A 115,343-nucleotide genomic window follows, 5' to 3' on the forward strand; every position below is an offset into this window, starting at 1 on the left:
TCGTGGTGGTTGACCCTTATCCCACTATCGCCGGGGTGCTGCCAGAACGGCAAGATGGCGTATACCTACTGCCATCAACAACTCAGTTTGAAACTTATGGTTCGGTATCTGCTAGTAACCGTTCATTACAGTGGCGTAGTCAGGTGATCGAGCCGCTGTTTGAGTGTAAGCCGGATCATGAAATCATGTATTTGCTGGCGAAAAAATGGGGTTTTGACCAAGAGATGTTTAAGCATATCAAGGTCAATGGTACTGAGCCCCTGATTGAAGATATTACTCGGGAATATAATCGCGGCATGTGGACTATCGGTTATACCGGTCAAAGTCCGGAGCGCTTAAAACAGCACCAGGAAAACTGGGGTACCTTCAGTGTTGATAGTTTAGAAGCCTCTGGCGGTCCCTGTGCGGGAGAAACCTATGGCTTGCCATGGCCATGTTGGGGGACTCCGGAGATGAAACACCCTGGGACCCAAATCCTCTATCGAACGGATCGAGAAGTGCGCAACGGTGGTGGTACCTTCCGCGCCCGTTTCGGAGTACAGCATGATGGCGTCAATATTCTGGCCGATAATTCCTGGTCACTGGGCAGTGGCATTGAGGATGGGTATCCAGAATTTACTGACAAGATGTTGAAACAACTAGGGTGGTGGGATCAACTGACGCCGCAAGAGCAGCAGGCTGCGACGGGGCGCAACTGGAAAACCGATCTCTCCGGCGGTATTCAGCGGGTCGCCATTGCCAATGGCTGTTCGCCTTACGGTAATGCTAAAGCCAGATGTGTCGTCTGGACTTTCCCTGACGACATCCCGATCCACCGGGAGCCTCTCTATACCCCAAGACGGGATTTAGTGCCTAAGTATCCGACTTATGATGACCGGATGGTTGCCCGTCTCCCAACCCTGTATAAATCCATTCAGCAGCAGAACTTTGCTAGGGATTTCCCGTTGGTACTGACAACAGGCCGGCTGGTGGAATACGAAGGCGGTGGTGAGGAAACTCGCTCTAATGCCTGGCTGGCCCAATTGCAGCAGGAAATGTATGTGGAAATAAATCCACAAGATGCCCAAGACCGAGGGATCCGTAATGGCGATAAAGTGGTGTTGCACAGCCCCTCAGGCGCCAAAATCGGCGTTGCGGCGATGGTGACACCTCGGGTCGTCCCCGGGGAAACCTTTATGCCGTTCCACTTTGGCGGGGTGTTTGAAATGCAGAGTCTGGCCAAGAAATATCCTGCTGGGACAGAGCCGTTTGTGATCGGGGAGTCGGCCAATACGGCAATGACTTATGGCTATGATGTGGTGACCCAGATGCAGGAAACCAAGGCCACCCTTTGTCAGATCAGCAAAGCCTGACACTTGATGAGGAGATTCTTATGGCAGTCATGAAATTTTTGTGTGACACCAAGCGATGCATCGAGTGTAACGGTTGTGTCACCGCCTGTTCCAATGCCAATGATGAGGCCTTGGTTTGGGGGATCCAGCGCCGCCGGGTGGTCACGCTCAATGACGGTAAGCCGGGTGAGGCATCTATATCCGTTGCCTGTATGCATTGTACTGATGCCCCCTGTAAAGCCGTGTGTCCGGCCAACTGTTTTTACACTACGGATGAGGGCATTGTGCTCCACAACAAAGAGACCTGCATAGGCTGTGGTTACTGCTTCTATGCCTGTCCTTTCGGGGCGCCACAGTTTCCGCGTAAAACCAGTTTTGGCTCCCGGGGAAAAATGGATAAATGCACCTTCTGTGCCGGGGGGCCGGGGGAGAACTTCTCTGAAGAGCAACGTCGACTTTACGGGGCTAACCGTATTGCCGAGGGTAAATTACCGCTCTGTGCAGAGATGTGTTCCACCAAGGCCTTGCTTGCCGGGGATGCAGAGGTGATATCCAGTATCTACCGGGCAAGGGTGTCAGCCCGTAGCACGCCTGGCACCATCTGGGGTTACATTCCTGACACAGGTAACTGATAACGGGGGGCGAGATGATGTTACGCACACACTTACACCGCCTGTTACTCAGCCTAAGCCTGATTTGTGCCATGTTAGGTATGGCTGTGCAGGCTGCACCGGATAATCAGCAGCAGTTGGAGGCGGATCGCTTAGCTGAGCAGCAGCGTTATGTTGCAGCAGAGCAGCAACAGCTGACCCAACTACAGGGACATCCGGAAACCTCGACGGCGGATCTTTGGCGCGCCGTCCGAGCTGGGGATACTGGGTATACGCCGGCTCAGACATTTGAAGCCGGGAGGTTAATCAATGCCTTTGGTGAAGAAGGGCGGGTATTTCACAATACTTACTCTGTGCCCATTTTGGGCTTCGCTTTAGTTGGGGTGTTTGGGCTGTTTTTGGTGTTTTACTTTATCAATGGCCCGGCGCGACTGACCAAAGGCTTTTCCGGCAAAATGGTACTGCGCTGGACCCAAACCGATAGAGTTCTGCACTGGATTATGGCCATCAGTTGTTTGCTGATGATGCTAACCGGCATAGTGATTATGTTGGGGCGGCATGTTTTTGAAGATTTGTTGTCGCCATCGGTATGGGCGGCGCTGATCTACGGCAGTAAAACAGTGCATGACTGGACCGGGCCTGTGTTCATTGTGGCTTGGGTTCTGAGCATTTTGAAATGGATGCCAAAGCAGACATTCAAGATGTATGACCTAAGGTGGTTTACCACTGCCGGAGGCTATGTGCATTTCGGACCATTTAAAGGCAAACACCCGGATAGTGGTTTTGCTAATGCCGGGGAGAAACTCTGGTTTTGGACACTGGCGATATTTGGTCTGTTTATTTCCATTACCGGGGTAATTTTAGTGTTGCCTGAGCTGACCATTACTCGGGAAAGCTCGATGTTGGCACTGCTGATCCACGGGCTCAGTGCCGCTGTGCTGATTGCATTTACCATAGTGCACATCTGGATGGCGACCGTATTGAGTGAAGGTGGTCTTGAGTCCATGGTATCTGGTTATTGTGATGAAAACTGGGCAATTCAGCATCACAACCTCTGGTACGATGAAATCAAGGAAAATGGCACATTGCAGTATAAGTAAGCTACTGGTTAACCCTTAATAAAAACCCGCAGCATTGCGGGTTTTTTATGCTTCATACTTGGGGCTGTTGCCCTTGCAAGCTGATTTAACGTTTTATCTTTTTTTGTCTGAACATCTTCTGATTGCGATAACACATAACTCCCTGCAACAGGCGAATAATGTCGAGCGTGTTTTATCGGCATTGTGGGCAGTTTTTGTGTGTTACATATTGAAATATTGGTTTTATCGCATGTGCAGATGTTTTTTATTTGGCTGTTTTTTCTGTTTGGTTTTGTTTTTTGGTTCTAGCTGTACTTATATCTATTTTTAAGTGCTTTATGTATCATTTTGATACTTGTGTAATTGTGCTTAAATTAGTGTTATATATCAGCTTTTTGTTGATTTGTCTCATTTGTTCACTCTGTGTGATCTCGTCTGCAAATTTATATTTTACCTCCATTAATTCCGCTGTTAATCCTTGGTTTAGCCGGTATTTCTTTAGCCTTTTCTTTTATATTGCTTTCAAGCTCGACAAAAGCAGTTGTTTTGTCAGGGCTTGCTACTGATTTGCAACTTATTTTTAACTGGCTGTAAGTCAGGACTATCTGCCGTTTCGGCTTGCCGGAACACTTGAAATTAGGAGTCGCAATGAAAAAGTCAATGCCCGATATGAGCCGCCGGTCACTGCTGAAAAAGCTGACTGTAGGTGGCGCTGCCGGGGTCGCAATTGCTGCTGCCGGGATCCCTGCAGTACAGGCAAATGAAGCCAAAACCAATACGCCATCAAAAGATGGTTATCACGAAACTGCGCACATTCGTGCTTATTACAATAGCCTGCGCAGCTAATCAGGAGTCCAGCGATGAAGTTAACTCGCAGAACAGCAACCCCGGTGGTCAAAGCTGCCAGTATGGGGATTAACCGCCGTCAATTTATGAAGCATGCCGGTATTGCTACCGGTGGTATTGCCGCAGCTTCTTTGATGGGCACAGGGATGATGCGTCGGGCAGAAGCTGCTGACGTACCTTATGACGCCCCGATTGAAGTTAAACGCACCGTGTGTAGTGCCTGCGCGGTAGGTTGTGGCTTGTACGCTGAAGTACAAAATGGGGTATGGACCGGTCAGGAGCCAGCCTTTGATCATCCTTTCAACGCCGGTGGTCATTGTGCCAAAGGTGCTGCTTTACGTGAGCATGGCCATGGTGAGAAGCGACTGAAGTATCCAATGAAGCTGGTGGATGGCAAATGGAAAAAGATTTCTTGGGATCAGGCCATCAATGAAGTGGGCGATAAAATGCTGCAGATCCGCCAGGAATCTGGTCCGGACTCAGTTTACTTTATGGGCAGCGCCAAGTTCTCTAACGAGGGCTGTTATGCTTACCGTAAACTGGCCGCGATGTGGGGCACCAATAACGTCGATCACTCTGCCCGTATTTGTCACTCTACCACTGTAGCCGGTGTGGCCAACACCTGGGGTTATGGTGCGCAAACTAACTCGTTTAACGATATTCAAAACACGAACGCGATCTTCTTTATTGGTGCTAACCCGGCTGAAGCTCACCCGGTGGCGATGCAGCACATCTTGATCGCCAAAGAGAAAAATAACGCCAAGATTATCGTGGTCGACCCTCGTTTTACCCGTACGGCGGCCCATGCGGATCTGCACTGTGCTATTCGTCCCGGTACTGATATTCCGTTTATCTACGGTATGTTGTGGCACATTTTTGCCAATGGCTGGGAAGATAAGGCCTTTATTGCCTCCCGTGTCTTTGAAATGGATGCCATCCGCGCGGAAGTTGCTAAATTCCCGCCAAAAGAAGTGGCAGATATCTGTGGCATTACGGAAGAGTCCATCTATCAGGCAGCTAAGCTGATGGCGGATAACCGCCCTGGCACTGTGGTTTGGTGTATGGGGGGAACTCAGCACCATGTGGGCAATGCTAACACCCGTGCTTACTGTATTTTACAGCTGGCGCTGGGCAATATGGGCGTGTCTGGTGGCGGCACCAATATTTTCCGTGGCCACGATAATGTTCAAGGTGCGACGGATCTGGGTCTGCTGTTTGATAACTTGCCAGGCTACTACGGTTTGACTTCTGCGGCATGGCAGCACTGGACCAATGTCTGGGAGCTGGATATGGCGTGGATGAAGAGTCGCTTCGATCACGGCACTTATCTGGGCCGTGAGCCGATGACAACGCCGGGTATCCCTTGTTCCCGTTGGCATGACGGTGTGTTGCTGGAAAAAGATAAGCTGGCGCAGCAAGATAATGTCCGTCTGGCCTTCTTCTGGGGGCAGTCTGTTAATACCGAAACCCGTCAGTCAGAAGTGCGTGATGCGCTGGACCGTATGGATACCGTCGTCGTGGTTGACCCATTCCCGACGATGGCCGGGGTGATGCACCGTCGCAAAAACGGGGTATACCTACTGCCTGCAGCGACCCAGTTTGAGGCGACCGGCTCTATCTCCAACTCTGGCCGCTCTATCCAGTGGCGCGAGCAGGTTATCCAACCTCTGTTTGAGTCTAAAAACGACATTGAAATTATGTACATGCTGGCGAAAAAAGTCGGAGTGGCGGAGCAATGGGCCAAGCGCTGGAAGATTGAAAACAATATGCCAGTAGTAGAAGACATTACCCGGGAAATTAACCGGGGGATGTGGACTATTGGTATGACAGGCCAGAGCCCTGAGCGGATCAAAGCTCATACCCAAAACTGGGGCACATTCAATAACAAGACGCTGGAAGCGGACGGCGGTCCATGCCGTGGTGAGACTTACGGTTTGCCATGGCCATGTTGGGGCACTCCGGAAGCTAAACATCCGGGTACCCAGATCCTCTACAACACAAGTAAGCATGTGAAAGACGGTGGGGGTAACTTCCGCGCCCGTTATGGGGTGGAGTATCAGGGTCAAAACCTGTTGGCGGAAGGCACCTTCTCCAAGGGCTGTGAGATTGAAGATGGCTATCCGGAATTCTCCGACAAGCTGCTGAAACAGCTCGGCTGGTGGAATGAATTGACCGCAGCAGAGCAGGCTGTGGCTGAAGGCAAAAACTGGAAGACTGATCTGTCCGGCGGCATTGTCCGTGTGGCGATAAAGCATGGTTGTATTCCATTTGGTAACGCGAAGGCGCGCTGTATTGTCTGGACCTTCCCGGACAAGGTGCCTGTACACCGTGAGCCGCTGTACACCGCGCGTCGGGATCTGGTGTCTAAGTACCCGACCTATGACGATATGCAGGTGCACCGTCTGCCAACGCTGTATCGCTCAATTCAGGAAAAAGATGTTTCTGGCAAGTACCCGCTGGTGCTGACTTCCGGCCGACTGGTGGAGTATGAAGGCGGCGGGGAGGAATCTCGCTCCAATCCTTGGCTGGCTGAGCTGCAGCAGGAAATGTTTGTTGAAATCAACCCGGCTGATGCGGCGGACCGCGGGCTGCGTGATGGTGAAATGGTGTGGTTGGAAGGCGCTGAAGGTGGCCGGATCCACGTGATGGCCATGGTGACCCCAAGAGTTCCTAAAGGGGTGACATGGATGCCATACCACTTCGCCGGTGTGATGCATGGCGAGAGCTTAGCGCCCAACTATCCGCAAGGCACAGTGCCTTACGTATTGGGTGAGTCCTGTAATACGGCACTGACTTACGGTTATGACCCAGTGACCCAGATGCAGGAAACCAAAGCATCTCTGTGTCAAATCGCCAAAGTCTAAACGCAGCTTACATCAGGAGAAATGCCAGTATGGCTACAATGAAATTTTTGTGTGATACCAAGCGCTGCATTGAATGTAACGGCTGTGTCACTGCCTGTAAAAACGAAAACGCCTCTGCTTTAGAGTGGGGGATCAGCCGCCGCCGGGTCGTGACCATTAATGATGGTAAACCGGGTGAAGCTTCTATCTCAGTGGCTTGTATGCACTGTAGTGATGCTCCTTGTATGTCGGTGTGTCCGGCTAACTGCTTCTACCGCACTGAAGATGGTTTGGTGTTGCATAACAAAGATACCTGTATCGGCTGTGGTTACTGTCTGTATGCCTGCCCGTTTGGGGCGCCGCAATTCCCGAAAAGTGGTGCCTTTGGTGCCCGAGGAAAAATGGATAAATGTACTTTCTGTGCTGGTGGTCCGGAAGAGAATCACTCAGAAGCAGAGCTGAAAAAGTACGGTGCTAACCGTTTGGCTGAAGGTAAATTGCCGATGTGTGCGGAGTTGTGTGCCACCAAATCACTGCTGGCCGGTGATGCGGATATGGTGTCAGCTATCTTCCGTGAGCGGGTCGCTTACCGTGGCGCCAACAATGCAGCCTGGAAATAATCCAAGCTGACAGCATTTATCCACTGCCCCTGCGGGGGCAGCATAAGGGGATAGAGTATGAACAGATTGTTCAAACATCTGGGCATTGCTTTCACGCTACTCTTTAGCGCGGTTTGCTTTGCTAATGGCGGTGAACAGGTCGTGGCTCAAGCTCAGGACGCGCAGGTTTGGGCGCAACTGAAAGATGGCGTCACAGGTTACACCGCATCAAAAAGTGAGTTTCACGGTCAAGCGATTAATACCTATGATTTACGGGTATTAGATCTGCGGGCAGATTGGTTAGCCCCGGCGCTGATGGCTGCGCTGTTTGGCATGATTGCTGTCTTTTTGGTGTTTATCAAGGTCAATGGTATCTCTAAGCTACACCATGGTTTTTCCGGCAAGATGGTATACCGCTGGTCAAAGTCTGATGTTGCCATTCACTGGTTAGGGGCTTTGCCGTGTCTGCTATTGATCCTGACCGGGTTAGTATTATTGGCTGGGCGTTTCTTTGTGCAGCCGTTTATTGGCGAAGGCTTCTGGGCATCGCTGGTATACGGTGCTAAGCAGATCCATGATGTGTTTGCCATTCCATTTATGATCGGTTGGGTACTGATGACCCTGTTGTGGGCCAAGAACCAGATGCCCAAAATGTACGACGTTAAATGGTTTATGGTCGTGGGCGGTTATATCAATTTTGGTCCGTTCAAAGGTCAGCACCCGGATGCCGGGTTTGCTAATGCCGGGGAGAAACTCTGGTTCTGGACTTTTGCACTGTTCGGGCTAGTGATTTCTGCCTCTGGTATGTTGTTGCTGTTCCCTAATCTGTTTGAGCCTAGCCGTACCTTGAGTTTGATTGCGCTGATCCTGCACGGTATTAGTGCCATCATTATCTGTGCTTTCTCCATCGTACATATCTTTATGGCCACCGCTATGTCTGAAGGGGGTATGGAGTGCATGATTTCTGGCTACTGTGATGAGAATTGGGCAACCCAACATCACAACCTGTGGTTTGATGAAATCAAGGCAAACGGTACGCTGAAGTACAAAGAGTCATAGCGTTTATTGAATGATTTTATGACTGAAAAGCCCCGTCAACGCGGGGTTTTTTGTTGTCTATTGTTAATGCTTGCAGGGATAGTGCAACCCCATTTTTAGTCTGTAAATCAATAGACTGGTTAAAGGTGTGGTCATCACTTGATGTTTGAGACTGATAATTTTTGTATCTTGATGGGGGATGAAAATGTTAGAAAAAAATACTTTCTTTATGATTTGATGTACGGGTAAAGATGTATTTTGCGGTTTTATATTCAACGTATAAATAAATGCGGAGAAGTACAAAATATCTTCAACATATGGTAATGAGGTTGATATAGAATTAAGAGATAAACACTATCTTGTTCGTGATGATTTTCATGCCGATATTTATCGATGTTAATATTAATAATTATATTAAAGTTAATTATTAGGAAATGATTTTTAAAATTGGCGATTTAAATATTTATCCTGAAATATTGAATATTGTTTGCATTTATTTTTTACTGTCGAGTGAGTAAGTATAACTACTCGCTTTGGATTTTTGTCTAATGACACTATTTTTTATAGTGTTTTTTAGATTGTCATGAGATTTCTTATTGGTGTCTGAGCAAATAAGAGATATTTTATTTATAGCAGAGATGAGAATATTTTTTTATTCTTTTGCACAAATGGCAAGCTAAATATCAATTACAATATTCAGTAAATTAATAGAATATCTATGTTAGGCGAATAAAATTAGCGTTATGCTAATTTTAATCATATCAATTAAAACAATTATTAAACACATATTCATAAATGATGCTATTTCATGAAAGTGTGATCAGTGTCTCATTATATTTTTGGGGTGTTTTTTTATTGTTGATTAATTGAGGGGTAATAATATTTATTTCTTAAATATCAAATATTTGTGTTTTATTAATTTAAAAAGTTAATTGCAATATTTCTTTTTTATATAGGGATTAGATTAACCTTTAGCTTACGATAGCGTAGAAACAGAGCAAAGTGTTTATTTTGTGCTCTTTATGGTCTATTTACTTGAAAATAAGACGAATTTTAATATGTGTGTGTCGATGTTAATTATGGTTTGGCGACCCGCTTTATTTCGTCAGTATATAGGCCCTCCTATGATCAGAAATATTAAAACGAGTATTTTGACTCTTTTCCCATCCATGCTTGCTAATGTGTTGATGGTTGTAATTGGAATTTATGCATATGTATCATTTAACCATTTAGATCATACTAATCAGAGATTATTAAGAAATACTGAATTGTCTTCCGATTTCACCCTTATCAGAGAGCAATTTTTCCAACTGCGTTTAGCAACCTTTAAGCAGAATTTATCTGAAGCTGAAACCTATCAGCAGGCTCTTAAGAAAGAGCTCGCTGTTGTAGCCGGCTTGAATGTGAATTTCTTGGGGGCACAGGCTGAGAATGTATTTAATCTAAGGTCTGAAATTGATGAGTATATTCAACTGTATAAGCATGAATTAGCATTAGCAAAGCAGATGAATACCAAGCCTGAGCTGACAGAGCGGCGGCAGGTATTAGGCCCTAAAGTGAGCGAACAAATTACTGATATTGTTGGTGCTATTATTCAGCGCAATCAGGTGTTGGGGGCCAACACGACCAAGGCAATTCATTTAGTAAAATTGGTGATGATCAGTTTGATTTTTTTGGCGATCATTTGTTCAGTTATTGCCGCTATTATTACCAGTCGTAAATTGGTTGCTGTGATTAATGTGATTAAGTCTGTTATGGGGCGTTTGGCTAAGGGAGAACTGACACATAAAACAAATATCAAAGGGAGGAATGAGTTATTTTCCCTTGCGGCAGACTTGGATAAGGTGATTGTTTATCTGCGTACTCTGCTGTCTGATATCGGTTCTGCAACCCACCATATGTCTTTTCAAGTGACACAATTACAGGTGCAATCAGAGGCGAATACCAATGCACTGCAAGCCCATACGATTGAAACTGATCAGGTGGTGACGGCAATGGCTGAGATGAGTGCGACCGCGCATAATGTTGCCCATGATGCATCTTCAGCGGCTCAGTTTACGCAAAATGCCAGCGATCAAGGGGAGCGTTCTAAAACCGCGGTTGAGCAAGCATAGAGTACTGTGGCGGCGTTAGTCTGTGAGGTTGATGCTGCCGCAGATACGATTAATGAGATGAACCAGAATACCCGTCAGATTGCTTCTATTTTGAATGTGATTGGCGAGATTGCAGAACAGACCAATCTGTTAGCATTAAATGCGGCGATAGAGGCTGCTCGAGCCGGGGAACAGGGGCGTGGTTTTGCCGTGGTTGCTGATGAAGTCCGGGCGTTGGCAGCAAGAACGCAGGCCAGTACTTCTGAAATCAACAATATGCTGGAGAAGTTGCGTAGTGGGGCCGATTCAGCTGTTGCGGCAATGGAAAAAACGAAAAAGAGTTGTCAAGTGACGGCAACGACGACATCTGTGGTTACTCGTAATTTAGTAGAGTTAAATACTTACGTTTTTGATATCAATGGATTGACCAGCCAAATTGCAACCGCGGCAGAAGAGCAAAGTTCTGTTGCGGAAGAGATTAATCGTAATTTGACAACCATTCGGGAAATGGTTGATAAGCTTAATCAAAACAGCCAGGCAACCTTAACAACTTCTTCTTCTCTAGATAATACGCGCGGGCGTTTGGCTACCATGGTAGAGCACTTCAAACTTTAATATCGTGGCTTAATTTTAATGTAGATATTTTATTCGTTTTTGCTGACGCAGCCGATTTAGTAATAAGTCGGCTATTTAGTCTATGTTGCAATTTATATTGCATGCTGTACCAGCAAATAATGATGTTCTCATCCATTAGATAAACTGAGGTTATTGTTTACGCTGTGTTTACATGGGAATAGGGCTTAAATGATACAGGTTTATTTTATTCAACATGCTGATTCTATATGTTGATTTAATAATGTTCAATTTAGTTTATCTAGTTGATAAGTATGGATATAGATTAATAGGCCACCGCGGTGTTGATAGATTTATCGTAGTATTTTGTGCTAACTAGACAATATGAAAACACTTAGAAGGTTGAAGCCATTTTAATGTTGAAATTGAGATGTTTGTCACACTTCTATGGCCTGGTTAATACACTGTGAGCAGTAAGTGTAAGTCATTATAGATAATCTTATAAAAATCATTGTGTTAATTCTTTTTGCTAAAGAGAAAATGCGGCAGGTTTGCTGCTTAGATGTCAGGATGAAGTAACGATTAGCTTAACGCAGAGAGTAAAAGTTGTGCATTGATACCCCCTTCACCTGTAGTGGGTTTGCCTGTATATCTGACTAATTCTAAGATGTTTCCACTTATAACTTACTCTGACTTAGCGCAATACTTCGCGGTCAGCATAAAGGCTTCCCTCGATGATTAAAAATATCAAGACAAGCATCTTGACGGCCTTTCCGTCGGTGTTTGCTAGTTTATTGATGATTGTGATTGGTGTGTACACCTTTGCCGCGTTTTCCCAATTGGACGATACCAATCATCGGCTGGTACGAAATAGTGAACTCTCCTCTACGCTAACCCATATTCGTGAACAGTTTTTCCAGGTTCGATTGTCGACTTTGGTTCATGATAATGCCGCTGTTGAACGTTACCATAAGGCCGTGGATGATATGGTAGGTTCTCTACCGCAGTTTGATATGGCCTTTTTAGGCGAGCAGGCTCAAGAAGCCTTAGCGCTAGAAGGTCAAATCGATCAGTATTTACATCTTTACCATCAGGAACTTGCTGATGCCAAGCAAAATGGTACTCCGCCTGTGCTATCCCAAGCTCGAAAGGAGATGGGGCCACGGATCAGTCAGCGTATTAGCACCTTGGTTGGTAAAGTATTAGATCGTAACCATCAGTTGGGTAATAAGACCACCAATGAGATTGATCATGTTGAAGTTGTCATCATGATTATGATTTTAATTGCTATCTGTTTGTCTGTGATCGCAGCGATTGTGACCAGTCATAAACTGGTTGTGGTGGTGAATAAGATTAAAACGGTTATGGGGCACTTAGCTCAAGGTGAATTGACATATAAAACCGATATTAACGGTAATAATGAGCTGTATTCTCTGGCAGGTGATCTGGATAAGGTGATCGACTACTTGCGCAGTATGTTATCCAATGTTGCTACCGCTTCTGAGCATATCTCCACTCAGGTCAATGAGCTGAAAATTCAGTCAGAAGCTAATACTAATGCACTGCAGGCCCATACCATTGAAACCGATCAGGTGGTAACCGCCATGACGGAGATGAGTGCCACTGCCCATAATGTGGCTAATGATGCCAACTCTGCTGCGCAATATACGCAAAAAGCAAATGATCAGGCGGAGAAATCCAAAACGGTAGTTGAGCAGGCTTCAGAGACCGTCAGGGCGCTGGTTACGGAAGTGGATACGGCTTCTGTCACTATCGGTGAAATGAATCAGAATAGCCGTCAAATTGCTTCAGTGTTGAATGTGATTGGTGAAATTGCTGAGCAAACTAATTTGTTGGCGCTCAATGCAGCAATTGAAGCTGCCCGTGCCGGAGAACAGGGACGAGGATTTGCCGTGGTCGCTGATGAGGTTCGAGCCCTGGCTGCACGAACCCAAGCCAGTACCACTGAAATTAATTCGATGCTGGAAAAATTGCGTAATGGGGCTGAATCAGCCGTAGCAGCTATGGATAAAACCAAACATAGTTGTCAGGACACGGCAGATACTACCTCTGTGGTGACCAGTAACTTGGATGAACTCAATTCTTATGTATTCGATATTGATGGTTTGACCAATCAGATTGCTACTGCTGCTGAGGAGCAAAGCAATGTTTCTGAGGAGATTAACCGTAATCTAACCACCATTAGGGAAATGGTTGAAGAGCTGAACCGTAGTAGTATCGCGACATTAAAGGCGGCCGAAGCTTTAGATGATACCCGTGGTCAGTTATTAGATGTTCTAGGTCATTTCCGTCTGTAGCCGTTAATGCTCGCTGTGATGGCACATTGATATATTCATATCTTTGTGCCATCCGCTAAATTACTTAATTATGATCTGGCGCGCAAAAGCGAGCTTGGTTTTTAGATAGGAAACAGTAATTTCTAGCCAGTTCACGGTTTACCCACCCTATTACCGATACCCTGCTAAATTAGTAAGGCTAGCCACAAAGAGGTATAGCCATATTTGAGTATTTTCCAACACCTTATTGTTGGAAACCCTTGATTAACTGCTAGCTGGGAATGGGTATGTCGCAAATTATTCACACACTCGACAATGGACTGATTAAGCCCTACGAGGCCAATATTACGGTACCGAACTGGATGTTGTCCGGTATGGAACGGGTAATGCAACATTATGTGGATAAGAATCTGCGGCTGGATACTGTTTCCGCTGATGTGATGCCAGCACCTGTGGCAGGGAAAAAGTACATGCTGTATGCCCATGTGCCTTTCTGTCACACCCTGTGTTCCTATTGTACATTCCACCGCTTCCTGTTTAAGGAAGACAAAGCCAGAGCCTATTTTATCTCACTGCGTAAAGAGATGGATATGGTGAAAGCATTGGGTTATGACTTTGAATCCATGTACATAGGTGGCGGAACTACCACTGTGCTGGAAGATGAGTTGGTGAAAACCATTGAATATGCTCGCACGTTATTCCCGTCTATCAAGGAAGTCTCTTGCGAGTCTGATCCGCGCCATCTAGATACCCCCGGATTCAAGCAGCTCAAGGGCTTAGTCGACCGCATGTCTATCGGCGTACAAAGCTTTGATGATGGCATCTTGAAAATGACTGACCGGTTGGAAAAATTCGGTAGTGGTCAGCAAGTTTTCGATAAGGTGATGGCGGCGAAAGAGCTGTTCCCGATTGTAAACGTTGATTTGATCTTTGGTTTCCGCGGCCAAACTGAAGAGGTGATCCGTCATGATCTGGAGATGGCCCGTAAGTTGGATCCGCGTCAGATTACCACTTACCCATTGATGATCACACACCAGACCCGTAAGAGTGTAAAAGGTAAGCTGGCAGCAGAGCAGAAGGATATGGCCAATCAGTATCGTCAAATCCTAAATTCCTTAAATGGTCAGTACAACCAGTTGACTGCCTGGGCATTTGGTAAAGCCAACAATGAGGGTTTTGATGAGTACGTCATTGATTATGACGAATACCTCGGTGTTGGTTCTGGTTCATTCAGTTTCCTGAATGATACCTTGTATGTGAATACTTTCTCGTTGCGTAACTATCAGGAGCGGCTCGCGGCCGGTAAGATGGGGGTTGAGCAGCAGAAACGGTATTCGAAAAAGGACGTGATGCAGTACCGTTTCTTATTGGGTATGTTCTCTGGTCGGTTATCCCGTCAGTATTTCCGGGAAAACTTTGGGGTAAATCTGGATACGGCACTGTTTAAGGAAATGACCTTTATGAAGGCCATTGGGGCACTGAAAAATGACCCCGCCAATCCAGAAGAATTGATCATCACTGATAATGGCAAAATGATGGGATTATTGATGATGAAAGAATTCTATGCTGGCATGGATAATGTTCGTGCCCAATTACGTCGCCCATTAAAGCCTTGTGATATGTAATACCATAGTGCATCGACGATGAGTCAGTCAGCGAGAATAGAAAGGCACACAGACCAAGCGTTAGGTTGAAGGTCTAGTGGGAACAATCAAAACTTGTTAACCCAACGTATGTGCCTTTCCCCACTCTTTGATAAGAGCAATTGTCTTTGCGGCTTGGTCTAAGTTTTAACCGGTATTTTGCCATTTAGCCGGTTTTTAGCAGGCCTGCTATTCAGCAGGTTCTGTTTTTTTCCTGCGGTTTCAGAGTTATCACCTTCATCGCCAGCGAGACAGGTATCTTGTTTAACTCGTCTCTCTATTTACCCCTATTTTGATGCTAACGCACTGATATTTGCCCTTAACGACAAACCACCCACCGCGACTAAAACGCTTTTATCCCAAACAAAATATCATCATGGAAAGTCAACACCCCCTAGGTTTCGACACTGAAATAGTGGCTAAACGTTCGGGTCATTTTATCTCTGTGGCAAATTTATTTTTTGCCTGATGTCGCTAAGTTACAGGGTGAAAGTTTGATCCATATCTCAGTTAAGGTGTTGTTTGCAAAGGTTATCACTTCCATGAGAGGTAATATTACCGAAAATTGAATTATATATTAGTAATATTGCGGTTATTTCTTACGGTATTGATTCAAAAAACTGATTGGATTAACCTTGGCACAACATTAACAGGACAGAGGCTGTGAAATGAGCAAACCGGTCAAATTCTCCGTTTTTTGCGAACGCTACCAGCTGGATGCCACTGAGCAAGATACCCACAGACTGTATAACGTGTACGTCGACCGTTTGGATGTATTCAATAAAGTGCTCAGTGACCTGATTGTTGCCGAGGCGATAGCCAAAGCGAGGGATGCCACGGCAGGTGTCCGCAGATAATCACTGTTTAACTGCTTGTTTAGCTCGGCAATGCCGGGCTTTTTTGTGCCTAAAAATGGTAACAAACTGAGAGGGGTATCATGATTAACTGGCATTGCGTACCAGTTTTAACTTATTGGCTTTATGGCGTTTTTTCATTCGGCACATGGCTTTATCCGCTTCGCCGATCAACTGCTCAGCATTGTCATATTTGACCGGCCCCGTCTGTACTAATCCTATGCTGATTTTTAAATCCTTTAATGTGCGGCGGATCTCTGACTGAATACGGTGGCTGAAGGTTTCCCGAGCTTGTTTTGCGGTACATTTGGGCAGGATGACACAGAACTCATCCCCACCGTAGCGGAAACAGCAATCCTCCGCCCGACTGAACGTGGTAATAATTCTTGCGACCTCTCGCAGTATCTCATCTCCGCGTTGATGGCCCTGGGTGTCATTGATCAGCTTGAAATCATCAATATCGATATACACCATGGTTACTGGCTCATTACGGCGCTCTGCTGCTCGCAGCACTTTGGTGACAATGGTGTTTAGGTGGCGGACATTAAGCAAGCCGGTTATTGACGTAATCTGGCCCATAGCTGCCAGAGAAGAGATCCAAAATATATTTGCGCTGCGCCAGGCTTAGGCGGTGTAGGGTATCAGCGTCCCCGATCAGTAAAGAGATCTCAGGGTTGCTGGTTTGCTGTTCATAGAAAGCGTCGACAATTTTATCTAGCCTGGCGTCGATAAAGCCCTGCAGTTTATACAGTTGCTGCACATCATCATCGGTAAAACCAAACAGTTTTTTACGCTGTTCGATTTCAAAATCATTGAATTTCAGTTGCTCCAGTAACGTTTTATCTGTTTCCCGCATAGCCGTCCCTGTTATCGCGGTAGAAAAATACCAGCACTAAGCTTAGCGTTGTGAGACAGTTTTGCCATCAACTGACGGAATTGAGCGCCATTATCCAGCGGCTTTACTTTGATGGATCAATTGGTTTAGGGCGTCATGGGCAGTGGCAAAATCATTTTCTGCTAGCGCCTGTTCTACTTGGCTAAAATCGATGCCCATTTGATCCACTGCCTCCGCGTTCTGTTTCAGCAGGCTGATAAAGTCGCCAGCTTGATTGTCAGCCTGTTGCAGTAGCATGCCTAACTGCTGTAGTTCCATCAGAAACTCTGCACTGTCATAAGCTCGGACGGTTAACGCGACTTCTGCTTGATGAGGGGTATCGGGCGGAAGCGCCTGTTCGATTTGTGTCAGCAATGCTGTGAGTCGGGGGATAATATCATTTGGTGGCAGTTGGCCATTATGGCCATATTGCTCCAGCTGATGACCCAGTGTAATCAGCGGCTCAGCGGCAATATTCGCTGCCGCCCCCTTCAGGCTGTGACCAGCCAAGCGTAATGCGGTGTAGTCAGCCTTGACCAGTGCCTGAGTGATTGCCGGTAGCTCTAATCGTCGGCTGTTGAGAAAGCTGCGGACTATCTGCCAGTACAGGGGGCTATTCCCCCCCAGTCTGGCAATACCGTCAGCGGTATCCAGTACCGGTTGACTGTCACTGGATACCGCTCCATTAGGGCGTTCTGTCGCGCGGTTTTTTTGCATTGTTGCTGCGGTAGGCTCTGCGGGATTAACTGTGGTTCGGCCATTGTGCAACCAGTGGCTGACCTTGGTAATTAGTGCTGCGACATCTATGGGTTTGGCAATATGGTCATCCATGCCACAGGCCTGACATTGCTCAATATCTTGCTCCATTGCGTTGGCCGTCATCGCCAGGATCGGTAGTTGCTGGTAAACGGGATCTTGCCGGATAAGTTTGGTGGCAGTAATGCCGTCCATCACCGGCATTTGTATATCCATCAATATGAGATCAACATGCTGCTGTGCCAGTATTTCTAGGGCGGCTTTGCCATGTCGGGCACAGATAATATCAGCACCATAGGGTGCCAAAATACCGCTGGCCACTTCCTGATTGGTGTCATTGTCTTCAACCAGCAAAATACGAGATTGGGCCAACACAGCGGTCATATCTTGTGCTGTATCAGCGACCAGAGCGGGTTGTTCTGACGCTGGTAATGGCAGAGAAAATGCCTGCAGTAGTGCGTGATATAACATGGATGGCAGTACAGGTTTGAATAAATTGCTGACAAACAGGGTTTCACAATCACCGGTAAGACCGATATCCCGGTGGCCATCACAGATCAATATGGCCTTGGGCTTGTGCTGCAGTAATTTATCCTGCAGCTGGCGGGTTGTTTCAATGCCATCCATACCACTGAGCTGGCGGCTGATCAGCATGGCATCAATACCTGTGTCGGCGTCGGCTTGGGTTATCGCCGTCAGTGCGGTAAAGCCGCTTGTCGCGATTTCCACCTGACACCCCATGGCCCTTAGTTGCTTGGCCATTACTTGCGCTGTGTTGCTATGCTCTTCAACCAATAGCAGGCGTTTTTTTGCCAGCGCTGGTTGCGGCGGGCAGATCGGGGTTTGTTGTTGCAGCGTCAACGGCAAGATAAAGCTAAATTCGGTGCCTTGCTCCGGGCTGCTATTTACCCGGATTTCTCCTGCCATCAGTTCTATCAAGCTTTTGCTGATAGTCAGGCCCAGTCCGGTGCCACCATAACGACGGGTGATGGAACCATCAGCCTGAGAAAAAGATTGAAATAACTGCTGCTGTTGGACTTGGGTCATGCCGATCCCGGTATCGGCAATGGTAAATTCCAGTTCTACATGATCGGTTGAACGGGATCGCTGCTGTACCGTTACGCTGACTTGGCCCGATTCAGTAAATTTGATCCCGTTACCACATAGGTTGATCAGGATCTGTCCCAATCGTAATGGATCGCCTATAAGCCCGCTTGGCATCAGGGGATCGATATCGAAAAGTAGTGCGAGATCTTTTTCCGCTGCCCGGATCCCGACGACATCAGACAGACTGGTAAGGACTTCTTCCAGTTGAAACGGGATCGCTTCCAGTGTCAGTTTGCCTGCTTCTACTTTGGAGAAATCAAGGATGTCATTAAGGATCCCCAGCAGGGACTTAGCCGCATTGTCGATTTTACTGACATAGTGGCGCTGCGGCGCAGACAAATCAGAATGCATCGCCAAATGCGCCATGCCGATAATGGCATTCATCGGCGTGCGGATTTCATGACTCATATTGGCTAAAAACCGGCCCTTGGCTTCACTAGCATCATCAGCCGCTTGTTTGGCTGCGCGCAATTCCAGTTCTAATGCTTTTTGTTCACTGGCATCAACAAAGAGTCCAACGATGCCTTTGGGTTCTCCCTGGCTGGAATAATAGGTCGCTTCATAGACACGGATGTGCCTTAACTGTCCGTTGGCATTGTGTAGTGTCAGTTCATATTCGGTGCAGCCCGGTGAGTTAAGTAGTGCGTGCTCGGTATTGGTAAAAATAGCGGCGATATCCGCTGGGAAGTGTTCAGCAGGAGTTGTTTCGAGAATATCGGTTTCAAACAGACCAAGAAAATCACTGAAGCCAGTATTAACGCCAATATAACGCCCTTGATTATCACGGTAATACATGGGGCTAGGAATGGCATTGATCACCTGCTGATTAAACTCCAACTGTTCGGTGATTTGCCGCTCTGCATTGGCCTGCCGCTCAGAATTTCGGGTTAATTCGAAATTAATGGCCAAATCACTACGAACGGATTTAAGCCAAAGTAGCGTATCTGAAGATAGCGGGCCAACGGTGCCAAGCTCCAATAAACCGATTACCTGCTCATTGACCCTAAGTGGGAAGAAATGCAGTTCATCCAGTGTCAGCTCACCGCTAAGCAGGGGAATGCGGTAATGTTGCTGCAGTTGAGTCAGGGCAATATGTCGCCGGGTCTGCAATTGTTGGAGTTGCACCTGATCTGTGGCAAATAATTGTTGCGCGCTGTGCTGGCCATAGCCAAATCCTGCGACGCGCTCTAATCCTTCTGCGCGGTAGCTGTAGAGCCCTAACAGGGGAAGCTGAAATCGGCCAGCGATAAAGTCGATAATATGCAGCCCAAAACTGGCCGCACTGTTACTGTCGCGCATCACATCGGCAAACTCCTTTACCGAGGTGTTTCGCTGTAACTGGGCCCGTACTTCCCGCAAAATTTGGTTTTGTGCTCGGGCGAGCTTGGTTAACCCACCTTGATGCTGCTCCTCGAGTTGAAAATCATAGTTATGCTGCGTTACCTGCTGTACTAAGCATTGTTGCAGTCGCGTAGCTGGCACCAGGTAACGGCGCCATAACAGCACGAAGGTGCCGGCTAATACCCCGGCTAACGTCAGTAATATCGTTAATTGCCATAAATAGACTTGGCGGATGGCCATCTGGCTTTGCTGTAGCTGCTGTTGGCTACGCTGATAAACCGCCTGATAAAACTGCGCTATCGGCGTCATGATTTTGCCTTTTTCCTGGAAATAACCATTACTGAACAGCAATGCTCTGGCTAGTTCGGGATCCGCTGTAATCTTGTCTATTCCTTTTTCTGTACGGTTTACTCCTTCAATGGCGTCGAAAGCCTGTCTTTCCAGATTGACCAGATTATCTGACAAGAGTAGCGCTTGACGCAGTTGACTCAGCTCAGCATCGGTAATGCCAGCAGCAGCCATGCGCTCTAATAAGGAAGGGTGACGTTTTTGTTGGCTGCCTAGCTGTAGCAGAATTTCCCCCGGTGTGGCGGCTTTATCCCAATAGGCAAAGTGATGTCCCGGTGGCAAAGGGGCAAATCCATTACGTACGGCTAATACTCTGTCAAATAGCTGTTTCCATTTAGGATTACCTGTGGCGGCATAGGCGCGGGCAAATTTGGTGAGGTGCTCGGAGCTTTGCCGTAGCTCTTGAGCCAACATAATTTGTTGCATGGCTGCACTGATATCAGCATCGATAGCGCGGCTTTGATTGTTGAGCTGATATAGCAGTATGCCCAAAATTAACAGCAGTGAAACCATGATGCTGCAAAGCAGCGCAAACAAAATGCGAATGGAAACCATAACCGTGCCTGTCTCGGGGGATATCCGTGGTATTTAGATAACCCGTTAAGCTTAGGCAAGTTTCTGCTTTTACGCTCAACCCGTCAGATAGCAATAAAGCCACACGAGGTGGCTTTATGTTAAGGGGCGATAACTTACGTGCTGGTTCGCTGCAGGCTTACTGGGTGGCCAGTGGTTGTTGATCCCGTGGTGCCCGAAAGCTTTTTATCAGCATATAAATACAGGTGCTGAACAGACACGGACCAAGGTACATCAGCAGGCTGTACTGCATGCTGTTAAAGCTGGAGGCTAACAGCGGGCCGACCACACTGCCGATGCTATAACTCAGCAGCATAAACTGGGTGGCCGCGACAATTTTGTTGGCACTCATGCTGTCACAGGCCAACGTGATGGCAATAGGGTACAGTGCAAATGTGCTGGCGCCGAGCAAGCTGTACGCCAGTGTGAGCATCAGTGCATCTTGACTGATGACCAACATAAATACACTGGCTGCCCCGATCAGACAGAAAAATGCCATCAGCAGACTTTTGCTCATCCGGGGGGATAGATAACTCACTAAAGGTTGTACAACCATGCCGCCCAAGATCACCATCGCCATCATTAGCCCGGTTTGGGATTCACTGCCGGTTTGTGCCTTGATATAGACAGGCAACATGCCATAAATAGGCCCCAGAGTTAAACCGGATACTAGGCAACCCATAATAGCTGGCCGGCTCAGGCCGCGCAGTTCTCGCCAAGCTATTTTCTGATGGCCTTGGCGGCAGGGTTGTCCCTTACGGATCAGTAAAGGAGGCAAAATGGCAATCAGTAGCAACAGGCAGATTAAGGCATAAGGAAGTAGTCCTTGGGTGCCGAATTGCCCGATGCCTAACTGGCCTAACGCCGTGCCACCGTACAATGAGGTCATATACAGCCCCAGACGTTTGGCTCGCTGTTTGGGAGTGTCAGCCATTAATAACCAAGATTCCACCACCACAAAGACCCCGGCAACCGCAATGCCTGCCAGCAGTCGGGCTACCAGCCAAACATTCGCACTTGGCAGTGCAATCATTAAGGTGATGGTCAGCAGCAGAGCCGCCAGAAACAGTACAAAGGAAAAGCGATGGCCAATACGGGCAACAACAGGTTCAACCCCGGTTGCCCCTAATAGCAGACCCAGATAAAACACACTGGCTAGCCAAGGCGCCAATGAAACATCCAGCCCAAATGAGGGCAGAGATAGTGGGATCAGGCTCATTAAATAGCCTGATGCCAAGGCGAACACACTCAGGCCGGCAACCGGAACAAAAGTGCTGTTGGGGGTAGGGGAAGTCGTGCTCATTTCCACCTTGAATGCTCCGGAAAAAGAGGTTTTAAACTAACCAATGGTGATATTTTCGGCGGCACTCTAAGGCTGTTTTAGCAAAGGGTAAAGCGAGTAAATTTTGCGAAGTCGGTCAATAAATTTGCATTGAGTAGCAGTTGATTGAATTGCGGTATTTTTAATCGTAAAACTGGTTTTTTTGCTTGTTTTTGAAGCGCTTTTTTAGTGTTGTGGCGCCAGATGGTTGATTTGAATACTATAAAAACAGCGTGTGCTAGAGCAGGAACAATCAGATGGCAAAAATCGTGTTGGTCGCCAATCTTAATTGCGACCGGATTTTACAGTTAGATAAGCCGTTACAGACAGGTGGTCGATTTCATTATGCCGATGGCGGACAGCGATTGGGCGGTGGTGGGGCCAATACCGGAATAGGCCTAGCCTGGGCGGGTCACCGGGTGGCATTGGTCAGTCAGGTTGGCCGGGATAAGACAGGTGATTGGTTGTTGGCTGAAGCCAGTACTCGCGGGTTGGATTGCCATCTGGTGTCGCGTCGAGAAGGGAATACGTGTGAAATGTTGCTGGTGATGACGCCGGATGGCGAGCGTACCATTATTCGGCCCATGCGGCCGCTGTTTGAATTACCTGCGCCGCCCCACTGGCCCCATTGGGATGTGTTATATATCAACTCATCTGCTCAAGGTGCTGTTAGCTGGGCAAAGACCGCATTGGACCATTGCCTCGTTGTCGCCCAGCTGGCGAAGGATGAACGGCTGCGCCCTTGCCATATCCTGCTGGCTTCAGAATCCGATTTAGCGGGGCGTTCAACATTGGCGCCTTGGGCATATGCTTTGCAGATTGCTGGAAAACAACTCGGTCATTTTATTGTGACTCGGGGCGCTAAGGGGGCGGATGTGTATACCGCTGATGGGCGTTGTCAGCATGTTGAAGCGGTGACGGCGAAGGTGAAAGATGCCACCGGCGCCGGAGATGCTTACGCTGCCGGATTAATTCATGGTTTGAGTCAGCAGCAGGACATTATTGCAGCGATGGCGGAAGCCGCCCATTGGGGCGCATTGGCTGTTGCTTGTGACAGCTCTATTCCCGGTACTTCACTACAGCAGTATTTAGCTACAATCGCGGATTAACAGCCTTGCACTTCGGCTAAAATTTCCGGTTTACGTTGTGGGCTGCGCATCGGCACCAGGGCATTGGTCCCTTTTACAATCCCTTGTGGTGGTGTAAAGCCGGGCAGCCGACACATAGGGATAAATTTCCCCAAATTGGCTTCGGTCAGGCTGGCACAAAATTGCGCCGCGGTGTCATCGTGTAGCCATTTGGGCAACCAAGAACCGTTGGCTAAGAGATTGTGAGAGATACGGTGCTTGTGCTTAGGCCAGTTATACAACACAAAACAGTGACGTTGCATCGCTGCGAGGACTGCGGTATCTGAATTATCCCGGTAGACAGGATCTATCGGTTTATCGGTAAATACGGCAACGCCGCGCAGCAGATTATCTCCGGTATAAACATGCCAGAGTTGGGGCACGGGTAAAGTGCGATAAATCCCCTGATAGTTTGGTGTGGGATAACCATAACGCATGTTAACCCCATCAATGCGGCTGGCTTGGGAGGCCAGTTTCCCCTCGAGTAGTGCCTTGCCGTGCAAGATATCACTGGCATCATTCAAACTGGCTGCTAGGGACAGTAAGTCATTCTGACGGCCCTGAATATTGGGTGTCGACAGTTTAGGTAGCAGCAAAATGGCCAGTGACACAATAATAATCAGCACCATCACGATTTCGGTCAGGGTAAATCTACTCCTAGGGGCGATGGTGATCGATTTGACGGGCATGATTGGGCATGTCTCAAGGTGGCTGAATGGGCGCAGATAGTAGCATTGGTATATGGGGGAAAAAGCCGCCTGCAGGTGAATCTTTCTTCACTCTGTTGTGCCTTAAGGGGGAATGTTTGCGAATGTTCTTTTCTAGAATGCTGAACTTTAATGAGTTTCAGTAAAAAAAAGAGTTAATTTAGCGCTTTTTGTCGCGTGACTGTCTTCAGTGTTTCTATCTGCCACATACGAAATGCATGTGGCAGATACGCCTGGATTGTTATTGTGGCTGCCGCATTACATATTAGGATAATTAGGGCCGCCGCCCCCTTCTGGGGTTACCCAGGTGATATTTTGGCTCGGATCTTTGATATCGCAGGTTTTGCAGTGGATACAGTTTTGGCTGTTAATCACAAAGCGGGGGGTATCCCCGTCGCGCACAATTTCATACACGCCAGCCGGACAGTAGCGCTGGGCGGGCTCATCATAATCCGGTAGGTTGACCTGTAATGGAATGTCGGGATCTTGCAATTTCAGATGGCAAGGCTGATCTTCTTCATGATAAGTATTTGATAGATACACTGAAGACAGCCGGTCGAACGTCAGTTTGCCATCGGGTTTGGGGTAGTTTATCGGGCTAAATGCAGTGGCTTTGGCTAACTGAGCATAATCGGGCTTTTCATCTCGCAAGGTGAAAGGCAGTTTGCCCTTAAACCAGTTTTGATCGACAAAGTTAAATGCCCCGCCGAGCAGGGTACCGTATTTATGCAGCGCCGGGCCGAAATTTCGGGAGCGGTACAATTCATCATGTAGCCAGCTCTGCTCCAGCCTATCTTGAAAACAGCTCAAGTCTTTGCCGCCTTCGACTCCAGCCAGTAAGGCTTCTGCCAAGGTTTCTGCGGCCACCATGCCGCTTTTCATCGCAGTATGAGTGCCTTTGATCTTGGCAAAATTCAACGTGCCAGCATCACAGCCGATGATCAGGCCGCCGGGAAAACTCATTTTAGGTAGTGAGTTAAGCCCGCCTTTAGCGATGGCTCTGGCGCCGTAGGTTACCCGCTCCCCTCCGGCCAGATTGGCACTGATGATGGGATGGGTCTTATAGCGCTGAAATTCTTCGAACGGGCTTAAGTGAGGATTGCTGTAATTCAGATCAACAATCAAACCGACGACGACTTGATTGTTTTCTAGATGGTAAAGGAAGCCCCCGCCTGATGCGCCTTCTGTTAGCGGCCAGCCAGCAGTATGCACCACTTTACCAGGCTGATGGATATCATCAGGCACTTGCCATAGCTCTTTAAAACCTAAGCCGTAATGCTGTGGGGTTTTGCCATTATCCAGGTGGAACTGTTCAATCAGTTGTTTGCCTAGGTGACCACGACAGCCCTCGGCAAACACTGTGTATTTGGCATGCAGTTCCATACCGGGCATAAAACTGTCTTTCTCGTGCCCATCGGCTCCTACGCCCATATCGCCGATTAAAATGCCTTTGACGCTGCCATCTTCGTGGTACAAGAGTTCGCTGGCTGCAAAACCGGGGAAAATTTCTACCCCTAAGCTTTCTGCCTGCTCGGCTAACCAGCGACACAGATTGCCCACACTGACAATGAAATTACCTTGATTGTGCATGGTTTTCGGTGTCAGGGATTCTGGCATCGCTCTGGCATCGGTAGCGGATTTAAACAGATAGATTTCATCATGGCTCACCGGGGTTTTTAGCGGTGCGTCCAAATTATGCCAGTCGGGAAATAGCTCGGTCAGCACATCGGGCTCAAACACTGCCCCTGAGAGAATATGGGCACCGACTTCAGAGCCTTTTTCGACCACACATACACTGATTTCCTGGCCTGAATTGCGGGATATCTGCATCAGACGGCAGGCGCTGGCCAATCCGGCCGGCCCGGCGCCGACAATGACGACATCAAACTCCATTGATTCACGTTCCATCTGTACTTCACTCCTTTAAAGCCCGCTCTGGCTGTTGGGATTATTCTGATGCCAGACAAGGGATTAATAATGCCAAATACCTTACCTGAAAATGGTGTTATGTCACAGTGTTGGGCAATGTGCGGCAGGTTTAAAATTTTATTTTGTAGTGGTGAGCAATATCACAATAAATTAATGAGATAGGGGGTATACGCGAAAAAATCCGGTGGAATTGTGTTATTGCAGCAGTTTTTACGCATATAATGACACATTGACGGTTCTCCGAGCTTTTTACCCTACGTCACGCATGATACGGGTACTTAGCCGTGGTAATAACGCCACTGGGGTGAAGGAAGAAATGACTTTGCCTCCCGTGTTTGGAAAGGTGATCATGTCCCAGCTTCAAGATGATTTCGGCCGAAAATTTCATTATTTGCGGATGTCGGTAACTGACGTCTGTAACTTCAAATGCAGCTATTGCCTGCCTGATGGCTACCGCCCCGACGGTAAACCTAAATTTCTGGATCTCAATGAAATTGAGAACCTAGTGTCTGCTTTTGCCAAAGTGGGAACCCGCAAGGTACGTATTACCGGTGGAGAGCCCAGCCTGCGCAAAGATTTTACCGATATCATTCGTATTGTTGCGGCTAACTCAGATATCCATACTTTAGCGACGACCACTAACGGCTATCGTCTCGAGCAGTCGGCTCAGGAATGGTATGACGCCGGGTTACGTCGGATTAATGTCTCTGTGGATAGCCTAGATCCACGCATGTTTTATCAGATCACCGGTGAGAATAAATTCGACAAGGTGATGCGTGGGATCGATGCGGCACTGGAAGCCGGTTTTGAGCGGGTTAAAGTGAATGCTGTCCTGCTCAAAGGGTTGAACGATAAAGATTTACCGCGTTTTCTGCACTGGATCAAAAACACGCCGATTGATTTGCGCTTTATTGAGCTGATGGAAACCGGGCTGGGGCGGGATTATTTTCAAGCCCACCATCTGGCTGGCGCGGATATTCGTACCGGCTTGCTTAATGACGGTTGGCAGCGTGATGCCAGCGGAGCCGAAGATGGCCCAGCGCAGAACTTTAGCCACCCGGATTACCAGGGCCGTATCGGACTGATTATGCCGTACGAACAGAATTTTTGTGCCAGCTGTAATCGTTTGCGGGTTTCGGCAAAAGGTAAACTGCACCTGTGCTTGTTCACTGAATCTGGGGTTGACCTACGAGACTTACTGCAGTCACCTCAGCAGCAGGGTGAGTTAATCGAACGACTGCAACAACAGCTGCATCATAAAAAAGCAACGCATTTTCTGCATCAGGGCGTGACAGGTGTGACCCAACACCTGGCCTCCATCGGTGGCTGATGTCAGCCACCCTCCGGACACCGCAACAGGCCCGGCCCTGATTTTTTACAGGACGCATTATGGGACATTGTAAACAAAGCCAATTTCAGCCACTGAATATTGCTGTTCTCACCGTATCTGATAGTCGCACTGCTGAGGATGACACCTCGGGACAATTTTTAGTGGATGCGCTGACGCAAGTTGGCCATCAACTGGTTGATCGTCGTTTAATTAAAGATGACAAATACCTGATCCGCAGCGTGATATCCCAATGGATTGTTGACCCTAACGTACAGGTTGTGATCAGTACCGGAGGGACAGGCTTCACCGCTAAAAACATGGTGCCGGAAGCGGTGAGCGTATTATTTGATCGCAGTGTGGAAGGCTTTGGTGAACTGTTTCGCCACTTGAGTTATTTGGAGCTAGGGACCTCCACCGTACAGTCCCGCGCACTGGGTGGGCTGGCCAATGGGACTGGTATCTTTTGTCTGCCCGGTTCAACCGGGGCTTGTCGCACGGGTTGGCAGATCCTCAGTGAACAGCTGGATGCTCGCCAACGCCCCTGTAACTTTGTTTCCCATCTTAAAAAATTGACTGCTTAATATCTAAGGTAATCTGATGAGCCAAGCTTTTACCCATATTAATGCTGACGGCAACGCCCATATGGTGGACGTGACCGATAAGCAGATCACCGAACGCGAAGCCCGGGCTGAAGCCTTTATCAATATGGCTCCGGCAACACTGGCCATGATTATGAGTGGTAGCCACCACAAGGGTGATGTATTTGCCACTGCCCGTATTGCCGGTATTCAAGCCGCCAAACGTACCTCAGATTTGATCCCTTTGTGCCACCCGTTGATGTTGACCAAGGTAGAGGTGGATCTTGAAGCGCAAGTTGAGCATAACCGGGTGCGCATTACCTCTCTATGCAAATTAGCCGGTAAGACTGGGGTTGAAATGGAAGCTCTGACTGCAGCGTCTGTGGCAGCATTGACCATCTACGATATGTGTAAAGCGGTGCAGAAAGATATGGTGATTTCACAGGTTCGCCTACTGGAAAAGCGCGGCGGTAAATCAGGCCACTTTAAGGTATAAGGTAGACGTATGATTAATGTATTGTTTTTCGCTCAGGTACGGGAGTTACTGGGCACTGCCAAATTAGATGTGGCTATCAATGATAATCTGACCACCACAGAGGCGTTGCGTGCGCAACTGGCCGCTCAAGATGAAAAGTGGGCCCGGGTGATGGCCAGTGATAAATTGTTGGTGGCCGTTAACCAGACTATCAGTAGCTGGGATGCCGCCATTAAAGACGGCGACGAAGTGGCCTTTTTCCCACCGGTAACCGGAGGTTAACCATGATTCGGGTTCAAACCCAAGATTTTGATGTTCCAGCAGAGTATGCCCGCATTGCCACCGATAATAGTGACGGAGCTGTGGTGACTTTTGTTGGTAAGGTGCGGGACTTTAATGATGGCAGCAGTGTAACGGATCTGACGCTGGAGCATTATCCGGGGATGACGGAGTCCGTGTTGCAGCAGATTGAGACCCAAGCTCGGGAGCGTTGGCCGCTAAATCATGTCACTATCATCCACCGCGTGGGAACAATGGCATTGGGTGAGCAGATTGTCTTTATTGGCGTCTCCAGTGCACATCGTAAAGCCGCATTTGCTGCCTGTGAGTTTTTGATCGACTTTTTGAAAACCAAGGCGCCGTTTTGGAAGTTGGAAGGTGGTCATGCCGGTCAGCATTGGGTTGAAGCGAAGGACAGCGATGAGCAGGCTGCGCGGATGTGGGAGCCTGACGCCCAGTGATACTGACTATGCTGCGTCGGTCGTTGAGGCTGAGTTTGCTGCCACTGACACTGTGTTTAATGTTATTGGCTTTATTATTGCCCCAGCCGGTACGCGCGGCAGAGATTCCGGTGATCGCCGCGGCATCTAATATTAAATTTGCCTTGGATGATATCGCCAAGCTCTTTTATCAACAGACCGGCCAGCGGGTACGCATTTCCTATGGTTCATCAGGTAACTTTGTGGCGCAAATTCGCCATGGTGCGCCTTTTGAACTGTTTTTATCTGCTGATGTTCGCTATATCCATCAATTACAGCAATTGAAACTGGTACAGGGGTCGCCGGTACTTTATGCCGTGGGACGACTCGCTTTGGTTGCGCCTAAACACGGAACATTGCAATTGACGCCGGATCTATCAGGCGTCAAGGCGCTGTTACAGCAAGGGCAACTAAAGCGGTTCGCTATCGCGAATCCTGAGCACGCCCCTTATGGTGAACGCGCACAGGAATATCTACAGCATTTTGGTTTGTGGCAGGATATTAAACCCCATCTCATCTATGGCGAAAACGTTTCCCAAGCGGCGCAGTTTGCCATCAGTGGCTCTACTGCCGGGGGAATTGTCGCTCTGTCTTTGGTGAAAGCACCGCAGTTTGCCGCTCGCGCCAATTATATTGCGCTACCTCAGGTACTTCATGGTCCGTTGGATCAAGATATGGTGCTGTTGCCGAAAGCTGGCCCCGTGGCTAAAGCTTTTTTCCGCTTTATTCTTTCTGAGCCAGCCAGGCAGATTTTTACCCGTTATGGCTTTGGTTTGCCTGCAGCCCCTGCAATTGAGGGTTCTACGGCCCCGTTATCCACTGAGCTGCAATCACAGGTATCCCAGCCATGATGGATTGGCAGGCGCTGTGGTTATCAGTCAAATTAAGCTGTATTACCGTGTTGGTATTGCTGCCGCTGTCCGTGTTTGCTGGCCGCGCTTTAGCCTATCGTCATTTTCGCGGTAAATCTTGGGTTGAAGCGCTGATTATGGTGCCGTTGGTACTGCCTCCTACTGTGATTGGTTACTACCTGTTGGTGGGGTTAGGCAATGACAGCATGTTAGGCAGGCTGGCAGAGCAGTTATTCGGGCAGCAGTTGGTGTTTCATTTCTCTGGTCTGGTGCTGGCCTCAGTCATTGTGAATATCCCCTTTGCGGTGCAACCTGTGCAGCGGGCATTTGAAGGGATTCCGGCGGATATCCGCGATGCTGCTGCATGCTGTGGTATGTCCCGTTGGCAAACTTTGTGGCGGATTGAACTGCCCATGGTCTGGCCTGGGGTACTGACCGCATTAGTTTTATGTTTCTCCCATGTGTTAGGAGAGTTCGGTGTAGTCCTGATGATGGGCGGCAATATTGCCGGTGAGACTAAGACCATTTCTATCGCTATCTATGACAGTGTGCAGGCCTTTGATTTTGATGGGGCCGGTATGATGTCTTTGGTGTTGTTGCTATTTGCGGTGACCACCTTGGCGCTGACGACCGGATTATCTCGCCGGGTTGGAGTGCGCCATGACCGCTGATCTACTGTGCCGCATCCAGCAGGTTGCCCCCGTGCCCATTAACGCAGAATTTCGTTGTCGTGCCGGGGAAGTCTTAGCGGTTGTTGGGCCGTCCGGTGGCGGCAAAACCACCTTATTACGCATGATTGCCGGTCTGACCAAGCCTAGCGGTGGCGAGATTAGTTGTGGTGGCCAGCACTGGTTTGGCGAGGGTATCTGTTTATCACCACAGCAGCGTCATATTGGCTATGTGCCACAGCACTTTGGCTTGTTTCCCCATTTAACCGCTTTGCAGAATGTGATGAGCGCACTGGATCATATCCCAGCCGGGCAGCGTGAAGCGCGGGCATTAGATTGGTTGGAGCGGGTGAATCTGCACGGTTTACCAGCCCGTCGTCCGGCACAGTTGTCCGGTGGCCAGCGCCAGCGGGTTGCACTGGCTCGGGCATTGGCTCGAGAACCGGCGGCTCTATTGTTAGATGAGCCATTTTCAGCGGTGGATCGGGAAACCCGGGAGCGGCTTTATCTGGAATTAGCTCGCTTGAAAAGCCAATTATCCATTCCCGTTATTATGGTTACCCATGATCTTAATGAAGCCCTGTTGCTGGCTGACAGCATGATATTGCTCAGTCAGGGACAGATGCTACAACAAGGGCGCCCTCGAGATGTTCTGGCTCGACCACGAAATGAAGCGGTTGCCCGGCAAATGGGGCTGCGCAATCTATTTGATGCCCATATTGTCGCAAGAGATGAAGCGCAACAAATCACTTGGTTGAAAATGGGAGAGATCTTAATCGCCAGTGACTGCGATACTCCGCAGCCGATTGGGGCAAAAGTGCGCTGGGTGATCCCTAATCAGGGCATACGGTTTAATGCCATCAGTAGTGGTCGACTATGTCGTAGTTTTAACAAACTGGACGTCACGGTTGAATCTATGTTGGTGATGGGAGAGTCAGCCCGCTTAGTATGTTGTATAGCAGGAGTTGAGGCACGTCTTAATACCGAGGTACCTGTTTATTTAGCAGAAAAACTCGGGTTGGCTGAAGGGGTTAAAACCAGCGTGGCACTCAAATCAGAGCAGATCCATATCCTCGAATCTAACTGATTGTAACGGCTACGCAATCTGAGCGTAAATCGGCCAAACAATCTGTCAACATTATCGATTCTTAATCTTAGCTTCACCCATCCTTCAGGGCCGCTGGCTTATCATACAGTTATAATTCGGAGGATCAGATTATGAGCAAGAAGATTTCTGCGGCATTTTTGCTAGCCAGTTTGTTTGCTGGTAGCGCAATGGCCGCCTATAACGGCCCAGCAACAGTTGCCCCTGTAACCGATGCCCAGAGCGCTCAACAAGCCAAAGACGGTGCTAAGGCACAGTTAACCGGTAAAATCGTTAAAAGTCTTGGTGACGAAAAATATGTATTCCAAGACGGAACCGGTGAAATCACCGTTGATATTGATAATGATCTGCTGACCAATATCAATTTTGATGAGAACACTCCTGTGGTTCTGATTGGTGAAGTCGATAACGACTGGAACAGCCAGGAAGTCGAAGTAGATACCATCAGCCTGGTGCCAACCAATGCGGTTCAGACACCCCAAGCCAAGAAATAATCAGCACTTATTCTTTCGGCTGTGACCTATTGCCTGACTTTTTAGTCGGGCATTTGCGTTTTACAGCCTATTTGCTGTATCCGGATGAATATATTTGAGAAGCGTCCGGTTTCCTTTGTGTTAGATTAACTAAGCTATCCACCGTGCGAAGCTTGCTATAGCGTATTGATTTTGGAGGAAACGTGGCGCGTTTGTTATTAGGTTTATTGCTGATTTCCGGAGTGGCTCATGCAGCAACTCCCCGTCTGTGGCAAGTCTTGTCCCAGACGCAGCATGTCGCGCCTATTGCTGTGATGAAAGATATCGAGCAGCGTTTTCCCGGTATTATTTCTGAATTCAACGCAGAGCTTGAAGACGGTGTGCTTATTTATGAGCTTGCCATAATCAATCCCAAGGATCACAACATCACCGAACTCGAAGTCCGGGGACGGGACGGCGTGTTATTGCGTCACAATACCGAGAAGCTAGAAGCCGATGATGCTAATGAACTCCAAGCAGCATTAAAGATTCTTCAGCATAAACAATCATTTTCAGAGTTAGTGACCCAAGCGATGCAGCAGCATCAGTCATTTCTGGCTGAAGCTCAACTGGATCGTGACCTCGGGATCAATTACCTTGAATTGAAATTGCTCAGTGCTGACGGTAATCAAAAGCTGGCCTTTGATATTGATCAGCAAAAACCCCTGCCGTTGCTGACCTGGGATTAATCTTTTCCATCCTGACCCAGCCCGATCGCCATCATTGCCACGATGTCGGGCATAAGGAGACATAATGAAAATACTGCTGGTGGAAGATGACGCCACAACCATTGACTACATTGTCAAAGGTTTCTCTGAGCAGGGATATAATATTGAAACTGCCAGTGATGGTCATCAGGGGCTACTACTGGCAACCAGTGGGCACTATGATCTGATGATTCTGGATCGAATGTTGCCACAGCTGGACGGATTAAAGGTGTTGGCTGCCCTTCGGGCAACCGGCAATCAAACTCCGGTTTTGATCCTGTCAGCCTTGAGTCATGTTGATGAGCGGGTGAAAGGCCTGCGCGCTGGTGGCGATGACTATATGACTAAGCCGTTTGCCTTCTCTGAACTGTTGGTTCGGGCGGAAAAATTAATGCAGCGTGGCCAATCCCAGCCGGTGCAGACCAATCTTAAGGTCGGCCCGTTGGAAATGGAACTGCTGACCCGCAATGTGACCTTAGATGGTCATGAACTGAATCTGCAGCCCAAAGAATTCCAACTGCTGAAATATTTGATGGAACATGCCAACCAGGTGATCAGCCGAACCTTATTGTTTGAAGCTGTATGGGATTATCATTTCGATCCTCGCACCAATGTGATTGATGTGCATATCGCCAAACTCAGACGCAAGTTTGAAGAGTTGGGACATGGTGAGCTGATTGAAACTGTAAGGGGGGCTGGTTATCGCCTCCGTCAGCGGCATTAAGCCATTTCAGAGCAGCGCCTGGCGGATCGCCATTCTTTTTACCACTTTGGTGACCCTGATTATTTGTGCGCTGCTTTACTCCATGTACCGCCAGTTGGTGATTGAGCAGCAGCACCAGGTGGATATTCATCTGGCGTCTGAGCGGATCCGTTTTCAACAGCTGGCGCTGACGTTAGGTCGGCCAACCTTTGCGGCCCAGGTTCGCACCGCTGATCCTAAAACGATGCTGGTTGTGTGGCAGCATGATGATAGGGTTGAAGGGGCACTGAGTTTTATGCCGCCGGATATGCCATTTCTGCCCGACACCCGGGACTTTCCTATTTTGACCGGTGGCCCGGAGAAGCTACATATCTTCACCGGTGGACTGGTGCAGACGCGTTATGGGCCTGTGCTCTTAGCTAGTCGCACGGATCAGCTGGCCACTTTGATCGATAAATTTATCAGTGCAGCAGCAACGGCTGTGATGGTCACGATTTTGCTGACCTTAGCCATTGGGTATCTGTTTTCTAAAGGCTTATTGCGGCGAGTGGTGCAATATAACCGCCTCAGTGAGCAAATAGAGAAAGGTTATTATGATACCCGGTTGCCGATCAGTCGGCAGCAGGATGAGTTTGACCTGTTGGCGATGCAGTTTAACCGGGTGCTGGATACGCTGCAGAATAACCTGAATGCGGTACGTGGGGTCACGGACAATATTGCCCATGATCTGCGCACGCCTCTAAGTCATATCCGTATCGGCATTGAACAGCTCGCATTAAAGCCTGCTGATGAAGTACCGGAAAGCTGCGCGATTTTGATTGAAGAGCTGGATCACTGTTTGGCGACTTTCAATGCCATGCTGTCCTTAACCCGATTAGAAGAGGGGCAGCATAAGTTGGAACTGGGGCCTGTCAGTTTGATTGGCCTGTGTCAGGATCTGGAAGAAATGGCGGAAGTAGTTGCTGAGATGAATGACCAGCAACTCACGCTGACTACTGGAGAAGAGTGCGTCATTACCGGGGATAAACACCTGCTATTTATGGCGCTGTTTAATCTGGTGGACAATGCCATTAAGTATTCCGGTGACGGCGCTAAAATCGACATTATCCAGCGAGGCCGCCAAATTCAGATCCGGGACAATGGCCCGGGGATTGCCGATGAGGATAAGGAAAGGGTATTTGACCGCCTGGTACGGTTGGACCCTAGCCGCCATCATGCCGGTACTGGACTTGGTCTATCCATGGTAAAAGCGATATTATCCCGCCATGAGGCCCGGATTGAGTTAAATGACAATCACCCCGGGTTGATTGTGACCATAACTTTCCGGACCGAATAGCTTGTATAACATCATTCATAATGAGGCCGACTTTCTGGTGATCAGTAAGTCGGCCTATGTGCATTTCCATAGTCAAGATGGCCAGGCCGGCGTTGCCGCGCAGCTGGAAATTGATCTTGGCATTAAACTCTTTCCGGTTCACCGGCTCGATACCTTAACGTCCGGCTTGCTGGTGTTTGCTAAAACGCCTGATGTCGCGCGGCAGTTTACCGAGCTGTTCAGTGCTCATCGGGTGCAGAAATATTATTTGGCGCTGGCTGCGGGCAAGCCCAAAAAGAAGCAAGGCTGGGTGATTGGTGATATGGCCAAAGCTCGCCGCAGTCAGTACAAGTTGCTGCGTAGTCGAGATAATCCGGCTATTACGCAATTTTTCTCCCAATCCGTTGCCCCTGGTCTGCGGGCTTATTTGTTGAAACCGCTGAGCGGAAAAACCCATCAGTTGCGGGTGGCACTGGCCAGTCTTGGTACACCAATCCTTGGGGATACGCTCTATGGCGGCGTTGCGGCAGAGCGTGGATACTTGCATGCTTGGCAGCTGACGTTCTGTTATGGTGGGCGGGATTATCATTTCCGCGCGGATCCTGATTCTGGCACTGAATTCCTCAGCGATAGCTTCATAGCCCAACTTAAGTTGTGGCAGGATGTGGCTAACTTAGCGTGGCCGAAAAAACCTGCCTGATATTGGCAACATCATTATCTATTCGTAAATATGGATGAGCCAATATCTATTACTAACAAAAGGTTAGGCTGGCGTGCCACACACACGACAATGGGGTTGCCGTGGCAGTTTCATTTCTCGAAACTCCATGGTCATGGCATCAACCATCAATAGGCGACCGGTGAGTGGTTGCCCTATGCCGGTTAGTACCTTGATAGTTTCTGTTGCTTGTATGCAACCAATCAGGCCCACGACTGGCGCCAAAATCCCTGATTCAACACAGCTGAGTTGCTGTTCACCAAATAGGGCGCTAAAGCAGTGATAACAAGGGGTATTGTCCTGATAGTCATAGACGCTAACGGTGCCTTCCATACGGATGGCAGCCCCAGAAACCAGTGGGATTTTATGATTAAAACAGGCTTGGTTAAGCTGTTCGCGCACCATCACATTATCAGTACAATCTAGCACGAGGTGATGCTGGCTGACTAAGGTATCAATCTCGGCATCATCCAGTACGGCATTGATAGTGTCGATATTGATATGGGGATTGAGTGTGCTAAGGCTTTCTTTGGCCGAAGCCACCTTTGCCTGACCGATGTTGGCATCTTGGTGCAATACCTGACGTTGCAGGTTGGACAGCTCGACAGTATCAAAATCCACTAATGTCAGATGGCCTACGCCAGCAACGGTAAGATATTGGCTAGCGGTACAGCCCAACCCGCCGGCCCCAATGATTAGCACGCGAGCCTGTTTTAATTTTTCTTGGCCATCGATATCCATGGCTTTGATGGAGATTTGCCGGCTATATCTGAGCATTTCGCTGTCAGACAGCAGCTCAACGGGATGATCACTCATGGGGTTTTCCTGAAAGCGGCCACCATCGCGTGGCCGACAAGATTAACTTAAGATGCCGTGAAACGGCTCAACATCGACCAAGCTGCCAGCCGGGGTATCCCCTTGCATTTGTGGCAGAATAATAAAGCAGTTTGCCAGTGACATTGAGGTCAGCATACCTGAACCTTGGCTGCCCGTGGTGGTCACTTCCAGTTCCCCTGCTTCATTACGGCTGAGAATACCGCGTTGATACTCCACCCGGCCAGGATGTTTATAGATGGCTTTGGCCAGAGGGACCGACAGTCTGAGTGGCGGCCGCTGTGGCAGGCCGCGCATTTTATTGAGTAGCGGTGTGACGATTTTATAGAAGGTCACCATGGAGGAAACGGGGTTGCCGGGCAGTCCACAGAAAACAGCCTTGCCCAAACGGCCAAATGCAAAAGGTTTACCTGGTTTGATGGCCATGCGCCAGAAGGTAATCTCCCCTTCTTCGCTCAAAATCTGTTTGGTGAAATCCGCATCTCCAACAGAGACACCGCCGGATGTTAGGACTAAATCAGCTTGGCTGGCGGCTTTTTGAAAGGCGGCGCGGATAGCTTCTGGATCATCTTGAATAACGCCTAAATCCACCCAGTCGACGCCTGCTTGTTGTAGCATGCCGAGAATCGAATAGCGGTTAGAGTCATAAATTTGTCCTGGCGCTAACTCACTGCCTACCGGTCTAAGTTCATCTCCGGTGGAGAAAAATGCCACGGTCAATTGCCGGTATACCCGTACTTGATTGACGCCGATGGTAGCCAGTACGCCCATTTCTGCTGCACCAATCTGAGTGCCGGTTTTTAACACCGGGGCGCCAGCGCGCATCTCCTCGCCACGTGCGCGGATATTCTCTCCTGTGTCGTGGGTAGGCTCAATGGTAATCATTTCACCATCAGCCTGGGTTTTTTCTTGCATCTGTACCGTGTCATAGCAATCCGGAACCGGCGCACCAGTCATAATCCGTACACAGCTACCAGGCTGATAATCTCCACTAAAGGCATGGCCGGCAAACGAATAACCGATAAGTTTCAGCGCACTGTGTTGGGTCAGATCAGCTAGGCGAAATGCATAACCATCCATTGCTGAATTATTAAAGGGGGGCAAATCCAAGGTAGCGGCCAGATCTTCGGCCAATACCCGGCCCAAGCTGTGGGACAGTTGAATAACTTCAGTATCCTGAACGGTTCTGACCTGATCAAGCAACTGGGAAATAGCCTGATCCGGGTGCATTAACCCCGGTTGGCAACATGGATCTTGCTTGGCTTGCATCTGAACTCCCTGCATAACGTTGGGTGCTGCACCGGCAGCGGAATTGTTGGCTATTATGCCACGGCTGCAACTGATGCTGATATGGTTCCGGTGTGACAGCTGTGCAAAAAACGCTCGGCCAACCTCGCTTTTCTTGGTGATAACAGCTTCAACTATAGTGGATTGTTAATGATATGGCTGGCCGGTGGCTGTTCGGGGGATTGATGGCCGGTGGCCCTGTATAAGTGGTGAGCTTTTTTGTGGTAAATGATGGATAAGTGAAAGTTTTTTATGTTTAATTTCATTGCTTTTACTCAGGGCATTTTCAACAATGAGGAGGTTGATTTTTTGCATCATTTATCAAGAGGAACGGATATGTTGGCTCAGGCTATGATTGATAAGCTCAATGAACAGATCAATATGGAGTTTTTCTCCTCCAACCTGTATCTGCAGATGAGTGCCTGGTGTGAGGATAAAGGTTTTGAAGGGGCGGCGAAGTTTATGCGCGCTCATGCTGCTGAAGAAATGGAGCATATGCATCGCTTATTTACTTATGTCAGTGAAACCGGTGGCATGCCGCTGATTGGTGCGATTGAAGCTCCTCAGGCTGAGTTTCCGTCTTTATTAGCCTTGTTTGAACATACTCTTGAACATGAGCAGATGATCACCCGGGCAATTAATGGCTTGGCTCATGTGGCTTTTACTACCCAAGATTATTCAACATTCAACTTTCTGCAGTGGTATGTGGCTGAGCAGCATGAGGAAGAAAAGCTGTTTAAATCTATTGTCGATAAAATTCGCTTGGTGGGTGAAGATGGCAAGGCGTTATTCTTTATTGATAAAGATCTGGAAGCCATGGCCAGTCGTGAAAGCAGCAGTATTATGAATGAAGCGGTATAGGTATCGCGACTCATAACAAAAAGCAGCCGACAGGCTGCTTTTTTGTCTCTATTTTTTGGCGCTGCGTACGTTTGTTTGTACTTAAATCTCACTCGTGTCTGGAGTGCGTTCAGTTTTCTTCGCTGAGGTGACATCGGTAACCGATGTTGGTGTGACTAACCGCTGCTCCAGTTGCTGTTGACTGGTTAGCAATTGGGTAAATTGAGTAAAGGCTAATGGTTTAGCGATCAAATATCCTTGGGCAAAGTTACAGCCCAGAGCCTTTAAAAAGTCCCACTGATCCCGGGTTTCAATCCCTTCCGCTACCAGTTGCATTTCTAAACTACGCCCCATATTAATAATGGCTTTGATCAGATTGGCATCTGCATGGGTGGTAAAAATATTTTCCATAAAACTGCGATCAATTTTGATCACTGAAATAGGGAATTTTTTCAGGTAACTGAGTGATGAGTAACCGGTACCAAAATCATCTAAGTAAATATCACAGCCCAGATCGGCGATGGCATTAAGCTGCGCCTGACACAAACTGGTATCACTCATCAGCATGCTTTCGGTGATTTCGATATGGATTTGCTGTGGCTCCACTTTATAGTGCTGTAATGCTTTTGCTAAAAGATCTGGGAAGCTATTGTTTTGTGTTGATTTACATTGTCGGCTGGACACATTGATAGCCAGTCTGATCGACAGCCCTTGATGTTGCCAGTGGGATAGATCCGCCAAGGCCTGATTTAATACCCATAAGCCAATATCCTCAATTAATCCGGTTTCTTCTGCTATCGGAATAAATTGATCCGGACCAATCATTCCCCGCTCTGGATCTTGCCAACGGATCAAGGCTTCAGCAGAGTGAATTTTGCCAGTTTGCATATCTACTATCGGTTGATAGTGCAAACAGAATTCTTCCTGTGTCACCGCACGACGTAACCGCTGCTCCAGCTCAATACGGGCAACCAAAGATTTATTCATGCCTGGGGTGAAGCGTTTAAAAGTATTACGGCCTTGTTCTTTTGCCTGGTACATGGCGGTTTCGGTGTTCCGGCTGAGGGATTCCACATCAATACCATGCTCTGGATAAATACCAATGCCTTGGCTGGCAGAGATCAGTAACTGTTTGTCATCTCCGACAGTGAAGGGCGTACAGAGGGCTTGTTGAATTTTTCTTGCCAGCTGTTCAGCTTCTTGCTGTTGTTGCAGGAAAGGGATGATCAACATAAATTCATCCCCGCCAGTACGGGCCAGAAAATGATCTTTAGTGATTAAAGATGATAGGCGTTTACCGACGGCGGTAAGCAAGCTGTCTCCCAAGCTATGGCCACTAACATCATTGATATATTTAAAGCCGTCGAGATCAATCATAATTAATCCCAATTCGCGGCCTTTGTGCTGGGCCATCAAAATTTCTTGTTCTAGCCGTTTATTGAAAAATTGACGGTTAGGCAGCCCGGTCAAACTGTCAAAGTTTGCTTGATACCAGATATCCTGCTCATATTGTTTGCGTTTGGAAATGTCAGTAAAGAGACCGATATGCTGCTTGATAGCGCCTTTACTATCCCGCACTAATGTCAGCGCTAAATGCTCGGGATAAATTTCGCCATTTTTGCGTTTATTCCAAATTTCGCCGTCCCAACTGCCGGTTTGTAATAGCTGATCCCATATGGCAGTGAAGAAATGGTTACCGTGGCGGCGGGAGTTGAGGATGCGAGGGTTTTGTCCCAGTACTTCTTCTTGGCTATAGCCCGTAATCCGGGTAAAGGCGGGGTTTACCAGTTCAATTTCATTCTCGGCATTGGTAACCACGATACCCTCTGCTGAGTAATCGAATACCACTGCAGCTTGTCGTAGCGCCTTATCGGCTTTTTGGCGTTCAGAAAGCATGCGATTAATGGCTTCGGCAATCTGGTTGATCTCATCATTGTTATCTGGGCTGATAGTCAACTTCAGATCAGGATCCCGCCCCATACTTTGCATCTCATTGGCCATGGTGCGGATACTGATCATCAAACCGCGGATAATGATCATGCCAAACCAAGAGCAAAACAGTAACAATGTGACGGTACCGACCAGATAGGCAACACAGTTCAATACCGCATGGTGCTGCTGGCGGTTGCTTAGCTGGGCGATATTATCGGTGATGGTATTGCTGATCTCATTGAACCCAAGGATGCGCTCGCTGGACAGCATCCACCAGGTTTCAGCGCGGATAGGGATTGCGGGTTGCTGCAGGATTTCCAAGGCATGGGCAATTCGGTCAATCGGGATCATTAACAGCCGGTCGATTTGGCTGGCATCTAGCTTCTGTTTGCGCAGTGTGGGAATTTGCTCCATATGGTGCTGATACTGCTGAAGCGTGGTCTCAATGGTCGCAATGGCATGCCGTTGCTTATCTGTTAATCCCTGATTGCTATTGATGCGTTGTAGCAGGGTTTTAAGTGACTGCTGATGCAGGTAAAAATCTTGTTTGTAATAGTCTTGCCCTTGTAGCAGATAGTTTTTGAAGTCATGAATTAAACCGCCGTAGCCGAGGTGGTAGGCGATCTGATATGCCAGTGAGCTGATGGTCAGTTGTTCTTGCAGTTGTCGTCTAATCGCTATCACTTGGCGGTTAGCGGCATCATTTTGTTGCTCTGAAAAAAGTTGCTGATGTGGTGTGATGGTTGATTGTTCAGCGTGATTATAGGCGTGCTGTTGTTCAGAAATTGCGGCATTGATGCTCTGATATTGGCTGAGATCTATATTCGGGGAAACCAATATACGGTTGACGATAGCCCGTTCTTGTCCTGCCGCTTCTTGAATCGTCAGTACCTGAAGTAGATCGCTGTAGGCCTGATTTTGCGGAATATTATCCGTCAAAGTTTGGAGTTTCCGGATAAGGAGCATCAAGTTGTGCACATATTCCGTATAAAAATTCAGATCGCTTTTCGGTGTGAGAGCGGTGACCTGTGCCCTGACCTGGGCTAATTGTTGCTCTACATTCAGCAATTGTGGCACACAGGTTTTAAAAGCTGGGTTAGTGATCTGGCCGTTTGGGGAAATGCCTGCCAATTTGAGCAGTTCAGGGTTGGTAATGAATTGTTTTAGTTTCTCGTCAGTATCACTACGGGCTGTTTGCAACGCATTGTAATAATGAGTGCCCTGGCTACTGTTATAACCAACGCTTAATCCGCGTTCTTTCTGCAATTCATAAATTAATGCTGTTGCATCGCGAGTGATGCTAACCGCCATGGTGTTGCGCTGGGCATCGTGATATTTAGCCAGCTCGTTGCTGAATTGGAGGGAAACGACAATGACTACCGCGATTAGCGGCAGCAGGAAGAATAACAGGAGCTTCTGTTTCAGGCTCAGATGCGTGAGTAGGGAAGGCATCGGCGAAACGGCTCCTTGGCACGGTCAGGATTTAACATAGCTAATTCTGCAGGGTTATGTCTGAATAAATATTCAGTGTTATTAACACACTCGCTTTCCTGCGGCGAGGCCGGGGAGTCCGGTTCACAAAGTCAGTCACGGAATCAGTGTTTTTGGCACCGAGAAGCGCTTCTATACTCGATAATGTCATGGCCGCCACAGGTGAATCTATTGATCTGAAATAAGACTTATTTTGGTAAGGCGACCGGGTTGGGCTTGGGGTGAACTAAGAATGTCACAAATAACAGAAATGCCGGATGTAGATCGCATTTCTTAAGCTTTTGTATTTTTCGCGGCTATTTTTTGTACTAGTAAAAGTTGAGGCCTAAAAGCATATTGCTGTCAGGCCTGAATGGATTACACCGCTATCTGCAGGTGACCTCGATAAGCTGCAATATCTTCGATGCTTAATACTGGGAATTGATGCTGGCGGGCAAATTCGATAATACGGGGTAATCTGGCCATGCTACCGTCAGCATTGGTTAGTTCACACAGTACCCCACAAGGTTGCAGACCAGCCAGTTGCATCAAATCGACTGTGCCTTCGGTGTGGCCTCGCCGACCGAGAACGCCATCAGGGTGGGCGCGTAATGGAAATACATGACCGGGTTTGACCAGATCATGTTCACAGGCATCGGCCGCAACGGCTGTTTGGATTGTGGTGAGTCGGTCGGCAGCACTCACCCCGGTAGTGACGCCATGGCGTGCTTCAATACTGATGGTAAATGGGGTGCCGTATTGACTGGAATTGTGGGTTGTCATCGGTGGCAGCGCCAATTGTTGAATTTTGGCATCGGTGAGACAAAGACAAACAATTCCGCTGCATTCGCGGATTAGCATGGCCATTTGTGGGACGGTCAGTGACTGAGCGGCAAAAATCAGATCGCCTTCATTTTCGCGATTTTCATCATCGACCAATAGCACACCATTGCCTTGGCGTAGTGCATCAAGTGCCAGCTCCAACCTTTGGGTGGCATTGCCGAATTGATCCAGTAAAGACTGATTCATGGTGTATTCCTGTTTTATCAGAGAGCCAGAATCAGGGCGTAAGAAAGGGCTGCCATGGTGGCAGAAGCAGTGCAGCACAGCGATTAGCGCCATCATTATTGGGCGTTGCCGGCAGAACAAACATTCTCTTTCATCCGGACTCAAGCCTGTCTGGTGACTGACTATTACCGTCGGCTCCGGAATTACACCGGATCTGCTGACCCTAGCAAAAGTAGGCGCTCGCGGGCTGATTTATCCTGTGTTAATGGCAGGGTAAACTTACCGCCGGTGGGGAGTTTCACCCCGCCCTGAGAATTATTGAATTTGGTTGTGTCCCCCTTTGGGGAGCATCAGCCGATAGCATAAAACGGGTATATCATGGGTCAAACGGCGGCAGTGGACAAGCGGGATGGATCACAGAGTATTTGGTTTCTTTATATGATTCGCTGCGCGGGAGGTCAGTTATACACGGGTGTCACAACAGATGTGACGCGTCGGTTTCGTGAACACTGTGCTGGCGGGAATAAAGGGGCTCGATTTTTGCGGGGAAAGGGGCCGTTAACGCTAGTTTATCAGGAGTTAGTCGGGGGGCAGAGTGAGGCGCTAAGGCGAGAAATTGCGGTAAAAAAACTGACTCGCGCACAAAAGTTGACCTTGATTACAAAGGGCAATAAGTAGAGTGAACTAGTTCGGTGCTAGCCTGATTTAGCATTGTTTGCACAAGAGTTTAACTCAATGATTTTATTGTTTAATTATTTTCTAGAGAGCCGTGTAGTTGATGCAAAAGAAAATAAAATAGTCGAAATAGCAATGATTTAGTCAGTTTTGCTGTGGCAGATGTTGAGTGGCTGTAAAGCGGGTTTGTCAGGTATACTGCCGTAGACCCGTTACTAATTGAATAAAAGAATAAGCTAATGCGCCTAGCTAAATCTGATGCGTTGAGTTGGCTGGCGACACTGGCTGATGACAGTGTTGACCTCATTATCACTGACCCTCCTTATGAATCACTGGAAAAACACCGTAAAGTGGGGACGACAACCCGGCTCAAGGTGAGTAAAGCCTCAAGTAATCAATGGTTTGATATTTTTCCTAATGCTTGCTTCGATGAGTTTTGTCAGCAGTTATATCGGGTGTTAAAACCAAACCGGCACTGTTATTTATTTTGCGATCAAGAAACCATGTTTGCGATTAAACCGGCAGCAGAGCGAGCTGGGTTTAAATTCTGGAAACCCTTGGTGTGGGATAAGATCAATATCGGTATGGGATACCATTACCGTTCACGCTATGAATTTATTCTGTTTTTTGAGAAAGGTAAGCGTAAGTTACAGGATTTAGGGATTGCGGATGTGTTGACCTGTAAACGTGTTTATCGGGGTTATCCTACTGAGAAACCGGTGCCGTTATTGGAGATCTTGGTGAAGCAAAGCTCTGAACCTGGCGAGTTGGTGATTGATCCTTTCTTTGGCTCTGGCTCAACCTTGATTGCTGCGCATAAATTGCAGCGCGAATGTGCAGGTGCTGATATTGCTGATGCTGCGTTTGAATACTTAGCGCAGCGGCGGCAAACAGGCGATGGGGTGTAATATCAAGCCCCATTGGTTATTGATATTCAAATGACATAGTAGGCTATAATATCAATCTGTAAATTCGCTTATTGATGCTCATCTCTGGTAGAAAAAATCAGGAGATTTTCGGTTAGATAATGATTGATGAAATATATTTGTTTTATCACTGCGTTATATTGCATGATTGATTATTGCTAATAATCTAACAATTTTCTTATCACAAATTTTGCATTTGTTGCAGTTATTCCGTCTTGCTGTGACAATCCGCGCGGTAATATTTTATCCATTTCTGTTTAATCAGTCCTAGTTCGTAACAGGCCTAAATCATGTTGCCTGGTATATTTCATAATTACGGGGCTATGGCTGATGTTGATATTACTGGTTGAAGACAACAGATTATTGGCAAATAACCTGATTCAGTATTTGGCATTAAATGGTTTGGATTGTGATTATGCGGAAGATATTCAGCAGGCAGAATATTGTCTTTCCCAGCAGCAGTTCGATGCCATTGTGCTGGATGTGAATTTACCCGATGGCTGTGGTATTTCAGCCTGTGCCCGTTGGAAAGCTCAATGCCAATTAGCCCCCGTTATTTTGTTGACAGCTCGCAGTGGCCTAGATGACAGATTACAGGGGTTTGCTGCTGGAGCCGATGATTACTTAATTAAACCTTTTGCTATGGCTGAGTTGGTTGCCAGACTAAAAGCCGTTGCTAAGCGTCACCAAGCCTTGCCGGTGCTACAAGTTGGAGAATTAGAAATTGATTTTGCTCGTCATTGTGCTTTTCGCCAAGGTGTTGCCTTACAGCTTACCCCTACAGCTTGGCAAATTCTGACGATTCTGGCTCGTAGTAGTCCTAATGTGGTGAGTCGGGAAGAGCTGGAACGCTCTCTTTGGCCGGATATTCCACCGGATAGTGACAGTTTGCGCAGCCACTTGCATTTGCTACGTCGGGTGGTAGATAAACCCTTTTCATTTAGAATGCTGCATACCATTCGTGGGGTTGGCTTATGTCTGAAGGCCTGTTGAGATGATGCCCCATTTCAGTCTAAAACGTACCTATCAAATATATGGGCTGATTTTTTTAGCCGTAACATTAGTGATTAATTGTTTTATTCCTTTGTGCATGATGTGTACAGGTATGTTTTCTATGCATGACATTACGCTGCATAATGCTGGACAAGCAGCGGAACAAATATTGGTTGATGGCCGTCAATCATGGGCTTCAGATAATATCAGAGTTTATACCACCTGGGATTTAGTGCCTGCTGATATTCGGGCATTGAATCAGAATATTCCCCCTAACCGTGAATCAGCTATTCGTTATGCCCATTTAGATGGGGCTTTTATTGATGCTTTATCGGTACATTATACGGCAGCAGGGCGCCCGCTATATTTATGGCTGCATTACAACGCGACCCATGATTTAGTCTTTGCGCCAAAAAATATGACAGCAATTTTACTTTTAATTCTGATGACCTTTGGTTTGGTCGCCAGTTTGGCGTTGCACATGCAAAAAAAAGTGATTTATCCGGTACGTCATATTAGCCAAGCAATTAAACAACATGATTGGTTAGGTGGGCAGGGTTTTAGCTTGCCAAAGCAAGGATATGCTGAGTTACAGGCTATTGTTGATGCGCTTAATCAATCCTTGCAGCAGTTGCAGCAGGTTCAGCAGCGGGAATTAGACTTCTTGCGTTATGCCAGTCATGAATTACGCACGCCGGTTGCGATTTGTTTGTCTTCTTTTGAGTTATTAGCACTGCAACATGGTGGGCTGGCTGGGCCTATATTGGCAGCAAGCCAAGCTTCTGAGCAAATGAAATCAATTATTGAAACACTACTATGGCTAACAAATAAAACCAGTACTGATTCCAAACCAACTTCTGTTGCACTTTTGCCTCTGTTACATGAATTAGCCGCACAGCAGGAATTAGCAATGGCCAAGTCAGGTAAGATTAATATTGCTGGCGATAATACTTGTTGTCAGCTGCTTGCTGATCCCACACGTATTATGCTGAATAATTTAATACGTAATGCGCTGGAGCATGGTTGTGGCTCAGTTGATATTTGCCAACAAGGTAAATGCATTAAAATCAGTAATCGTATCTTATGCCAAGATCATGCAGGTTTTGGCTTGGGATTGATATTAGTATCCCGTTTGGCTGAACAATTGGGGTGGTACTTTTCCACTGAGCGTCAGAATAATCAATTCATTGCCATATTGAAATTAGAGGTTGGTCGCAATTTCTCTTGCTGATTTTTACGTAATTTTGACGTAACAGCGCGCACCATAATTAGCAGATATACAGGTACTTTTTACCTGTGGTGTGTATAGCGTTTGGCGTTATTTCTGCAGGAGATTGACTATGCCATTTAAAAAATCTGCCTTGGTGGTTGCGGTTGCCTCATCAGCAATTGTTGCCGGCTGTCATATAACCGGGGAAATAATTAAGGCCCAGGGACAGGCTCAGGGTAAACATGGTCCAGTTGTGGTTGAAACAACATTTAAAGATGGCCGGATAACTAAAATTGATGTGTTACAGCAAAAAGAAAATAAAGTCTTAGCTGCAGCAGTGTTTAAAAATGTAAAACAAAACATTATTGATAAAAACTCTGTGGATGTTGATGGTATCTCCGGTGCGACATTTACATCAAATGCGTTAAAACATGCTGTGGCAAATAGTGTTAAAGCTGCAGGAGTAACCTTAGTTGCCGCGAGTGCCGTTGGCGGGAAACAACAAGCGGCTCAACCGACTGATTACACTTATGATGTGGTGGTTATTGGCGCGGGTGGTGCGGGATTCAGTGCTGGCTTAGAAGCCATGGAGCAAGGAGCGTCAGCGGTTATCATTGAAAAAATGCCCATTATTGGTGGTAACTCACTGATCTCCGGGGGGGAGATGAATGTTGCTGGCAGTTGGGTGCAGAAAAACATGGGAATTACTGACTCTAAGGCATTGTTTATGGAAGATACGCTTAAGGGCGGTGACTATAAAGGGGATCCTGAGATGGTTCGCGCCATGGTTGATAATGCCGTCGATGCATCAGAGTGGTTGCGAGATTATGTGCAAGTTGAGTTTTACCCTAATCAGTTATTCCAATTCGGTGGTCACAGCGTAAAACGGGCGATTATTCCTAAGGGGCATACTGGGGCAGAGGTGATTGGTAAGTTTGCTAAAAAAGCTGAATCCGTTGGGCTGCCTGTTCATACGGACACTAAAGCTGAGCGTCTGCTACGAGACAAACATGGTCGCGTGGTTGGGGTTGAGGCGATGAAAAATGGCCACAAGGTAACTTATCATGCAAATAAAGGGGTGGTTATCGCAACTGGCGGCTTCTCTGCCAATATTGCAATGCGTAAGAAATTCAATCCAGAGTTAGATAGTCGTTATGGTACAACCGGTCATGCCGGTGGCACAGGCGACGGAATTGTAATGGCTGAGAAGATACATGCTGACACTAAAAATATGCAGTATATTCAGACATATCCAATCTGCAATCCTGAAACTGGTGCCATTGAGCTTATTGCTGATGCCCGTTTCTTTGGTGCTATTTTAATTAACCAACAGGGTAATCGTTTTGTTGAAGAACTGCAGCGTCGTGATGTAATCAGTAATGGTATTTTGAGTCAGCCAGGCAGTTACGCGTATGTTCTGTGGAATAAAGCGATTGATGATGTTGCTGGTACTGTGGATATGCATCAAGATGAATTTGCTGATCTGAATAGCCGGGGGTTGATGTTTAAAGTTGATACCCTGAAAGAGGCGGCTGAGAAGTTTAATATTCCACTGGAAAATCTTGAAAAAACGATTGCTGATGTGAATCGGTATGCTGCATCAGGTAAGGATGAGGCATTCCATCACAGAGCTGGGTTAGTTAATCTCGCTAAAGGTCCTTATTGGATTGTTAAAGCAACACCTTCAGTTCACCACACTATGGGGGGCTTAGCAACTGACCCTCGCACCCATGTATTAGATACTAAAGGTAAGGTGATTCCGGGGCTGTATGCTGCAGGAGAAGTGACTGGTTTGACCCATGGTACTAACCGTTTGGGCGGAAATGCCTACACAGATATCATCGTGTTTGGTCGTATTGCTGGTATTCAGGCTGCTAGTGGTAAATAACCCCTATATACATTTCATGTCATAAAAAATGGCTCCAGTGCAGGATAGCACTGGAGCCATTTTTTGTATTACTGAAAGAACCTTATTGCCCTTTGGGGCCGGCATTACGAATAGAATCTGGTACCTGATATTTCGCAAAGTTATCATTGAACGCTTTAGCCAATTTAGCCGCATATTCGCTGTATGCGTTTTTATCCTGCCACGTGTTGGCTGGATTGAGTAATTGACTATCAACGCCGGGGATTTGAGTGGGGATATCCAAGTTCAGCACCGCAAGATGCTCAGTGTCTACATCAGCTAGTTGCCCCGACACGATGGCATCAATAATGGCGCGGGTTACCGGAATATCAAACCGTTTTCCTGTTCCATAAGGCCCACCAGTCCAGCCGGTGTTGACCAGATAAACCTGACTGCCAAATGATTCTATGCGCTTCATCAGTAATTCAGCATAGACCCCTGCAGGGCGGGGGAAAAATGGTGCACCGAAACAGGTTGAGAAGGTAGATTGGATGGCTGCGGTACTGCCCATTTCGGTGGAGCCAACTTTCGCGGTGTAGCCGGATAAGAAGTGGTAAGCCGCTTGCTCTTTGCTTAATTTGGCAACCGGCGGTAATACGCCGGAGACATCACAGGTGAGAAATACCACGGCATTGGGCTCAGCGCCTCGGTTGGCTTCAATCCGACTGCTAATATGAGCAAGAGGGTATGCGGCCCGGGTGTTTTCCGTCAGGCTGGTATTGTGGTAATCCGGCTGATGGTTATCGTCCAGTACCACATTTTCCAGTACGGTACCAAAGCGAATGGCATCCCAAATCACCGGCTCATTTTTTTGGCTGAGATCAATACATTTTGCATAGCAGCCCCCTTCAATATTAAAGACACCACCCGATGCCCAGCCATGTTCATCATCCCCAATTAAGAACCGCTTAGGGTCAGCTGATAAGGTGGTTTTGCCTGTGCCTGACAGGCCAAAGAATAAGGTTGTATCTCCCTGCGTACCAACATTGGCGGAACAATGCATCGGTAGTACGCCTTTGGCCGGCAACAGGAAGTTTTGTACTGAAAACATGGATTTTTTCATTTCGCCGGCATACTTCAATCCCGCCAGTAGCACTTTTCGCTCGGCAAAATTAATGATGACTGCGGCTTCTGAATGGGTGCCATCACGCTCTGGCTCACAGATAAAACCAGGAGCATTCATAATTTGCCATTGTGGTTTATCTGCCTGGTTGTACTGTTGGGGCTGAATAAACAGGTTGCGGGCAAAGATTTGGTGCCAAGCATATTCGGTGGTGACCTGAACTGGGAGATAGTGCTCAGGATCGGCTCCGACTTCCAATTCGGACACAAAGATGGCTTTATCTGCCAGATAAGAGCTGACCCGTTGCCATAGCGCATTGAATTTATCCATAGCGAAAGGACGGTTGATGTTGCCCCAGTCAATATCTGCACTGCTGCTGGGTTCATCAACGATAAATCTGTCATTAGGAGAGCGTCCTGTCCGCTCCCCTGTGCGGGTGACCAACGCCCCATTGGCAGTCAGTTGGGCTTCTCCCCGGGCTAGGGCAATTTCGTACAGTGCGGCAGTGGTTAGATTCTTATGTACGCGGTGAGCTCCGTCCGCCATAAGTGTGTCTCCATGTCGAAGTGAGTGGGTTAGCAGTCTTATTCCAGTGACCTGTATGGCCGGACCCTGTCATTTGCTGTAATTATTAGACCTTTTACCGAGTTAAGCGCACAGAGCAAAATGTCGGACAGGTGTCTGTAGCGGGATTGTAACTTAATGGTGTTTTTTATGTAAGTTGAAAATGGGTGTTATTTGCGTATTGGGGCGGGATAAAAAAATAGCGGACTGAAATGTCCGCTATTTTTTAGGTGTAATCTTCAATTATTGCTGGGTTTGTGGCGCTGCTTGATTGGCATAAATGCCTTCAATATCAATAGCATCAAAAATATATTTACTGTTGCAGTATTCGCAACCCATTTCGATATTGCCGGTTTCTGCCAAAATAGCCTCAATTTCAGCTTTATCGACAGTGCGAATGGCTGCTGCGCTGCGCTCTCTGGAGCAGGTGCACTTGAAGGTTACCGGGATAGGATCAAATAGGCGCACTTCTTCTTGGTGATACAAGCGGTGCAGTACTTCCTCTGCATCCAGTTCTAGTAGTTCTTCAGCCTTAATCGTGGCGGTCAGTTGACTCAGATGCTCAAATTCGTGATTTTCTGTTTCACTTGGTAACACCTGCAGCATGATGCCCGCGGCTTTTTCGGTACTAGTGAATAGCCAGATACGAGTTGGTAATTGTTCTGATTGAGCGAAATATTCTTCCAAGCATTCAGCTAGCGTTGGCTTATCCAGAGCCACGACTCCTTGATAACGTTCACCTTCATCCGGGGTCAGGGTAATGACCATATACCCTTTCCCGAACATATCCGCCAGGCTAGCGTTATCGGCTGGAGTTTGACTAAAACGAGCCACTCCACGCATTTGTTGATCGTTATTACCATTGATCACAGCTAGAGAGACTGGGCCATCGCCTTGTAGCTGAATAGCAATATCACCATTGAATTTCAAAGTAGCAGTTAACAGTGATGTGGCCGCTAACAATTCCCCCAATAGGCCTTTGATTGCTACTGGGTAATCATGGGTATTGGCAATGTGTTGGAAGCTTTGTTCCAGTTGTACCAGTTCACCGCGCACATCAGCGTTTTCGAACAGGTAACGGTATAGGTTATCTTTGCTCATGAGTTGTCTCACATTTACATTTCTTTAAAGCGGATAATAGTTCGACGCTGTTTTTTGTCCGGTTTATGCTCCGGAGCGGGATTCTGTAGAATATTCAGCCGTCGAGCTTCAGCATTCAATTCACGTTTTTGAATGCTTATTTCGGTTTCGTCGTAGAGTTTTTGTGCCTCAGCCGCACCTCGTCTTTGCTCACTCAGCTGCTTGATTATGACCTCTTTTTCATCATAACCCTGTCGTAATCTGATAATGGCGCCAACTTCTGCGTTGCGGCTGGATTTGGGGCGCTGGCCGTTGTAATGTACTTTACCACCATTGATCATTTCTTTAGCAATGGCTCGGGTTTTATAAAAGCGGGCAGCCCACAGCCATTTGTCCAAGCGGACAGCCTTGGGTGCATCCTGAGTTTGGGTCATAAGGTCTCCGGCCGATAACAACGGATGGAAGCTTGGAAAGTGTCACCCGGCACTGACCAGGTTGAAAAATTGCCACAAAAAGTTAACAGTTAACTGGGTTGAGTCTGCGGCTTGTAGGCTGACAAAGTTAACATAATTGATGATTTTTAGCCAACTCCGAGGGTGTTACTCACTTGTTGCATCATGGCCCCTGGGGTAGCATGGGCAGGTTTTTCCTGACACATCAGCGGAATAGAGGCCTACACTGGTCCAATGAATATGGATTTATTACAAAAAGTCTTGTCTAAAGCTGCAGGGATCCCGCAACAAACTCTCAGTAAGTTGGCCTTGGTGGTCGCTGCTATTGTTGCGTTGTATCTTGTTGCTGAAATCAGTTGGAAATTAGTTCCTGTATCTGAATCTCAGCTACCGTGGCAGCCTATTGCTGCGGGTTCCACTTCGCCCTCGTCCCAGAGTATTTCGCTCGATGCGTTGCACAAATTAGCGCTGTTTGGTCAAGCGAATGCCAAAGATAAGTTACCAAAACCAGCGCCAGTTGCTGAAATGATAACGGATGCCCCAAAAACTAGCCTTTCTATTCAGTTAACTGGGGTGGTTGCTTCTACTGCGGAACAAAAAGGTCTCGCAGTAATTGAATCTCGGGGAATGCAGGATACCTATGGTTTAGGTGATAAAATTAAAGGAACATCAGCATCTTTGAAAGAAGTTTATGCCGATAGGGTTATTTTGGCGAATAGTGGTCGTTATGAGACATTGATGCTAGATGGCATGCCATATACCACAGAGTCTGGTGCTAATCATCAGTTACAGCATGCCAAGGTGCATAAAGTTGATCAGCGCCATAATGAAAGAGTGAGCGAAGAGCTCGAGTACTCACGGGATTTATTATTGGAAGATCCAGGTAAAATTACTGACTTCATTGCCATTTCTCCAGTGAGACAAAATGGTGAAGTTGTTGGTTATAGGCTAAATCCGGGGAAAGATCCCGGTTTATTTAAAGCGGCCGGTTTCCGGCCCAACGATTTGGCGACATCGATTAATGGCTATGATCTTACTGATATGGCGCAATCTATTGAAGTTATGTCGCAATTGCCCAACCTGAGTGATGTATCCGTCACTGTCGAGCGGCATGGGCAGTTAGTAGAAATTTTATTCAGTTTGCCGCAGCACTGATTAGGGATGCAGGGGAAATGATAATGAAAAAAAAGGGTTTTCGGCGCAGCCTGATAGCCACTGTGGTCGCAGGCGCTGCTTTTATGGCGCAACCTGCCTGGTCTGAACAATATGCGGCAAACTTTAAGGGCACAGATATTCAAGAATTTATCAATATTGTTGGTAAAAATCTGGATAAGACCATCATTGTGGATCCCAGTATCCGCGGCAAGATTAATGTGCGTAGTTATGATCTGCTCAATGATGAGCAGTATTACCAATTTTTCCTTAATGTCTTGCAGGTGTATGGCTATGCCGTGGTCGAGATGGAAAACAATATCCTTAAAGTGGTGAAGGATAAAGATGCCAAGGTAGCAAATATTCGGGTTGCGGATGATAAGCACCCAGGATTGGGTGATGAAATGGTCACTCGTATCGTCGCGCTGTATAACACTGAGGCGAAGCAATTAGCACCTTTGCTCAGGCAGTTAAATGATAATGCCGGCGGCGGTAATGTGGTCAATTATGACCCTTCTAATGTGTTGATGATTACTGGCCGCGCTGCGGTGGTCAATAAGTTGGTGGATATTGTTCGTCGGGTCGATAAGCAAGGGGATGTGTCTACCCAAGTCGTTAATCTTAAACATGCTTCTGCTGGGGAAATTGTCCGTATCGTTGAATCCTTGTATCGCTCCAGCGGTAATCAGGCGCAGATGCCCGGGCAAGCTCCTAAGATTGTAGCGGATGAACGCATTAACGCTGTGATTGTCAGTGGTGATGAAAAAAGCCGGGACCGAGTGGTTTCATTGATCCACAAGTTGGATGAAGAGCAGGCCAGTAACGGCAATACCAAGGTGCGTTATCTGCGGTATGCCAATGCAGAAGATTTGGAAAAAGTACTGACAGGTTTTGCTGAAAAACTGGAAGAAAACAAAGATGGTGGGAAAAGCCGCAGCGGTGGGCGTGACAGTAAAATTAATATCATGGCCCACGTTGAAACCAATGCCTTGGTGATCAGCGCCGATCCTGATCAGATGCGCACACTGGAAAGTGTGATTAACCAATTGGATATTCGCCGCGCTCAGGTGTTGGTTGAAGCCATTATTGTGGAAGTGGCAGAAGGTGATGATGTTGGGTTTGGTATTCAGTGGGGTACTGAGGCCGGTGGTGGTACTCAATTTAATAATCTGGGCCCGACTATTGGTGAGATTGGTGCCGGCATCTGGAATGCTCGACCAAAGGAAGGCACTTTTATCACTAACCCTAATGATGGCAAAGTGATTGGCCAAAATCCTGACACTCCCGGTGATATTACTCTGTTGGCTCAGGCGTTGGGTAAAGTCAGTGGTATGGCATGGGGCGTGACAATGGGAGATTTTGGCGCGTTGATGCAAGCTGTGTCCAGTGACACTAACTCCAACGTGTTAGCTACCCCTTCTATTACCACGCTAGATAACCAAGAAGCCTCCTTCATTGTCGGTGATGAAGTGCCGGTGCTGACTGGGGCTCAGAACTCATCCAATGGTAACTCTAATCCGTTCCAGACGGTGGAACGTAAAGAAGTGGGGGTGAAGCTGAAAGTGATCCCGCAGATCAATGAAGGGACTTCCGTTAAGCTGACGATTGAGCAGGAAGTGTCTGGTATTAATGGTAAAACTGGGGTTGATGTGACCTTTGCTACCCGACGTTTAACCACGACTGTGATGGCCGATTCGGGTCAGATTGTGGTGCTGGGTGGACTGATTAATGAAGAAGTGCAGGAAAGCGTGCAAAAAGTCCCTTTCCTTGGCGATATTCCGATTATTGGCCATTTATTTAAGTCTTCCTCCAGTGGCAAAAAGAAAAAGAACCTGATGGTGTTTATTAAGCCCACTATCATCCGTGATGGCGTCACCATGGAAGGTATTGCTGGCCGTAAATACAATTATTTCCGCGCGCTGCAATTAGAGCAGCAGGAGCGCGGGGTGAATTTAATGCCAAATACACAAGTACCGGTATTGGAACAGTGGAATCAAGCAGAATATTTGGCACCGGAAGTGAATGATATTCTTGAGCGTTATAAAGAGGGGCGTGGTCTGGATACCAAGATGCGCAAGACGGACTCCACGCTGAAAACTTTGGAAAAGAATAAACAGAAAGATGCCGGCCATGAGCATGAGTGAGCAGCAAGTATTATCTGAACAGGCTCAGGCAACGGATTTGGCTGCTATGAGCACAGAGCTGGGGCTGGACGTTGAGGCTCAGGCTGATGAAGTCTTCGCTGTTACCAGTAAGGACAGATTACCCTTCGCATTTGCCCGCCGATACGGTTTGGTGCTCGCTCGCGGGGAGAATGAGCCGCTGACCTTGTACTATACCGAAGACACGCCGGTTGAAGCCTTGTTAGAAGTACGCCGCTTTGCTGGTCACAGGTTGCCTTTGGTTAAATTGGATCAAAGCCAGTTTGAAACCCGGTTGACTCAAACCTATCAGGCTAATTCTTCAGAAGCTCAGCAGCTGATGGAAGATATTGGTAATGAGATGGATCTGTTTACTTTGGCCGAAGAGCTTCCTGAGACCGAGGATCTGCTGGAAGGGGATGATGATGCACCGATTATTCGGCTGATCAACGCTCTGTTATCAGAGGCTATCAAAGAAGAAGCTTCTGATATCCATATTGAAACCTATGAAAAACAGCTGGTAGTACGTTTTAGGGTGGATGGGGTGCTCAAAGAAGTGCTGAGGCCCAACCGTAAATTGTCATCCCTGCTGGTGTCGCGTATTAAAGTCATGGCCAGATTGGACATTGCGGAAAAACGCGTACCGCAAGATGGCCGTATTTCACTGCGCATTGGTGGGCGAGCAGTCGATGTGCGGGTATCGACGATGCCATCAAGCCATGGTGAACGGGTTGTATTGCGTTTGCTAGATAAAAATGCCGGTAATTTGGATTTAACCCAGTTGGGGATGACTGCATCAGTGCGGCAGCAATTTGATGAGCTGATCCGCAAGCCCCATGGCATCATTTTGGTGACCGGCCCCACGGGGTCGGGTAAAAGTACCACGCTTTATGCGGGGCTGACAGAGATTAACACCAAAGACACCAATATTTTGACCGTAGAAGATCCTATTGAATATGAGCTGGATGGCATCGGTCAGACTCAGGTGAATACTAAGGTGGATATGACATTTGCTCGAGGGTTACGGGCAATTTTACGTCAAGATCCTGATGTGGTGATGATTGGGGAAATCCGAGATTTGGAAACAGCCCAGATAGCGGTGCAAGCTTCGCTTACCGGTCACTTAGTGATTTCAACATTGCATACCAATACGGCCTCTGGGGCGATTACCCGTTTGCAAGACATGGGGGTTGAACCCTTCTTGGTGTCCTCCAGTTTATTGGGGGTATTGGCCCAGCGACTTATCCGCACCCTGTGTAATGAGTGTAAGGAAGCTCATATTCCTGATAGCCGGGAGCGGGAATTACTGGGAATGACAGCGGATGATAACAGCCCGATTTATCGTGCTGTTGGCTGTAAAGCCTGTGGTAATAACGGTTACCGTGGCCGTACTGGTATCCATGAGTTGCTGGTGGTGGATGATCAAGTTCGTGAACTGATCCATGCTGGCCGCGGGGAATTGGCGATTGAGAAATATATTCGCCAGCACACCCCAAGTATTCGTTATGACGGTATGGTAAAAGTTCGGGCCGGTATTACGACCCTGGAAGAAGTACTGCGGGTCACCCGGGAGGAATAACACATGCCGGCGTTTGAATATAAAGCGCTTGACCGGCAGGGCAAGCAGAGCAAAGGGGTGATTGAGGCCGATACTGCCCGTCATGCTCGCTCGCAGTTGCGGGATCAGCAGTTAATGCCGCTGGATATTCAGCCGGTGGTGGAAAAAGAAAGCCGGACAAGTGGTGGTTTTACTCTGTTTAAACGGAAAATTTCTGTGGCAGAGTTGGCACTGTTGACTCGGCAGATTGCAACCTTAGTTGCTGCCGGTTTACCCGTAGAAGAAGCATTGAAGGCCGTAGGGCAGCAGTGTGAAAAAGACCGCTTGGCTTCCATGATCATGGCGGTGCGCTCTCGGGTGGTAGAAGGCTATTCGTTGGCTGATTCTATGGCCGAGTTCCCCCATATCTTTGATGATCTATACCGGGCAATGGTGGCCTCAGGAGAACAATCTGGCCATTTGGACGTGGTGTTGAACCGTTTGGCTGATTACACCGAAAGACGCCAACAGCTAAAAACTAAGATGGCCCAGGCGATGATCTACCCTGTGGTGCTCACTACTGTTGCGATTGGGGTGATTGCCGTGCTGTTGGCTGCTGTAGTGCCAAAAGTGGTGGGGCAGTTTCAGCATATGGGGCAGGAACTTCCTTGGACGACTCAATTACTGATTGCTAGCTCAGACTTTGTTCAGCACTTTGGATTGATTGTTATCGGGCTTATTTTTGTGCTGGTCGCGCTGTTTAAGCGTTTGATGAACAATCCTGCATACCGGATGAAATACCATACGGTACTGCTGAAGATGCCTGTGGTGGGTAAAGTCAGTAAGGGGTTAAACACTGCCCGGTTTGCTCGCACCTTAAGTATTTTATCGGCCAGTTCAGTGCCATTACTTGACGGAATGCGTATTGCCAGTGATGTGCTGCAAAATGTGCGGGTAAAACAGGCGGTGGAAGAAGCCACAGCGCGAGTGCGAGAAGGGACCAGTTTAGGCTCAGCGTTAGCCAATACGAAGCTATTTCCAGCCATGATGTTGTATATGATCAGCTCCGGGGAAAAAAGTGGCGAGTTAGAGCAGATGCTGGAACGGGCAGCCGATAACCAAGACCGCGAGTTTGAGTCTAACGTCAATATTGCCTTAGGGGTTTTTGAACCCTTGCTGGTGGTGTCTATGGCTGGGGTTGTACTGTTTATCGTATTGGCAATTTTGCAGCCGATTTTGGCGCTGAATAATATGATCAGCGGATGACGGTCTTATTGCGTAAGGGCGCACATAATGCGGCCTACGCGGAAATCAAATTTTGGCGGGGGATATCCCGCAGCAATGCAATGCCGATCCTGCCGGGATCGTTTTTAGGAGAAGTAGTAAATGCAAAGGCGTAACAGACAACAAGGTTTTACCCTGCTGGAAGTCATGGTGGTGATTGTTATTTTGGGGATCCTGGCTTCTATGGTGGTGCCTAACCTGATGGGAAATAAAGATAAAGCGGATCAGCAAAAAGCCGTTTCCGATATTGTGGCGTTGGAAAACGCTATGGATATGTACAAGCTTGATAATGGGGTTTATCCCAGCACTGAGCAGGGGCTTGAAGCGCTGGTGCAGAAGCCAAGTATCTCTCCTGAGCCTCGCAACTACCGTGATGGTGGTTATGTAAAACGTCTGCCTCAGGATCCGTGGCGTAATGCTTATTTGCTGTTAAGCCCAGGCGAAAACGGCAAAATTGATATTTTCAGTGCCGGCCCTGATGGTCAGCCGGGAACAGAAGATGATATTGGCAACTGGAATCTGCAGAGCTTCCAGTAATGATGCGATGGTCACGCCAGCCCGGCTTTACATTGCTAGAAGTATTGCTGGTAGTACTGCTGATGGGACTGGCGGCTGCTGCTGTCACCCTATCGATGGGGGGCTCTGGTCCAAAACAGGAACTGGAGCGTAGTGCCAGACAATTTATCTCTGCCACTGAAATGGTGCTTGATGAGGTTGTGCTCAATGGTCAATTTGTCGGGGTGGTGGTTGATGATCACAGCTATGAATTTGTGCTGCGTAAAGAGGATAAATGGGTTCCGCTGAAAAATGACCGTTTGCTAGCAAAGCGGGAGTTTGATAGCGATACCTCTCTGAGCTTGGTGGTTGAGGGGTTACCTTTGACCCAGGAAGATGAGCAGGATGACACTTTATTTGAGCAGCCGTTTGAAGAGGCGGAGACGGAGCTGAGTCAGCCGGAAGATAAAGCATTACAAACGCCGCAAATTATGTTGTTCCCAAGTGGAGAAATGACGGCATTTGAGCTGACCTTTTTTCATAAAAGTCATGATGGCCAAGATGCCGAAGTACTGGTTGTGGGTAATGCGCTGGGCCAGATGACCTTGGGGAGGCCGGATGAGCAGGATGGGCGTTAAGCTGCGATTAGCTCAGTACCAATATGCCCAGGGGATGACACTGCTGGAGGTGATGGTTGCACTGATGATTTTTGCGATTGCAGCTGTGTCTATCACTAAGAGTTTGGGCGAGATGATGAGTAATATGCCTGTGTTAGAACAACGCACGCTGGCGCAGTGGGTTGCGGATAACCAGATGGTAGATGCCCGATTACTACCTGCTTTCCCTGCACTGGGAAAAACGGAAGGTAAAGAAGAATTGGCCGGTAAAACCTGGTACTGGCGGCGGGAGATTGTGAAAACTGCCGATAAAGATTTTCGTATGATACGGATCAGTGTCAGTGAAGATGACAGATTTAAGCGGGTTAATGCCCAGGTAAGCAGTTATGTGGCACGTAAAGAGTAATGCTAGCCGGGGATTTACCCTGTTAGAGATGCTGATTGCCATTGCTATTTTTGCCATGTTAGGGCTAGCCGCGAATGCGGTGTTGCAGACGGTAATGACTAATGATGAGGTCACTAAGCAGTTTGCTGCACGGCTAAAGGCGTTGCAGCAAGGTGTTGGTATTATGCAGCGGGATTTGGGGCAGATGGTTGGGCGGACGCCGAGATTATTGGAAGGCGGCCGCAGTAAGGCGCTTTTTCAGGCCGGCCCCCATTTGCTTGATTCTCAGTCTGATGGGTTGTCGTTTTTTCGGCTTGGCTGGCTTAACCCAGAGGGGATGCTCCCCCGGGGCAGTATTCAGGCGGTTGCTTATGTGCAGGTTGAAGATCGGCTGGAACGTTGGTATTTCCCCTATCCAGATCCCGAATTAGGGGCTGAGCCCATCAAGACGGTGTTGATGACCGGTGTGCTAGAAGTGAAATATGCCTTTTTTATTAATGGCAGTTGGCAGCGTCAGGTCGATGGTACCACTATGCCTCAAGCGATTGCTGTGGATATTGAACTGGAGCATTTGGGGCGAATTGAACGTAAATTCCTGTTGCCTGAGCTGGGGAGTGTTACGCCAGAAAGTGGCGGTAATGATCAGCCAGGCAGGGATGGCGACGATCGTGGCGCGCCGGATGGGCGCACACCTGGAAATGGTGAACCTGGCAATGGGCCTCCACCTATTCCGGGGGCACCAAGAGAGCCGGGACTTATCCCGGGGCGGGGATAACCAACATGGGGCGTAATAAACAAACCGGTGTTGCGTTGTTGGTCGTGCTGCTAATCGTGGCCATTATCGCTGCGTTAGCGGTGGATATAACCGGCCGTAATCAGTTAGCAATGCGTCGGACGCTGAATTTGGCGCAGTATGATCAGGCTTATTGGTATGCCATGAGTGCGGAGCAATTAGCTGAAAAAGTGCTGCGTCAGGATATGAAGGATGCCGATAATACCGTACATCTTCAGCAGTATTGGGCCCAGGCAGATGTGATCTTCCCGGCTGATGAAGGGGAAATAGGTGGCAATATTTCTGATATGCGTAGCTGCTTTAATTTAAATGCCTTGTCTCAACCCGCGACTGAGGATGAAAAAACAGGCCAATTGAAAATGCCATTAGCGGTGCGACAGTTTAAAGCCTTGCTGGTGGCGTTGGGAATGGATGACTTTGCGGCAGAGTCGTTAAGTCAGACCCTGAAAGATTATTTAGATGAAGATACGGTCACCAGCCCGTTTGGTGCTGAAGATGCTGAATATGAATCTCGGACTGTACCTTATCGGGCTGCCAATACGCTGATGAATGATAAATCTGAGCTCCGGGCGGTGATGGGGTTTACCCAGCAGATATACAAGGTGCTGGATCCCTACATTTGTGTGATTCCGGGTAATAATCAGCAAGTATTGAATGTTAATACCTTAGCGCCGGAGCATGCGGCGCTACTGGCGGGAATGTTGGATAATAAGGTCTCTGTGGGGGAAGCTGAAAGTCTGTTGAATCAGCGCCCTGCAGCAGGTTATGCCAAGGTTGAGGATTTTTGGACCGCCGCTAATTTGGACAGTAATCTGGATGCTCAACTGAAATCCAGTATCGGGGTCGACAGCAAATATTTCCTGCTGCAGGCCGCGGCCAAAGTGGATACTGCCGTATTTCGTATGGACAGTGTGCTGCAGAATAATAATGGCCAATTCAGGGTTATCGCCCGGCAGTTTGGCGGACAGAATAAAACAGAACAGCATAAGCCCAAGGCGGACTCTGCCCGGGGCTGATGGAGAATCAGTGTGATTGAACGGTTATTTATCCGGTTGGGTAATACCTATGAACAGCCATGTAGTTGGTTGGTTTGGTCAGCGCAGGAGCAGGAAATTATCGCCTCCGGTGAGCTGGCTAATGCCGGTGAGCTGGGCAGTTTAACTGAGCGGGCGGGTAACCGGCCTGTGGATGTGCTGGTCTGCAGCTCTGCGCTGGCGATGACCCAGGTCACCTTGCCAGAAAAAGGACAACGACAGGCACTGAAAGCCTTGCCCTTTATGCTAGAAGAAGAGCTGGTTGATAATGTTGAGCAGATGCATTTTGTGGTTGGCGAACGAGAAGGTGAGCAACTGAATGTTGTGGCTGTGAGCCATGAGCAAATGACACTATGGCTGGAGTGGTTGCAGCAAGCTCAGTTGCAGCCCCGGGTTATTGTACCGGATTGCTTGGCATTGCCACAGGTCGCCGATTGCCAATGGTCAGCGATGCAGTTTGGTGCCGATTGTTTGCTGCGGACCTCATCCGGTGGCGGGCATAGCATTCCGATGGATTGGCTAGCTGTGGTGTTACCTAAGCTGGCCGATGGGCTGGATGATCCCATTCGGGTCGCCACATTTACCCAATTGGCCTTACCTTGCCGCCAGCATGATATCACCATGGCGGAGCAAACATTGGATTTGCCGATGTTGGTACTGGCTCGTGGTGTGGCGGAGTGCCGGGTAAACTTGCTCAGTGGTCGCTATCAACCTAAGCGGGAATACAGTCGCCACTTGCTGCTTTGGCGTAATGCCGCCATTGCTGCGGGTATTGTGTTGGTTTTAGCGTTGGTTAACAAAGGGCTGGATATTCATCAGTTGGGGCAGCAAAGCGCGGCCTTGAAGAGTCAAAGTGAACAAATTTACCGTCAGGCTGTGCCCGGCAGTCGGCGTATTGTGAATTTACGTACTCAGCTGAAAAGCGAACTGAACAAATTACAGGGGCAAGGCTCTGGTGGGGAAATGTTTACCATGCTGGATAAACTGGCCCCGGCCTTTGCCAAAGTACCGGCTTTGAAGCCGGATAGTCTGAGGTTTGATGGTAACCGCAGTGAATTACGCATGCAGGTTACCGCAAAAAATTATGCTGAAATTGAAACCTTCCGTGAGTTAGCTGGAAAGCAGTTTAATGTTAGTGCCGGTGCGATGAACAGTAAGCATGATGCTGTTACCAGTACCTTGACATTAAGGAGTCTGTGATATGGAAAAATTCAAACTCTGGTGGGGAAATCTGGCGCAAAGGGAGCAGCAGATGCTGGTGGCCGCCGCGGCAGTTGTGCTGTTGGGTATTTTATATTGGGGTATTTGGGCGCCAATCAGTCAGGCGCAGGAAAATGCGCGTCGCAATCTGGCGGCAGAACAGCAGACTCTTGATTATGTTAAGCAAACTGCCAGTCGGATAATGGCGCTGCGTCAAACGGGCGGAAAGCGTAGTGCAGTGGGAAGCCTCAGTGCGTTGGTTAACCGTTCTGCTGACAAGTTCGGGTTAGAAATTACCCGGATGCAACCTCAAGGCGATAAAATCCAGCTGTGGCTAGATGATGTGCCTTTTACTTCTCTAATGGATTACCTCTCTGATTTGGTTCAGCAGGGATTGTCTTTGGACAATTTAGATATTACGGCGACAGATACCCCCGGCTATGTGCAGGTTCGTCGTATTCAGGTGTCGCGCTAGTCTTTGCTGTAAGTGAGAAACTGAGTGATAAAAAAAATTCTTCTGGGTGTGTTGATCTACCTGATATTTATGGTGGCGTTGTTTCCTGCATCCGTCGCGTTGAAATTGGCACCATTGCCAGCCCAAATTCGGGTTGCCGGCATTAGTGGCACCATATGGGATGGCCAGGTGGCGACGTTAGTGGTGCAGCAGCGTCAGTTCGAGCAGCTGCATTGGGATTTAGATCTCTGGAGTCTGCTACAAGGTAAATTGGCGGCCGATATTACGCTTGGCAACCGTGGCAGTGTTGTCAGTGGTAAGGGTCATATCAGTTGGTCGCTAGGTGGTATACAGGTTACTGATTTGCGTTTTGAAGCGCCCAATAATTTTGTGATTGGTAATGCTCGACTACCGTTTCACACTAAAATTGGTGGCGAGATCAACCTGATTGTGCCGCAGTTTTCCCAAGGTCTTCCTTGGTGTAGAGCTCTGCAAGGAAAGGTCTTTTTGAATCACCTCAGTGTTAAAAACCAATTTGGTCATTATCCACTGGGGAATATCCAATTGGGGCTGAGTTGTGATGCGGGGCAATTGGTGCTCAATACCACGGAAAAAGACAATGATTTGGGCGTATCAGCCAAAGCGACTTTGGGGGAAAACAGTAAATTACTGCTAGAAGGGCGGATTCGAGAAACCGCTACCCAGCCGGCAGATTTACAACAGGCGCTGACTTTCCTCGGCCGACCTGATGCTCAAGGTTATTATCCTATTCGCTATGCGGGCGTTGTCCCGGGGCTCTAGCGGCGATAGTGTCAGTATAAAAGCGAACGCGCCTGAAGGCGCGTTCGCTTTATCTGGTCGCGGTGATTTGAGTTTAAGCTTTACTCCAGCATAACCTTTTAACGCGAGTTAGCCGGGAAATTCAGGTTGTGGATTAAGCGCAGAATAGTAAGATTAAAAGAGCATTTTTAGACTTGCTAATACATACATTTTTCTACAGAGGCCAGTATGTCCCACCGGCAAAAGCCCGAAATTCTTCACCGCGAGGTCGTTGCCCGCAGCCGCTTGTTTCAGATCGAGCAACTTCATTTACGTTTTGCCAATCAGGTGGAGCGTTATTATGAGCGCATGAAAGGCAATAACCGCGGCGCTGTGATGATTGTTCCGGTTCATCAGGGGCAGTTATTACTGGGGCGGGAGTATGCTGCTGGTACCCATGATTATGAACTGGGCTTCCCTAAAGGGTTAATTGATCCCGGAGAGACGCCAGCTGAGGCGGCAAACCGGGAGTTACAGGAAGAAATTGGCTTTGCCGCAGGCGAGTTGATTTTATTGAAGGAGCTGAGTTTGGCTCCGGGGTATTTTGCTAGCCGCATGCAGATTTTTTTAGCGCAATCTCTCACCCCCAGTAAATTGGAGGGAGATGAGCCAGAGCCCATAGAGGTGGTGAGTTGGCCATTGGCGGACTGGCAGGATCTGCTGGAAAGAGCGGATTTTTCAGAATCCCGCAGTGTGAGTGCATTGTTTTTGGCACAAAAGCATCTAAAACTTAAGTAATGCCCCTGTCTTCGGTATCCGGCCGAAGACGTTTCCTTTTTGATGTCTGGAGTGGTTATGCAGCCAGAGAAATTGCTTGAGTCCGTTATTGCTATTGCCCGTCAGGCTGGCGATAAAATCCGGGAAATATATCTAGATGGCCATTTTGAACGAGAGATGAAGGCCGATAATACGCCCGTTACATCTGCAGATTTGGCCTCTCACAGCTTAATTTTGTCCCGATTGGCAGCGTTGACTCCGGATATTCCGGTGATCTCCGAAGAGGCCGCTGATATTGCGTTGAGTGAACGGGGGCGTTGGCCGCGTTATTGGTTAGTGGATCCCCTCGATGGCACCGGAGAGTTCATTGCTGGTAGCGGTGATTTTTCTGTAATTATTGCGCTGATTGAACATAACCAGCCGGTATTGGGCGTTGTCTATGCGCCGATGGCGGATGTGTGTTATTACGCTGTCGCTGGTGGCGGCGCCTTTAAGTGCAGTCAGGATGGTGTAAGCCGTATCAGTAGCCATCATATTGCTCGCTCTACTCATCCAGCGCTAAGGCTGGCGGTGAGTCGTCGACAGGATCCTCAGTCGGTGCTTAAGCTGTTTCATTTACCAACAGAGTGTGAGTTGGTGGTGATGGGCGGCGCGGCATTGAAATCCTGTTTGGTGGCTGAAGGCCGGGCAGATTGTTATGTCAGGGTCGGGCCAACGGGAGAATGGGATACTGGTGCGGCACAGATCATAGTTGAAGAAGCAGGTGGCCAGTTAATGGATATTCGTTTACAGCCTTTGAGTTACAATCAGCGGGAAACCATGGAAAATCCCAATTTTATTGTGGTCGGTTCGCCACAGCTGGCTTGGGATAAAATACTCGAAGGACGTTAATTGACTCAGCTTATCTCATTACATACTGCCGCCAAATTAGATTTGGCGGCAGTTTTTTTACTCGAACAACAGGTGTTTGGCGCTCATATTTATCCGGATTTCTTTTTTCGGCAGGTATTAGACTGCTGGCCTGATGGCTTAATGCTGGCAAAAACAGCTTCAGGGAAGTTGGTGGGGTATCAATTAGCTGTGAAGGCCGCTAAATCAGATGATTATTGGATTTGGTCATTGGCAGTCTCACCAGACTTTCGTGGCAAAGGTATTGGCCGACAATTGATCCAGGCGGGCATTGCGCGTGCACCTCGGGAAGTGAAACGAATACTGCTGACGGTTGCACCAGAGAATCCAGCTCGACAGTTGTATGAGTCTTGCGGTTTTACGGCCGCTGGATTTGAAGCCGATTATTTCGGCGCGGGAGCCGGCCGAATGGTGATGGCACTATCTTTATCAGCCTATATGGCAGATAAGCAGCCAGCATAAGAAAAAGCCCTCATTTGAGGGCTTAAGTATTATTAACGCTGGTCATCAAACCATTGATGCATTTCCGCATGGCTGCCGCGGAATTTAATTCGCTCGGCTTTATTTTCCAATTGGTAGTGATACATAGGATCGTAGTAGCGTTCTAATAGGCGGGCAATCCAGTCCAGATGGCCATCGGTATTACCGCGTGATAATTGCTGTGCCAATGCGGCATCTACCAGCGCCTGCATTTCTGCCAATTCTTTGCCACCCAAGCGTTTTTTAATACCGATTAGGCTTTGGGTTAAATATTGGCGGAAGGCATCAAATCCATCCTGCTCACCCAGTCGCTCAACATAACCACTGTGCATGATGGTGACATAGTCATTTAGCAACCGAGCTAATCGTTTATCCCAAGGCTCTTCCAATACCACCACATCGGCATTTTGCATCTTGGCGTAGAAGGATTTTGGCAGGGCGTTGCGGCCAATGAGGAAGCTTTCATCTTCCAGTAGCAGCGTTTTTTCTCCACGCGCATCATGTTTAAGCAGATCAACCGCCAGTGTATTTTCAAAATTAATCTGTGCGGGTTGAGGATCATGCTTTTTACCGAAGCTGGAGCCTCTGTGATTGGCAATGCCTTCTAGATCGACGGCCTCAGCGCGCAGATGCAGAAAATCTGTTTTGCCTGAACCTGTGATCCCGCTGAGAATACACATACTGCTGTTTACCGGGGCCGCTTCAATGGTATCAATCAGATACTGACGCATGGCCTTATAACCACCTTCGACGAAGGGCACCTCGATACCGGCATCTTTTATCCAGCCCTGAGTGATGCGCGAGCGCTCTCCTCCGCGAAAGCAGTTGATGTATGCGTTGGGATTGGCCTGCAGATAGTGGATCCAGGCATCAACCCGTTTCTGCTTGGTCTTGCCACGTACCAATTCATGACCCAACGCCAGCGCTGCATCTGGTCCTTGCTCTTTGTAGCAAGTACCGACTTTTTGCCGCTCTCCGTCCATCATCAATGGCAGATTGACTGAGCTTGGGAAGGCACCTTTATCAAACTCTATCGGTGCCCGTGTATCGATCAATGGCCGATCCTGCAGAAAAATCTCCCGGTATTGGCTCGCCGGGATGATATGGTCACTCATTAAACCAGCTCCACCAGTACTTGCTGGTCTTGGCTGTCCTTAAGTGTACCAATACAGACAGGCTCAATACCGTTTTGAGCCAGTAATTCCGTCAGCGCTGCTTCGCCTGCTGCGTTCACGGCAACCAGTAGACCACCACTGGTTTGTGGATCACACAGCAAGGCTTTTTGTTCATCATTCAGTGCTGGCAGCTGTTCACCATAGCTGTCAAAGTTACGATGGGTACCGCCGGGCACACAACCTTGTTCCAGATAATGACGGGCTTTTTCAAGTAGCGGTAGACGGCTTAAATCAATTTCTGCCATCACGCCCGCACCCTGACACATTTCCAGCAGGTGGCCGGCCAGACCAAAACCAGTGACATCCGTCATGGCGTTAACGCCGGCAATTTTTGCGATTTTGGCGCCAATTTTATTCAGTTGGCACATAGCATCCGGTGCAATATGCAGATCTTCATCCGCCAGTTTTTTCTGTTTTTGTGCTGTGGTCAGAATGCCGATACCGATAGGCTTGGTCAGATACAGGCGATCGCCAGCTTTTGCTGTGTCATTTTGCTTGAGTTCAGTCAGCGGGATTTGACCTGTCACAGCCAATCCGAAAATAGGCTCAGGGGCATCAATACTGTGACCGCCGGCCAGCATAATGCCAGCATCAGCACAGGCTTGACGGCCGCCGTCTACAACCTGTTGAGCAATTTCAGGGCTGAGTTTATTCACAGGCCATCCCAGAATCGCAATGGCCATCATGGGGGTGCCGCCCATGGCGTAAATATCACTGATGGCATTGGTCGCAGCAATACGACCAAATGTGAACGGGTCATCCACAATCGGCATAAAGAAATCTGTGGTACTGATAATACCGGTTTCATCATTTAGCTTGTAAACCGCCGCATCATCACGGCTCTGGTTGCCGACCAACAGGTTGGGATCGGTAAATACCGGCAGCTGGGATGCCAGAATGGTGCTGAGCACTTTAGGTGAAATTTTACAACCACAGCCTGCGCCGTGGCTGTATTCGGTGAGTTTGATGCCGGTGTTTGCCATTTTATCAAAACCTGCTGTTGGACTATGAGGCGACCATGATAATCAGATACGGCCACCATGCAAGGTGGCCGCCGGGCTTTCGTGACAATTTATTGTTCAGCTATAACGAGCGGTGAATTGCTGCCAGTGCTTAATACGATTACTGAGTTGACGCTTAAGTAGCGCAACTTGACTGATGAGTTGCTGATCACACAGATGTTTATGTTTGGCCTCTAGCAGCTTTTTCTGCGCTTGATAATAAGCTGTGATGGCTGTTTTGAGCTGTTCATACTCTAATTGCAGATGTTGCTGTAACTCTTCACAGTTAGGGAAGCGGGTTAGGCGATGGCTAACTTGTTTTAACTGCATATTCAATCGGGCTGTTTCAATTCGCTCTTGGGGCACTTGGCGCAGATCCCAAGTTAATCGGCACCATGAGAGTAGTTGGATAAGCCATTTGGTGGGATCGTATTGCCACCAGTGGATGCCGTTGCGGTAATCATGTTCAAAAATATGATGAAAGTTATGGTAGCCCTCTCCATAAGTCAGCAGTGCCAGCAGGCCATTATCCCGGGCGGTATTTTTATCGGTATAAGGCTGTTTGCCCCAAATATGGGCTAGAGAATTGATAAAGAAAGTGCAGTGATGCACTAGGACCAGCCGCATGACTCCGGCTAGGAGTAACATGGACAGGATATCGCCATTAAGCCAGCCTAGCGTTAGTGGCAATAGGATATTCATTACCACAACTAGGGCCAGATAGTGACGGTGTTGCCACATCACAATCGGATCATTTTGTAGATCTCGGGCATTAAGGTATTCCGGCTTAGTGACCTGATATTCCCGCAACATCCAGCCAATGTGGCTGTACCAGAAGCCCCGCTTAGCTGAATAAGGATCTTTGTCATTATCATCAACATATTTGTGATGCACTCTGTGATCACTACACCAGTGTAGAGCGCTATTTTGCAGTGCTAGGGCACCACCGAGCGCATAGATAATCTTTACTCCACGACTGGCTTTATAGCTCTTATGGGACCAGAGTCTATGATAACCGGCGGTGATTGATAGACCGCTAAAGAGTGCCAACAGGATAAAACTGAGCCATTCAACTTTATCAAAGCCGTGGTGATAGCCATGCCAAGGCACCCAGAGCAGGGCAATGGCAAAGGTGAGGGTAAAGAGGGTGATATTGAGCCAGATCAGGGGTGGTTTGCGCTGCATAAGATATCCATTTCATTTGAGCGTACATCTGTAAGCTAATTTAGAGGTTAACCGGGTATAGGTCAAGTGTAGCGGGGCTGTGTTTTAAGAGACAAAATCGGTATTATTTGCTGATTACACTTGGTTTATGTGGACAGTGGCATGGGGATCAGAGCACAGCAGAAAGAAAAAACCAGACGTGCCTTGGTGGACGCGGCATTTAACCAATTAAGTGCAGAGCGCAGTTTTTCCAGTTTGAGCCTGCGGGAAGTTGCCCGCGAGGCGAATATTGCGCCAACTTCGTTTTATCGTCATTTCAAAGATATGAATGAGTTGGGATTGACCATGGTCGACGAAGGCGGGCTGACGTTGCGTCAGATGATGCGGAAAGGCCGGCAGCGGGCTGAGGCTGGGGGCAGTGTTATCCGTATTTCCGTTGAAACCTTTATGGAAGTGTTGGATTCCAATCCAAACGTATTTCGTATTCTACTGCATGAGCGCTCCGGTACCTCAGCGGCTTTCCGTGCGGCAGTTGCGCGGGAGATTGAACACTTTATTTCTGAGCTGGCTCATTACACGGAAGATACGGCCGGTCGCTCGCCAGAATTAGCTCGGGCTCAGGCTGAAGCCTTAGTCACTTTGGTGTTCAATGCCGGGGCCGCGGCATTAGATATGAAACGGGCTGATCGTAAGTTGCTGGCTGAGCAGTTGGTGATGCAGTTGCGGATGGTTGCCCGCGGCGCTGAAGCTTTACAGCAGAAGATTGACAGTAAATAAGTGGTTTTGTGTGCTAAAAAAGGGGCCTGATGGCCCCTTTTTGTTGTTCTGCGGATTATTTGCGTTCCAGCAGGACACCACACTCCATATGATGGGTGTAAGGAAACTGATCAAATAAAGCAAAACGGCTGATTTTGTGGGTTTGATTTAGGGTATCGAGGTTTTCCCGTAATGTTTCTGGGTTACAGGAGATATATAAAATACGCTCATAACCCTGTACCAGTTTTACGGTATCTGGATCTAAACCTGCCCGTGGTGGGTCAACAAAGATGGTATTGCAGTCATAGCTCTGCAAATCTACCCCTTCTAGGCGCTTAAACTTACGACCAGAGCTCATGGCTTCACTGAAGTCTTCCGCGGACATGCGGAAAATCTGCAGATTCTCAATGCCATTGACTTTGATGTTGTACTGGGCGGCATCAACTGATGGCTTGGCAAGTTCAGTGGCCAATACCCGGTTGAAGTTCTGAGCCAAGGCAATAGAGAAGTTGCCATTACCACAGTACAGCTCCAGTAGGTCACCATTACTGTCTTGGGTTACATCCAGTGCCCATTCCAGCATTTTGACTGCGACTTTGGCATTGGGCTGGGTAAAGGAATTTTCAATTTGCTTATAGTGATAGTCGCGGCCGTTAACCTTGAGGGTTTCAACTACAAAATCCCGATCTAGCATTAGCTTCTGCTTGCGGGCCCGGCCAATAATATTCAGCTTAAAATGGTTTCCCAGACGCTGCTTAAGCGCTTGGGCTTCGGTCATCCAAGCATCATCCAGTTGGCGGTGATACAACAGGGAAACCAAAATTTCACCGCTTAGGGTTGAAAGAAAGTCGACCTGGAATAATTTTTTGCGTAGTACCGCATTAGGGCGCAACTCTTCCATTAGCGCCAACATCATTTCATTAATCAACTCGCCAGCAGGTAAATACTGATCGCAGCGGACTTTTTCCTGTTTGACGTTATCAAACATGTAGTAATACAGATCATCGCCATCATGCCATACTCGGAATTCAGCACGCATACGGTAATGACGAGGCTCGGAAGGAAACACTTCCAGCGCCGGTGGAAGATATGTGGCAAAGTCCTGTTCCAGTCTGGCCCGTTTTTCTGTCAGTTGGGCTTCGTAGCCGCTAGGATCCATTGCTGCAAAATTCATGTATATATCACCGTCACTGTCTGTCTTTGGGGCGCAAATAGTATACTACAGTCCGAAGTTGTCCAGTTTCTTCACTTTACCCTCTTATTGCTGTGTGTGAGAATTTCCTCTCTAATCGTGTCAGTTTGATAAGTTTTGCGGGAGTCAGTGTGTTCCGGCCTATTTTAGTGTTTGATTCAGGCATCGGCGGGTTGTCCGTCCTATCGGAAATCCGGGCGCTGTTACCCGGTCGGGATTATGTTTATTTATTTGATAATGCCCGGCTGCCCTATGGGGAATTAGCCGAACAAGTGCTGATTAGTGGCTGTGTTGAATTGGTGACTCGATTAGCCAAGCAGATTGATGCCGCCCTGGTGGTGATTGCTTGTAATACGGCATCGACATTAGTGCTTCCTGCTTTGCGACAACAGCTGACTATTCCCGTCGTTGGTGTGGTGCCGGCTATTAAGCCTGCGGCGCATCTTAGCCAGTGTCATGAGATTGGTTTGTTGGCAACACCGGGAACCATCAAACGGGATTATACCCGGCGCTTAATCCAACAGTTTGCCAGTGATTGCCAAGTACATTTGTTTGGCAGTTCTGAGTTGGTGATGCTGGCCGAGCAGAAAGTCGCTGGGGGGACAATCGATCAACATGCATTGACAAAATTGTTGCAGCCGGTTCGCCAAACGGCGTTAGATGTTTTGGTTTTAGGTTGCACCCATTTCCCAATGCTTAAAGCTGAAATAAGTCAGTGTCTCGGTAGTCGTGTCACGTTATTGGACTCAGGCAAGGCTGTGGCAAGAAGGGTGGCTTCTTTATTGGCGGATAATGGTACCACTGGCCAGATGGGCACATTGAATGGCTTTTTTACCACATCAGAATTGGCTGCGGGACTTATTGCTACCTTATCAACTTTGGGGTTCAGTCAGTTAGTACACTTCCCCCCAAAGTCTGAGGTTGTTTAAACGGGGTTTTTCTCAGTGCTGTCTGAGTCCTGAGTTTTGGCCTCCCGCACTTTTATGGTTCTTTCCTGAAAAACAAAATCATTAAGCTGTGCCATGGCTTGCTGCGCACTGGCTTCTGGCATTTCAACAAAGCCGAAGCCTTTGCGTCGACCTGTTTTACGATCCCTGACTAAGCGGACTGAGCATACTTCACCATATTGGCTGAATAACTCTTTAACTTCCCCTTCGTGTACCCGATAAGGCAGATTACCTACATAGAGGGTCATCATGGGTCCGCTGTATTCTCCATCGCCCTGACTTAATGCCGATGGGAGTAACTTGAATAACAGTGCGGCAATAATGGCTCCTGCAAAAAACGCGATTGAGGCCGATAATGCAGGTACAAACTGGTGTATAGCAAGGCCGCCTACTATCGCGACAATGACAACAATAAGAAATGACTTCTGCATAAGACGCTTCTCTAAATGATGTGAAGATACGGTAAATACTGTTAACAACATTTCTCATGGTAATGAATAATTGTCTTTTCCTCCATAGGCTTGCTGAAAAAATGCTCGATAAATAATGTGTTGGGATCGCAAAGCTGTCATTTTAAGCTCGAAATACCACCATTTTGTTGCTTCATTGAACAAAAAGTTTAATTCCTGTTCGCTTAAATTGTTTTGTCATTAAAAAGGCTTGCGCAAAAAAATCGGTTCCCTATAATGCGCCTCCATCGACACGGCGCAACGAGCTAAACAGCTTGATGAGCAGGTCGGTAGGGTAAGCATTCCATCGGATGAATATCCTTGGTTTGAAAGCTTTTTGTTGTTTTCAGCTTCGGTTGAAAAACTTTAAAAAAAGAGCTTGACGCCAAAAACGGGATGTGTAGAATGCACAGCCCTCGGGATTGAAAATAACTATCCCGGCCGGTGTTACCGGTTCGTTCTTTAACAATTTATCAGACAATCTGTGTGGACATTCACAGTGATTGACATCGACAAACGATTTTAATCAATGATGAAGTTCGCGCAGCATGCAAATGCAGTCATTGCCTTTATTGGTAATGATGCAAAGACAGAATTCATTGAGCAGAACCTTCGGGTTCAACCAAAACTTTTAATTGAAGAGTTTGATCATGGCTCAGATTGAACGCTGGCGGCAGGCCTAACACATGCAAGTCGAGCGGTAACAGGAAGTAGCTTGCTACTTTGCTGACGAGCGGCGGACGGGTGAGTAATGCCTGGGAATATGCCGAGATGAGGGGGATAACAGTTGGAAACGACTGCTAATACCGCATAATACCTACGGGTCAAAGCAGGGGACTTTCGGGCCTTGCGCATCTTGATTAGCCCAGGTGGGATTAGCTAGTAGGTGAGGTAAAGGCTCACCTAGGCGACGATCCCTAGCTGTTCTGAGAGGATGATCAGCCACACTGGGACTGAGACACGGCCCAGACTCCTACGGGAGGCAGCAGTGGGGAATATTGCACAATGGGGGAAACCCTGATGCAGCCATGCCGCGTGTGTGAAGAAGGCCTTCGGGTTGTAAAGCACTTTCAGCGAGGAGGAAAGGTTACTGGCTAATATCCAGTAGCTGTGACGTTACTCGCAGAAGAAGGACCGGCTAACTCCGTGCCAGCAGCCGCGGTAATACGGAGGGTCCGAGCGTTAATCGGAATTACTGGGCGTAAAGCGTGCGCAGGCGGTTTGTTAAGCGAGATGTGAAAGCCCCGGGCTCAACCTGGGAACCGCATTTCGAACTGGCGAACTAGAGTCTTGTAGAGGGGGGTAGAATTCCAGGTGTAGCGGTGAAATGCGTAGAGATCTGGAGGAATACCAGTGGCGAAGGCGGCCCCCTGGACAAAGACTGACGCTCATGCACGAAAGCGTGGGGAGCAAACAGGATTAGATACCCTGGTAGTCCACGCCGTAAACGATGTCTACTCGGAGTTTGGTGCCTTGAGCACTGGGCTCTCAAGCTAACGCATTAAGTAGACCGCCTGGGGAGTACGGCCGCAAGGTTAAAACTCAAATGAATTGACGGGGGCCCGCACAAGCGGTGGAGCATGTGGTTTAATTCGATGCAACGCGAAGAACCTTACCTACTCTTGACATCCAGAGAATTCGCTAGAGATAGCTTAGTGCCTTCGGGAACTCTGAGACAGGTGCTGCATGGCTGTCGTCAGCTCGTGTTGTGAAATGTTGGGTTAAGTCCCGCAACGAGCGCAACCCTTATCCTTACTTGCCAGCGGGTCATGCCGGGAACTTTAGGGAGACTGCCGGTGATAAACCGGAGGAAGGTGGGGACGACGTCAAGTCATCATGGCCCTTACGAGTAGGGCTACACACGTGCTACAATGGTCGGTACAGAGGGTTGCCAAGCCGCGAGGTGGAGCTAATCCCAGAAAGCCGGTCGTAGTCCGGATCGGAGTCTGCAACTCGACTCCGTGAAGTCGGAATCGCTAGTAATCGTGGATCAGAATGCCACGGTGAATACGTTCCCGGGCCTTGTACACACCGCCCGTCACACCATGGGAGTGGGCTGCACCAGAAGTAGATAGCTTAACCTTCGGGAGGGCGTTTACCACGGTGTGGTTCATGACTGGGGTGAAGTCGTAACAAGGTAGCCCTAGGGGAACCTGGGGCTGGATCACCTCCTTACCTAAGCGATGAAATTGCTTTGAGTGTTCACACAGATTGTCTGATAGAAAGTAAGAACAACTATCGTGAGATAAAGACGGGGGTCTGTAGCTCAGGTGGTTAGAGCGTTCGCCTGATAAGCGAGAGGTCGGTGGTTCAAGTCCACTCAGACCCACCAACATCTCTACGATAGAGTTCAACTGTATGGGGCTATAGCTCAGCTGGGAGAGCGCCTGCCTTGCACGCAGGAGGTCTGCGGTTCGATCCCGCATAGCTCCACCACTTCCTTCAACACTCTTCGGGGATGAAGAGATGGAAGTGACTCATACAGTCTCAGGGGATGGAGACGCCAAAGATAAATATGATTTATCTTTGGCTTTTTTAAGCCCGATTTTAGGCTGAAAGGTCAAAAATCATTGCTCTTTAACAATTTGGAAAGCTGATAGTAGAAACAAACCTCTCTTTTTAAGAAAGGCTTTGTTAATACAAAATTGAGTTCTCAAACACTTCAATCAAGTGAATTGAGTATTCTAATCAAGGCGTTGTGATTCGAAAGAATTACAATTATCAAACCAGCAAGTTGCAATGCAACCTGAATGAAACTCATTTGGGTTGTATGGTTAAGCGACTAAGCGTATACGGTGGATGCCTTGGCAGTCAGAGGCGATGAAGGACGTGTTAATCTGCGAAAAGCTGTGCTTAGCCGATAAAAGGCACTTGAGGCACAGATGTCCGAATGGGGAAACCCGGCACCATAAGGTGTCATCATATACTGAATACATAGGTATATGAGGCGAACGAGGGGAACTGAAACATCTAAGTACCCTTAGGAAAAGAAATCAACCGAGATTCCCCAAGTAGCGGCGAGCGAACGGGGACCAGCCCTTAAGTCTTCAGGGTGTTAGTGGAATAAGTTGGAAAGCTTAACGGTACAGGGTGATAGTCCCGTACACGAAAACTAACTGAAGATGAAATCGAGTAAGGCGGCACACGTGATATGTTGTCTGAACATGGGGGGACCATCCTCCAAGGCTAAATACTCCTGACTGACCGATAGTGAACCAGTACCGTGAGGGAAAGGCGAAAAGAACCCCTGTGAGGGGAGTGAAATAGAACCTGAAACCGTATACGTACAAGCAGTGGGAGCGGTTCTTGAGACCGTGACTGCGTACCTTTTGTATAATGGGTCAGCGACTTACATTTAGTAGCGAGGTTAAGCGAATAGCGGAGCCGTAGGGAAACCGAGTGTTAACTGCGCGTTTAGTTGCTAGGTGTAGACCCGAAACCCGGTGATCTAGCCATGGGCAGGTTGAAGGTTGAGTAACATCAACTGGAGGACCGAACCGACTAATGTTGAAAAATTAGCGGATGACTTGTGGCTGGGGGTGAAAGGCCAATCAAACCGGGAGATATCTGGTTCTCCTCGAAAGCTATTTAGGTAGCGCCTCGCACGAATACCATTGGGGGTAGAGCACTGTTAAGGCTAGGGGGTCATCCCGACTTACCAACCCTTTGCAAACTCCGAATACCAATGAGTACTATGCGGGAGACAGACAGCGGGTGCTAACGTCCGTTGTCAAAAGGGAAACAACCCAGACCATCAGCTAAGGTCCCAAAGTTATTGCTAAGTGGGAAACGATGTGGGAAGGCTTAGACAGCTAGGATGTTGGCTTAGAAGCAGCCATCATTTAAAGAAAGCGTAATAGCTCACTAGTCGAGTCGGCCTGCGCGGAAGATGTAACGGGGCTAAGCAATACACCGAAGCTATGGGTACTAGCACTTGTGCTAGTGCGGTAGAGGAGCGTTCTGTAAGCGGTTGAAGCGGAAGCCGTAAGGCACCGTGGACGTATCAGAAGTGCGAATGCTGACATGAGTAACGATAAAGGGAGTGAAAAACTCCCTCGCCGAAAGACCAAGGGTTCCTGTCCAACGTTAATCGGGGCAGGGTGAGTCGACCCCTAAGGCGAGGCCGAAAGGCGTAGTCGATGGGAAACGGGTTAATATTCCCGTACTTCTGCTAACTGCGATGGAGAGACGGAGAAGGCTAGGCCAGCACGGCGTTGGTTGTCCGTGTTTAAGATGGTAGGCAGTGTGTTTAGGCAAATCCGGACACATAATGCTGAGAATTGATGACGAGGTGCTACGGCACTGAAGTGGTTGATGCCATGCTTCCAGGAAAATCTTCTAAGCTTCAGGTTAGTAGGAATCGTACCCCAAACCGACACAGGTGGTCGGGTAGAGAATACCAAGGCGCTTGAGAGAACTCGGCTGAAGGAACTAGGCAAAATGGTACCGTAACTTCGGGAGAAGGTACGCTCCTGTTGGTGATGAGACTTGCTCTCTAAGCTGACGGGAGTCGCAGATACCAGGTGGCTGCAACTGTTTATCAAAAACACAGCACTGTGCGAACTCGCAAGAGGAAGTATACGGTGTGACGCCTGCCCGGTGCCGGAAGGTTAATTGATTGGGTTATCTTCGGAGAAGCTCATGATCGAAGCCCCGGTAAACGGCGGCCGTAACTATAACGGTCCTAAGGTAGCGAAATTCCTTGTCGGGTAAGTTCCGACCTGCACGAATGGCGTAATGATGGCCACGCTGTCTCCAGCCGAGACTCAGTGAAGTTGAAATTGCGGTGAAGATGCCGTATACCCGCGGCTAGACGGAAAGACCCCGTGAACCTTTACTATAGCTTGGCACTGAACATTGACCCTACATGTGTAGGATAGGTGGGAGACTTTGAAGCGGTGACGCCAGTCATCGTGGAGTCAACCTTGAAATACCACCCTTGTAGTGTTGATGTTCTAACTCTGGCCCCTGAATCGGGGTTGAGGACAGTGCCTGGTGGGTAGTTTGACTGGGGCGGTCTCCTCCCAAAGAGTAACGGAGGAGCACGAAGGTTGGCTAAGTACGGTCGGACATCGTACGGTTAGTGCAATGGCATAAGCCAGCTTAACTGCGAGACAGACACGTCGAGCAGGTACGAAAGTAGGTCATAGTGATCCGGTGGTTCTGAATGGAAGGGCCATCGCTCAACGGATAAAAGGTACTCCGGGGATAACAGGCTGATACCGCCCAAGAGTTCATATCGACGGCGGTGTTTGGCACCTCGATGTCGGCTCATCACATCCTGGGGCTGAAGTCGGTCCCAAGGGTATGGCTGTTCGCCATTTAAAGTGGTACGCGAGCTGGGTTCAGAACGTCGTGAGACAGTTCGGTCCCTATCTGCCGTGGGCGTTGGATGATTGAGGGGAGCTGCTCCTAGTACGAGAGGACCGGAGTGGACGAACCGCTGGTGTTCGGGTTGTCATGCCAATGGCATTGCCCGGTAGCTACGTTCGGAATCGATAACCGCTGAAAGCATCTAAGCGGGAAGCGAGCCCCAAGATGAGTCATCCCTTAGACCTAGAGTCTACTGAAGGGCCGTCCGAGACTAGGACGTTGATAGGCAGGGTGTGTAAGCGTTGTGAGGCGTTGAGCTAACCTGTACTAATGACCCGAGAGGCTTAACCATACAACCCAAAAGGGTTTTGTTGGAAACCTTGATAGAATAATCAAGACTTGATTGAAGTTTTGAACTCAAAGCGAAAAGAATCCCAGGTCGCTTAGCTCAGCTGGGAGAGCACCTCCCTTACAAGGAGGGGGTCACTGGTTCGAGCCCAGTAGCGACCACCATATTTTTGTACAGCTTTCCGAATTAACGAATTTGCTTGGTGACAATAGCACTGTGGTCCCACCTGATCCCATTCCGAACTCAGAAGTGAAACGCAGTCGCGCCGATGGTAGTGTGGGGCTTCCCCATGTGAGAGTAGGTCATCGCCAAGCGCCTAATAAAACAAAAAGGCCACTCTATTGAGTGGCCTTTTTGTTTTATTGCTTTTTAAGCATCACATGGGGAAAGTAAAAAGCGTTTCACGATGTGACGTTTTCTATATCCATGAAAAGTAAGGTGAATAGCGCGATAGCGATGGGTTTATGGTAGAAAATTGTTCCAGACATTTTCTGCATTCATTACATCCATGTAGTTCAGCGCAGAGCTTAGCGTAGCTGATATTGCTAAGCGCCTAATTATTCTCGTAAGAGAAACAAAAAGCCCGTTGCTGATGCAATGGGCTTTTTTCGTTGATTTATTTTGTGCTTTATTATCTATCTTGGCAGATAGTTCATTCATTGCTTCTTTGAGAGGCTTTGATGTTCAATAGCCATGAGTTTGGTATGCCATTAATTGTGTTTGAGTAGCTGTGTAATGAATGATTGTGTGGTTTAAAGATGGTTTAGCATGAGAATGTGATGACAAAAACTGAGTTTTTACAGGGAGAGCATATGCAATGTCGCTTAGGGTGTGGTGCTTGTTGTATTGCGCCGTCGATTACGAGCCCAATACCAGGGATGCCAGCGGGAAAGCCCGCTGGTGTGCGTTGTGTGCAGTTGGATGAACGTAATTTATGCAAAATTTTTGGCCAGCCAGATCGCCCTGCGGTATGCAGTGATTTTGATGCAACGCGCGATGTATGTGGGCAAACTGACGCAGAGGCCATGATATTGCTGACCGAGTTGGAACAATTGACTGCTGATTGAGGATTAAAGTCGTGCTTGTGGGGTCTTAACGTCTTGTTTGCTGGCTAATTTATAGGGTAGCAATTGAGATGCTGGAACAAGTTCAATCCCCTGTTGCTGAAGTTGTGGCAGCTTTTTACGTAAAAAGCTTAAAGTATCAGGATGAGGGTGAGCAATTGCGATCAGACTGCCAAGTTGTTGGCTTTTATCAATAATTTGTTGGTACTGCTTTTCTAGCGCCGCAGGTGCTAAATCGTTGTCTAAGAAAATCTGCCGCTTTAACAGAGGAACGCCGATATGATCAGCTTGTTCGGCCGCTTTGCTATAGCGTGTAGTAATACTGTCGACAAAATAAAGATTGTGTTGTTTCAGCGTTTCCATTACCCAACCCATAGGGCGATTTAATTGTGTTAGCAGGCTGCCCATATGGTTATTGACGCCACTTACATAGGGAATAGTATTTAACGCATCAGTGACCTGACGTTTGAATTCTTGCTCCCCCATTCGATTGGTTAATCCCCCAGGCCCAAGGCGGTTGCCATGCAGTGATTGCATCGGCAGGTGGGCCATAATTTCATGACCACGCTGGTGTCCCTGGGTTGCTAATCGTTTCGCAAAAGGGGTGTAAGGTAAGATCGATAAGGTGATGCCAGCAGGGAGGCTGATGACTTGTTGATCTGTCTGGCGATAGCCAAGATCATCAATAATAATGGCCAACTTGGCTCCAAATGCTGGAGCGATGCTGCATAGGAAGCAGCCTAATAAAAGAAAATAGCGCACGTGAATCCGATTTTATTTCTGTTGTGTTATCCAGTGAGTTGCAGCTTGAAGCATTCGATCCTGCAAAATGCTGCTCTCAGCTGATTTTGCCTTTATTTTAAGCATATTATCTTCATCGGATACACCCTTAGAGGGAAATAAAATATCGGGTGTAACACCTTTTCCCTGTATGTCGTCCCCATTTGGTGTTAGGTACTTGGCTATGGTTAATTTGACTTTGATGCCTGCATAGAGGGTTGGGATTAAACTTTGAACCGTCCCTTTTCCGAAACTAGTTTGCCCTATCAGGGTTGCGCGCTGATTTTGTTGAAGTGCTGCAGCCAATACTTCAGAGGCAGAAGCCGAGCCGCCATTAATCATAATAATTATCGGTAAATTGCTCAGTAAATGTTCTCTGGTGGCACTGTAACGGGTGTTTGCCTCGTTGACGCGGCCTGCGGTTGAGACAATTAATCCTTTACTAAGGAAAAGATCTGCAATTTGTACAGCTTGTTCTAGTAACCCCCCAGGATTATTGCGTAAATCGAGGATCAGCCCGTTCAGCGGTTGAGATTGCCATTGCTGGAGTTGCTGCATAATTTCCGTGGCAGAGTTTTCTTGGAAGTGGCTTAACCGAATATATCCGGTGTTGTGATTAAGCAGTTGACTGGAGACAGAGTGGATTTTGATTGTTTCAGGTTTGAGGGTAACGGAAAAAGGCTTGGGCTGGCTGGAATGCTGTAAGGTGAGATCGATAGTTTGGTTACGCTGACTGGCTTGGCGAATATGTTCTAGTAGTTGCGGTAGATCGTCTGGCTCCATTGGTTGACCATTAAAACCAAGTAGTGTGTCTCCCGCTTCAATACCAGAGCGTTCTGCCGGGGAGTGGGGAAATGGTGTGACAATTTTGATCCGGTTTTCTTCAAGCGCTATTTCGAAACCAAAACCAAAATATTCCCCACGATGATTATTATCAATACTGCGCATATCTTGTTGATTAAGAAAAGCGGAGTATGGATCGAGTTGTTCAAACACTCCCTCAATTGCGGCGCCTATCAATTGTTCTCTATCAATGGCATCGACATAGTAGTGTTCTACCGTTTTGATGACATCAAGTAACAGTGGAAAATTATGATAATTAGCTGTGGTTTGTTGTTCTTTTCCTGATAGCGTCAGAGAAACTCCAAGCAACAGGCCAATCAGAATTAAACCGAAATAACTGATGATTGTGCGCATGCTGCCCCCGCTGGTCGCAGGGGCGAGTAATTAGCTGCAGAATCGCGCGGGATCCATTGCTTGCCCCTTGTGTCGTATCTCGAAGTATAGGCCAGGCTCTGCCTGACCACCTGAGTTACCGACTAAGGCAATGACATCTTTCGGGCTTACCGTTTCTCCGGCCGTTTTTAGCAAGGTTTGGGCATGACCATAGAGACTCATATAGCCTTTACCGTGATCGATCACCATAACCATACCAAAGCCCCTCATCCAGTCGGCATAGATAACCTTGCCGGGGGCAACCGCATGGATTTCACGTCCTTCCGGCGCTGACAGGGTGATCCCCTTCCAATGCACGCCGCCTGAACGGTTATCGCCATAGTCATAGCGGATCCGCCCTTTAGTAGGCCATTTGAGCTTGCCTTTCAGTTTTGCCAGTCCATCCATTGTTGGGTTTTCTCTGGCTTCCTGTGCGGCCTGAGCCAGCATACGCTTAATACTGGCTTCATTAATTTGCATCTGTTCCAGTTGCGCGCCTTTATCACGCAATACCCGTTGCAGTTGCGTTAGGGTCTGTTCTCGTTGCTGTTGCTCCTGTTTGAGCTGCTTGGTTTCTTGCTGTAAATCAAGCATTAATCCATTCAGTTTAAGACGCTTAGCCTGTTCTTTTTGTTGCAAATCTGCCAGTTCTTCAAGGGTTATTTTCAGGCTGTTAATAGCCTGCATTCTGGCTTTATTGAGGTATTGATAATATGCCAACATGCGTTCAATCGCCGCCGGATCTTGCTGATTCAGTAGCATTTTGGCGTAATCATGGTTGCCGGTGAGATAAGCGCTGGCCAATTGTTTTGAAAGCGTTTTTTGTTGAGTTGATTTCAGTTGATCCAGTTGCTGTTGGCGCTGTCCCAGCGTCGTCAGTTCACGATCAACCTGATTAAGATTTTTTTCCGTCTCATTGGCTTTTTGAGCGACGCGGGCAATGGCCTGCTCGTCCTGTTTCAGTAATCCCTGCAACTGTTCACGCTGTTTACTGGCATTTTGCAGTGATGATTGTTGCTGACTGATTTGAGACTGCAGTTGTTGTAATTCGGCCTGACGGCGCTGCAGATCATCAGATGCCTGCGACGCGACAGAGAACATGAGAAAGCCTGCAAAAATGCAGGCTTTGGTGAACATATGCTGGTGCACTGGGTTCAGATTACTCTTCTATGCTGATCAATGGTCTGCCTGTCATTTCAGGCGGAATAGCATCTCCCATCAGTTGCAGCATAGTGGGTGCAATATCACTTAAGCGACCACCACTTTGAATGCTGGCTTTGCGGCCAACATAGATGAAAGGCACTAATTCACTGGTGTGGGCGGTATGAGGTTGTCCGGTAGTTTCATCTACCATCTGCTCGGCGTTACCGTGATCGGCAGTGATAAGACACTCCCCACCAACGCTTTGCAGTGCATCGACAACCCGACCGATACAGGTATCGACGGCCTCACAGGCTTTTACCGCAGCATCAAAACTGCCGGTATGCCCCACCATATCACCATTGGGGTAATTACAGATGATGACATCATACTTACCGGATTCGATAGCCGCCACTAATTTATCAGTCAGTTCAGTGGAGCTCATTTCCGGTTGCAAGTCATAGGTCGCAACTTTAGGGGAGTTGATCAGGATGCGATCTTCACCATTAAAGCTTTCCTCTTTACCACCATTAAAGAAGAAGGTGACATGGGCATACTTTTCAGTTTCAGAAATACGCAGTTGAGACCGGCCGCTATTTTGCAGTACTTCGCCTAAGGTGTTGACCAGATCGGAAGATGGGAAAGCAACGGCTGTGTCGATATCGGCGGCAAACTCAGTCAACATAACAAAGTGCACTTTAGGGTGAACTTCGCGTTGGAAGCCATCAAAGTCATCATTGACAAATGCGCGGGTGATTTGGCGGGCGCGGTCGGCACGGAAGTTCATAAAAATCAGGGCATCGCCATCGTGTAACTGTGCCACCTGACCATTGTCATCGGTTATCGCTGAAGCTTTAACAAACTCATCATTCTCATCCCGCTGATAAGCAGCTTCCAGGGCATCAACCGCATTGCTGAATGTAAATTGTGCTTTGCCTTGACTGATCAGATCATAAGCTTGAGACACTCGCTCCCAGCGATTATCCCGATCCATCGCGTAGTAGCGACCGATAATTGAGGCGATACGGCCGTTGCCAAGCTGGGCAAAAAGCTGGTTAAAGTGTTCTAGGCTGGCTTTGGCACTGCGTGGCGGGGTATCACGGCCATCAAGGAAGGCATGCAGATAGACTTTTTTTGCCCCACGTTTTACCGCCAGTCGGCACATGGCTTCAATATGTTCTTCATGACTGTGGACGCCACCTGGTGATAGCAACCCCATAATGTGTACTGCGCCACCGGCATTGTTTGCCTGATCTATGGCTTGGCACAGGGTTGGGTTGGTATCAAACTCACCATCATCAATGGCCTTACCGATACGGGTTAATTCCTGATAGACAATCCGGCCTGAGCCGATATTGATATGGCCAACTTCTGAGTTACCCATTTGTCCGTCAGGTAAACCAACATCGAGGCCTGAGCCGGAGATCAATGAATGGGGGTAGGATTCGCAGAGCTTGTCTAACACCGGGGTGCGGGCGTGAAACACTGCATTCTGATGGGTACCTTCACGATGGCCCCAGCCATCGAGGATCAGAAGCGCCAGCGGGCGTTTTGCTGTAGTCATTTTGATTCCTTAAATTTAATAAAGCATGAGAAATCTGAAAGTTGATGAAAATGGGAATTGCTTAAATACTACTACGGTTTGGCAGGGGGAAAAACGGGCTTATCTCCGATTATGCTAATCCACATTTCCCTGGTGCTGGGTTTTTATACCGCAGGATGGCTGGCACTAACTTGCTGCATTCTGATAAGTCAGTAGGTATACTCTGTGGCCTTACAAGGTCTCCCGCCAACGATTACAGGCAGAAAACATGCAAGAATACTTAGAGTTTTTTAAAGCACACCCCATGTTAAGTGTGGCTTGGGTAGTGTTATTTGTGGCCCTGATTGTGACCATGGTTAAATCTGCCCTTTCCGGCATAAAAAACATCACTCACCAAGACTTAGTGGTTAAGGTGAATCGTGAAAATGCCAAAGTGGTTGATGTCCGCTCCAAAGAAGAATTCAAAAAAGGCCATATTGTTGATGCCCTGAATGTACCTTTGGCGGATATTAAAAATAACCAATTGGCTGCGCTTGAAAAGTTTAAATCCAGCCCCATTATATTGGTATGTAACACCGGTATGACTTCAGGTCAGGCGGCTCAATTGTTGGCTAAACAGGGATTTGAAAACCTGGCTAACCTGAAAGGCGGCATGGGTGAATGGCAAAGTGCCAACCTGCCGGTGCAGAAAAGCAAGCGTTAAGCCTAGCGGGATGGCGAAAGTGCGTTGTCCCCGGCATTTTTACAGTCGGATTGGGCGTAAATGTGTTTTTTTGACTGAAATATATTTATAACCGGGATGTTACTGGAAGACGATGCTTCCAGGCCCAGCAATAGACGTTTTTAACGTCGCAACCATTGAAAGGATAGGTAACAAACTATGGCTGAAGCAGTAAATAACGAACAACAAGCCCCTCAGTTCAACATCCAACGCATCTATACCAAGGATGTTTCTTTCGAAACCCCTAACAGCCCTGCTGTGTTTCAGAAAGAGTGGACTCCGGAAGTAAAACTGGATCTGGATACCCGCAGCAACAAGCTGGCTGATGATGTATACGAAGTTATCCTGTCCCTGACTGTAACAGCTAAAAATGGTGAAGAAACTGCGTTCCTGTGTGAAGTACAACAGGCCGGTATTTTCTCCATCAATGGTCTGACTGAGCCACAATTGGCTCACTCCCTGGGTGCTTATTGCCCTAACATTCTGTTCCCATATGCTCGTGAGTTGGTTGGCAGCTTGGTTAACCGTGGTACTTTCCCACAGCTGAACTTAGCACCAGTTAATTTTGATGCCTTGTTTGCGCAATATGTTCAGCAACGTCAAGCAGAAGCACAGGCGGAACAACCAGAAGAAGCCAACGCGTAACATTGTATGAATAACACTGCCGATATTACGGTATTGGGGGCGGGCTCTTATGGCACCGCCCTTGCCATTTCTTTGGCCAGCAACGGCCATAAAACTGTGCTTTGGGGCCATGAACCCGAGCATATTGCCAATCTGCAGCGGGATGGTGAAAATAAAGCCTTTCTGCCCGGGATTAAATTGCCGGAATTGCTGCTTCCACAAGCTGATCTTGCCACGGCACTGGCTGCCAGCCGCAATGTGTTAGTCGTGGTGCCAAGTCATGTATTTGCGTTGGTGTTAGCTCAGGCTAAGCCATTGTTACGTGATGATGCCCGGATCGTCTGGGCCACCAAAGGGCTGGAGCCGGAAACCGGTCGTCTGTTGCAGGATGTTGCCCGTGATGTATTGGGGCAACAGTATCCACTGGCGGTGTTATCGGGACCGACATTTGCCAAAGAATTAGCCGCTGGCTTACCAACGGCGATTTCGGTTGCCGGTACTGATAAAGCTTTTACCCATGACTTAGTTGAGCTGCTACACAGCCCTAAACGGTTAAGGGTATATGCTAACGGTGACTTTATTGGCCTACAGCTTGGTGGCGCGGTGAAAAACGTGATTGCAATTGGTGCTGGTATGTCTGATGGCATCGGTTTTGGTGCCAATGCCAGAACTGCGTTGATTACCCGTGGGTTAGTGGAGCTATCCCGGCTAGGTGAAGCGCTCGGGGCTAAAGGATCAACCTTTATGGGGATGGCTGGTTTGGGCGATCTGGTGCTGACCTGTACTGATAACCAATCCCGTAACCGTCGCTTTGGTTTGGCTCTGGGTCAAGGTTGTGATGTGGATACTGCCCAGGCTGAAATCGGTCAGGTGGTTGAAGGTTATCGCAATACGAAAGAAGTCTATACCTTGGCTAAACGCCTCGGGGTAGAAATGCCGATTACCGAGCAGATCTATCAGGTGCTGTATGAGGGCAAATCGCCTTTTGACGCCGCCGCTGAGCTGCTTGCTCGAGAGAAAAAATCCGAGACATCAGGTAATTGAGGCAGTTAATCTGAGTTTTAAAAAAGGGTGCTAAAATAGCACCCTTTTTTATGGATTATCCATTGTGACACCAGCGTCAGCGCTTGAGTGATACAGGATCATTCACATATCAATAGAATATAAGAGAGTTAGGCGATGGCCGCAGCACAGAAGTTTGATGTTGTAATTATTGGTGCCGGCGCGGCCGGGTTAATGTGTGCCTTAACTGCGGGCTACCGAGGCCGCAGTGTGCTGTTAGTGGATAATGCGAAACAGTTAGGGCGCAAAATTCTCATCAGTGGCGGCGGCCGCTGTAATTTTACTAATCAGAATATTGAGCCAGCCGCTTACCTGTGTCACAACAGCCACTTTGTGAAGTCGGCGCTCGCCCGTTTCAGTCAATGGGACTTTATTGCTATGGTGGAGCGCCATGGTATTGCCTTCCATGAAAAAACCTTAGGACAGCTATTCTGCGATGACTCAGCCAAAGACATTGTCACTATGCTGACGACAGAGTGTGATTGGGCCGGGGTAACAATTCAGCTGCGTACCGATATTGAGCAGATAACCCAGCAGGACTCAGGTTTTAGTTTGCAGACATCAGCAGGGGATTATTTGTGTGATTCTCTGGTGGTCGCCACCGGGGGGCTGTCTATGCCGAAACTGGGGGCAACGCCTTTTGGGTATAAGGTCGCTGAGCAGTTTGGCTTGAAGCTGTTGCCAACCACGGCAGGTTTGGTGCCTTTTACACTGCAGCCGGAAGATAAAATCCGCTATGAGCAATTATCAGGGATTGCCGTGCCAGTTATCGCAACAGCCGCGTGTGGCAAGCAATTTAAAGAGGCTATGCTGTTTACCCACAGAGGGTTAAGTGGCCCGGCAGTATTGCAGATATCTTCTTATTGGCAACCGGGTGAAAAGATCAGTTTTAACCTGTTACCGGAGCATGATTTTGTGTCCTGGTGTACCGAAACTACCGCTGCCTCGCCAAAATTATCACTGAAAAATGCTCTTAGCCGGCTGTTACCAAAACGGTTAGTGGAGCGGCTGATTGAGCTGGGTGATTTACCCGATAAGAACCTCAATCAGCTTGGGAAAGGCGAAATTCAACAGTTAGCTGATTATCTGCATCATTGGCACATCGCCCCCAATGGTACAGAGGGTTACCGTACCGCGGAGGTGACTTTGGGGGGCGTTGATACCGATGAGTTGTCTTCCAAAACCATGGCGGCGAAAAAAGTACCCGGGCTGTATTTTATCGGCGAAGTGATGGATGTTAGCGGCTGGTTAGGGGGCTACAACTTCCAATGGTCCTGGAGTTCCGGCTATGCCGCTGGTGAAGTGGTTTAATTTGTCGCTGTGATACTCATGGATATCCGTTTTTAATGTACTGCGTGCAATTTGAGCAAAAGCACAAGATAGCTGAATGAAGAAATAGCTTAGGGAAAGTTAGGTATCGGTTGAGCGGATTTATAAAATTGCAGTGCCATATTCTGCTACTGGCCAAGATGTACTGCCGACAGAGTCGGATATAAAGGCATTTGAAAAAGAACATAAAGTGAGAATGCCGCAAGATATCAAAGATATGTTGCTGAACACGGGTGGATTTGAAGAAGCTAGAGAATTTGGAATTAACAAATATCGTAAGTTGATTTTGCCCTTACCAAATAAAAAATTTGGCTATGACTATATGATGTTTTCGGCAACTGCAACTTTTGAAGGTATAAAAACGGAATATCAGAATTTTATGGAGGATGTGCCACAGTATTCTTTTCCCTTTATTGAGGATGATGGTGGCGTCATTATCATCACCTTGTGGCCGGGTGCCGAAGGGCAAATTTATCACTGTCAATTTGATTTTGACTATGCCACTGATGAAGAAATCATGTTGGTTGAAGAGCAAAGCGATATCGAAGATTTTGATCCTATAAAAGGAAAAATCCCTTTTACATATAGAAAAATTGCTGATTCTTTCACTGAATTGGTAGACAAAATTTTATTTGTTGATGGTGAAGAATGGGATGCAATGTGTGAAACAAGAGGCCAAGGGCCTATTGATCTAACCAATGTCACCCAGTACGAATTACCCACTGGCTCTCATAATGTCTCTCTCACCATGGATATAACATCTTACCCATAGTGTTTGTGTAAAAATGGATGCGTTAGCATGATGTTTGGTCTATCAACTTGACCATTTTAGGATTGTTACCGAGATAATCTGTGCTGATAGGATCTGATTTTCCCTGTCATTCAATGGTGTACAATGCATATCAACACCCGTTGTTAAGCTAAATCATCGTAAGGAAAAAACCATGGCCAAAGCCAGAATTGGGATTGTAACCGTCAGTGACCGTGCTAGTGCCGGTGTGTATGAAGATATTTCGGGTAAAGCCATTATCGATACCCTGAATGATTACCTGACTTCCGCATGGGAGCCTGTGTATGAGGTGATTCCCGATGAGCAGGATGTGATTGAAGCAACGCTGAAAAAAATGGCAGATGAGCAAGATTGCTGTTTGATTGTCACCACAGGTGGTACTGGTCCTGCCAAGCGTGATGTGACACCGGAAGCAACGGAAGCCGTGTGTGACCGTATGATGCCCGGCTTTGGTGAGCTGATGCGCGCTGAATCGCTAAAATTTGTGCCAACCGCGATTTTATCCCGCCAGACGGCTGGTTTGCGTGACGATACCCTGATTGTTAACTTACCGGGTAAACCTAAATCTATCCGTGAGTGTTTGGATGCCGTATTCCCTGCAATCCCATATTGTATCGATCTGATGGAAGGCCCTTATTTAGAATGCGATGAAACGGTGATCAAACCGTTCCGTCCTAAAGCGAAGTAAGACTAACTTCATTAATAGTCTGATCAACTACTCAATGAAATTGGTAGAACCGACATTAATATCGTAAAAACCCCGGTGATTAACCGGGGTTTTTATTTGCCTTGGTGATTGGACTAACCATAGGTCTTGATATCAATCGGGCTGGACATCACGGGTTGTTTTGGCTCTGGCCTTACCGGTGTTTTGATTGATGGTGAGGGTTGACTGACTGGCGTGGCATTATCTGAGGTATCGGAGGCGTTAGCCTTTGTTGCATTTGTCAGTACCATTTGCTGCAAAATATTCTCCCCCGGATAGAGCACTTTAGCCTTAGCCAGTAAATTGCGGGCTTGTTGCTGCTGACCCAGCTGCCATAGGGCGCGGATCCAGTTGTAGTACACAGTTGCACGAGGGGTTGTTTCACTGACATATTGGGCCCAGTGAATATAGTGCTTCATTTCATTGCGATCATTTTTTATCAGCGCGGTCTGTAGCCGGAAACTATTGACGGCATTATCAAACCGTACCATAAAACTTTCCGGGTTTATCACATGGGTCAATGGGCGTAGATCTTTAGGGTTCGATTGCTCATATTTCACCATCAAATAGGTGGTGTGTAGCGTAGTCAGCATATATAGCGCAGTGAGCAGAGGGATTAATAGCGCGAGAAATTTAACTAAAAAACTGGCGCGCACGGAGATCTCGCGGCATTCAATATCACCGCATTGTAGCCAAATCAAAGTAATAAAAATTACCCAGTGGATGACTGACTGGTAAAATGGATATTCAGTTTGGGTATGTAACAAAATAGGGAATAGCAGTCCAACGAGGGCGATGGATTTAAAACCGGAATTATGTTTAAACACCCCATGGAGAAAGCCCGCGGCCATGATGGCAATACCGGCCAAGGGGATAATCCCACCTTCAACCGCCCAAAACAGCAGCTCATTATGGGGGTGATCCAAATTAGGCGCTGAACCGGGCAGAGCATGGCCATAGGCTAAGGCGTTGGTATAGGAGTGCAGGTAGCTGACTTCAAAACTGCCATAACCCCAGCCCAGCCAGGGCTTTTCTAAAAACATCTCCAGACTGTGAAGATAAATGGGAACGCGAGCACCGGGGTTGGTCATTTCTGCGGCTGCTCGGGCGACGCTGTCAGCCTGTTCTAGCGTCAGGCTGCCGAGTAACATGCTCACCGCGTATAGTGCTAACCAAGCAAGTAGCTCTGGTAAACGCTGAGCTTTATAACAGCGATGCCAAGCCCAAGGTAGCATTAGCATTGGCGCGATCACCAGTGATAGATAACCGGTGCGGGATTGCAGGATCACTACGGGGATCACTGCGACAAACAGGGTGACTAAACATAACCACTTTGCACTTTGACGTGACTCGGTACTGAGTAGATATAACGACAGCGCAACGCCAGTGGTTAGAAAAGATGCGGCCACATTAGGCTGTTGGAAGATACCATAGGGGCGGTTGATCACTGTGTTATAGCCGAAGATATTCCCCGATTGCAGCAGAAAATACTGATACAGGCTAAATAACGATTCAATCAATACCGCGGTAAGGATCAGATATAACAGCGTGCGTTTTTGCTGTGGATTAAAACGCATCTGTTGCAGTGACACAAAGAACAGTATCCCGCCCCAAAGTCCCAGTAGTCGCGCATAGCTCAACGGCGCGGTAATGCCGCTGGCCCAGCAGAGTGGGAGCGTCATCATAGCCCCACCTAGTAATAAAACCAGGTTAAAACGGTTATAACGTAGCGTGCTTGTTGTGGCGATATGCCACAGCCCCAAGGCGATCATCAGGGTGATAAATATCCAGCCGATGGCATTCGTGGGCAGTTGCAGCCCGGCACCGCCGAGATTGGGTTGAAAATAGTGCATGCCCAGCAGCATATAGAGGCCGAAAATCAGAACAAATAAAAAGGAGAACCCGGTTGTATGCCCGGAGGGAAGATGCTGCGGTGCTGCCTGTGCCATAAAACACTCTTGCTGACGGTTTGTCCGGCGTTAGCCGGAGAGCTGGTTATCTGTGTGCAAATATACCAGCTTTCGTTTTTTACCCGAGGGGAGAAATTAAAAATTCATTGAATTTTCAATGAACAAAAATATTTTTTAGCTTAAAGGCCAAAAATGATTTTTTCACTTTTCAGCATTTTTTCCAATGCTAACGCCATTAAGAGTGCCATAAGTAACGTTATGACAGAAGCGATTAGCAACGGAAATAGCGGAATAGCCTGACCTTTTACAAATGCCATCAGTGCTTGCTGTTGCCCCGATACCGGCAACCATTGCAATAGATCGGGTGCGATTTGGTAACTGGCCATCATGGCGATCCCCATTGGCAGAATGAGTACTAACGTTAGATAAGATTGTGCTTCTTTGAATGTTTTGGCCATAAAGGAGACAAAAATCTGCAGGCTGGCGGCCATCAGCGCAACCGGAAACCCAATCAGTAGCATCAGCAGCATAAACGTCGGTGTGATGCTGATATTGAAGCCCAGTTCTTGCCAAGGCACTAGGGTATAAGCAAATTTTGATATCAGCAGAATCAGCGCCAGCCCCAGCATAGCAAATACGGTTACCGCGAGAATTTTCGCCAGCACCAGTTGGCGCGGTAGGATGGGGTGGCTTAGCAACAATGCCAGAGAATGACGCTCCCGCTCTCCTGCGCTGGTATCAATCGCCAGGTTCATGCCAGAAATAAATACCGCATAGATCATGGTAAAAATGGCCAGCCCGAGAATAAATCCGCCCCGGGATACAGCGGTGGCCTGATCTTCCATATTAATTTTTAATGGTTGGACGACCCTGGGATCGATTCCCCGGGCGATTAAGCGCAAGCTGGCAATCTCACTGCTGTAAGCTGACAGTTGCTGTTCCAGTCGCCGGATAGATTGCTGTAATTTTTCATCGGAGCGATCGGCTTGTAACAGCACTTCGGCCTGTTGTGCCTGTTGCATTTGTTGCGGGTATTGTTCGCTGATGGTGAGGGTAATATTTTTATGGGCTTTGCTGTCAGCCGGGGCGTGCACTATGCCTTGATTACTGAGATAACGGATCAGATCTGGCGCATATTGGGGATTTTTAATGGTAATATTTAGATCTGTCGGGCTGGTCAATTGGCCGATCAAAACAAAAAACAGCGCACAAACAATCAGAGGTGTACCCAGCGCATAATATAATCCGGCCATGACTGAACGCTTGTCGCGTACGGCATCAAGCAGCTCTTTACGTAGCAATGTGGTCAGTATTCCCATCAGGCGGCAATCCCTTCATCTGTTCCAATTAAATGAATAAAGGCATCTTCCAGCGACTCATGGCCGGTTTGTGCGCACAGTTGCGCCGGGCTGCCGGTTGCGACGACCCGCCCTTTGGCCATCACCACCACTTGATCGCACAGTGCGGCAACCTCTTGCATCACATGGCTGGAAAACAGTACGCAGTGGCCTTTATCCCGCAATGATAGGAGGATCTGGCGTAGTACCCGCGTGCTCATGACATCCAGCCCCCGGGTTGGCTCATCGAGAATAATATTGCGCGGCTGATGCACGATGGCTTGCGCCAGTGCTGTTTTCATACATTGTCCCTGGGAGAAACCTTTACAGCGACGATCAGCAATATCGCCAAGCCCCAGTTGGTTGATGACAGAATCCGTGGCGCTGTGGGCATCGCGCTTGGTCATGCCGCTGAGACAGGCATAGTAGTGGATATATTCCCGTGGCGTGAGACGTTCATATAACCCGAAGGGATCGGGAAACAGTCCTAGCTGTTGCTTGGCCAAGAGGGGGGATTGGGCGATATCGATGCCTTCAATTTCTGCTCGGCCGGCATCAGGTGACAGCAGGCCGAACAGGGTGCGCAGACAGGTCGTTTTCCCTGCGCCATTGGGTCCCAGCAGCCCGGTGATTTGGCCATCCATTGCGCTGAAACTCAGATTATCTAGCGCCTGCACGCCACCGATACATTTACTCAGACCCGTTACATTAATCATAAGGCTGCTCCTGTGTGGCCGTGGGTTGCCAGGCTTCCATAGTATTGGCATTCAGATAAAAACTACGCCGGGTATCTTGCTTTAGGCAGTCCGCGTCTAATGCACTTAGCTCCTTTCCGTTGACAAAGTCTGCAATCAGGCGGTGAGCGCAGGTTTGTATGGCAACCCCGTGTCCGGCGTAGGGCGCGACAAGATGGCGAGCATTGCGGAGCTGCTGCATGGCTAATTCGCCCCAAGCCGGTGGTGTCGCCGGATCCAGTTGCCCGGACAGTAATAGCGTGGGAATGGTACTGTTAATTGGCTGGTGGAAATCCGCCGCAGCGGCAGGCATCTGCCAGACAGTACAGATTTTTTGCAAACTATCGACCATGGTGCGGCCAATATAGCTTTGACGCGCGGCGCTAAGCGCTGCTTCATCGGCAAAGGGGATATCTTCAGCACAAATAACGGAGGCGTGCATGCCCATAGCGATACCGGCGGCATCCAGCGTCAGATGATAAAGGCCGATGATGGGTTGGTAGTGTTGTTTGGCTGCCTGGGTGATGGCAAATGGCAGCATACTGCGGGTATTGGGGCTGTACAGTGCCATTCTGATGGCGGACAGAAATTTACTGCGGGTCAATTGCAGTGGTACCTGTTCACCACTCAGTGGTGCTGCGACTGTCGTGGTGATGGGCTGGGTAGCCAGTTGTTGTTCTATCGTGGCTAAATCTGCTGCCAGATTGGGGTAGGCCTGATGGCAGCTGGGGCTTTGACGGCAATCATCCAGCATCAGTTGCGTTGCACGGCTGATGGCTTGGCCGATATACAGTAAGTTTTGCTGCATGGGCACCACGCCATCTAGGGTAACTGTGGTTAATGCTTGGGGATAATGGCGCATATATAGCTGTGCCATCCGGGTACCATAAGAGATACCGTACAGATCTAAATAGCGGTAACCGGCATGACGGCGCACCGCTTCAAAATCTTCCAATGCCGACCGGCTGTCATAATGGCGGATATCAGCTTGCTGCTGTGTCAGGCATTGCTGAGTTTGCTGAATTAAATCTTGTTGTTCATCATTCATCGCCAGTGCAGTAGTGATATCGGGTAACTCGCATTGCAGCAGGGAGGAACGTCCGGTGCCGCGCTGATCAATCAAGATAATATCCCGGAACTGGCGCACCTCGTGTAATAAACGGTTGAACAGCGGGGCATTATCAATGGCCGATTGTCCCGGCCCGCCACTGATAGCCAGCATTGCTCGATCTGGCTGACTGTTTTTGATCGCCGGTAGTACGGCGTAATGTATGGCGATCTGTTGGCCTGTCGGATTGTTACTGTCTTCGGGCACCATGATTGTGCCGCAGCGCACCTTTTCAGCCAATCCGGGGAGATAACAGGAGGTGAGAGACGTCGCAGCCGGGGATTGAGAATGCGTAGTGGGTGGAGTATTGGCGTGGGCTGTCGCGGCGCAGGCCCTTGTTGTCATTGCTGTCGTGATAATCAGCAGCAATAGCACGAATAGCGATGGTAGTGCCGTTATGCTGGTGGCACCTCTGCGATAGTGACCATGCTTACGAGGGAACATCGGCGCGCATCCTTGGTGTTATTTTATTGAATTAGCGGATGATAATATTTAACTATCAACATGTTAAAACTGTGTGATCCTATGGCTGTCACGACAGACTTGTCAATAACCGGCTTATTTGGGGCGGTTAAAGTAGCGGAATAATTGATCGATGTTGTTGTTGATGGCTCTGCCGGGAGTTTTTGCTTACACCGAGAGATTGTCATTGGGGCGTTATTGGCATGTGATGGATGTATTTTCTTATTTATTTCATAAAAATCATACTCTTGAATTGCTCGTTGTGTTTGCGGCGAGCCAGCATGGCGGTATTGTGTACATTTCAGCAGCCTCTATACCCCTTTTTGTTACCAAATAACTTGATCTGTATCTCATCCGATGAGTGCCATTTTCTGTGAGTCGAAGCAAAATTAATCGAAAAATGCTTAGCTTTAAAAAGTGGCTGGGTTAGAATTCGAAAAAACGGAACACATGTAAGCTTAAAATAGGTAACTAACTGATGTCCCTAAACCAGTATCACGTCATCAAACTTTTAAAGCAGCAGGCTGAGATCCGCCCGCAAGCAACGGCTTTAGAAGGATTTGAACAGTCTGCCCCCTGGCATAAAGTCAGTTGGCAAGCATTTGATACCATCAGTAACAAATTGGCACAGGTGTTAATCGGATTTGATTTTGGCATCCAAGATCGGGCTGTGATTCTGTCGCAAAATTGCCCGCAGTGGACCTGTGTTGATGTGGCGGTATTAAAAGCCCGCGGCATTGTCGTGCCGGTATACCCAACCAGCACGCTAGAGCAGGCGGCCTACATCATTAATGATGCGCAGGCGAAGGTCCTGTTCGTCAATGATGCGACCCAGTACCAGATGGCGCTTGAATTGCGTCAACTGTGTGCATCTTTAACCCATATTATTGTATTTGATGCTGCGGTTTCCCTGACGGATGCGCCGCAGCAATATCATCTGGATAGTTTGCTGGAGGCTCCGTTGCCTCAGGCCGCTGCCGTTGCTGAATTAAAGCAGCGTCTGGCGGACGCTAATCTGGATGATCTGTTGACCCTGATTTACACCTCGGGCACCACTGGCGATCCTAAAGGGGTGATGCTGGATTACCGTAACTTTGCTTCAACGGTACGTCAGCATGATAAGAAATTGGCTTATACGCCGGGTGATGTGTCACTGGCTTTTCTGCCGTTGTCACATGTGTTCGAGCGTGGCTGGAGTTTCTATGTGCTCTGCCGCGGAGGACACAATGTGTATTTGTCTGATACTAACCGCGTCAAAGAAGCCATTGCTGCTGTTAAGCCTCACACCTTGTGTGTGGTGCCTCGTTTCCTGGAAAAGGTCTACAGTGCGGTGATGGAAAAGGTGGGTAAAGCCCCACAGACTCGCCAAAGGCTGTTCCATTGGGCACTTGCAACCGGTGCTCGGCAGTTTGAAGCTTCCCAAGGCCGCGCTGGTGGGTCGTGGCTGTTGGCGGCTAAATGGCAATTGGCTAATAAATTAGTGTTTTCCAAGCTGCGCAATGTACTCGGTGGTCGCTTGAAGTTTATGCCTTGCGGCGGCGCGGCGTTGGATCCTAAAGTCGGTGGTTTTTTCCAAGCGATTGATGTGCCTGTACTGTGTGGCTATGGCATGACAGAAACGACGGCAACGGTTACCTGTAATACGCTGGATAACCGGGTGGTTGGCTCTAATGGTCAAGTGCTGCCGGAAGTGGAAGTGAAATTAGGCACCGACAGTGAAATTCTGGTGCGTGGCGATACTGTGATGCGTGGTTATTACAACCGTCCAGAAGATACTGCTGCGGCATTTGAAGATGGTTGGCTGAAAACCGGTGATGCTGGGCTATTGGATGCACAAGGGAACTTGTTTATTACTGACCGCATTAAAGAGCTGATGAAAACATCTAACGGTAAGTATATTGCGCCACAGCGGGTGGAAGGTACGGTCGGTTGTTGTCCTTTCATCGAGCAGGTAGCGATTATTGCTGATGCCCGTAACTATGTGACGGCATTGATTGTACCGGCTTATGAAGCCTTAGAGTATTGGGCGCGGGAAAAGGGGCTGAAGTATGAGTCACCATTGGAGCTGTTACGTCACAGCCATGTGGTTGAGCACTTTGAGCAGCGCCTGAAGACCATGCAACATGGATTAGCCGGGTTCGAAAAAATCAAAAAATTCACTCTGCTGCCAGAAGCTTTTTCTATGGAAGCGGGCCTAATTACTCCGACGATGAAGCTGCGTCGTAAGATGATTTACCATAAGTATGCCAGCGAAATTAATGCTATGTATGGTCACTAGACTTGGTAGTTAGCATGCTGTGATAAAAGGACGCCTTTCGGCGTCCTTTTTTGTTGCTCATTATTTATTGCTGACTTTTTGATTGCTCATCATGGTGAACTTTGCCAATAACTGACTTCTATACGGATTGCGCTACATCAGGTTAATCTGTATCACCTTGCATTTTTGGACGCTAGTGTTATGAAAACGATAGGTTTATTGGGTGGAATGAGTTGGGAGTCGACGGTCAGTTACTACCGTTTGATTAATGAAGGTATTAAGGCAAAACTCGGTGGGCTGCACAGTGGCAAAATTATCCTCAACAGCGTTGATTTTGCCCAGATTGAGCAGTTGCAGCATGCTGGCGACTGGCAGGCTACGGCGGTGATTTTGTCCCAAGCCGCGCAGTCAGTTCAGGCGGGTGGGGCTGACATGTTACTGATTTGCACTAATACCATGCATAAAGTGGCTGAAGAGATTGAGTTAGCCATCAATATTCCTCTTCTGCATATCGCTGATGCGACCGCGGATCGACTCCTAGCCGATGGCATTGATTGTGTCGGTCTGTTAGGCACTCGCTTTACCATGGAGCAGGCTTTTTATCGGGAACGGCTTCAAGCGCGGGGCATTAAAGTCTTGGTTCCGGATGAAGCGGGTCGGACGCTGGTGCATAACATTATTTATCAGGAGTTGTGTTTAGGGCAGGTTAAAGCCGCTTCTCGCTGTGCTTATGTTGATATTGTCGCGAAATTAGCCGCCGCAGGGGCTCAGGGGGTGATACTGGGCTGCACAGAAATTGGTTTGTTACTCACGCAGGCTGATACCCAAGTGCCACTGTATGACACCACCGCAATTCATGCTGCTGCAGCGGTTGAGCGAGCCCTTGACGGGCTGTTAAGCTGAGCATCTGTGTGAACTTAACCTTGCTGCTATGACGTTAAAAATTCCGCCATTATTGCTGATAATTTTATTTCTGCTGTTAGCCTGGTTGGTGGCAGTATTGACCCCGACGCTGACTGTATCTGATAGCGTACGCTGGGGATGGCTGTCGCTATGGTCAATATTTGGCGTGGTGTTTGCCGCTGCCGGTATACTGGCGTTCCGGCGACAAGGCACCACGGTTGATCCCCGGGTGCCGCAGCAGGCATCGAGCTTAGTGTGTACGGGCATTTACTGTGTTAGCCGTAATCCCATGTATGTCGGCTTTGCGGGTATTTTATTGGGCTGGATAGGTTTTTTGGCCAGTCCAGTCGCGCTACTGCTGTTGCCGTTATTTATTCGCTATTTGACCGTGTTTCAGATAAAAGCGGAGGAGGCCGCTTTGCGGCAGCGCTTTGGTATTGCGTTTGATCGCTATTGTCTGCGGGTGCGGCGCTGGCTTTGATGGCCATAATGAGCCTGCTACTCATTTTAATAATAAGGATGTTATATGACAGCTTTTCGTCTGACGTTACAGCCAAGGTTTAATGAAACCGATGCGCTGGGCCATATTAATAACACTGTGATACCAGCCTGGTTTGAAGCTGGGCGAACGCCGATATTTGAAATCTTTAATCCGAGTTTAGCGTTATCACGTTGGAATTTGATTGTGGCGGGTTATCAGATAAATTTCAGCGCGCCCACTTTTTATGGCAAGGATGTGGCCATTACGACAGAAGTTGTGCGGCTGGGACAAGCCAGTTTCGATTTACGTCAACGTTGTTGGCAGGATGATAAGCTGACAGCTCAAGCGGTTACCACTATGGTGCATTACAACTATGATGCTGCTGCCAGTGAAGCCATTCCGGCTGTGGTGCGAGCGCAGCTGGCTGCGTTATTGGTAATGGAAAATGAGGTTGAATAACACTGTCAGTGCTGTACATCAGTTGTGCAGCACTGAGAGCATCAATTGGCTAACTTAGTTGAACGTCAGCTCATCAAAATTGCGAACGGTACGGTAATCGCCGGTATGGATACCATCTTCACGCACCATCTGACACACCAGCATACCTGCGGCTGCTGCCGCTTTTAGTTCATCAAGATTATCAGAGACAAACAGGATCTGTTTACCGGTTAAACTGATGGTATTGATGATATTTAGGTAGGCTTGTTTGTCGACCTTACTGCCGGTTCGGGTATCAAAATGGCCATTAAATAGTGGATTGAGATCGCCGCCGTCACTGTGACCAAACAGCATTGCTTGGGCCTCAGCTGAGCCGGATGAGAAGCTATAAACGCGCAAGTTCTGTGCGCGATAGGCTTTTATGGCAGTGATAAAATCCGGGTAAATGTGACCGGTAAATTCACCTTTGGCATAGCCTTCTTTCCAGATGAGTCCCTGCAAGGTTTTCAGGGGGGTTGCTTTACGGTCTTCCATTACCCACTGCTGCAGAATTTCAGTTACCCGAGCCAGGCTGGCGTCTGGCTCCAGCGCGATATCCCGCACATCACTGATACAGTTATCGACCAGGACGTTGTGTTGATTGCGCTCGAGGAATTCAGGCAGTGCCTTGACTGAATAGGGAAACAGCACATTGTGAATAAAGTCCAGATCAGTTGTGGTACCTGCGGTATCCACCACGATGGCTCTGATGCCCATATGATTGTTACTCCACCAAAAGCTAGCTAAAGGTAAGATACTATCCGGCAATTCTTATCTGGCCTGTGTGAGCCGCCACACAAAGCGGTGACTCCAGCAGATAACAAGCTGCGCCCGACAACACTTTCCTTGGGTCAGGATTTATTTGATCCTAAAGTGAAAAGCCCTATTTGACCAGTGTTTACATCAGGGAAGTTTTAATTAGATCACCGGTTATTTTTTCATATTCATGACCTGTGTTCCGGTGGTATACCAAACATGGTGCTGCAAATGTGCAGTTGATATTTCAGTGACATAGGAGATAACGATGATTGTGACAACGACACCAAGCATTGAAGGGCGACGGATAGTGGCATATCGCGGCGTTGTTGCTGGGGAAGCTATTCTGGGGGCTAATTTTTTTAAGGATATGTTTGCAGGGATCCGTGATTTAGTCGGCGGCCGTTCTGGCACCTATGAGCGAGAGTTAAATCGTGCGCGAGAGATTGCTCTGCAGGAACTGCAACAAAAAGCGGCTGAATTGGGGGCTAATGCTGTAGTTGGGGTGGATTTAGATTATGAAGTGATGGGACAAAATAATGGCATGCTGATGGTTTCAGCTTCCGGCACTGCGGTGGTGGTGGAATAATCGCTTTTGTTGTTATTGGCCGTTTTCTTCGCTACCACACTGTATTTTATAGCTATTTTTTCCGACTTCTCCGGGGGCATGATGGGTGGGAAGTCGGCTTCATCTCATTTCCTCAGCTAATTTGGAAGTGATATCAGTCACGTTTTTATTCTAGTATTATTGCCGTATGGTAATAGTCCTTTTTATTTTGACTGGATTGTTACTTTTGTCGCTGAAATTACAATACGCCTCATTCCCCGGCTGAGAAGCGATTAGCCGGATTCTACTTTGTTATCTTTTTGGAGAATTAACTAATGAGCAGCGTATTTTATATGCCTCCTGTGACCCTGATGGGTCAGAATGCCATTTTATCTCTGGGCGCTGAACTGGCTGCTAAGCAGCTGAAAAAAGCACTGATCGTTACTGATCAGGTGCTGGTAGAAATTGGTCTGGTTAACCGCCTGACTGAACAGCTGACCCAACACGGTATTGGCTTTGCAATTTTCGATGGTGTGAAACCAAACCCAACTGAAAAAAACATTGAAGACGGTCTGGCGATACTGGCTGAGCAAGGTTGTGACTTTGTTGTTTCTTTCGGTGGTGGTTCTTCCCATGATGCGGCTAAAGGTATTGCTCTGGTAGCGGCTAACGGTGGTCATATCCGTGACTATTCTAAAGGTGTTCACCTGTCCAAAAAACCTCAGCTGCCACTGGTTACTGTTAACACGACTGCCGGTACTGCATCTGAAATGACCGTCTTTGCCATTGTGACCAATGAAAAAGATGAAACCAAATACCCAGTTGTAGACAAGCACTTTACTCCAATCATTGCAGTAAATGATTCTGAGCTGATGATTGCTATGCCTAAGTTCCTGACAGCGGCAACTGGTATGGATGCTCTGACTCACGCGGTTGAAGCTTATGTTTCTACTGCGGCAACGCCGATTACTGATGCTTCAGCTATCAAAGCTATCGAGCTGATTGCGGCTAATCTGGAAACTGCGGTAAACAATGGTCAGGACCGTGAAGCCCGTGATGCTATGCAGTATGGTGAATACTTGGCTGGTATGGCATTTTCTAACGCTTCTTTGGGTTATGTACACTCTATGGCTCATCAGCTGGGCGGTGTATATGACATGGTACATGGTCTGTGTAATGCCATCCTGCTGCCAGAAGTTGCTCGCTTCAATGCAGCTGCAAAACCTGAGCGTTTTGTTGATATCGCAAAAGCGATGGGCGTTGATGTTGCCGGGCTGTCTCAGCAGCAAGCTGTTGAAGCCGGTATCCAAGCTATTGCCGATCTGTCTGCTCGCGTAGGGACTGCTCAGCGTCTGGCTGATTTGGGTGTGAAAGAAGATAAGCTGGCATTTATGGCACAAAATGCTCTGAACGATGCTTGTTCTTTGACTAACCCTCGTACTGCAAGTTTGGAAGAGATTGTTGCTATCTACCGTAGCTGTCTGTAAGTCAATACCTCACTCCGGCATGGATGCCGGTTTTATTTCTGCTTGGTTGAACCTAGTTGTACCATTTTGTAGAGCTATGCGATGGGTTGGTTTGCATAGTTGTTAGAAGTGGTATCCACTTTTTTTGCCGCTTACTGGGCTAAAATGTAGGTGGCCTTTTTAGATAATGACTCATTGTTTTGCCATCGCATTTATATCTGAATTTCCCTGTCTCTCATTTTAAATTGTATTTCCCCGTGGATATAAAGCACTTTTAGTTTTCTGAACTATATTTAACTACTTGACAGTTTATTTGGCTGCTGGAGGTGGTTTTGATAGTTAAAAGATATGTATCTAAGGGCTTTACGCTCATAGAACTCATTGTTGTGATTATTATTTTGGGGATCTTATCTGTTGCAGTTGCGCCTAAGTTTCTTAGTTTTGATTCTGATGCTTACAAAGCCACGCTCAAGGCTGCAGAGGGGTCCATGCATACTTCTGTAGATATGTTTACAGCGTATGCGCAGGTTAAAGGATCTAATGGTAGTGGTACGTTTGAAGGCATTTATATTGATCAATTTGTTCCTTGGGCTGCGGGACGCACGGCGACAGGTGGGGTTCATGCTGGATATGATTTTCCTCCTGAAATTTTTAAAGCGGCAGGTATAGATCCTGCAGAGTGGCGTTATCGAATATATGTGGATGGTACATATCAGGTGATAGCTGCCCCATTAGGCAGATTAAAAAATGTTGCACAGCCTACCCGACAGCAGGTTGTTGATACTAATTGCTATATTAATTACAAATGGCTGGCTAACGAGCCGGTTATTTCTATTGTGACAACCGGTTGTTAGTTGTGATGAGTTTATCAGTAGTCATATGGCAGCAATATGCTGCCATTTTTATATCTTAATTTGGATTTGGGTATACAAGTGTTAGTTGGAATAACTCTACTTAATTAAGAAGGATGTAAATAAGTAAAAAACTATAAATATCAATAAGGTGTTATTTCTTGCGTTAACGTGAATTCTTCATGAGAAGGGGGATGTCAGGACGCTTTTTTATACTGTTGGGAAATATAATTTCGCTACCTTACAGTTCATGGAGAATAAAATGTCACCCGAATATATGGCCTTATGTGGGAAATTACTGCAGGAGATCATCAACCATCCGAAAAAACATCATGGTGAATTAGTTTCACGGTCTGATTTAATTGTCTTTTTGGAAGAATAGTGTGGTCCTGTGGATGAGAGTATGATGCCAACCTATGAAATTGGTGTTCGGATCTGTCTAGGCTGGCTGATGAGTCACAATATTATCAAATTGCAGTCAGTTGACTTTAGCACTCAAGGATACCGCCCTCTGTATATTCAAGGCTATAAAGTGGTGTAAATCATCGGTCTTTGCCGCAGGGGCGTTATGCCCCCCGGTAATCTATTGGCTGTGATGACGAAAATGACTCATTACCGGTCATCGTCTTTAATCACATCGTTGTCCGCTCCATCACAAATACCCGATAGGCAAAATCATGACTGTGGTGACGATATATTTCTAATTCTGCAGCAATATCTTGCCATGCTTCTGTGTTGCGGTAGTCATGGAGTTCACTCAAGCGTTGCTGGAGTGGATCTATGTAATTTTGCCAACTAGCTTCGCTCAGATTAAAGCTGTCCAATAACCGGTAGCCGGTTTGTTGTATCTGCTCTTCCCGTGTGGCTAAGTGCGTCATTCCGGGGTAGCCTTGTTGCCAGAAATGTTTTGCTCCAGCTGCAGGGGTATGGGTTAACCAGACCAGATCACTGAATACTAAGATGCCTCGTTCTGTTAACAGTGGTCGCCATTGTTTCAGCGCTTGGGGAACTCCCATGATATAAGCACAGCCTTCGGCCCAGATCAGATCAAATCGTCCGGGCTGAAATGGCAGGCGGCTCATATCGCCCTGTATTGGGGTAATTTTGTGGGGTTGTTCCCGGACATATTGTGATGCCAATGCTTTTAATGCCTGCATTTCACTGTCTAGGGCAATAATGGAAGCTTGGGTGGATTGGGCTAATATCCGGGTTGCACTACCTTTGCCACAGCCTATCTCTAAAATATGCTGTACTGGGTGAGGGATGGCGGCGAGTGCTTTGGCTGTATCGCTATCACTGCCTGGTCCCCAGCGCTCTAATGTACTGAAGACCCTCATAAAGTCCTGCATATAGTGTTCATGCTCGTCCATATTGTAATAGACTCCGAATTCTATATGGAATATAGGTATGTTATTAATCATTACGATATGGTTTATATCGATGATGGATTAATATCATATTTTATAATTTGTAGAAATGACTTTATTAAATGCCGATAGTGAATAATGATTGGCTAATTAATTTTTAAGTAAATTAGTTTTTAGCTAATAATTATCGCGCGATAAATCATGGTGGTAATCATTTTCTATGGAATGATTTTTTAACAAAAAACACGACTTTGAGGTACAATTCCGTTGTAAATTTCTGTTATACCTAAATGATTGTTGCAGTGTATTGAAACATGACCGTGAATATGAGTTGGGGTCACCTGATATGACTCTTTATCAGAGATATTTAAGTGGATACCAATCCCATATTCAGTATCAATATGTTCCCAAGAAATATTGCAGTCATGATGAGTATCGATAACGTTTTGTCCCATCAAGATAACATCTTGATGGGGTAATTTTGAGTATTGATTAATTTGAATTGTCATTATTTTTTTTCTTTATCTATTTTTGTTCTAGTAGGGTTAATTAAAATGATACTGTCAATAATTTCTTCGTTCATTAAAATTAGGTCGTAAGGTTTTACTTTGTTTTTTTGTGTTTTGATATTATTTATTTCTCCATTGGTTGTTTCTGGCTCTTCTGCCTCGTTTTTCATTGCTAATAGTGTTATGAGCAGTGTTGTGGTTAAGAAGTACTTTGCTAGGTATAAAGCTATTTTTTATCGATGAGATGATTTTTATAAACCACATAAATATGATGCTATTTGAAATAAGTTATAGTATTTATGTTACTTAGTCCAACTATAAGAGGAGTTAGTTTAAAAACTAACTCCACCAGAAACTGTAGTTTTAATTACAGGGCAACAACGTTGGTTGCTTGTAGGCCTTTTTTGCCATTTTCAACATTAAATTGAACTCGTTGGCCATCAGACAGAGTTTTAAAGCCGTCGCTGATAATAGCGTTGAAGTGAACAAACACATCATCTCCACCATTATCCTGTTGGATAAATCCAAAGCCTTTACCTTCGTTAAACCACTTTACTGAGCCGGTTACTTTATCAGACATATAGTGTCCCTTTTTAAAAAAATTAATAAAATGCGTGTTAAATTGAATTATTGAGGAAACGTGTAGCGAAAGGGATAAGCCAGAAACAGAGCAAAGCAGAGTGTAGGTTTAACTTTTTAACTAGAAGTTGCATTAATAACTCTGTCTAACAGAGCAAGTGCATTATGAGGGCATAGGTCTAACTTGTAAAGGGATAATTGCTATATATTTTAGATTGTCACATCTGCTGATGATTAAATTTCATTTATAAACAAAATCCTTATAAAAATTGATATTGAATTTTTATTTTTTAGTGAGATGACTAATTATCTGTAGTTTTCATTTAAGTGTCCGTTATTTTAGCCGTTTTACCAATAGCGAGTAGTCGCTTAGCGGTAATGATGTTTTTTTGTTTAAATTATGTTTTAAATGATGATTTATGTGATTTCCCGCTAAATTTCGAGTTGTTAGCTCATAAGAAATTGCTTCTTATATTATCTAAAGCACAGCTGTTTATGGTTAATATTGAAGCCAAAAATATGAGACTCTTTTTTTAAAGGATGTTCATTTATGACCACACAGGCACAGTCCATTTCTAATTCAGAACAATCAGAGCAATCTTCTGATTTACTCCAGCAACAACAGCAATTGACTCAACAACAGGAGTTGAGCAAATTGGTTCAGAGTCAAATATCACCCCGGATTAAACAGTATTTTGTCGAATTGAAAACCAAATTACATGCGGAGATGGATCAAAATAAAGCCGCCTTGATGTTTGAATTAGATTTGGCTAACGCAGAAGTAAAGGCTCAGTTGTCGGATTTTAATCAGTTACTGGTGGAGCAGCAGCATCAGCAGGCGTCAGCATTAGCTGAGTTGAAACAGGAATTAGAGTGGAGTGCCCAGCATTGGGGAGATGAGTTGGCGGATTTTGCCAAAGATGCACGAGTTGCCCGTAAGGATACTGCCAATCATCTTGTTACTTATCAGCAAAAGTGTGAGCAGCGGTTTCAGTCTTTGCAACAGCAAGTTCAGCACCAGAATGACGTAATGAAGCACAATTGGCAGACATTGGCTGATATTTATCAGACTTCTCGCCGGCATTTTCAACGGCAGATCCGTTATTTATGCACTTTTTTTGCCGGGGTTGCCTGTTTGCTTGGTGGTGGCATGGTTTATATGCTGCATCATTTGCAGATGTTACATGGATAAACGGTGAAATTTTTCGGGATGACACTTTGCCCTGAGGGGGATGTGTCGGATTCCATCGGAAATACAGATTATCGCGTTCTGAGATTAAATCTTGTGGTGTATCAATTGAAACAGCAATATCATCCGCCATACGGTGTTCCGATCTGTTAATCGTTCTGGTGGAAGCCTTTTTAGCAGAAGTCGCCGCGCTTTCCTTTTTCTTTAGTTACACCAGATATCATCCTTGTTAAAAAGAAAACACGAAATGAACGAATTTTCCAAATTAACCATCAGAACCCGTCTTATGATAGGTTTCGGTCTGGTGCTGTTTTTGATCATTGTTTTAACCATGTTGGGGATTCACAAAGTGAATCAAATTGATCATGCCTTAACGGAAATGACCAATATCAATGCGGTAAAGCAGCGTTATGCCATTAATTACCGTGGTAGTGTGCATGATAGAGCTATCGCGATCCGGGATGTGGCTTTGGCACGCACACCGAGCGAAATTCATATGTTGGAACAGTTGATTAATCATCTGCAGGATTTTTATCACACCAACCAAACTAAAATGGATGCGATGCGCAATGATGATAAATTGTTCTCTGCGCCAGAGCGGCGCATTTTGGCAAAAATTGATGCAGTACAGCAGAAAACATTACCCTTGATTGCGCAGATTATCCAAGATAAGAAAGCTGGCAAACCACTTGATGATTTAATTCTGGACTCTGCCCGACCTAACTTTATTCAGTGGTTGAATGACATTAATGAGTTTATTGATTATCAGGAAAACGGTAATAAAGCACTGACCAGTGAAGCAAAGAATATTGCCAGTGATTTCCAGGCGATGATGCTGGGCGTCAGTTTAGTGGCATTGATTATTTCATTGCTGATTGGCTTTATTATTGAGCGTAGTCTGCGTATGTCGCTGGGTGGGGAACCCTGGGAACTGTCAAAAATAATCAAAGAAATTTCTGAGGGTAATTTGGCTCAGCCACTGTCTCGTAATACTCATGCGATTGGTATTTATGAGTCTTTGATCACCTTGAATGATAAGGTGGGCTCCGTCATTAAAAGCAGTAGTGATATTTCTAACCGGGTTGCAGCAGCATCTGAACAGCTCACGGTGGTGATGCAAAATACTGCCCATAACGCGGCTGGTGAAGTTGCCCAGATGGAGCAAATCACGGCTGCGATTGGTGAGTTGTCCCACACCTCAGAAGAGCTCACATCTAATGCTGCTTGTGCTGATGAAGAAGTGAAAAAAGCGATTGGCAGCGTTGAGCAGGGCAATCACACCTTAGATCAATCTATTGTGTTGACGCAGAATATTAATGATTCAGTACAACAGACTGCAGGGATGATAGAAGAACTGCGCGCCAATACCCTCAGTATTGGTGAAGTGACTGCTGTGATCAGTTCGATTTCTGATCAGACGAATTTGCTGGCATTGAATGCGGCGATTGAAGCCGCTCGCGCAGGAGAATATGGCCGAGGATTTGCTGTCGTGGCCGATGAAGTGCGTAATCTGGCATCCAAAACCAATGAATCGACCAAGCATATTCAGGATATGATCGTGCAGCTGCAGACTCAGTCTGATAAGGCCAATGATAATATGGTCAATAATGTGAAACAGATTAATGAGTTAGTGCAGCTGTCTGATGATGTGCGCACCTCATTTGGCTATATCTCCAATTCAGTGCAGTTGATTTCTGATCGTAATACCGAAGTGGCCAGTACTTCCCAGAAACAGTTTGAGTTATCTGAGTTGATTGCGCAGAACTCTAGCAGCTCGCTGGATTTGGTGCATCAGAATGTATCGGCTATCGAACAGGCGCAGCAGGCAGCTAAAGATCTGTCGCAGTTGGCTGTGTCCCAACAGGAAGAGCTGACATTCTTCCGGGTATAGTGCAAGCATATACAAATAAAGGCAGGTAGTAACCAGCCTTTATTGTGTTAAGCATATTGCGTTATTGATGAATGAGCCGGCCAGCTTTGACCACATGCACCAGAGGTTGTTGTCCGAAGCTATAGGCCAGCTCTGCCGGGCTAACAATATCCCATAGGCAGAAATCCGCCTGCATGCCTTCTTTTATAATGCCAACACGATCTGAAATGGCCAATGCTTTCGCTGCGTTACGGGTCACCCCAGCTAAGGCTTCTTCGGGTGTGAGTCTGAATAGGGTGCAGCCCATATTGAGCATTAACAGCGTGGAGCAAAGTGGTGATGAGCCGGGATTGAAATCACTGGCCAGCACCATGGGGACTTGGTATTGCCGTAGCAAGTCAATTGGCGGTAGCTGGGTTTCACGTAAAAAATAGAAGGCACCGGGTAATAAGGTGGCACAGGTGCCGCTGTGGGCAAGGGCTTGGACACCGGGTTCATCCAGATATTCAATATGATCAACTGAGCTAGCTTCGAGCTTGGCAGCTAATTCCGCGCTGCCCATATGGCTCAGTTGCTCTGCATGTAGTTTGATGTCTAGCCCGACTGCTTTAGCCGCGCGCAGTATGCTTTCGGTTTGAGGTAAGGTGAAGGCAATTTTTTCACAAAAGACATCTACGGCGTCAGCGAGGTTTTCTGCTGTGATAGCCGGAAGGACTTGCTCAATTATCCAATTGATGTAGTCATCAGCTCGCCCCTCAAATTCCGGTGGTAATGCATGGGCGCCGAGAAAGGTGGTTACCACATCCACATGATGCAGTCGTCCTAACTCTCTGGCAACTCGCAGCATTTTCAGCTCAGTATCCATATCCAAGCCATAGCCGGATTTTATTTCAACAGTCGTTATTCCTTCTTTTGCCAAGGCGTTAAGACGTTTACGCCCAGAGTCAAACAGCTCTGCTTCAGTGGCGCGACGGGTGGCATTCACCGTCGCAAGGATCCCACCGCCAGCGTTGGCGATATCTTCGTAACTGGCTCCTTGAAGGCGCAATTCAAACTCATTGGCCCGATTACCGCCAAAAATCAGATGGGTGTGAGCGTCAATTAACCCCGGGGTTAACCAGTTACCATTGCCGCGATACACAGGGGTGGCCATCACATCAAATGCGGGGAGTTCACTACGGGGACCTAACCAGACAATCTGGCCATCTTTAATTGCCATCGCGGCATCATAAATCGCGCCGTAGGCCTGCGGACGTGCCGGATCCATGGTGGCGATATTTAATTCAATCCAAACTTGATCCCAATCCATCTTTTCCCCCTTAAGACTGCAATCGGGTAACCACAGCCTGTCTGCGATGTTTATCATAATGTTATTAAAGTAAACTAACTTGTCTTTACTTGTATATACAAGTTAGGATGTGATGGTATTTTCAGCATGTGTTGGCGGTTTATTTAATTGACGAGTCAGTATTAGCTCAGATGCTTTTGCTTATGCCTGCCAGTTAAGCTGCTGATTATTTTGGCTGCTGTCTTAGATGTAGATCAGGCAGTGCTAGTCCTGCGCATTGCGTAAAACGGCTAGAACATCGCTAAATTGCAATATCATGGAGCGTTATGCCAGCCGCGAAATTTAATCTGATAAAACAGCATATCATTGCCGGTATTGAAGCGGGAGACTGGCTGGAAGATACCTTGGTGCCATCAGAAAACCAGCTGGCAGAGCAGTTTAGCTGTAGTCGCATGACGGCTCGTCGCGCGCTGACAGAACTGGTGGATGCGGGAATACTCACCCGGGTGCAGGGCATTGGCACCTTTGTCGCATCCTTAACATCCCAATCCTCCATGCTGGCGATACGTAATATTGCTGATGAAATCCGGGAGCGGGGCCATGGCTATAGTGTCAAGGTGCTAAAATTAGAGCCAATATCTGCCCTACCACCGATTGCGATTGCATTGGGGCTGGAAAGTGATAGTAGGGTATTTCACTCACTATTGCTGCACTGTGAGCAGCAGCAACCTTTGCAACTGGAAGAAAGATTCGTCAATCCGACATTGATCCCAGCTTATCTACAGCAAGATTTCAGCCGTATTACGCCACATGAGTATTTGTCCGCAATAGCACCTTTAACTGAAGCCCGTCATATTGTGGAAGCCATTGCTGCCACAGATGAACTACGCCACCAGTTAGCACTAAAACCGGGTGAGCCTTGCTTGCAGATTTTACGCCGTACCTGGTCAAGTAAAGGGGTGGTCAGCTTTGCCCGCTTAGTGCATCCCGGCAGTCGCTTCCGTATGGGGGGACACTTGACTTTTTATCCGGCTGGTCGTCAGCCGCACAACCGCTAAAGCGCCGCAGAAATAGTATCGTCATACTCTACTGATGATGACGGCATGGATGTTACAGCACCGGCTTTAGCCGGTGAGCAGAGGGAATGATAATGGATAAACGACACGACCCGAGCCGCCAGATCCTGGCTCCACACGGTACAGCTCTGAGCTGCAAAAGTTGGCAGACGGAAGCCGCCATGCGTATGTTGATGAATAATTTGCATCCGGATGTGGCTGAGCGACCAGAAGATTTGGTGGTTTATGGCGGCATTGGCCGCGCCGCCCGGGACTGGCAGTGTTATGACAAGATTATCTCGGTGCTACAGCGGCTGGAAGACGATCAGACCCTATTGGTACAGTCGGGCAAACCCGTGGGGGTCTTCAACACCCATGCTGATGCTCCCCGGGTGTTGATCGCCAATTCCAATTTAGTACCTCACTGGGCTAATTGGGAGCACTTCAATAGTCTGGATAAACAAGGGTTAGCCATGTACGGCCAGATGACTGCGGGCTCTTGGATTTATATCGGTACCCAAGGCATTGTCCAGGGCACCTATGAAACTTTTGTTGCGGTAGCGAAACAGCATTTTCAGGGGGATGCCCGGGGTCGCTGGATATTGACCGGCGGTTTGGGGGGCATGGGCGGCGCTCAACCTCTGGCCGGGACTATGGCGGGTTTTTCTGTGATTGCTTGTGAAGTGGATGAGAGTCGGATCGATTTTCGTATCCGCACCCGCTATCTGGATAAAAAAGCCCATTCATTGGATGATGCCTTGGCGATGATCAATGCTGCAGAGCGTGAAGGCGTCCCCGTTTCTGTCGGGCTGTTGGGGAATGCGGCCGATATTTTTGCAGAGCTGGTTGCGCGGCAAATTACTCCCGATGTCGTGACAGATCAAACCTCGGCCCATGATCCGCTAAATGGCTATTTGCCCCAAGGCTGGACACTGGCGCAGGCCAAAGCAATGCGTAGTACCGATGAAGCGGTCGTGGTTCAGGCCGCTAAAGCGTCGATGGCGGTGCAGGTTACTGCGATGTTGACACTGCAGCAACGGGGCGCGGCTACGTTGGATTATGGTAATAATATCCGTCAGATGGCGTGGGAGCAGGGCGTAGAAAATGCGTTTGATTTCCCCGGTTTTGTTCCCGCTTATATTCGGCCACTATTCTGTGAAGGAATAGGGCCTTTTCGTTGGGTAGCGTTGTCAGGTGATCCCGAAGATATTTATAAAACTGATCGCAAAGTGAAAGCGTTGATCCCAGATGATCCCCATCTGCATAACTGGTTGGATATGGCCAAGGATCGGATCGCCTTTCAGGGGTTGCCCGCTAGGATCTGCTGGGTGGGGCTAAAAGATCGCGCCCGTTTGGCATTGGCATTTAACGAGATGGTTCGTAGCGGTGAGCTCAGTGCTCCTGTGGTGATCGGGCGGGATCATCTGGACTCGGGGTCGGTTGCCAGCCCTAACCGGGAAACCGAGGCCATGCTGGACGGATCGGATGCGGTATCTGACTGGCCATTACTTAATGCGCTGCTCAATACTGCCGGTGGGGCGACTTGGGTTTCCTTGCACCATGGTGGTGGGGTAGGGATGGGCTTTTCCCAGCACTCCGGGGTGGTGATTTGCTGTGATGGCACAGAGGCGGCTGCCCGCCGCATTGGGCGGGTATTGTGGAATGATCCCGCTACCGGCGTGATGCGCCATGCTGATGCGGGCTATGACATTGCCCAGCGCTGCGCCCGGGAGCAAGGGCTTGATCTGCCGATGTGGCCACAGGGGGATGAATAAGATGAATCATATTGAAATTCAACCCGGTAGCCTGACATTGGCGCAGCTGCGGCAAATCAGCCGCCGTACCATGACAGTATCTTTGTGTCGGGATGCTGTGGCTGAAATCGATCGCAGCGCCGCGACGGTGCAGCAGGTACTAGATGAAGGGCGTACGGTGTACGGCATTAATACCGGTTTTGGCTTGTTGGCTAGTACCCGAATCGCTCCGGCTGATTTACAGTTGCTGCAACGCTCAATTGTGCTGTCCCATGCTGCTGGTACCGGTGACTATATGGCTGATGCCACAGTGCGACTGATGATGGTGTTAAAGATTAATTCTCTATCCCGGGGTTATTCTGGCATTCGTTTACAGGTGATTGAGTTTTTGATTGCTCTGCTCAATGCCGGTGTGTATCCCTGTGTGCCGGAAAAAGGCTCTGTGGGGGCTTCCGGTGATTTAGCCCCGTTGGCGCATATGTGTCTGCCCTTGTTGGGCGAAGGGGAAGTGCGTTATCAGGGCCAAGTGCTGCCAGCATCTCGGGGGTTGGAGATTGCCGGCTTATCGCCGCTTGAACTTGCCGCCAAAGAGGGGCTGGCGCTCCTTAATGGCACTCAGGCATCCACCGCATTAGCGCTGGAAGGGCTGTTTGCGGCGGAGGATCTGTTTGCATCCGGCGCTGTGGTGGGGGCAATGAGCGTGGAAGCTGCCATGGGCAGCCGCAGTCCATTTGATGCCCGTATCCATGCTATTCGCGGGCAGCAGGGGCAAATTGATGCTGCGGCAGTATTTCGTCACCTGTTGGGGGATACTTCTGAAATCAGCCTGAGCCATATTGATTGCGATCGGGTGCAAGACCCGTATTCACTGCGTTGTCAACCCCAGGTGATGGGAGCTTGTCTGACTCAGTTGCGCCAAGCGTCGCAAGTGTTAGTGGCAGAAGCCAATGGGGTGACGGACAACCCGCTGGTGTTTACCGATAATGGCGACATTATTTCCGGTGGTAATTTCCATGCCGAGCCGGTTGCGATGGCCGCAGATAATTTAGCCCTGGCTATCGCTGAGTTAGGTGCCATTGCCGAGCGGCGTATTGCCCTCTTGATTGATGCTAACCTGTCTAAGTTGCCGCCCTTTTTAGTGGAGAACGGCGGGGTTAATTCCGGTTTTATGATTGCCCAAGTGACTGCTGCGGCGTTGGCGTCGGAAAATAAAACCTTGGCGCACCCGGCCAGTGTTGATAGTTTGCCCACATCGGCAAATCAGGAAGATCATGTTTCCATGGCGACCTTTGCTGCCCGGCGGCTCCGAGAGATGGCGGCCAATAGCCGTGGCGTATTGGCCGTGGAGTTATTAGCTGCGGCGCAAGGATTAGATTTTCGGGCTCCTTTGGCGCCATCTGTACCGGTAGCAGAGGCAAAAGCAGAGTTACGTCGCTTGGTGCCTTACTATGATAAAGACAGGTACTTCGGCCCAGATATCAGTGCTGCAACGGAGTTGCTGGGAGAGGCCAGTTTTAACCGTTTTATGCCACCCGGTATTTTGCCCAGTTTGTCGTAATCGCTAATGCGATAAATAAAAACGCCCCTGTTATAAATACAGGGGCGTTTTTATTTATCGGTGGCTAATTTGAGACTATCTATCGTCTCAGATAGCTGCGGTGAGGATAGCGGAATTAATGCTTCGCCTCGGCAGTATTAATCGCCCGCATGTCATCCCCGGTTGGTGTCTGGAATGGCTTAAGACCGAACTCAGGCAAAATGCTGTAGATATGATCGAACAAATCCGCTTGAATATCTTCGTAATACGCCCAGCGGGTGTCATTAATAAAGACGTAGATCTGGATTGGCAGCCCAGTTGGTCCTGGCTCTAATTGACGTACCAGCATAGTCATATCTTTACGTGTTTTATCGCTGCGCAGCAGATACTCTTTCATGTAAGCCCTGAAGGTGCCCACATTGGTCAGATAGCGGCCATTGGCTGGATCTCCACTGTCCTCAATGCCTTGATTCGCATCGGCCAGTTCCCGTTTTTTCTCTGCCAGATAATCTTTCAGTAGGTTGATACGCTCTAAACGATTGATATCCTCGGTTGTCAGGAAGCGGATAGAGTTAACATCTAGGTTCACCGCCCGGGTAATGCGGCGCCCACCTGATTCAGACATGCCGCGCCAGTTTTTAAAGGCATCTTGCACCAAGGCATAAGCCGGGATCATGGTTAGCGTGTTATCCCAGTTGCGTACTTTCACAGTGGTCAGAGAGATTTCGGCAATTGAGCCATTGGCACCGTATTTATCCATTTGGATCCAGTCGCCTTGGCTCACCATACGATTAGCCGCCAGTTGGATCCCGGCGACAAAACCTAAAATGGTGTCGCGGAATACCAACATCACCAAACCGGTGGCAACACCTAAGCCGCTGAGGAAGTAAACCGGTGATTGATCCGCCAAAATGGAAATGCAGACGATGACACAGACAAAGAACAGGAACAGCTTGAACAACTGAACAAAACTTTTGATTGGCATCCGGCGACTGACCAGATTGATATCCGCAATTTCATTCGCTGCATCCAGTGCCGCATAGGCTGCGCGGATCATCATCACCACAATGGCTACGCTAAGGAGCCGGTCGATCACACTGGATAGCAAAGTGTAATCTTGCAGGGCTATAGGTACTAACAGGTTGACGACTAAAGCCGGTACTAGCATTGCCAGTTTTTCCATCACGCCGTAATGCATAAAGCTATCATCCCAGGTAGCTTTAGAGCGCTTGATCACCATGTTAATGGCACGGATAACCACACGGCGTACAATCAGATAGGCCAATAAGGCAAGTAGTAAACTGGCAATTACTAGGATAAGGGTTGGCATCCCTGATGAGGGCTGGATGTTAATTCCTGTGGCACTGAGCCATTGGGTGATATCCATTCTCAGGTTGTGGTCCAAAATGACTTCTCCATTTAATGCTTGGTCAGAGGTTGTAGCTATTTTAAGCAGATTTTCTTTTTGGTACAGCGACTTCAGTTATATTATCCCGATGAGATTAATTGAACCGGTGAGAGAAATATCAATTGAATCAACTCACTTTATACCGTTCGATGACAGATATTAGCGGATCAGAAATCAGCTCGGGCGAGTGAGAACTGACACGGCTATCACAATACCCCCGTCATCGGTTGACAACGGGGGCGCAGCTGTTGATACCGTGTTTTCGCGGTTTATTGATATTGGGTGTGTAGCAAACTGATCATTGCGCCGAC

103 protein-coding genes, 3 tRNA genes, 3 rRNA genes, 1 pseudogene and 2 riboswitches (2 of these 112 cut by a window edge) are annotated in these 115,343 nt (G+C 47.8%); of the genes and pseudogenes, 76 read left to right on the forward strand and 34 right to left on the reverse strand.

Translation table 11 applies throughout. The features are described 5' to 3' along the window. The 12 genes from NFHSH190041_RS00265 to NFHSH190041_RS00320 form a co-directional block, all read left to right on the forward strand. Positions 1 to 1,352 carry the end of a formate dehydrogenase subunit alpha gene (locus NFHSH190041_RS00265; protein WP_261924986.1) on the forward strand. It extends 1,498 nt beyond the left edge of the window, so the window shows 1,352 of its 2,850 coding nt (coding positions 1,499-2,850); its start codon lies off the left edge, out of view; its stop codon occupies positions 1,350 to 1,352. Between the two features lie 20 nt (positions 1,353 to 1,372). Next, positions 1,373 to 1,963, forward strand: coding sequence for a formate dehydrogenase FDH3 subunit beta (fdh3B, locus tag NFHSH190041_RS00270; RefSeq protein WP_261923348.1), 591 nt, complete (start codon positions 1,373 to 1,375; stop codon positions 1,961 to 1,963). 17 nt (positions 1,964 to 1,980) lie between these two features. Further along, the gene (locus tag NFHSH190041_RS00275) at positions 1,981 to 3,042 is read left to right on the forward strand and encodes a formate dehydrogenase subunit gamma (RefSeq protein ID WP_410010858.1); all 1,062 of its coding nucleotides are present in this window, start codon (positions 1,981 to 1,983) and stop codon (positions 3,040 to 3,042) included. A 627-nt stretch (positions 3,043 to 3,669) separates the two neighbouring features. After that, a complete protein-coding gene (locus tag NFHSH190041_RS00280) occupies positions 3,670 to 3,867 on the forward strand; it encodes a twin-arginine translocation signal domain-containing protein (RefSeq protein WP_261923350.1) in 198 nt (65 codons plus the stop codon). 14 nt (positions 3,868 to 3,881) lie between these two features. Further along, positions 3,882 to 6,731 (forward strand): molybdopterin-dependent oxidoreductase, encoded by a 2,850-nt coding sequence (locus NFHSH190041_RS00285; protein ID WP_261923351.1) that lies wholly within the window; start codon positions 3,882 to 3,884, stop codon positions 6,729 to 6,731. A gap of 29 nt (positions 6,732 to 6,760) precedes the next feature. Beyond that, positions 6,761 to 7,330, forward strand: coding sequence for a formate dehydrogenase FDH3 subunit beta (gene fdh3B, locus NFHSH190041_RS00290; RefSeq protein WP_261923352.1), 570 nt, complete (start codon positions 6,761 to 6,763; stop codon positions 7,328 to 7,330). 57 nt (positions 7,331 to 7,387) lie between these two features. Continuing rightward, positions 7,388 to 8,368 carry a formate dehydrogenase subunit gamma gene (locus NFHSH190041_RS00295; RefSeq protein ID WP_261923353.1) on the forward strand — a complete coding sequence of 327 codons (981 nt, stop codon included), beginning with the start codon at positions 7,388 to 7,390 and terminating at the stop codon, positions 8,366 to 8,368. A gap of 992 nt (positions 8,369 to 9,360) precedes the next feature. Beyond that, positions 9,361 to 10,461 carry a methyl-accepting chemotaxis protein gene (locus tag NFHSH190041_RS00300; protein ID WP_261923354.1) on the forward strand — a complete coding sequence of 367 codons (1,101 nt, stop codon included), beginning with the start codon at positions 9,361 to 9,363 and terminating at the stop codon, positions 10,459 to 10,461. A 6-nt stretch (positions 10,462 to 10,467) separates the two neighbouring features. Beyond that, entirely contained in the window at positions 10,468 to 11,055 is a 588-nt protein-coding gene (locus NFHSH190041_RS00305; protein WP_261923355.1) for a methyl-accepting chemotaxis protein, read from the forward strand. A 719-nt stretch (positions 11,056 to 11,774) separates the two neighbouring features. After that, entirely contained in the window at positions 11,775 to 13,331 is a 1,557-nt protein-coding gene (locus NFHSH190041_RS00310; RefSeq protein WP_261923356.1) for a methyl-accepting chemotaxis protein, read from the forward strand. 266 nt (positions 13,332 to 13,597) lie between these two features. Then, positions 13,598 to 14,935: a coproporphyrinogen III oxidase family protein gene (locus NFHSH190041_RS00315; protein ID WP_261923357.1), complete on the forward strand. Its 1,338-nt coding sequence runs from the start codon at positions 13,598 to 13,600 to the stop codon at positions 14,933 to 14,935. Between the two features lie 686 nt (positions 14,936 to 15,621). After that, entirely contained in the window at positions 15,622 to 15,810 is a 189-nt protein-coding gene (locus tag NFHSH190041_RS00320; protein WP_261923358.1) for a hypothetical protein, read from the forward strand. Between the two features lie 84 nt (positions 15,811 to 15,894). Here the strand turns inward: NFHSH190041_RS00320 and NFHSH190041_RS00325 are convergent, their stop codons facing one another. From NFHSH190041_RS00325 to NFHSH190041_RS00340, 4 genes are all read right to left on the reverse strand, one after another. Further along, complete coding sequence (locus NFHSH190041_RS00325; RefSeq protein WP_261923359.1) at positions 15,895 to 16,386, reverse strand: GGDEF domain-containing protein; 492 nt, start codon at positions 16,384 to 16,386, stop codon at positions 15,895 to 15,897. Then, on the reverse strand, positions 16,352 to 16,663 hold the full coding sequence (locus NFHSH190041_RS00330; protein WP_261923360.1) for a protoglobin domain-containing protein: 312 nt from the start codon (positions 16,661 to 16,663) through the stop codon (positions 16,352 to 16,354). The genes NFHSH190041_RS00325 and NFHSH190041_RS00330 overlap by 35 nt, the downstream gene beginning before the upstream one ends. A 90-nt stretch (positions 16,664 to 16,753) precedes the next feature. Beyond that, complete coding sequence (locus NFHSH190041_RS00335; RefSeq protein ID WP_261923361.1) at positions 16,754 to 20,788, reverse strand: response regulator; 4,035 nt, start codon at positions 20,786 to 20,788, stop codon at positions 16,754 to 16,756. Between the two features lie 157 nt (positions 20,789 to 20,945). Continuing rightward, positions 20,946 to 22,109: an MFS transporter gene (locus NFHSH190041_RS00340; protein WP_261923362.1), complete on the reverse strand. Its 1,164-nt coding sequence runs from the start codon at positions 22,107 to 22,109 to the stop codon at positions 20,946 to 20,948. Positions 22,110 to 22,384: 275 nt separating this feature from the next. Here NFHSH190041_RS00340 and NFHSH190041_RS00345 point away from each other — a divergent pair, with 275 nt between their 5' ends. Beyond that, positions 22,385 to 23,236 carry a PfkB family carbohydrate kinase gene (locus NFHSH190041_RS00345; RefSeq protein WP_261923363.1) on the forward strand — a complete coding sequence of 284 codons (852 nt, stop codon included), beginning with the start codon at positions 22,385 to 22,387 and terminating at the stop codon, positions 23,234 to 23,236. Here NFHSH190041_RS00345 and NFHSH190041_RS00350 read toward each other — a convergent pair. Together NFHSH190041_RS00350 and NFHSH190041_RS00355 are read right to left on the reverse strand one after the other, a co-directional pair. After that, positions 23,233 to 23,943 (reverse strand): hypothetical protein, encoded by a 711-nt coding sequence (locus NFHSH190041_RS00350; protein ID WP_261923364.1) that lies wholly within the window; start codon positions 23,941 to 23,943, stop codon positions 23,233 to 23,235. The two genes, NFHSH190041_RS00345 and NFHSH190041_RS00350, sit on opposite strands and share 4 nt — an antisense overlap. A gap of 276 nt (positions 23,944 to 24,219) precedes the next feature. Further along, a complete protein-coding gene (locus NFHSH190041_RS00355; RefSeq protein WP_261923365.1) occupies positions 24,220 to 25,869 on the reverse strand; it encodes an electron transfer flavoprotein-ubiquinone oxidoreductase in 1,650 nt (549 codons plus the stop codon). A gap of 247 nt (positions 25,870 to 26,116) precedes the next feature. Further along, positions 26,117 to 26,252, forward strand: a riboswitch (molybdenum cofactor riboswitch). On the opposite strand from NFHSH190041_RS00355, the gene moaA reads away from it, so the two are divergent. From moaA to NFHSH190041_RS00420, 13 genes are all read left to right on the forward strand, one after another. Continuing rightward, on the forward strand, positions 26,240 to 27,220 hold the full coding sequence (gene moaA / locus NFHSH190041_RS00360; protein ID WP_261923366.1) for a GTP 3',8-cyclase MoaA: 981 nt from the start codon (positions 26,240 to 26,242) through the stop codon (positions 27,218 to 27,220). Its footprint overlaps the riboswitch before it by 13 nt. A 59-nt stretch (positions 27,221 to 27,279) precedes the next feature. Beyond that, positions 27,280 to 27,801, forward strand: coding sequence for a molybdenum cofactor biosynthesis protein B (gene moaB, locus NFHSH190041_RS00365; RefSeq protein WP_261923367.1), 522 nt, complete (start codon positions 27,280 to 27,282; stop codon positions 27,799 to 27,801). A gap of 16 nt (positions 27,802 to 27,817) precedes the next feature. Next, a complete protein-coding gene (moaC, locus tag NFHSH190041_RS00370; RefSeq protein WP_261923368.1) occupies positions 27,818 to 28,294 on the forward strand; it encodes a cyclic pyranopterin monophosphate synthase MoaC in 477 nt (158 codons plus the stop codon). A gap of 9 nt (positions 28,295 to 28,303) precedes the next feature. Next, positions 28,304 to 28,555: a molybdopterin synthase sulfur carrier subunit gene (moaD, locus tag NFHSH190041_RS00375; RefSeq protein WP_261923369.1), complete on the forward strand. Its 252-nt coding sequence runs from the start codon at positions 28,304 to 28,306 to the stop codon at positions 28,553 to 28,555. Between the two features lie 2 nt (positions 28,556 to 28,557). After that, the gene (gene moaE / locus NFHSH190041_RS00380) at positions 28,558 to 29,013 is read left to right on the forward strand and encodes a molybdopterin synthase catalytic subunit MoaE (protein WP_261923370.1); all 456 of its coding nucleotides are present in this window, start codon (positions 28,558 to 28,560) and stop codon (positions 29,011 to 29,013) included. 8 nt (positions 29,014 to 29,021) lie between these two features. Next, positions 29,022 to 29,882: a molybdate ABC transporter substrate-binding protein gene (modA, locus tag NFHSH190041_RS00385; RefSeq protein ID WP_410010859.1), complete on the forward strand. Its 861-nt coding sequence runs from the start codon at positions 29,022 to 29,024 to the stop codon at positions 29,880 to 29,882. Continuing rightward, positions 29,882 to 30,553, forward strand: a complete 672-nt coding sequence (gene modB / locus NFHSH190041_RS00390) for a molybdate ABC transporter permease subunit (RefSeq protein WP_261924988.1) — start codon at positions 29,882 to 29,884, stop codon at positions 30,551 to 30,553. The genes modA and modB overlap by 1 nt, the downstream gene beginning before the upstream one ends. Then, the gene (locus NFHSH190041_RS00395) at positions 30,543 to 31,637 is read left to right on the forward strand and encodes an ABC transporter ATP-binding protein (protein ID WP_261923371.1); all 1,095 of its coding nucleotides are present in this window, start codon (positions 30,543 to 30,545) and stop codon (positions 31,635 to 31,637) included. Before modB ends, NFHSH190041_RS00395 begins: the two co-directional genes overlap by 11 nt. A gap of 131 nt (positions 31,638 to 31,768) precedes the next feature. Further along, complete coding sequence (locus NFHSH190041_RS00400) at positions 31,769 to 32,149, forward strand: NirD/YgiW/YdeI family stress tolerance protein (RefSeq protein ID WP_261923372.1); 381 nt, start codon at positions 31,769 to 31,771, stop codon at positions 32,147 to 32,149. 182 nt (positions 32,150 to 32,331) lie between these two features. Continuing rightward, entirely contained in the window at positions 32,332 to 32,856 is a 525-nt protein-coding gene (locus NFHSH190041_RS00405) for a hypothetical protein (RefSeq protein ID WP_261923373.1), read from the forward strand. Positions 32,857 to 32,920: 64 nt separating this feature from the next. After that, positions 32,921 to 33,598 carry a response regulator transcription factor gene (locus NFHSH190041_RS00410; protein WP_261923374.1) on the forward strand — a complete coding sequence of 226 codons (678 nt, stop codon included), beginning with the start codon at positions 32,921 to 32,923 and terminating at the stop codon, positions 33,596 to 33,598. A gap of 49 nt (positions 33,599 to 33,647) precedes the next feature. Next, on the forward strand, positions 33,648 to 34,913 hold the full coding sequence (locus tag NFHSH190041_RS00415; protein WP_261923375.1) for a sensor histidine kinase: 1,266 nt from the start codon (positions 33,648 to 33,650) through the stop codon (positions 34,911 to 34,913). Position 34,914: 1 nt separating this feature from the next. Continuing rightward, complete coding sequence (locus NFHSH190041_RS00420; RefSeq protein ID WP_261923376.1) at positions 34,915 to 35,592, forward strand: TIGR01621 family pseudouridine synthase; 678 nt, start codon at positions 34,915 to 34,917, stop codon at positions 35,590 to 35,592. Positions 35,593 to 35,655: 63 nt separating this feature from the next. On the opposite strand, the gene moeB is transcribed toward NFHSH190041_RS00420, so the two are convergent. Together moeB and moeA are read right to left on the reverse strand one after the other, a co-directional pair. After that, positions 35,656 to 36,426 (reverse strand): molybdopterin-synthase adenylyltransferase MoeB, encoded by a 771-nt coding sequence (moeB, locus tag NFHSH190041_RS00425; protein WP_261923377.1) that lies wholly within the window; start codon positions 36,424 to 36,426, stop codon positions 35,656 to 35,658. A 42-nt stretch (positions 36,427 to 36,468) separates the two neighbouring features. Next, entirely contained in the window at positions 36,469 to 37,713 is a 1,245-nt protein-coding gene (gene moeA / locus NFHSH190041_RS00430) for a molybdopterin molybdotransferase MoeA (protein WP_261923378.1), read from the reverse strand. A gap of 354 nt (positions 37,714 to 38,067) precedes the next feature. Between moeA and ftnA the strand changes: the two genes are divergently transcribed. Continuing rightward, positions 38,068 to 38,592, forward strand: coding sequence for a non-heme ferritin (gene ftnA / locus NFHSH190041_RS00435; RefSeq protein WP_261924989.1), 525 nt, complete (start codon positions 38,068 to 38,070; stop codon positions 38,590 to 38,592). Positions 38,593 to 38,673: 81 nt separating this feature from the next. Here ftnA and NFHSH190041_RS00440 read toward each other — a convergent pair whose 3' ends face one another. Together NFHSH190041_RS00440 and ribB are read right to left on the reverse strand one after the other, a co-directional pair. After that, positions 38,674 to 41,955, reverse strand: a complete 3,282-nt coding sequence (locus NFHSH190041_RS00440) for an EAL domain-containing protein (protein ID WP_261923379.1) — start codon at positions 41,953 to 41,955, stop codon at positions 38,674 to 38,676. Positions 41,956 to 42,351: 396 nt separating this feature from the next. Next, positions 42,352 to 43,002, reverse strand: coding sequence for a 3,4-dihydroxy-2-butanone-4-phosphate synthase (gene ribB / locus NFHSH190041_RS00445; RefSeq protein ID WP_261923380.1), 651 nt, complete (start codon positions 43,000 to 43,002; stop codon positions 42,352 to 42,354). A 118-nt stretch (positions 43,003 to 43,120) separates the two neighbouring features. Continuing rightward, positions 43,121 to 43,301: riboswitch (FMN riboswitch) on the reverse strand. Positions 43,302 to 43,395: 94 nt separating this feature from the next. Here ribB and NFHSH190041_RS00450 point away from each other — a divergent pair. The 5 genes and pseudogenes from NFHSH190041_RS00450 to NFHSH190041_RS00470 all read left to right on the forward strand — a co-directional run. Further along, positions 43,396 to 43,659: pseudogene (locus NFHSH190041_RS00450) on the forward strand (GIY-YIG nuclease family protein); the annotation flags it as partial. Between the two features lie 236 nt (positions 43,660 to 43,895). Beyond that, positions 43,896 to 44,564, forward strand: a complete 669-nt coding sequence (locus tag NFHSH190041_RS00455) for a DNA-methyltransferase (protein WP_261923381.1) — start codon at positions 43,896 to 43,898, stop codon at positions 44,562 to 44,564. Between the two features lie 348 nt (positions 44,565 to 44,912). Next, the gene (locus NFHSH190041_RS00460; RefSeq protein WP_261923382.1) at positions 44,913 to 45,575 is read left to right on the forward strand and encodes a response regulator transcription factor; all 663 of its coding nucleotides are present in this window, start codon (positions 44,913 to 44,915) and stop codon (positions 45,573 to 45,575) included. Position 45,576: 1 nt separating this feature from the next. Next, positions 45,577 to 46,806, forward strand: coding sequence for a sensor histidine kinase (locus tag NFHSH190041_RS00465; protein ID WP_261923383.1), 1,230 nt, complete (start codon positions 45,577 to 45,579; stop codon positions 46,804 to 46,806). A 109-nt stretch (positions 46,807 to 46,915) separates the two neighbouring features. Continuing rightward, a complete protein-coding gene (locus tag NFHSH190041_RS00470) occupies positions 46,916 to 48,673 on the forward strand; it encodes a flavocytochrome c (protein WP_261923384.1) in 1,758 nt (585 codons plus the stop codon). Positions 48,674 to 48,755: 82 nt separating this feature from the next. On the opposite strand, the gene NFHSH190041_RS00475 is transcribed toward NFHSH190041_RS00470, so the two are convergent. From NFHSH190041_RS00475 to hslR, 3 genes are all read right to left on the reverse strand, one after another. Continuing rightward, positions 48,756 to 50,300, reverse strand: coding sequence for a phosphoenolpyruvate carboxykinase (locus NFHSH190041_RS00475; protein WP_261923385.1), 1,545 nt, complete (start codon positions 50,298 to 50,300; stop codon positions 48,756 to 48,758). A 261-nt stretch (positions 50,301 to 50,561) separates the two neighbouring features. Next, positions 50,562 to 51,419, reverse strand: coding sequence for an Hsp33 family molecular chaperone HslO (gene hslO / locus NFHSH190041_RS00480; RefSeq protein ID WP_261923386.1), 858 nt, complete (start codon positions 51,417 to 51,419; stop codon positions 50,562 to 50,564). Positions 51,420 to 51,433: 14 nt separating this feature from the next. Then, complete coding sequence (hslR, locus tag NFHSH190041_RS00485; RefSeq protein WP_261923387.1) at positions 51,434 to 51,832, reverse strand: ribosome-associated heat shock protein Hsp15; 399 nt, start codon at positions 51,830 to 51,832, stop codon at positions 51,434 to 51,436. A 258-nt stretch (positions 51,833 to 52,090) separates the two neighbouring features. On the opposite strand from hslR, the gene gspC reads away from it, so the two are divergent. The 15 genes from gspC to NFHSH190041_RS00560 all read left to right on the forward strand — a co-directional run bounded on the left by gspC (position 52,091) and on the right by NFHSH190041_RS00560 (position 65,849). Further along, on the forward strand, positions 52,091 to 53,005 hold the full coding sequence (gene gspC, locus NFHSH190041_RS00490) for a type II secretion system protein GspC (protein WP_261923388.1): 915 nt from the start codon (positions 52,091 to 52,093) through the stop codon (positions 53,003 to 53,005). A gap of 23 nt (positions 53,006 to 53,028) precedes the next feature. Beyond that, positions 53,029 to 55,146: a type II secretion system secretin GspD gene (gspD, locus tag NFHSH190041_RS00495; protein WP_315972955.1), complete on the forward strand. Its 2,118-nt coding sequence runs from the start codon at positions 53,029 to 53,031 to the stop codon at positions 55,144 to 55,146. After that, positions 55,139 to 56,722 carry a type II secretion system ATPase GspE gene (gene gspE, locus NFHSH190041_RS00500; RefSeq protein WP_261924991.1) on the forward strand — a complete coding sequence of 528 codons (1,584 nt, stop codon included), beginning with the start codon at positions 55,139 to 55,141 and terminating at the stop codon, positions 56,720 to 56,722. Before gspD ends, gspE begins: the two co-directional genes overlap by 8 nt. Before the next feature lie 3 nt (positions 56,723 to 56,725). Further along, positions 56,726 to 57,946 carry a type II secretion system inner membrane protein GspF gene (gene gspF / locus NFHSH190041_RS00505; protein WP_261923390.1) on the forward strand — a complete coding sequence of 407 codons (1,221 nt, stop codon included), beginning with the start codon at positions 56,726 to 56,728 and terminating at the stop codon, positions 57,944 to 57,946. A 120-nt stretch (positions 57,947 to 58,066) separates the two neighbouring features. Further along, entirely contained in the window at positions 58,067 to 58,501 is a 435-nt protein-coding gene (gene gspG, locus NFHSH190041_RS00510; protein ID WP_261923391.1) for a type II secretion system major pseudopilin GspG, read from the forward strand. Between the two features lie 2 nt (positions 58,502 to 58,503). Continuing rightward, positions 58,504 to 59,097, forward strand: coding sequence for a type II secretion system minor pseudopilin GspH (gene gspH / locus NFHSH190041_RS00515; protein WP_261924992.1), 594 nt, complete (start codon positions 58,504 to 58,506; stop codon positions 59,095 to 59,097). Then, a complete protein-coding gene (gspI, locus tag NFHSH190041_RS00520; protein ID WP_261924993.1) occupies positions 59,087 to 59,482 on the forward strand; it encodes a type II secretion system minor pseudopilin GspI in 396 nt (131 codons plus the stop codon). The genes gspH and gspI overlap by 11 nt, the downstream gene beginning before the upstream one ends. After that, on the forward strand, positions 59,463 to 60,236 hold the full coding sequence (gene gspJ, locus NFHSH190041_RS00525; protein ID WP_261923392.1) for a type II secretion system minor pseudopilin GspJ: 774 nt from the start codon (positions 59,463 to 59,465) through the stop codon (positions 60,234 to 60,236). Before gspI ends, gspJ begins: the two co-directional genes overlap by 20 nt. 5 nt (positions 60,237 to 60,241) lie before the next feature. Beyond that, a complete protein-coding gene (gspK, locus tag NFHSH190041_RS00530) occupies positions 60,242 to 61,270 on the forward strand; it encodes a type II secretion system minor pseudopilin GspK (RefSeq protein ID WP_261923393.1) in 1,029 nt (342 codons plus the stop codon). A 12-nt stretch (positions 61,271 to 61,282) separates the two neighbouring features. Further along, complete coding sequence (gene gspL / locus NFHSH190041_RS00535) at positions 61,283 to 62,488, forward strand: type II secretion system protein GspL (RefSeq protein ID WP_261923394.1); 1,206 nt, start codon at positions 61,283 to 61,285, stop codon at positions 62,486 to 62,488. Between the two features lies 1 nt (position 62,489). Continuing rightward, positions 62,490 to 62,963 (forward strand): type II secretion system protein M, encoded by a 474-nt coding sequence (locus NFHSH190041_RS00540; RefSeq protein WP_261923395.1) that lies wholly within the window; start codon positions 62,490 to 62,492, stop codon positions 62,961 to 62,963. Between the two features lie 69 nt (positions 62,964 to 63,032). Continuing rightward, entirely contained in the window at positions 63,033 to 63,743 is a 711-nt protein-coding gene (locus NFHSH190041_RS00545) for a type II secretion system protein N (RefSeq protein ID WP_261924994.1), read from the forward strand. 207 nt (positions 63,744 to 63,950) lie between these two features. Beyond that, complete coding sequence (gene nudE / locus NFHSH190041_RS00550; protein WP_261923396.1) at positions 63,951 to 64,499, forward strand: ADP compounds hydrolase NudE; 549 nt, start codon at positions 63,951 to 63,953, stop codon at positions 64,497 to 64,499. Positions 64,500 to 64,556: 57 nt separating this feature from the next. Beyond that, positions 64,557 to 65,369 carry a 3'(2'),5'-bisphosphate nucleotidase CysQ gene (cysQ, locus tag NFHSH190041_RS00555; RefSeq protein WP_261923397.1) on the forward strand — a complete coding sequence of 271 codons (813 nt, stop codon included), beginning with the start codon at positions 64,557 to 64,559 and terminating at the stop codon, positions 65,367 to 65,369. Beyond that, on the forward strand, positions 65,370 to 65,849 hold the full coding sequence (locus tag NFHSH190041_RS00560; RefSeq protein WP_261923398.1) for a GNAT family N-acetyltransferase: 480 nt from the start codon (positions 65,370 to 65,372) through the stop codon (positions 65,847 to 65,849). A gap of 32 nt (positions 65,850 to 65,881) precedes the next feature. Here NFHSH190041_RS00560 and mnmH read toward each other — a convergent pair whose 3' ends face one another. The 3 genes from mnmH to NFHSH190041_RS00575 form a co-directional block, all read right to left on the reverse strand. After that, on the reverse strand, positions 65,882 to 66,982 hold the full coding sequence (gene mnmH / locus NFHSH190041_RS00565) for a tRNA 2-selenouridine(34) synthase MnmH (protein ID WP_261923399.1): 1,101 nt from the start codon (positions 66,980 to 66,982) through the stop codon (positions 65,882 to 65,884). Continuing rightward, positions 66,982 to 68,025: a selenide, water dikinase SelD gene (gene selD, locus NFHSH190041_RS00570; protein WP_261923400.1), complete on the reverse strand. Its 1,044-nt coding sequence runs from the start codon at positions 68,023 to 68,025 to the stop codon at positions 66,982 to 66,984. The genes mnmH and selD overlap by 1 nt, the downstream gene beginning before the upstream one ends. Before the next feature lie 96 nt (positions 68,026 to 68,121). Then, positions 68,122 to 69,228 (reverse strand): acyl-CoA desaturase, encoded by a 1,107-nt coding sequence (locus NFHSH190041_RS00575; protein ID WP_261923401.1) that lies wholly within the window; start codon positions 69,226 to 69,228, stop codon positions 68,122 to 68,124. A gap of 141 nt (positions 69,229 to 69,369) precedes the next feature. Here NFHSH190041_RS00575 and fabR point away from each other — a divergent pair, with 141 nt between their 5' ends. Next, complete coding sequence (fabR, locus tag NFHSH190041_RS00580) at positions 69,370 to 69,984, forward strand: HTH-type transcriptional repressor FabR (protein WP_261923402.1); 615 nt, start codon at positions 69,370 to 69,372, stop codon at positions 69,982 to 69,984. Between the two features lie 55 nt (positions 69,985 to 70,039). On the opposite strand, the gene trmA is transcribed toward fabR, so the two are convergent. Further along, positions 70,040 to 71,137: a tRNA (uridine(54)-C5)-methyltransferase TrmA gene (trmA, locus tag NFHSH190041_RS00585; protein ID WP_261923403.1), complete on the reverse strand. Its 1,098-nt coding sequence runs from the start codon at positions 71,135 to 71,137 to the stop codon at positions 70,040 to 70,042. 149 nt (positions 71,138 to 71,286) lie between these two features. Between trmA and murI the strand changes: the two genes are divergently transcribed. Next, positions 71,287 to 72,084: a glutamate racemase gene (gene murI / locus NFHSH190041_RS00590; protein WP_261923404.1), complete on the forward strand. Its 798-nt coding sequence runs from the start codon at positions 71,287 to 71,289 to the stop codon at positions 72,082 to 72,084. On the opposite strand, the gene NFHSH190041_RS00595 is transcribed toward murI, so the two are convergent. After that, on the reverse strand, positions 72,081 to 72,533 hold the full coding sequence (locus NFHSH190041_RS00595) for an RNA recognition motif domain-containing protein (protein ID WP_261923405.1): 453 nt from the start codon (positions 72,531 to 72,533) through the stop codon (positions 72,081 to 72,083). The two genes, murI and NFHSH190041_RS00595, sit on opposite strands and share 4 nt — an antisense overlap. Before the next feature lie 650 nt (positions 72,534 to 73,183). On the opposite strand from NFHSH190041_RS00595, the gene NFHSH190041_RS00600 reads away from it, so the two are divergent. From NFHSH190041_RS00600 to NFHSH190041_RS00630, 7 genes are all read left to right on the forward strand, one after another. Further along, a 16S ribosomal RNA gene (locus tag NFHSH190041_RS00600) occupies positions 73,184 to 74,726 on the forward strand. Between the two features lie 80 nt (positions 74,727 to 74,806). Then, positions 74,807 to 74,883 (forward strand) — tRNA-Ile (locus tag NFHSH190041_RS00605). 28 nt (positions 74,884 to 74,911) lie between these two features. After that, a tRNA-Ala gene (locus tag NFHSH190041_RS00610) sits at positions 74,912 to 74,987 on the forward strand. A gap of 336 nt (positions 74,988 to 75,323) precedes the next feature. Continuing rightward, a 23S ribosomal RNA gene (locus NFHSH190041_RS00615) occupies positions 75,324 to 78,216 on the forward strand. Positions 78,217 to 78,301: 85 nt separating this feature from the next. Then, a tRNA-Val gene (locus tag NFHSH190041_RS00620) sits at positions 78,302 to 78,377 on the forward strand. A 34-nt stretch (positions 78,378 to 78,411) separates the two neighbouring features. Further along, positions 78,412 to 78,527 (forward strand): 5S ribosomal RNA (gene rrf, locus NFHSH190041_RS00625). Together the 16S, 23S and 5S rRNA genes with 3 tRNA genes alongside form the textbook arrangement of a ribosomal RNA operon. 498 nt (positions 78,528 to 79,025) lie before the next feature. Further along, positions 79,026 to 79,280: a YkgJ family cysteine cluster protein gene (locus tag NFHSH190041_RS00630; protein WP_261924995.1), complete on the forward strand. Its 255-nt coding sequence runs from the start codon at positions 79,026 to 79,028 to the stop codon at positions 79,278 to 79,280. 3 nt (positions 79,281 to 79,283) lie between these two features. Here the strand turns inward: NFHSH190041_RS00630 and NFHSH190041_RS00635 are convergent, their stop codons facing one another. From NFHSH190041_RS00635 to gpmM, 4 genes are read right to left on the reverse strand one after another with little or no spacing between them, the layout of a single operon-like run. Continuing rightward, on the reverse strand, positions 79,284 to 80,039 hold the full coding sequence (locus tag NFHSH190041_RS00635; RefSeq protein ID WP_261923406.1) for a divergent polysaccharide deacetylase family protein: 756 nt from the start codon (positions 80,037 to 80,039) through the stop codon (positions 79,284 to 79,286). 12 nt (positions 80,040 to 80,051) lie between these two features. Then, positions 80,052 to 81,254 (reverse strand): S41 family peptidase, encoded by a 1,203-nt coding sequence (locus tag NFHSH190041_RS00640; RefSeq protein ID WP_261923407.1) that lies wholly within the window; start codon positions 81,252 to 81,254, stop codon positions 80,052 to 80,054. Positions 81,255 to 81,284: 30 nt separating this feature from the next. Then, the gene (locus NFHSH190041_RS00645) at positions 81,285 to 82,421 is read right to left on the reverse strand and encodes a murein hydrolase activator EnvC family protein (RefSeq protein ID WP_410010842.1); all 1,137 of its coding nucleotides are present in this window, start codon (positions 82,419 to 82,421) and stop codon (positions 81,285 to 81,287) included. 10 nt (positions 82,422 to 82,431) lie between these two features. Beyond that, on the reverse strand, positions 82,432 to 83,976 hold the full coding sequence (gene gpmM, locus NFHSH190041_RS00650; RefSeq protein WP_261923409.1) for a 2,3-bisphosphoglycerate-independent phosphoglycerate mutase: 1,545 nt from the start codon (positions 83,974 to 83,976) through the stop codon (positions 82,432 to 82,434). Positions 83,977 to 84,223: 247 nt separating this feature from the next. On the opposite strand from gpmM, the gene NFHSH190041_RS00655 reads away from it, so the two are divergent. The 6 genes from NFHSH190041_RS00655 to mog all read left to right on the forward strand — a co-directional run bounded on the left by NFHSH190041_RS00655 (position 84,224) and on the right by mog (position 89,169). Continuing rightward, positions 84,224 to 84,658: a rhodanese-like domain-containing protein gene (locus NFHSH190041_RS00655; protein ID WP_261923410.1), complete on the forward strand. Its 435-nt coding sequence runs from the start codon at positions 84,224 to 84,226 to the stop codon at positions 84,656 to 84,658. Positions 84,659 to 84,835: 177 nt separating this feature from the next. After that, positions 84,836 to 85,321: a protein-export chaperone SecB gene (secB, locus tag NFHSH190041_RS00660; protein ID WP_261923411.1), complete on the forward strand. Its 486-nt coding sequence runs from the start codon at positions 84,836 to 84,838 to the stop codon at positions 85,319 to 85,321. 6 nt (positions 85,322 to 85,327) lie between these two features. Next, positions 85,328 to 86,344, forward strand: a complete 1,017-nt coding sequence (gpsA, locus tag NFHSH190041_RS00665) for an NAD(P)H-dependent glycerol-3-phosphate dehydrogenase (protein ID WP_261923412.1) — start codon at positions 85,328 to 85,330, stop codon at positions 86,342 to 86,344. A gap of 135 nt (positions 86,345 to 86,479) precedes the next feature. Further along, on the forward strand, positions 86,480 to 87,673 hold the full coding sequence (locus tag NFHSH190041_RS00670; RefSeq protein WP_261923413.1) for an NAD(P)/FAD-dependent oxidoreductase: 1,194 nt from the start codon (positions 86,480 to 86,482) through the stop codon (positions 87,671 to 87,673). 133 nt (positions 87,674 to 87,806) lie between these two features. Then, a complete protein-coding gene (locus tag NFHSH190041_RS00675; protein ID WP_261923414.1) occupies positions 87,807 to 88,463 on the forward strand; it encodes an SMI1/KNR4 family protein in 657 nt (218 codons plus the stop codon). Between the two features lie 172 nt (positions 88,464 to 88,635). Further along, positions 88,636 to 89,169 (forward strand): molybdopterin adenylyltransferase, encoded by a 534-nt coding sequence (mog, locus tag NFHSH190041_RS00680; protein ID WP_261923415.1) that lies wholly within the window; start codon positions 88,636 to 88,638, stop codon positions 89,167 to 89,169. 113 nt (positions 89,170 to 89,282) lie between these two features. Here the strand turns inward: mog and NFHSH190041_RS00685 are convergent, their stop codons facing one another. The 4 genes from NFHSH190041_RS00685 to NFHSH190041_RS00700 form a co-directional block, all read right to left on the reverse strand. Then, positions 89,283 to 91,136, reverse strand: a complete 1,854-nt coding sequence (locus tag NFHSH190041_RS00685) for a PglL family O-oligosaccharyltransferase (protein WP_261923416.1) — start codon at positions 91,134 to 91,136, stop codon at positions 89,283 to 89,285. Positions 91,137 to 91,276: 140 nt separating this feature from the next. Then, the gene (locus NFHSH190041_RS00690; RefSeq protein WP_261923417.1) at positions 91,277 to 92,416 is read right to left on the reverse strand and encodes an ABC transporter permease; all 1,140 of its coding nucleotides are present in this window, start codon (positions 92,414 to 92,416) and stop codon (positions 91,277 to 91,279) included. Then, complete coding sequence (locus tag NFHSH190041_RS00695; RefSeq protein ID WP_261923418.1) at positions 92,416 to 93,150, reverse strand: ATP-binding cassette domain-containing protein; 735 nt, start codon at positions 93,148 to 93,150, stop codon at positions 92,416 to 92,418. The genes NFHSH190041_RS00690 and NFHSH190041_RS00695 overlap by 1 nt, the downstream gene beginning before the upstream one ends. After that, on the reverse strand, positions 93,143 to 94,720 hold the full coding sequence (locus NFHSH190041_RS00700; RefSeq protein WP_261923419.1) for an alpha/beta hydrolase: 1,578 nt from the start codon (positions 94,718 to 94,720) through the stop codon (positions 93,143 to 93,145). Before NFHSH190041_RS00700 ends, NFHSH190041_RS00695 begins: the two co-directional genes overlap by 8 nt. 151 nt (positions 94,721 to 94,871) lie before the next feature. Between NFHSH190041_RS00700 and NFHSH190041_RS00705 the strand changes: the two genes are divergently transcribed. The 5 genes from NFHSH190041_RS00705 to NFHSH190041_RS00725 all read left to right on the forward strand — a co-directional run bounded on the left by NFHSH190041_RS00705 (position 94,872) and on the right by NFHSH190041_RS00725 (position 98,838). Further along, positions 94,872 to 95,075 carry a hypothetical protein gene (locus NFHSH190041_RS00705; protein ID WP_261923420.1) on the forward strand — a complete coding sequence of 68 codons (204 nt, stop codon included), beginning with the start codon at positions 94,872 to 94,874 and terminating at the stop codon, positions 95,073 to 95,075. 141 nt (positions 95,076 to 95,216) lie between these two features. Further along, positions 95,217 to 97,016 carry an AMP-dependent synthetase/ligase gene (locus tag NFHSH190041_RS00710; RefSeq protein WP_261923421.1) on the forward strand — a complete coding sequence of 600 codons (1,800 nt, stop codon included), beginning with the start codon at positions 95,217 to 95,219 and terminating at the stop codon, positions 97,014 to 97,016. A 180-nt stretch (positions 97,017 to 97,196) separates the two neighbouring features. Further along, positions 97,197 to 97,898, forward strand: coding sequence for an aspartate/glutamate racemase family protein (locus NFHSH190041_RS00715; RefSeq protein ID WP_261923422.1), 702 nt, complete (start codon positions 97,197 to 97,199; stop codon positions 97,896 to 97,898). A gap of 28 nt (positions 97,899 to 97,926) precedes the next feature. Further along, positions 97,927 to 98,379 carry a methyltransferase family protein gene (locus NFHSH190041_RS00720; RefSeq protein WP_261923423.1) on the forward strand — a complete coding sequence of 151 codons (453 nt, stop codon included), beginning with the start codon at positions 97,927 to 97,929 and terminating at the stop codon, positions 98,377 to 98,379. Between the two features lie 45 nt (positions 98,380 to 98,424). Continuing rightward, positions 98,425 to 98,838, forward strand: a complete 414-nt coding sequence (locus NFHSH190041_RS00725; RefSeq protein WP_261923424.1) for an acyl-CoA thioesterase — start codon at positions 98,425 to 98,427, stop codon at positions 98,836 to 98,838. Positions 98,839 to 98,892: 54 nt separating this feature from the next. Here the strand turns inward: NFHSH190041_RS00725 and mtnC are convergent, their stop codons facing one another. Further along, a complete protein-coding gene (gene mtnC, locus NFHSH190041_RS00730) occupies positions 98,893 to 99,573 on the reverse strand; it encodes an acireductone synthase (RefSeq protein WP_261923425.1) in 681 nt (226 codons plus the stop codon). A gap of 307 nt (positions 99,574 to 99,880) precedes the next feature. Here mtnC and NFHSH190041_RS00735 point away from each other — a divergent pair, with 307 nt between their 5' ends. The 4 genes from NFHSH190041_RS00735 to NFHSH190041_RS00750 all read left to right on the forward strand — a co-directional run bounded on the left by NFHSH190041_RS00735 (position 99,881) and on the right by NFHSH190041_RS00750 (position 103,017). Beyond that, positions 99,881 to 100,201, forward strand: coding sequence for a heavy metal-binding domain-containing protein (locus NFHSH190041_RS00735; RefSeq protein ID WP_261923426.1), 321 nt, complete (start codon positions 99,881 to 99,883; stop codon positions 100,199 to 100,201). Positions 100,202 to 100,494: 293 nt separating this feature from the next. Then, entirely contained in the window at positions 100,495 to 101,646 is a 1,152-nt protein-coding gene (locus NFHSH190041_RS00740; protein WP_261923427.1) for an iron-containing alcohol dehydrogenase, read from the forward strand. 311 nt (positions 101,647 to 101,957) lie between these two features. Continuing rightward, positions 101,958 to 102,479 carry a prepilin-type N-terminal cleavage/methylation domain-containing protein gene (locus NFHSH190041_RS00745; RefSeq protein ID WP_261923428.1) on the forward strand — a complete coding sequence of 174 codons (522 nt, stop codon included), beginning with the start codon at positions 101,958 to 101,960 and terminating at the stop codon, positions 102,477 to 102,479. Positions 102,480 to 102,879: 400 nt separating this feature from the next. Continuing rightward, a complete protein-coding gene (locus NFHSH190041_RS00750) occupies positions 102,880 to 103,017 on the forward strand; it encodes a hypothetical protein (protein WP_261923429.1) in 138 nt (45 codons plus the stop codon). A gap of 91 nt (positions 103,018 to 103,108) precedes the next feature. On the opposite strand, the gene NFHSH190041_RS00755 is transcribed toward NFHSH190041_RS00750, so the two are convergent. The 4 genes from NFHSH190041_RS00755 to NFHSH190041_RS00770 all read right to left on the reverse strand — a co-directional run bounded on the left by NFHSH190041_RS00755 (position 103,109) and on the right by NFHSH190041_RS00770 (position 104,932). Continuing rightward, positions 103,109 to 103,846: a class I SAM-dependent methyltransferase gene (locus NFHSH190041_RS00755; RefSeq protein WP_261923430.1), complete on the reverse strand. Its 738-nt coding sequence runs from the start codon at positions 103,844 to 103,846 to the stop codon at positions 103,109 to 103,111. 230 nt (positions 103,847 to 104,076) lie between these two features. Beyond that, positions 104,077 to 104,352: a hypothetical protein gene (locus NFHSH190041_RS00760; protein ID WP_261923431.1), complete on the reverse strand. Its 276-nt coding sequence runs from the start codon at positions 104,350 to 104,352 to the stop codon at positions 104,077 to 104,079. Next, positions 104,352 to 104,522 (reverse strand): hypothetical protein, encoded by a 171-nt coding sequence (locus tag NFHSH190041_RS00765; protein ID WP_261923432.1) that lies wholly within the window; start codon positions 104,520 to 104,522, stop codon positions 104,352 to 104,354. The genes NFHSH190041_RS00760 and NFHSH190041_RS00765 overlap by 1 nt, the downstream gene beginning before the upstream one ends. Positions 104,523 to 104,719: 197 nt before the next feature. Continuing rightward, positions 104,720 to 104,932 (reverse strand): cold-shock protein, encoded by a 213-nt coding sequence (locus tag NFHSH190041_RS00770; RefSeq protein ID WP_261923433.1) that lies wholly within the window; start codon positions 104,930 to 104,932, stop codon positions 104,720 to 104,722. 549 nt (positions 104,933 to 105,481) lie between these two features. On the opposite strand from NFHSH190041_RS00770, the gene NFHSH190041_RS00775 reads away from it, so the two are divergent. Together NFHSH190041_RS00775 and NFHSH190041_RS00780 are read left to right on the forward strand one after the other, a co-directional pair. Then, a complete protein-coding gene (locus NFHSH190041_RS00775) occupies positions 105,482 to 106,123 on the forward strand; it encodes a hypothetical protein (protein ID WP_261923434.1) in 642 nt (213 codons plus the stop codon). A gap of 244 nt (positions 106,124 to 106,367) precedes the next feature. After that, positions 106,368 to 108,011 (forward strand): methyl-accepting chemotaxis protein, encoded by a 1,644-nt coding sequence (locus NFHSH190041_RS00780; protein ID WP_261923435.1) that lies wholly within the window; start codon positions 106,368 to 106,370, stop codon positions 108,009 to 108,011. Between the two features lie 61 nt (positions 108,012 to 108,072). On the opposite strand, the gene hutI is transcribed toward NFHSH190041_RS00780, so the two are convergent. Further along, positions 108,073 to 109,299, reverse strand: coding sequence for an imidazolonepropionase (gene hutI / locus NFHSH190041_RS00785; protein WP_261923436.1), 1,227 nt, complete (start codon positions 109,297 to 109,299; stop codon positions 108,073 to 108,075). Between the two features lie 305 nt (positions 109,300 to 109,604). On the opposite strand from hutI, the gene hutC reads away from it, so the two are divergent. The 3 genes from hutC to hutH all read left to right on the forward strand — a co-directional run bounded on the left by hutC (position 109,605) and on the right by hutH (position 113,645). Next, positions 109,605 to 110,336 carry a histidine utilization repressor gene (hutC, locus tag NFHSH190041_RS00790; RefSeq protein WP_261923437.1) on the forward strand — a complete coding sequence of 244 codons (732 nt, stop codon included), beginning with the start codon at positions 109,605 to 109,607 and terminating at the stop codon, positions 110,334 to 110,336. Positions 110,337 to 110,428: 92 nt separating this feature from the next. After that, positions 110,429 to 112,108 carry a urocanate hydratase gene (gene hutU, locus NFHSH190041_RS00795; RefSeq protein WP_261923438.1) on the forward strand — a complete coding sequence of 560 codons (1,680 nt, stop codon included), beginning with the start codon at positions 110,429 to 110,431 and terminating at the stop codon, positions 112,106 to 112,108. Between the two features lies 1 nt (position 112,109). Further along, on the forward strand, positions 112,110 to 113,645 hold the full coding sequence (hutH, locus tag NFHSH190041_RS00800; protein WP_410010843.1) for a histidine ammonia-lyase: 1,536 nt from the start codon (positions 112,110 to 112,112) through the stop codon (positions 113,643 to 113,645). 115 nt (positions 113,646 to 113,760) lie between these two features. On the opposite strand, the gene NFHSH190041_RS00805 is transcribed toward hutH, so the two are convergent. Together NFHSH190041_RS00805 and fliB are read right to left on the reverse strand one after the other, a co-directional pair. Next, positions 113,761 to 115,029 carry a mechanosensitive ion channel family protein gene (locus NFHSH190041_RS00805; RefSeq protein ID WP_261923440.1) on the reverse strand — a complete coding sequence of 423 codons (1,269 nt, stop codon included), beginning with the start codon at positions 115,027 to 115,029 and terminating at the stop codon, positions 113,761 to 113,763. 272 nt (positions 115,030 to 115,301) lie between these two features. Further along, on the reverse strand, positions 115,302 to 115,343 hold the end of the coding sequence (fliB, locus tag NFHSH190041_RS00810) for a flagellin lysine-N-methylase (RefSeq protein ID WP_261923441.1). It continues 1,137 nt past the right edge of the window; only the last 42 of its 1,179 coding nucleotides appear in the window; its start codon lies beyond the right edge, outside the window; it ends in the stop codon at positions 115,302 to 115,304.

Source organism: Shewanella sp. NFH-SH190041 (assembly GCF_024363255.1).
Taxonomy (GTDB): domain Bacteria; phylum Pseudomonadota; class Gammaproteobacteria; order Enterobacterales; family Shewanellaceae; genus Shewanella.

Bases quoted from the DNA above. Each gene is read 5' to 3' on its own strand.
- fdh3B (WP_261923348.1), top strand. From the start codon at position 1,373: ATGGCAGTCATGAAATTTTTGTGTGACACCAAGCGATGCATCGAGTGT.
- NFHSH190041_RS00275 (WP_410010858.1), top strand. From the start codon at position 1,981: ATGTTACGCACACACTTACACCGCCTGTTACTCAGCCTAAGCCTGATT.
- NFHSH190041_RS00280 (WP_261923350.1), top strand. From the start codon at position 3,670: ATGAAAAAGTCAATGCCCGATATGAGCCGCCGGTCACTGCTGAAAAAG.
- NFHSH190041_RS00285 (WP_261923351.1), top strand. From the start codon at position 3,882: ATGAAGTTAACTCGCAGAACAGCAACCCCGGTGGTCAAAGCTGCCAGT.
- fdh3B (WP_261923352.1), top strand. From the start codon at position 6,761: ATGGCTACAATGAAATTTTTGTGTGATACCAAGCGCTGCATTGAATGT.
- NFHSH190041_RS00295 (WP_261923353.1), top strand. From the start codon at position 7,388: ATGAACAGATTGTTCAAACATCTGGGCATTGCTTTCACGCTACTCTTT.
- NFHSH190041_RS00315 (WP_261923357.1), top strand. From the start codon at position 13,598: ATGTCGCAAATTATTCACACACTCGACAATGGACTGATTAAGCCCTAC.
- NFHSH190041_RS00320 (WP_261923358.1), top strand. From the start codon at position 15,622: ATGAGCAAACCGGTCAAATTCTCCGTTTTTTGCGAACGCTACCAGCTG.
- NFHSH190041_RS00325 (WP_261923359.1), bottom strand. From the start codon at position 16,386: ATGGGCCAGATTACGTCAATAACCGGCTTGCTTAATGTCCGCCACCTA.
- NFHSH190041_RS00330 (WP_261923360.1), bottom strand. From the start codon at position 16,663: ATGCGGGAAACAGATAAAACGTTACTGGAGCAACTGAAATTCAATGAT.
- NFHSH190041_RS00335 (WP_261923361.1), bottom strand. From the start codon at position 20,788: ATGGTTTCCATTCGCATTTTGTTTGCGCTGCTTTGCAGCATCATGGTT.
- NFHSH190041_RS00340 (WP_261923362.1), bottom strand. From the start codon at position 22,109: ATGAGCACGACTTCCCCTACCCCCAACAGCACTTTTGTTCCGGTTGCC.
- NFHSH190041_RS00345 (WP_261923363.1), top strand. From the start codon at position 22,385: ATGGCAAAAATCGTGTTGGTCGCCAATCTTAATTGCGACCGGATTTTA.
- NFHSH190041_RS00350 (WP_261923364.1), bottom strand. From the start codon at position 23,943: ATGCCCGTCAAATCGATCACCATCGCCCCTAGGAGTAGATTTACCCTG.
- NFHSH190041_RS00355 (WP_261923365.1), bottom strand. From the start codon at position 25,869: ATGGAACGTGAATCAATGGAGTTTGATGTCGTCATTGTCGGCGCCGGG.
- moaA (WP_261923366.1), top strand. From the start codon at position 26,240: ATGTCCCAGCTTCAAGATGATTTCGGCCGAAAATTTCATTATTTGCGG.
- moaB (WP_261923367.1), top strand. From the start codon at position 27,280: ATGGGACATTGTAAACAAAGCCAATTTCAGCCACTGAATATTGCTGTT.
- moaC (WP_261923368.1), top strand. From the start codon at position 27,818: ATGAGCCAAGCTTTTACCCATATTAATGCTGACGGCAACGCCCATATG.
- moaD (WP_261923369.1), top strand. From the start codon at position 28,304: ATGATTAATGTATTGTTTTTCGCTCAGGTACGGGAGTTACTGGGCACT.
- moaE (WP_261923370.1), top strand. From the start codon at position 28,558: ATGATTCGGGTTCAAACCCAAGATTTTGATGTTCCAGCAGAGTATGCC.
- modA (WP_410010859.1), top strand. From the start codon at position 29,022: ATGCTGCGTCGGTCGTTGAGGCTGAGTTTGCTGCCACTGACACTGTGT.
- modB (WP_261924988.1), top strand. From the start codon at position 29,882: ATGGATTGGCAGGCGCTGTGGTTATCAGTCAAATTAAGCTGTATTACC.
- NFHSH190041_RS00395 (WP_261923371.1), top strand. From the start codon at position 30,543: ATGACCGCTGATCTACTGTGCCGCATCCAGCAGGTTGCCCCCGTGCCC.
- NFHSH190041_RS00400 (WP_261923372.1), top strand. From the start codon at position 31,769: ATGAGCAAGAAGATTTCTGCGGCATTTTTGCTAGCCAGTTTGTTTGCT.
- NFHSH190041_RS00410 (WP_261923374.1), top strand. From the start codon at position 32,921: ATGAAAATACTGCTGGTGGAAGATGACGCCACAACCATTGACTACATT.
- moeB (WP_261923377.1), bottom strand. From the start codon at position 36,426: ATGAGTGATCATCCCGTTGAGCTGCTGTCTGACAGCGAAATGCTCAGA.
- moeA (WP_261923378.1), bottom strand. From the start codon at position 37,713: ATGCAAGCCAAGCAAGATCCATGTTGCCAACCGGGGTTAATGCACCCG.
- ftnA (WP_261924989.1), top strand. From the start codon at position 38,068: ATGTTGGCTCAGGCTATGATTGATAAGCTCAATGAACAGATCAATATG.
- NFHSH190041_RS00440 (WP_261923379.1), bottom strand. From the start codon at position 41,955: ATGCCTTCCCTACTCACGCATCTGAGCCTGAAACAGAAGCTCCTGTTA.
- ribB (WP_261923380.1), bottom strand. From the start codon at position 43,002: ATGAATCAGTCTTTACTGGATCAATTCGGCAATGCCACCCAAAGGTTG.
- NFHSH190041_RS00455 (WP_261923381.1), top strand. From the start codon at position 43,896: ATGCGCCTAGCTAAATCTGATGCGTTGAGTTGGCTGGCGACACTGGCT.
- NFHSH190041_RS00460 (WP_261923382.1), top strand. From the start codon at position 44,913: ATGTTGATATTACTGGTTGAAGACAACAGATTATTGGCAAATAACCTG.
- NFHSH190041_RS00465 (WP_261923383.1), top strand. From the start codon at position 45,577: ATGATGCCCCATTTCAGTCTAAAACGTACCTATCAAATATATGGGCTG.
- NFHSH190041_RS00470 (WP_261923384.1), top strand. From the start codon at position 46,916: ATGCCATTTAAAAAATCTGCCTTGGTGGTTGCGGTTGCCTCATCAGCA.
- NFHSH190041_RS00475 (WP_261923385.1), bottom strand. From the start codon at position 50,300: ATGGCGGACGGAGCTCACCGCGTACATAAGAATCTAACCACTGCCGCA.
- hslO (WP_261923386.1), bottom strand. From the start codon at position 51,419: ATGAGCAAAGATAACCTATACCGTTACCTGTTCGAAAACGCTGATGTG.
- hslR (WP_261923387.1), bottom strand. From the start codon at position 51,832: ATGACCCAAACTCAGGATGCACCCAAGGCTGTCCGCTTGGACAAATGG.
- gspC (WP_261923388.1), top strand. From the start codon at position 52,091: ATGGATTTATTACAAAAAGTCTTGTCTAAAGCTGCAGGGATCCCGCAA.
- gspD (WP_315972955.1), top strand. From the start codon at position 53,029: ATGAAAAAAAAGGGTTTTCGGCGCAGCCTGATAGCCACTGTGGTCGCA.
- gspE (WP_261924991.1), top strand. From the start codon at position 55,139: ATGAGTGAGCAGCAAGTATTATCTGAACAGGCTCAGGCAACGGATTTG.
- gspF (WP_261923390.1), top strand. From the start codon at position 56,726: ATGCCGGCGTTTGAATATAAAGCGCTTGACCGGCAGGGCAAGCAGAGC.
- gspG (WP_261923391.1), top strand. From the start codon at position 58,067: ATGCAAAGGCGTAACAGACAACAAGGTTTTACCCTGCTGGAAGTCATG.
- gspH (WP_261924992.1), top strand. From the start codon at position 58,504: ATGCGATGGTCACGCCAGCCCGGCTTTACATTGCTAGAAGTATTGCTG.
- gspI (WP_261924993.1), top strand. From the start codon at position 59,087: ATGGGCGTTAAGCTGCGATTAGCTCAGTACCAATATGCCCAGGGGATG.
- gspJ (WP_261923392.1), top strand. From the start codon at position 59,463: ATGTGGCACGTAAAGAGTAATGCTAGCCGGGGATTTACCCTGTTAGAG.
- gspK (WP_261923393.1), top strand. From the start codon at position 60,242: ATGGGGCGTAATAAACAAACCGGTGTTGCGTTGTTGGTCGTGCTGCTA.
- NFHSH190041_RS00540 (WP_261923395.1), top strand. From the start codon at position 62,490: ATGGAAAAATTCAAACTCTGGTGGGGAAATCTGGCGCAAAGGGAGCAG.
- NFHSH190041_RS00545 (WP_261924994.1), top strand. From the start codon at position 63,033: ATGGTGGCGTTGTTTCCTGCATCCGTCGCGTTGAAATTGGCACCATTG.
- nudE (WP_261923396.1), top strand. From the start codon at position 63,951: ATGTCCCACCGGCAAAAGCCCGAAATTCTTCACCGCGAGGTCGTTGCC.
- cysQ (WP_261923397.1), top strand. From the start codon at position 64,557: ATGCAGCCAGAGAAATTGCTTGAGTCCGTTATTGCTATTGCCCGTCAG.
- mnmH (WP_261923399.1), bottom strand. From the start codon at position 66,982: ATGAGTGACCATATCATCCCGGCGAGCCAATACCGGGAGATTTTTCTG.
- selD (WP_261923400.1), bottom strand. From the start codon at position 68,025: ATGGCAAACACCGGCATCAAACTCACCGAATACAGCCACGGCGCAGGC.
- NFHSH190041_RS00575 (WP_261923401.1), bottom strand. From the start codon at position 69,228: ATGCAGCGCAAACCACCCCTGATCTGGCTCAATATCACCCTCTTTACC.
- fabR (WP_261923402.1), top strand. From the start codon at position 69,370: ATGGGGATCAGAGCACAGCAGAAAGAAAAAACCAGACGTGCCTTGGTG.
- trmA (WP_261923403.1), bottom strand. From the start codon at position 71,137: ATGAATTTTGCAGCAATGGATCCTAGCGGCTACGAAGCCCAACTGACA.
- NFHSH190041_RS00595 (WP_261923405.1), bottom strand. From the start codon at position 72,533: ATGCAGAAGTCATTTCTTATTGTTGTCATTGTCGCGATAGTAGGCGGC.
- NFHSH190041_RS00630 (WP_261924995.1), top strand. From the start codon at position 79,026: ATGCAATGTCGCTTAGGGTGTGGTGCTTGTTGTATTGCGCCGTCGATT.
- NFHSH190041_RS00640 (WP_261923407.1), bottom strand. From the start codon at position 81,254: ATGCGCACAATCATCAGTTATTTCGGTTTAATTCTGATTGGCCTGTTG.
- gpmM (WP_261923409.1), bottom strand. From the start codon at position 83,976: ATGACTACAGCAAAACGCCCGCTGGCGCTTCTGATCCTCGATGGCTGG.
- NFHSH190041_RS00655 (WP_261923410.1), top strand. From the start codon at position 84,224: ATGCAAGAATACTTAGAGTTTTTTAAAGCACACCCCATGTTAAGTGTG.
- secB (WP_261923411.1), top strand. From the start codon at position 84,836: ATGGCTGAAGCAGTAAATAACGAACAACAAGCCCCTCAGTTCAACATC.
- gpsA (WP_261923412.1), top strand. From the start codon at position 85,328: ATGAATAACACTGCCGATATTACGGTATTGGGGGCGGGCTCTTATGGC.
- NFHSH190041_RS00670 (WP_261923413.1), top strand. From the start codon at position 86,480: ATGGCCGCAGCACAGAAGTTTGATGTTGTAATTATTGGTGCCGGCGCG.
- mog (WP_261923415.1), top strand. From the start codon at position 88,636: ATGGCCAAAGCCAGAATTGGGATTGTAACCGTCAGTGACCGTGCTAGT.
- NFHSH190041_RS00685 (WP_261923416.1), bottom strand. From the start codon at position 91,136: ATGGCACAGGCAGCACCGCAGCATCTTCCCTCCGGGCATACAACCGGG.
- NFHSH190041_RS00690 (WP_261923417.1), bottom strand. From the start codon at position 92,416: ATGGGAATACTGACCACATTGCTACGTAAAGAGCTGCTTGATGCCGTA.
- NFHSH190041_RS00695 (WP_261923418.1), bottom strand. From the start codon at position 93,150: ATGATTAATGTAACGGGTCTGAGTAAATGTATCGGTGGCGTGCAGGCG.
- NFHSH190041_RS00700 (WP_261923419.1), bottom strand. From the start codon at position 94,720: ATGTTCCCTCGTAAGCATGGTCACTATCGCAGAGGTGCCACCAGCATA.
- NFHSH190041_RS00705 (WP_261923420.1), top strand. From the start codon at position 94,872: ATGTTGTTGTTGATGGCTCTGCCGGGAGTTTTTGCTTACACCGAGAGA.
- NFHSH190041_RS00710 (WP_261923421.1), top strand. From the start codon at position 95,217: ATGTCCCTAAACCAGTATCACGTCATCAAACTTTTAAAGCAGCAGGCT.
- NFHSH190041_RS00715 (WP_261923422.1), top strand. From the start codon at position 97,197: ATGAAAACGATAGGTTTATTGGGTGGAATGAGTTGGGAGTCGACGGTC.
- NFHSH190041_RS00720 (WP_261923423.1), top strand. From the start codon at position 97,927: ATGACGTTAAAAATTCCGCCATTATTGCTGATAATTTTATTTCTGCTG.
- NFHSH190041_RS00725 (WP_261923424.1), top strand. From the start codon at position 98,425: ATGACAGCTTTTCGTCTGACGTTACAGCCAAGGTTTAATGAAACCGAT.
- mtnC (WP_261923425.1), bottom strand. From the start codon at position 99,573: ATGGGCATCAGAGCCATCGTGGTGGATACCGCAGGTACCACAACTGAT.
- NFHSH190041_RS00735 (WP_261923426.1), top strand. From the start codon at position 99,881: ATGATTGTGACAACGACACCAAGCATTGAAGGGCGACGGATAGTGGCA.
- NFHSH190041_RS00740 (WP_261923427.1), top strand. From the start codon at position 100,495: ATGAGCAGCGTATTTTATATGCCTCCTGTGACCCTGATGGGTCAGAAT.
- NFHSH190041_RS00750 (WP_261923429.1), top strand. From the start codon at position 102,880: ATGATGCCAACCTATGAAATTGGTGTTCGGATCTGTCTAGGCTGGCTG.
- NFHSH190041_RS00755 (WP_261923430.1), bottom strand. From the start codon at position 103,846: ATGGACGAGCATGAACACTATATGCAGGACTTTATGAGGGTCTTCAGT.
- NFHSH190041_RS00760 (WP_261923431.1), bottom strand. From the start codon at position 104,352: ATGACAATTCAAATTAATCAATACTCAAAATTACCCCATCAAGATGTT.
- NFHSH190041_RS00765 (WP_261923432.1), bottom strand. From the start codon at position 104,522: ATGAAAAACGAGGCAGAAGAGCCAGAAACAACCAATGGAGAAATAAAT.
- NFHSH190041_RS00770 (WP_261923433.1), bottom strand. From the start codon at position 104,932: ATGTCTGATAAAGTAACCGGCTCAGTAAAGTGGTTTAACGAAGGTAAA.
- NFHSH190041_RS00775 (WP_261923434.1), top strand. From the start codon at position 105,482: ATGACCACACAGGCACAGTCCATTTCTAATTCAGAACAATCAGAGCAA.
- NFHSH190041_RS00780 (WP_261923435.1), top strand. From the start codon at position 106,368: ATGAACGAATTTTCCAAATTAACCATCAGAACCCGTCTTATGATAGGT.
- hutI (WP_261923436.1), bottom strand. From the start codon at position 109,299: ATGGATTGGGATCAAGTTTGGATTGAATTAAATATCGCCACCATGGAT.
- hutC (WP_261923437.1), top strand. From the start codon at position 109,605: ATGCCAGCCGCGAAATTTAATCTGATAAAACAGCATATCATTGCCGGT.
- hutU (WP_261923438.1), top strand. From the start codon at position 110,429: ATGGATAAACGACACGACCCGAGCCGCCAGATCCTGGCTCCACACGGT.
- hutH (WP_410010843.1), top strand. From the start codon at position 112,110: ATGAATCATATTGAAATTCAACCCGGTAGCCTGACATTGGCGCAGCTG.